Raw genomic sequence first — 113,630 nt, 5'->3', positions numbered from 1 at the left:
AATGGGAACGGGTCGAGTAAGGCTGCCTGAATACATCCGCATGTCATGTCAGTTGAAGTAACCGACAGCGAGATCGATGAAACGTACTCGTTGAGGCGCGTGGCGAGAAGGAAATTAACTACGGACCTCGGCGCCGTTACGCGCGACGATCCGGCCGTTGGCCACCACCAGCAAGCGCGGCGGCCGTGCGACAACTGCGTGGGCGATCGTGTCCGCATCCAGCAGGACGAGATCGGCACGCGCGCCGACGTGCAAGCCGTAGTTGGTGAACCCACAGCCATGGGCAGCGGTGGTACTGACGCAGTCGAACGCAATCGCGAGATCGTCGTCGCGGCGCAGGCCGTAGCGCATGCCGATCAGCATCGCGCGTTCGAGCATGTCCGGCGAGCCGTACGGCGTCCACGTGTCGCGCACGCCGTCATTGCCGCCAAACAGCGTCACGCCTCGTTCGATGCAGGCCTTGAGCGGCGGCACGGGTGTCGAAGGCGGGGCCGTTGTCAGGAGCGCGACGCGCAGGTCGGCGAGCCGCGTGAGCAAGGCGTCGCGTTCGCGCTCGGGCAACGCGCCAAGACAGAACGCGTGACTGACAACCACTTGCCCCTGCATGCCGAGCGCCGCGACACGGTCGAGCAGGAGACCCAGCGTGAACGCGCCGATTTCGCCGGGCTCATGAAGATGAATGTCGACCGGTTTGTGCTGCCGGTTTGCAATGTCGAAGGTCAGGTTGAGCGACGCAACCGGATCGCCGTCGATCAGCGCGGGATCGAGCGCGCCGAGCACATCGGCGCCCGCGGTCAACGCGCGATCGAGCAGCGTGTCCGTACCCGGGCGGCCGAGCAGGCCTGACTGCGGGAACGCGACAATCTGCATATCGAGTACATCGCGCAAATGCTCGCGGGTGGCGAGCACGCCTTCCAGATGACGCAGGCCCGCGTCGGTATCGATATCGACGTGGGTCCGCAGACGCGTCGTTCCGGCGCGTACGAACGCGCGAGCCAGCGCGAGCGACTGTGCCCCCGCGTCATGGCCGCTTTGCGCGCGCCAGCGCCGTTCGTTTTCGATACGGTCGGTCAGCTTCGGGCCGACTTCATTGCGATACCAGTCCATGCCCCAGGTGGTTTTGTCGAGGTGCGTATGGCCTTCGACGAAACCCGGCAGCAGCAGCGCGCCCGCACCGTCCTCGTGGGCGACGCCAGGCGCATGCGGCAGGTTCGGGCCGATCGCCGTGATGTGGCCGTCGGCGATCGACACGTCGACACGTGCGCCGTCAGGTTGACGGACGTTGGTGATGAGCAACGCGTTCGTCGCAGGGTGATGGGCTGTCGATGTCATAAAAGTGTTTGGCTGAGGTGCGGGAAATCCAGGCTGCGTTGACCTTCGATCCGTCATAGCGTTGCGGTTATCAGTTTCAGCCCTGCAGGCAGCGATTCGCCGAACACGCGGCCTTCGTCGGCGTCATCGAGTTCCACCGTTTCGCTGACCATCGTGATCCACGCGCGTGGCGCATTCGCTGCTTCGAGCCGGCGCACGACGGTATGGCGCAATTCGTCGGGCAGGTCGCGCGAGCGGTCGCCGGTCATACGGGCGATCTGTACCGCGGCGAATGCCGCAGGGTCGACCTTCTTCCAGTCGAGCGCAAGGATCGCGTTCAGCCATTGTGCCGCGATGTCCGGCGGCACGACGCTATGCGCGCTGCCATAAAACGGCCGCCGCGCACCAATGCGGCCGACAGCCCACCAGCTCTGATGGTTTTCCGCGGGCTTTTTCAGCCGCGTGAGTACCGACTCGCCGAGCTCGATCTTGCGTTCAACCGGAATACGTTCGAGCGATGCGCCAAGCCGGACCATGTCGGTGAAACCGGTTTTCGACACGTCGAATGGCAGCTTGTGGCGCGATTGCGCAGCCGTTTGCAGATAGGCCATTGCGTCGAGCACGCGCAGTTGCGCGCTTTCGTCGAGGCCGCCCGCAGCGCGGCGCCATAGCGTCCACCATTCCGACCAGACCTGGCTTTCGTTGACGTACTGAATGCCGTCGTCGAAGAGCGACCAGAGCTGCTCGACACGCCATTCGTCGAGCGGATAGCCGAAGCCGGGCCGTACACAATAACCGGCGAGATTCAGCCACAAGCGCTCGTGGTCGGCCGAACGCCGACGGCGGCGCACGCGTTCCCACAGCGCGCCGAACAGTTCGCGCAGCAGCGCGCTGTTCCAACTCTCACGCGGCCCGAGCAGCTGCTCGAGTTGCGAGCGCAGGCGTTTGACTTCCTTCGGGTCGACTTTTTGCGTGCGTGAACCGAAACATCGGTCGATATGGTCGATGGATTCGTCGAGCGCGGGGTGCCGGACTTGTGCCGGATCCGCCTGCAGGTTTACCTGAGCGTATTCACGACGCAACTGGAATTCGAGCAACCAGCGCTGCGCGGGATTGCCGAGCTCGATGCAGTGGACTTCGAGCGTGCCCACTTCGGTCAGGGAGGTAGCGATTTGTACCGTCGTTTCGCCGCGCGCCGTGCTCGCGCCGCGTGGCTGTACGATCGTCGCGATAGGCGGCAGGCGAACGAAATCGCCTTGCGTAAGATCGGCCAGTTCGCCTGGTTGGTAGACCGTATCCGCGCTTGAAGAGGCCAGGTGAAAGCGCACCGGATGCCCGAGGCGCAGTGCAAACGTGTGGTCTTCGATACGAATTTCGTGGCCTTCTTCGGTGCCGCGCGGCAGCAGGCAGAGGCCGCGTTGCACCGGCTCGGCATTGCGATCGCCATTACCGGTTTCGTCCAGCACGAGGAAATAACTGCGCGCCGAGCCGCCACCGATTTTCGGCGCCTGGCCCGCGCGGGCGAGAGCATAAGCGACCGCGCCGCGCGCGACAGCGACGTCGGGATTGTCGTTGTGCAGAACGTTGAGCGGCTCGCCGCGCCATGTGCCCAAGGTGCTGGACAGACGCTGCGTCAGAGTCTCGGCGCGAAATACGCCACCGTTCAGCAGCAGTGTGTCCGGCACGGGCAATGTTTCGTCTTGACCTTCGCCCGCGTCAGAGGAAAGCGCAGAGGAACCGAGCGCCTTACGCGATTGCGCCGCGAAGCGGCTTAGAAACGCTGCGATATGACGCGTGACCGCTGCATCGGTGGCATAGGGCAAGCCGAACTCGACGATCGCGCCACGCGGTCTTCCGGGCCGTTCGTTCGATGCCACTGCTGGAAAGAATCCGTCGACGATGATCTGCTCGACTTCCTCGCGCGTCACCTGCGCGGTACGCGAGCCGCCGATCAGCTTCGACCCCGCACCGAGCAGCGTGATCGAAGCCGACTCCGGCGCGTGCGGACCGAGCAGTTGCTCTTTCGCGCCGCGACAACGCTCGACCAGTTGCGACAGACTTGCCGCCGACAAACGCGTGCGCTCGTTGCCCGCTTGCGGCAAGCGCGCCTCGACCCGATGCGCGAGTGCGAGGTCCAAGTTGTCGCCGCCGAGCATCAGATGGTTGCCTACGCCGATGCGCGTGAGTGCCGGCTCGCCATCGCGCATGCTGACTTCGATCAGCGTGAGGTCAGTGGTGCCGCCGCCCACGTCGCAGATCAGCACGAGCCGGGTGGCCGCCAGTTCAGTGGCCAGACTCTCGCGATGATGAAACAGCCAGTCGTAGAACGCGGCCTGCGGTTCTTCCAGCAGCCTTAACGTGGGCAGGCCCGCCATCCGCGCCGCTTCTACAGTCAGCGCTCGCGCGCCTTCGTCGAAAGAAGCGGGCACCGTTAGCACGATGTCCTGCGCTTCGAGTGGTGCATCCGGAAAGCGCTGATTCCAGGCCGCCCGCACGTGCGCCAGATAGCTCGCGCTGGCCTCGACCGGCGAGACCTTGCGGACATCGTCGGCGGCACCCCATGGCAGGATCGGCGCGGTGCGGTCGACTGATGCGTGCGACAGCCAGCTCTTCGCGCTCGCTACCAGCCGCCCTGGCACCTGGCCGCCGAGCGCACGCGCGAGCCTGCCGATCACTACAGGTTGAGTCTCTGCGGTATCGGTCGAACCCTCTGCTGCGCGCCACGGCAATTGCAGATCGCCCGCGCTCAGCTCGCCCGCCGCCGCGTGATACCGCACCGATGGCAGGAGCGGCTGCGCGGCGACTTCGCCGAGACTTACCAACTGATCGATCTCGAAGACGCGAATTTCCTGCGATCCTGCGGCAGGGTCGCCTGCCGCGGCATACGCCAGCACCGTGTTGCTGGTGCCGAGATCAATGCCGACGCTGTAGCGCTTCATCTCGGTCATGCATTGGCGCCGCCGCGCACGTCGAACTCGACCTTCCAGCGCTCGTCGGTACCGCGCGGCATGGCTTCGAGTTCGAGCGTGCCGGCTTCCGTCACGCGCGCATGCAGCTTCACCGGCACGACTTCACCCGCGGTGCGGCCGGCGGAGGGCAGCGTCGCCTGGATTTCCTCCAGTTCCTGCAATTCCTCGGGGCCCCAGAAGTCGAGCAGCGTGCCGACCTGATCCTGACGACGCACCGACGATCCGAAGAAGCGGAAGTGCACTGGCTCGCCGACGACCAGCCCGAACTCCTGCGCCGGCAACTCGGCGTCCGTGCCTTCTTCCATGCCGAACGGTGCGACACACAGTGCCTGCACCGGCGGCTCGAGACCGGGGACAGCGGGCATCGCCGATTCGATCGCGATGTAGTACGCGCGTGCCGTGCCACCCCGAATCCGCACCCCTTGGCCGCGCCGCACGTAGCCGTAATAGGCCGCGCCGCGCGCGACGGCGAGATCGAGATCCGCGCCTTCGAGCAGACGGGCGGGCGGTGCACCTTCGGCACTGAGCCAGCCATTGAGCGTGCCCATGATCCGCTCGACCAGCAGCGGCGACTTGAACACGCCGCCGTTGAAGAGCACGGCGGTGGGATGCAGGAAGGTCGCGCTTTCCACCGTGGCGATATCGCGCAAGCCGTCGAGTTCGGCGAGCGCGCCCACCTGACGGCCGAGGAAGGCCGCGAGATGCCGCGTGATACCCGCGTCCTGTGCATACGGCAGGCCGAGTTGCGTCAGACCGGCACGCGCGCGGCTCACCGGACGCGCCGCGCTATCCACCTGCGGGAAGAAGCCTTCGAGAATCGTTCGGGTCAACTCCGCACGCGTCAGTTCGGTGCGGATCGAACCGCCGATCAGCTTCGAACCGCGGCTCGGCACGACGAGCGGCACGGTATCGGTCGACGGGTCGCTGAGCAGCGTTTCCTTCGCCGCGCGGCAGGCATAGGTGAGGGCGCGCAGTTGCCACGCGTCGGCCTGAGTACCTTGTGCGGCAAGTTTGCGCGCGACCACGTGGGCAAGCGCGAGGTCCATGTTGTCGCCGCCCAGCAGAATATGTTCGCCGACCGCGACGCGATGCAGTTCGAGATTGCCTTCGCGTTCGATCACGGCGATCAGCGAGAGGTCGGTCGTGCCGCCGCCCACATCGACCACGAGAATGATGTCGCCGACCTTGACCTGCTTGCGCCACTGGCCGCCGCTCTTCTGAATCCAGCTATAGAGCGCGGCTTGCGGCTCTTCGAGCAGTGTCATGCGGCCGTAGCCGGCGGCCTCAGCGGCTTCGGCGGTCAATTCGCGCGCGGCCGGATCGAACGACGCGGGGATCGTCACCGTGATGTCCTGCTGGCTGAACGGTGCGTCCGGATGCGCGTGGTCCCACGCTTCGCGCAGGTGTGTCAGATAGCGCACCGAGCTTTCGAGCGGCGAAACGCGCGCGACTTCAGGCGGCGCGTCGTTCGGCAGAATCGCCGCGCGACGGTCGACGCCCGGATGGCACAGCCAGCTCTTGGCGCTCGACACGAGCCGGATCGGCGTGGCCGCGCCGCGGCTGCGGGCGAACTCGCCGACAGCGAATTCCCGCTGACCGGTCCACGGCAGGTACAGGTCGCCCGAGGCGAGTTCGTCCGGATGCGGCAGGTAGAGGAACGAAGGCAGCAGATCGAGGTTGTCGATCGCGCCGGGGCCCGTGAGTTGCGCGACCGGCAGCACGCCCTGGGCGGTCTTTTCGCCGTCGCTGGCGGTGGTGTCCACGTAGGACAGCGCGCAGTGCGTGGTGCCCAGGTCGATACCGATTGAGAAGCGCGCGTCGCTCATAGCTCCACCTCGGCCGGTGCAATCACCTTGGCGTTATGGCTGCCGGTCAGCTTGGGCAGACGCACTTCGTCGACACGCCAGCCGCGGTGGCTGATGCTGCCGTTAAACGGCGCTTTGCCGACGACGTTGCCGGTCAGGCGAATCGAGGACGCGTCGAAGCCTTCGGCCAGCGTCACGCGGCTGCCTTCGGCTTCGTCGCGCACCGGACGGATCGTGAAATGCTCGCGCAGCGTCGCGCGGCAGCCGTCGTGCACGAGGCGGGCGGCCGCGCCGATGTCGGCGTCGCTATAGCCCTTGATGTCTTCTTCGACGAAATCGATGAAGCGCGCGTCGCGTTGCAGCAGGCCGAGCAACTGGAGCGCGGCGTCCGGGCTCGCTTCCTTCAGCGTGGGCGCTTGCGGAGCGGGAGCCGGGGCGGCGGCAGGAGCGGGCGTGGGTACAGCGCTCGCGGCAGCGGCGCCACCTTTACGCAGGCGCAGCACGCCGCCGGCGAATTCGCCGTCGCCGAGGATGCTGAAAAACGTACTGACGGCAAGTGAAATCCTGCCGAGGAAAGACGGGTTCGAATCGGTCATGAATGCTCCTGAGGGGCTCTGTTAAAGGACGAGCTGTCCTGGCTGCGCCGCACGCGACGGGCCCGGCGTGCCAGATTGGCTCGATGGGCTGTTGCCATGCGTCTTTGCGAGGGTCGGCGGCAAGCATGCCGCCGAGGTCTGATTCATCGGGTCTTGCGGCGCGTTTTGCGCGCGCAAACCCGTATTTTGCCTTGTCGCGCGCCCGAAGCGGGCAAAGCCGGCCATTCTAGCGGTCAATGGGTGGAGATTGGCGGACGTCGAAGGGTGTCTGCCAGCCATGCCAGGCGGCTCATTTCACGCCGCGTGCGGCCCGAATTCGGCCACCACCTGGTCGATAAACGCGCGCAATTTCGGGGTGGCGCGGCTTGCCGGAAACACCAGGTGCATCGGGCGCGCGGGCGCTTCATAGCCGTTGAGCAGCCGTACCAGCCGGCCCGCGGCGAGCTCATCTTTCACCGCCACTGCGGGCGCGAGTATCACGCCGCCGCCGTTAAGGGCGGCGGCCAGCAGCGCTTTCACGTCGTTGGCCTGAAAGCGGCCGGAGATCGGCACGACGTGTTCGCCTTGCGCGTTGGCGAAATGCCATTCGGTCGCCACCGGCAAGCTCGTATAGACGAAGCTCAGACACTCGTGTTCCGCCAACGCTTGCGGTGTATGCGGCTCGCCGCGCTCGGCCAGGTAGCCGGGCGACGCGCAGGCGATCAGCCGGTAGGGCATCAACGGCCGCGCGATCAACGACGAATCCGACAGCGAGCCGAGCCGGATCGCGGCTTCATACCCTTCGTCGATCAGATCGACGAAGCGGTCGGTCAGCGCCAATTCGACCCGCACCTCGGGATGGGCTTTCAGGTAGCGCGTGATCATCGGCGCGAGACAGCAGGTGCCGAAGGTCACCGGCGCGGTGATGCGCAACCGTCCGCGCGGCGAGGCCGACAGCTCCTGCGCGACCGATTCGGCTGCTTCGGCATCCGCCAGCAGCGCCTTGCAGCGCTCGTAGAAAATCTGGCCGATCTCCGTGAGGCTCTGGCGGCGCGTGGTCCGGTTGAGCAAACGCGCGCCGACGCGCTCCTCCAACGTGCCGACATGCTTGCCGGCCATCTGCGCGGAGATACCGAAGGCGAGCGCGGCCGCGGCGAACGAGCCGCTGTCGGCTGTTTTCACGAACACGGCCATGCTGGTCAAACGATCCATTATTCCCCACTCCTGATTTCGACAGTCGATAAATATTACATATTTATCCAGTTTAAGTTTTGAATCATAGTGTTTCTCACCGACGGGCGTGCTCGACTGCGCGATCCGCGGATAGACATGGAGTGTGAAACATGAAGATAGGCATTCTCGGCGCCGGTTTTCTCGGCCGCGCGATGGCGACGCTCGCGAAGAACCATGGTCACGAAGTGATGATCAGTAATTCCCGCGATCCGCGGACCCTGATCAGCACGGCCGCGGCGATTGGCTGTGTGCTCGGCACGGCTGAAGACGCGGCGAAGTTCGGCGACGTGGTGGTGGTGACCGTGCCGTTCAGTAACATTGATGCGCTGCCGGCTGCGGCGCTCGACGGCAAGATCGTGATCGACACGTGCAACTACTATCCCGATCGCGACGGCCAGATCGAAGCACTCGACAGTCGCTCGACGACCACCAGTCAGATGCTGGCCGCCGCGTTGCCGGGCGCGAAGGTGGTGAAGGCCTTCAACGCGATTCTCGCGAAAGACCTCGAAACGGACGGCAAACCTGCCGATGCGGCGAACCGCCGGGCACTGCCGATTGCCAGCGATAACGCGCAGGCTAAACACGTGGTGAGTGGGCTTCTCGATCAGTTTGGCTTCGATCCGGTCGATGCCGGGGTGCTCGCCGACAGTTGGCGCTTCGAGCGTGCGAAACCGGTCTACTGTATTGCGCTGGATCGCGCGGGCATCGCCGAAGGATTGGCTGCGGCGAAGCGGGACGTCGAGTTGCCGCATGGGTCGTGGCGGCATTGACCGGCGCGTCGCGGCGATTGCCTGATGACGCAATCGCCGCAAGCTTGCGACGACGAAACTGACATTTCGGACGCGGCGATGGAAGAGGCGCTGCCGAGGCGCAAGGGCCGGCGCGTTACGCCCGAGGACTGGTATTCGATGCGTACTCCGCTGACGAACCAGCATGTCCTCGAGGCGCGCGGAATTGGACATTCAAGCTATCGGATATCTTTCCGCCTGCAGACCTACGGCGCTGTTCGGCAAAGCGGATTGCGATTGAGGTTCGCTTCAGATCGACTTAACCTCTCCGCCATCCATCCTCAACGTCGAGCCCGTCATCCAGTGAGCCGCGGGCGACACGATGAACGCCATCAGTTCGGCAATCTCCTCGGGCGTGCCATACCGGGCGATCCCCGCTTCGACAGGAAATCGCGCCGTCGCTTCTTCGACCGTCATGTTGTGTAGCGGAGCCCAATGTTCCAGATAGGATTGCCGCCGACCGGTCATCACTGGCCCGGGCAGCACACTGTTGACCTGCACACCGTCTGCAATGCCGCGGTCCGAGAAGGCTTTTGCCAGTGCCACGATCGCTGCGTTGATCGTGCCCACGGCCGCGTACGGCGCTTTGGGAAACAGCGCGGAATTGCCCGACATCAGCACCACCGATCCTGACGTCTGCTTCAACGACGGCCATGCCGCCACCGTTAATCGCCGCGCCCCGTGCAGCTTCAGCGCGAAGCCGCGGTCCCATTGATCGTCGCTCATCTCGAAGACGTCGATCTGCGGCACCGCGCCCGCAATGTTGAGTAACGCGTCGATCTGCCCGAACGCCGACAACGTCTGGTCGACGACTTTCTGCGCCGCCTCCGGATGAGACAGGTCGAGGTCGATGGGAAGCGGTTCGGCACCGGCTTTCTTTACGCCGTCAGCGGTCTGGGCGAGGTTCTCGCGATTGCGCGCAACGAGCACGACCGACGTAAAGTCCCGCGCCAACCTGATGGCGGTTGAACGGCCGATCCCCTGGCTCGCCCCTGTAACGATTGCTACCCTCGTGGACATTTCCTTTCTCCTTAACTCGTGAATGAGCTGCATGAACGGCGATTCAATCGACAACCATCACTCCGCGTCCGCATGTCAGCGAATAAGAAACCCCGAAATAGCCGCGGCGATCTCTGCTGCATGCGTTTCAAGCGCGAAGTGGCCGGTGTCGAAAAAGCGCACCTCGGCGTTCGGTATGTCTCGCTTGAATGCTTCGGCGCCAGGCGGCAGAAAAAATGGATCGTTCTTCCCCCATACGGCAAGAAAAGGAGGCTGGTGGGTGCGGAAATATTGCTGGAATGCGGGATACAACGCGACGTTGTTCCGGTAATCCTGGAACAGATCGAGCTGGATCTCGTCCGCACCCGGCCGGCTCAGATAGAAGTCGTCAAGTGAATAGCCGTCCGGCGACACGGCAGTGGGGTCCTGTACGCCATGCGTGTACTGCCACACGGTCGTTTCATGCGTCAGCATGGCGCGAAGCGCTTCGCGATTGGCATGCGAAGGATCCTGCCAGTAAGCGCGGATCGGATTCCAGCCCTCGCTCAAACCTTCTTCGTACGCGTTGCCGTTCTGCGAGATGATCGCGGCGATCCGCTCGGGGTGACTGAGTGCAAGCCGAAAGCCGGTCGGCGCGCCATAGTCGAATACGTACATGGCAAAGCGATCGAAACCGATCTGCTCGGTGAAGCGCTCGATCACGTTGGCGATGTTGTCGAACGTGTACGCAAAAGCATCGCGGCCCGGCATGTCCGACTGGCCAAAACCTGGCAGATCGGGCGCGACGATATGAAAGTGCTCGGCAAGCAGCGGGATCAGGTCCCGAAACATGTGGCTCGAACTCGGAAAACCGTGGAGGAGTAACAGCTTCGGAGCATTCGAACGACCCGCTTCGCGATAGAACACCTTGACGTGGTCTACGTCAGCATAACGATAGGCAATGGAGGACATGGCTTGACTCCCGATTGGGTAAGGGGTGTGTTGGAAATGGCATGCTGCGAACGTGCGTCGGCATGACCGGTTTCAGGTATCTCTAACGAGCCGGGACGGCCTCGATCGCTTCGACGATCACGTTGGTGACGACGTCAGGGGCCGTGACCATTGGCGTGTGATCGACTGCGTGTGAATGCACGCGCGCGTTCATGCGCTGTGCCATGAAATGTTGCGTGTCGGGACTGATCATCCGGTCCTGCCCGGCGGTCAGGAACCAGCTCGGCAGGTCCTTCCACAGCGGGCGCCCGACTGCCTCGCCAATGCACGAAGCTGAAATGGGGCGTTGAATCGCACCGAGCACGGTCAACTCCTGCGCGCTCGCGTGCTGTGCGAACGCCGCCGCGAATGCCTCCTCGGGCAGCCAGATCAGGCCATGCCGATCCGGCGACAGCGTGGGTGCCTGCGGGTGCGCTTCGCCACGGTAGAACACATCGCCCACCGTTTCGCCTTCATCAGGGGCAAGCGCGGCTATGTAAACCAGCGCCTTTACGTTGTCGGCGCGCGTCGATCCGATCACTGCGCCGGCGTAGGCATGCCCAACAAGTACAACCGGACCTTCGATGCGTTCCAGCGTTCTATCGAGGGCAGCGACGTCGTCTTGTAACGAGCTGAGCGGCAACGGCGCCGCAACTGACGTGATGCCGTATGCCTCCAGGCGTTCGATGACCTTGCTCCAGCTTGAGCCATCTGCCCACGCGCCATGCACGAGCACCGCGCTCACGTTGCCAATAGACATTTCTCGCTCCTTTGAAAGAATTGAATGCTGTTTGTGAGGCACGCACATCGAATCGCACCGCACGCTGAGTAACCTGATTAATTGTTATTTACAGGTTACAAACGAGAGGCGTAACTTGTCAAGAGCATTTTTAGTGGTTACGATGCCATCATCGTCACTTCACATTCGTCATGAGAAATGGACTACCGTCAGATCCCCGCGATAATGGTGGCCGATGCGCCTGGCCTCGATTTCCTGAACTCGGTCGCGACGCCGGTCGATGAAGCAGTCGACTGGATCAGCGACGGGGAAGGCTTGCTTGCCTGGTTGGACCAGGCGGAGTTCGTGCCGCACGCGACCCTTGAAGCGATACGGATCCGCTCGACGGCTGCCGAACTCGACGACGTTGCGGCACGCGCGCGTGAACTGCGCGAGTGGTTCAGGGGATTTGTCCGGAAGAGGAAAGGGCGGCCGCTAGTCGCCAAAGATTCGCGTGAGCTGGAACCCTTGAATCAACTGCTCGAGCGGGACCAGCAGCATGGTGAAATCGTCACGAATGCGTCAGGCGGCGTGACGAGCTTTGAGCTTCGCGCGAATCGGCGCTGGCAGTCGCCGGAGTCGCTACTCATGCCCATCGCCGAAGCACTGGCGAGGCTGGTATGTGAAGAGGATTTCACGTACGTGAAAGCGTGCGAAGGCCCGAAGTGCACCTTGATGTTTGCGGATCACACGCGTGGTCACGCCCGCCGGTGGTGCAGCATGGCGATCTGCGGGAACCGCGCGAAGGTTGCCGCTCACCGCAAGCGGCTCAAGGAACAGGAAGTCGGCTAGGCTACGGCTGGAGTGATCGTCAGGAATCGCACGCTGACATCCAGAATGGCTGACGAATGACTGATAAGCGGAACCGCATATGAATAACAACAATCGCTGGCTGCATGCCCTTGCTTCATTCGCGCTGTGTCTATTGGCAGCATGCACGACTGGCTCACAAAGCGAAAACGGCCCCACGCTGCCGTCGGCCGCTGACGTAACAAGCCGCTGTCTGACGCGTGTTGCAGGCAGCGGCGAGACGCCCCCAACGCTCGATCAATTAACCGGACCGCAATGGCGCCGCTACGTGGGGTGTGCGTTGGCAAGCAATATGTCCGTCGATTTGCGCACCGTCGCCGACAACCCGGAGGCGATTATTTCCATCCGGCTTAACGCTGACGGTTCGGTCAATTCGGTCGCGCCGCTGCACTCCAGCGGCAATCAGGCGTGGGACGCCGCGGTGCAGCGAGCGATAGCGGCTGCCTCGCCGTTACCGGCCGCACCTGCCAATCGCGAATTTGCGGGAGTCGACCTCCATTTCAGGCCTCAACATCGTCCGACCGGCATTGGAGGCAGCACGGGACTCACCGATGAAAGCCATTGGGAGACACGTCATTGCACGACGATGAGAGGGGTCACCACCACGTGCAATTAGTGCTGCTGGCGAAGCCAGACACGTCGTAACCTGGAATCGAATCACTGAAGCCCTGGGTGGTGCGGGCAACTAGTTCGGGTTCGGGTGAGGCACGATTCACATCCGGAATAAGTCACATTGCTTCTGCATCGACGATGATTTCCTCACAAGGCGCTCGCCTCACGGGCGAGTGCAAAGTCATAGTGCAGCAGCGACATATCGGAATCGACCGGATGACCAGCGGGCGTCGTTCCAGGTTGCTGCCGAACGAGCGGCTCGATGAGTGAATCCTTGACGCCGAACACCACGTCCGAATCGAGGTACGGGTCGCCGTCGAGGAACACATGCGTGACCAGTTTTTCGTAGCCGGGTGCGCTCACCATGAAGTGCACGTGAGCGGGGCGATAGGGGTGGCGGCCTTGCGCTTCGAGCATCTTGCCAACCGGGCCGTCGTGCGGAATCGGATAGTACCTGGGCACGATCGAGCGGAACCAGAAGCGGCCTTTAGCATCCGTGCGTAAGCGGGCCCGTCCTGTCAAACCTTCCAGACCGGCTTCGGCCTGAACATCGTAGAACCCTTGCGCGTCGGAATGCCAGGTGTCGACGATCGCGCCGGCCAGCGGCTTGCCGTCGATATCCGTCACCTTTCCTTCGCAGAAAAGGGCCGGCCCAGGGCGTGTGTCGATGACATCGCCGAGTTTGTATTCGGGCGGGTTCTCGACGTAGAACGGGCCGAGCACCGTTGTTTCGGTCGCGCGCTTCGATAGCCGGTGGTTGATGGCATCCACGAGCGTTGAAACGCCCAGGGCGTCGGACAGGAGAATAAATTCCTGCCGCGTGTCGGAGCACATCTTACCGATGCCGGTCAGGAATGCGATGGCCTCGCCCCATTCGTCCTGGGTGGGTTCCACGTCCCGTACGAAATCATGCAAATGCCTGACGAGCGACTCGCTGATTTGCCGGGCGCGTGGCGACTTGCATTCTGCAAGTCGATCAATGACCGCGGCGGTGATGTTGTTTTCGTCAAAGTTACGCATTGCCTGCTCCGTCCTGGTTTATGCCGCACGGGCCGCCCGGTCCGTAGACTCGAGCCGATTAAATTAAATTATTCCATCCGCATACTATGACGGAAAGGCCGCGCAAGTTTGCACTGTTCATTCAAAGACCCCGGTACTATATGGTTCAGCGAGAATCGGCCCGGGAGCCAGCGTGAGAGAAGCCGGCGTGCAAGCCGATGCGAGACACGCCGCATATTCCACGTAAAAACATGAACAATTTTATTCGACCCCCAGTTTTCTATCCGTCATCTGTCGTGTTCGTGGACGACAGCGATAGCTACCTTGATGCATTGCGCCGATTCTTTCCGGATATTTCCACCAATCTGTTTTTCACGCGGCCTCAAACCGCACTCGCTTTCATTCGCAAACATGCCCGCGAGAATTCGCTGGAGTTTGCGCCGGCGTCGGCCTGTCTGAGCGAGACGGGCCTGGAGCGCTATGTCGAAAGCTCGGCGGAGCGAGACATACTGGCCCGGGATTCCCGATTTGCAGAGGTGGCCGCGGTGGTCGTCGATTACGACATGCCTGGACTGAGTGGTGTCGAATTCCTTTCATCCATCTCCAATTTGCGTTGCGCGAAAGTGCTCCTGACCGGCGTCGCGGATGAGACTGTTGCGGTAAAGGCCTTCAATGCCGGCATTGTCGATTTGTATCTGAGAAAGACCGATGCGGATTCAGCTAACCGACTGGTGCATTTTCTAAAGGATGCCAGGAACAGGCATTGTTCAGAGGCAGGCTGGCTTGGCTTAGGCGAAAACGGTACGACATATTGCGATCCGAGAACGAGAAAAGTCATCGAGGAAGTGGTTGCCGCTGAAGGCATCGTCGAGTACTACTGGCGTCCGGAGCAGAATGCCATCCTGATGTTCGATCGTGCGGGCAACCCGAGCGTTTTCCTTGCATGGGCTGAGAATGACTGGATATCCCAGGCGGAGATCGTGGCGGATGAGAGTGGACCGGCCGATCTGTTGAGGCAGATGGCGGTACGCGAGTCGATGCCGGTTTTCTGGCCGCACCTGGCCTTTCGTCCCGGGACGGACTTCAGGGCAATAACGCCGCAAACCATCCCGGGCTGGGACGACGCTTTCTATTGCTGGACCCGGATAGATTCGACCGACGTGGGCGTGAGCACACTGACGTTTTCGCAATGGCGGAGTGACCGGAATCAGCAAGCCCACGGATGAGAGGGCTTTCTCTTCGCGTACTCTGCGATAAAAATGCCGGAATAGCCCAATGCTTCCAGACACATTGAGCCACATGTACGCTATTCCGACTGCTTTTGTGTCTGCGCTGTTCGTGGTGTTCGGCCTCTACGTACTCATCACGCAAGGGGTGACGCGTCTGTCCGCGCCATTTCTTTTGATGTGTGCGGCGACGTTTGCATGGCAGGGTACATGGACCTTGCTGTTCCAGACGGAAGATCCCCACATTGCGAGCGTGCTGGTCAGGGTCGGTTATCTCTTCATTCTCTTCCTGCCTACCACGTTCTATCACTTCGTCACGGAGGTGGCGGCGAGGCGTCGTGAGCAACCGGTGTTGCTCGCGTCTTACGGTATGTGTCTTGTCCTGGCTGTGCTGCTGCCCGGCAACGAAGTTATCGCCGGCTACCGCCACTATTTCTTTGGTTACTATCCGAGCGCCGGGCCGTTGCATCCCTTGCACGTGTTGCAGACCGTGTTGCTCGCCGGCCGCAGCGGACAGCTTCTGCTCGCCGCCCGCAAGCAGGCCGGCGGTGAAGCGCGCAGGCGTCTCGATCTCTGCTTTGCGAGCCTTTGCCTATACTCGTTCGCGGCAGTCGACTACGCGGTCAACTACGGCTACGCGTTCTATCCGCCTGGCGTGCTGTTCATCGCCCTTAGCCTTGGCCTTCTCGCGATCACGATTGTCCGCTATCACCTGATCCACCCCTATGCGCTCGCGGCGACCATCGCGCACGAAATCGCGACACCGCTTGCAACGATCGCCATGCACGCCGACGAAATCGCCAGCGTATGGTCCCACGTGTTCAAAGGTTACCGGCTGGCCGTCACGCATGGGCTTTACGACGACCAGGAGGTGCATTCCGGACAGCCCGAACGCGTCAGCCAGCTCGCCGCGGCGATCAGACGGGAGGTATCGGGCACCAGCGCAATGGTCGAAATGGCGCTCGCTTCATTCACGCTGGATCGTCTGGACCGCACCCGTTTTAGTCCTCATTCCATGCAGCAATGTGTGACGTCCGCGCTGGAACGCTATCCGTTCCGTGGCGGCGAACGTGCATGCGTCACCGTGGCGCCGATCGATGCAGCCTTATGCTTTTCAGGCTCGGACACGCTGGCGGTTTTTGTCCTGTTCAATCTGCTGAAAAACGCGTTGCACGCTATTCACGTGAGCGGCGAGGGCGAGATCGCCATCAGTGCGGTTCAGGAGCAGGGCTTCTGCGTACTGCGATTCCGCGACACGGGGCCGGGCATCGCGCCCGATGTGTTGCCGCATATCTTCGACGCCTTTTTCTCGACCAAGCGGCACGGAAGCGGCGCGGGCATGGGACTCGCATTCTGCCGCCGCGCGGCGGAGCTTCTGGGTGGCAGTATCGAATGCAGTTCGATGCGCGGTGCGCACACCACGTTCACCGTGCGCTTGCCGGTACCGGGCTCGCCGGCGGACCGCGCACTGAGCAAAGCGCCGGCGCGTTCCTTGCGCCGGCGTCAGGAGTGAAAGTTAAGCTTGGAAGTTAGCGGGGAATCTCAACGATAAAACCCAGCGATAAAACCCAGCGGAAAAAACTGAACGGCGAAGGTCAGCCGCTGAGATCAGGCGGCTAGCGCAGTCAACGGTAGTTCATACTCTTTGACCCGTTCGACGATCCCTTCCGGGAACCGCCTGATTTTCCGGTCCCGTCCGGCGTACAGGATCTGCTGGTAACCCTGCGAAACCTGGCGACCATCCACGCAGAAGCGAAACAGCAGGTAGGCCGAGCATTGCTTGACCTGCACCGTGTTCAGATAACAATCCACATGCTGGAAAGGGAATGTTTCGTGGACGTATTCCTGATGTGCGCGTTTGGTCACGAACATGCCGTCCGATCCCAGCAGGTTGTTGTGTATGCACTCATGAAACCACCGTTCGCGGCACACACCTTGCCACTCGAAATAACGTGAAAAATACGTGTTCATGAACGCGTTCGAGTCCTTTAGATAAATGTCGAACGTATGGTGGAAGGTCTTTAGCGAGGCCGTGGTCGTCGGGTCTTCGGAAAGGAGGGCGGAACCTCGGGTCAGGGCGCTAGGGATTGATTCACGCATCAACATACGATTTTCCTTTTGCAGGAACGGCTGCTTGCGGCAACCACGCATGCCTCCCTGTACGGCAGGCACATCCCATTCTGTTGGGGATGTGGGCCGCATGGCTATTGGCTGACAAACATGCGGCGCAGAAATCTTGAACTTCTCGTGGATCGAGCGTGTTGCGCGCGCGATTGCCGCGCAGGTTGAAACCCGTCGTACCCGAAAAACCGCCTTGGAAAGGCCGGTAACGTGCCGGCGGAGAACGCGGGCGAGGGCGTGGTGCATAACGCACCCGCCCCGGCGCCTCTACCCACTACGCATTGCTCCGTGCCATGCTCACAGCATGGATTTGCCCTGGGCAAGAATCTTGTCGCAAATCTGCTTCGTGGCCTGTTGCTTCAGGCCGCCGCCGCTCAGGTCCAATTGCTGGCCGCTGCTGCTGCTCAGGATACCTTTGGCGCCGTTGGTATAGCCGCTGTCGGACGAGGCGGCACTGGAACCGCCAGGCAGCTTGCTCATCAGCGAGTCCTTGACCGAAGACGCGCCGCTGTCGCTGACATAGTTGTTCTTGATGCAGAACTCCAGCACGCCCGCGACATTGCTGGTGCTGCCAGAGGTCAATGACTGACCCGACAAGGCACTGCCCATGCTACCGAGGCTCCCAAGGCCACCGGACGATCCGCTTCCGCTACCTCCGCTCTGGTTGAGCAGGTTGCCGAGTTGCGCCTGAGCGCCCGAGACAGGTAGTAATGCGGCGATCAGGATCCCTAGAGCTGTGGTGCGATACGTACGTGCTTTCATACTCGAACTCCTTTCTGGCTGGAAATCCTCTCTACTATAGTTCTTTTCAGAAGGCCGGCAGGCGGCGTTGTCACGTTACAAACCGCTGACCGATTCTATTCATCGGCAATATAAGCAGTACTGCGGATGCCGATCACATGCGTCCCGGCGACGCGAGATTGCGGTCGAGTGGATTCAGATGCGGCTGAATCCGCTCGACTTCTGCGCGCAGCAACCCGACATATTCTTCGATCAGTTGGGGCGTGAGCCGCGCAGCAAGGAACGTGAGCCCGAGCGACGCAAGCGGCCCGCTTTCAACCGCCGCGATCGGCACTGAAATGCCCGAGACGCCGACAATCAACTCGCCCCGGTCGAGGGCATAACCCTGCGCCGCCGTCTCCATCACCAGTTCCTTGACCCGCGTTTCGTTCAGCGCCGCATAGGCGCCGAAACGCGCCACGTTGCGCTCGACGACGGCGATCCGTTCCGGCTCGTCGAAAAAGGACAACATCGCAAGGCTGCCTGGCCCGACCCCGAGTGGCACGGAGCCGCCAATCGATCCCGTGAGCGTTTGCACGAGACACTCGCCGTCCCGGCGGTCAATGCAGACCGAGTCGTCCTGGTCGCGCGCCATCAGCACAGCCGTTTCCCCGGTGGCGTCGCGCAGCCGTTGCAGCGCGGGTTGGAACTGGCTGCGCAAGCCGGGCCCGTTGGCCGCTTTCGCCCCGTACACGAGCAGCTTGGTGCCGAGCCTATAGCGCCGTCCCTTGTCGGCCTTGCTCAACAGGGCATGGCCGACAAGGGACGAGAGAATCCGGTGGCACGTCGCCTTGTTGAGTCCGGTCCATTCGCACAGGTCCTTGAGCGTGACGCCTTCCCCGCGACTGTTCGCGACGAGGTCGAGGATCAGCACGGTTCTGTCGATCAGCTGTGCGCCAGCCTTTACGTGACTTTCCATTGAGGTTTTATGTCGGTTCTAAAGTTCCATTATATAAAACTTTATAAATAAATTAATCAGATTATGAGATTGTTGTTGACGTCGATTTTTGCCCTTTTCATCATGGCTTCACTGGATTCTTCGTGAAAGCGTGCCGCGGCCCTGGTTGTCGCCGTACGTCGGCAGTTCGTCCGTGGCGTTCAACGAGAGGAGAGGGATCGCAATGAAGCAGTCGCTTTTGCTTGATGATTCGACGCAGTTAGAGGCATCGGAAGGGGCAGCCGGGATGACCGGGCGCGCGCAGTATCGGCGTGTGGTCGCCGCATCCGCGCTGGGCTGGGGGCTGGACGGTTTCGATCACACGATGTTCGCGCTTGCGCTCGGTGCGATCCTGACCACGCTGCATCTTTCGATCGGCATTGGCGGCACGATCTCGACGGCGAGTCTCGTTGCCTCGGCGATCGGCGGCATGATTGGCGGTGCGCTTGCGGACCGTTACGGACGCGTGCGTGTGCTGGTCTGGGTTGTGGTTGGCTTCAGCGTGGCGACTGCGCTGACCGCGACCGCGCAGAATGCCGCGCAACTGGTGGCGTGGCGCACGCTCGAAGGACTCTGCTTCGGCGCGGAATGGCCAGTCGGTGTGGCGCTGCTGTCCGAGTTCGCGCGTGTCGAAAGCCGTGGCCGGACAATGGCGTTCATGCAGAGCGCGTACTCGGTAGGGTGGGCCGCATCGACGATCGCGTGGTTCGTGGTTTTTTCGGCGACGGGAGGCGAGCACGCCTGGCGCTGGCTGTTCGTGCTCGGACTGCTGCCGGCGTTCGTGATTCTCGTCATCCGGCGTGGCATTCGCGATCGCACGGCGCCTCCGGCACGCGGCGCGTCGAATCCGCTCGCCGGCATTGGGCGGCTCTTTCACGCCGACCTGCGGCGGCGCACTTTATCCGCCACGGTTTTTCTCGTCGGCGCTCACGGCAATTACTACTCGATCGTCACGTTCTTGCCGCTTTATCTCGCCACCGAGCGCGGACTGCACGTGGCCGGCACCACGACGTTCATGCTGGTGCAGATTCTCGGCGGCTTCATCGGCTATGTGTCGAGCGGTTTCTTTCACGATCGCTTTGGCCGCCGTCCTACGCAAACCGCAACGTTCCTGTTTTCGATTGTGAGTATTGCCGCGTTTCTCTACACGCCGGTGCAGTCGACCGCGATGGGTTATGCGCTGGTGTTTCTCGTCGGCATGAGTATTTCGTCGTCGGCGGGCGGACTCGGTGCGATTCTCTCCGAGCAGTTTCCGACCGCCGTGCGCGGCGCGGGCGTTGGCTTTACGTATAACGTCGGGCGCGGCATCGCGTCGTTCGGGCCGATGCTGATCGGTTTCATGGCGGGCCGTGACGGACTGGGGTGGTCGATGATGGTGGTGGGCATCGGGCTCGCGTCGCTTTCGACTGTCGCGCTCTGGACGTTGCGTGAAACGAAGGGACTGCAGATCACCGGCGCAGCGGATTGAGCGCCGGGAGGCAGCACGACGCGTGCTGCCTCCCCGGCTTACCCCTGATGGCGTTGTCCGGGGGACCGGTTTGCCGGATCTTTATGCGGGGTCGGGGAGTGCGCCGCCGGTGGAAGGCGGGCTGGCGGCATCGTTCATCGGCACGCGCGTGATCTTCACCCGCAGTTGCCGGTACTGCTGGTATTCGCTGTCCGCCAGTCCGTCGTCGGTGATGATCTCGTGAATGTCGTCCAGTTCGGCAATGCTGTGAATGGCGCGCCCGGCGAAGCGGCTGCTGTCGATCAGCAGGGTTGTCTGGCTGGCCGCACGGATCATTGCGCGCTTGAGCGTGACCAGTTCGAGGAAGGTGTCGGATACGCAGTGGTCGTCGACCGCCTGCGCGGACAGGAAGAACTGGTCCACGCGAATATCGCGCAGGAACGAGAGGCCTGGCTCGCCGAGCAGCGTATAGGCACGCGGGCGGCACTGACCGCCCGGCACGATCAGCTTGACGTGCGCCTTGTCGGTCAGAATGTTGGCGACGAGCAGGTCGCTCGTCACGACCGTCAGCGAGATTTTCAGCTCGGCGACCGCCTGCGCGAAATGATGCATGGTCGAGCCGGTGTCGATCAGGATGCTCTGTCCGTCCGAGAGCCGTGTGGCCGCTTCGAGCGCGATCGCATGTTTTTCCTCGGCAGCGGTGCCGCGGGCTTCGTCGATCGACGGCTCGTAGGTTGCGCGTTGCCGGATGAGCACTGCGCCGCCGTGCGTGCGCCGCACGACGCCCTGTGCGGCGAGCGCGTCGAGGTCGCGCCGGATCGTGGAAACAGATGCGTTGAAGATTCGCGCCAGTTCCTGATTGGACCCGCCGACGTTGTGCTCGAACCAGTCCGCAAGGCGGTGCTGGCGCTCGGCCTGGATCATGTCCTCCGGCATTGCCGCGGGGCGGTCCTCGGGTGCGGTCTTGCCGCCGGTCGTCGGGTCGCTGGGCGTTTTTGCCATCTTTCTATTCTCCTCGGGCATCTTCATTCAGTTTCAGTCCCGCGAAGATACACGAAGTGCGCGTTCGCTCGGTGAGCAGGTACAGACAGACACAGGGGAGAAGGGCCGGGCCGCCGTGTCGCAGCCCGGCCCGCGCCGGCCGTGGCGACGCTCAAAGGCTGATCCTCAGATTGGTCGCCTTCGTCGCGCCGGCGCCACGATACGCGGTGATCTCGATCTCAACCAGATACTCCGGGCCGGCGAGCGGCGTCGCGGTGATCGTGCTGGCTGGATCGACGCCGCGAAACTTCTCCGCGATGACGCTCATGATCGCCTCCTTGTGCTCCAGATACGGTACTGAGACGCGCGTGCGCACGACGTCGGCAAGGCTCGATTCCACAGCCTTCAGCGCGCCCTCGATATTTGCGAAGCATTGCCGGGTCTGCTCGGCCGCGTCGTTCGAGATTTCACGGGTACGGTAGTTGCGGCCGGCCGTATTGGCGACGAGTATCCAGTTGTCCACCACGACCGCGCGCGAATAGTTGAGTTTGTCTTCGTAGAGGCTGCCGGATTTTAGTTTGATGACCTGCGGGGATTCCATCGTTGCGACTCCTGTTGGGATGATGGGACGGGCGTTAGCCCGGTTGCGTGACGAGGTCGCCGTAAGCGCGGCGGGCGAACTCAGGGGTGATGCGTTCTTCGAGCAGGTCGCGCTGGATCCGCTCGGGCGGGCGGCCCGACGGCGCGCCATAGCCGCCGCCTCCGGGCGTCACGATCTCGACAATGTCGCCGGGTTTGAGCGGTGTGGTCCTGCCCGACATCGGCTGGCCGTTCACGACGCACGCGGAGCCCTGCGCCATGCCGCCGCCTTCGAGGCCCCACGGCTGCGAGAGCAAACGCGAAGTCTCCACGCCGATCCGGCAGGCGGCTTCGGCGCGGTATACGCGGCGCAGCCCCATGCCACCGCGCCAGGCGCCCGCGCCGGCCGAATCGTTGACGAGCTCGTAGCGCAGCAGCGTCAGCGGATACTCGAGTTCAAGTGCTTCGACCGGGAGATTCGACGTGTTGGTCAGATGAACGTGAATGCCGCTCAATCCGTCCGATGCAGGACGCGCGCCGCCGCCGCCGCCGATTGTTTCGAGGTAGACCCACAGGTTGCCGTTCTGCTGGGTGCCACTGAAGATCGCCGCCGCGCAGCAGCCGTTGCCGGCCGCCATCACCTTGTTCGGCAGCGCCTGCGCGAGCGCGCCGTAGACCATGTCAGCCACGCGCTGGCACGCCGATAGACGGCTGTTGACCGCGGCCGGATGGCTGCAGTTGAGCAGCGAGCCTTGCGGCGCTTCGACATGGATCGGCCGCGCGAGTCCGGCGTTCGGCAGGACGGTCGGATCGACAACGGCTTTGACCGCGTAGTAGCAGGTGGCGAGCAGGCCGGTATAGATGACGTTCAAGCCGTTGCGCATCTGCGGGGGCGCGTCGAATACGAGTCGCATCTCATCGCCCTCGATCGTGATGGCGACGCTCAACTCGAGTTCTCCATCGAATTGCAGGTTGTCGAAACGGTCGCTGAAACGATAGGTGCCGTCGGGAATTGCCGCGATGCCGGCGCGCATCTTGCGCTCCGCATAATCCTGCAACGCGTCGCCCGCCTGTTGCACGCGCCCGGCGCCGTATTTCGCGCAGAGTGCCTGCATCCGTTGCACGCCCACCCGGTTCGCCGACATCTGCGCGCGCAGATCGGACACGCGCTCATGCGGCACCTGGCAGTTCAGCAGGATCAGCTCCTGCACGTCGTTCTGCAGCACACCTTCGCGGTACAGCTTGACGGGCGGAATGCGCAGACCTTCCTGATAAATATGGGCGTGGCCGCGATCCGCGAAATCGGAGTGGTGCGCGGTGTTGAGCGCCCACGCCACGAGCTCGCCGTCGTAGAACACCGGCTCCGCGAGCACGATGTCGGGCAGGTGCGTGCCGCCGCCTTCATACGCGTCGTTGCCGATGAACACGTCGCCGGGGCGGATCTGGTCGCGCGCAAAGCGCCGCGTGATGTGCGGAATCGTTTCGAGGAAGCTACCGAGGTGCATCGGAATGTGCTCGGCCTGGCACAGCGTGTTGCCGGTGCGGTCGAATAGCGCCGTCGAGCAGTCGCGCCGTTCCTTGATGTTCGTCGAATAGCTCGCACGCACGAGCGCTTCGCCCATTTCTTCGGTGATCGACGCGAGGGCGCTGCCGATCACTTCGACGGTAATCGGATCGATATACGGTGTCGCGCTCATTTTTCGATCTCCAGGATCAGGTTCAGGTACGGATCTACGGTGGCGTTCATGTCCGGCAGCACGACGGTGGTGGCGTCCATCTGTTCGACGATGGCCGGTCCCCGGAACGTGTGGCCGCAGAGCAGCCTGTCGCGCGAATAGATCGGGCAATCGACGAAGGCGCCGGCTTCCTCCATGTACACCTCGCGCCGGCCGATCAGCGCGGCGCTCGCGTCGGGGCCCGCCGAAGGCGCGGCGGCGAACTGCGCTTTTTTCACGCGGCCGGCGGCTTCCACACGCAGCGTGACGAACTGGATGGTCTCGCCTTCAGCGACAAAACCGAAGCGCTGGCGATGCACCTGTTCGAAGCCGCTGGCGAGCTGCGCGAGCGTCGCTTCGGTGATGGGGCCAACCGGAACCGGCACCGACAGCTCGTAGTTCTGCCCGAGATAGCGCATGTCGGCCGTGCGGGTTGTCGACTGCTGGTCGGCCTCGATGCCTTCGCGCGCGAACCAGCCTTGCGCCTGGGCGCCGAGTGTCCTGAAGCCCTGTTCGATCGCATCGAGCGATTCCGGCGCGAGACGCAGCACGCGGCTCAACGCGAAGTCGGCGCGCAGATCGGTGAGCAGCAGCCCGAGCGCGCACAGCGCGCCCGGCGTGAGCGGCACGACGATGCGCTTCATGTCGAGTTCCTGCGCGAGACGCGCCGCATGCAGCGGGCCGGCGCCGCCGAATGCCATCAGCGCGTAGTCGCGCGGATCGTGGCCGCGCTGCACACTGATCACGCGGATCGCTTTCGCCATGTTCGCCGTGACCACGGACACGATGCCCTGGGCGGTTTCCATCACGCCGATGCCGAGCTGATCGGCAAGGTGCTGCATCGCCTCGAGTGCGAGATCGCGGCGCACCTTCATCCGGCCGCCAAGAATTTCGACGGGGTTCAGCGTCTGCAACACGATGTTCGCATCGGTGACGGTCGGCTCGACGCTACCCCGGCCGTAGCACACCGGGCCGGGGTCGGCGCCCGCGCTGCGCGGGCCGACCTTCAGCAGGCCGCCGCTGTCGACATAGGCGATCGAACCGCCGCCCGCGCCGACCGTATGGATGTCGAGCATCGGCGCCTTGATCGGATAGCCGTGCACGTTCGCCTCGCCGGTCAGCGCGCAGTGGCCGCCTTGCAGCAATGCAACGTCGCTGCTCGTGCCGCCGACGTCGAACGTGATGACGTTGTCGTAGCCGGCCAGCCGGCCGATCTCCTGCGCGGCGACAACACCAGTGCTCGGTCCCGACAACACGGTGCGCACTGGCAGTTCGGCGGCCGTCTCGAAGCCGATCACACCGCCGTTCGACTGCGTGAGTTGCGGCGCGACGCGCAGGCCGAGCTCGTCGAAGCGGGCTTGCAGACGCTGGATGTAGCGCTGCATGATCGGGCCGAGATACGCATTGACCACGGTGGTCGACAAGCGCTCGTACTCGCGGAACTCCGGCGCGACCTGGTGCGATGCGCTGACGAACACGTCAGGCAGCATCTCGCGCACGATCTCCAGCGCGCGCTGCTCGTGCGCGGTGTTGAGAAAGCCGTAGATGAAACAGATTGCGACCGCCTTGACGTCGGCGTCCGCGAACTTGCGTGCGGCGGCGCGAATGCCGTCCTCGTCGAGCGTGAGTTCGACCTCGCCGTTCGCGCGCAGCCGCTCCCTGACCTCGATGCGCAGATCGCGCGTGACGAGCGCTTCCGGCTTTTCGGCGTTCATGTCGTAAAGGCTCGGGCGCTTCTGGCGACCAATTTCAAGCAGATCGCGAAAGCCGTCCGTGACGACGAGTCCGGTCTTCACGCCGCGCAACTCGATCAGCGCGTTCGTCGCGACTGTCGTGCCGTGACCGAGAAAGACGATCTCGCCGGCCTTGGCCTCGACCGTCTTCAAGCCCTCGATCACCCCGTTGGCGATGCCCAGCGACGGGTCCGCCGGCGTTGAGGGCACCTTCCAGATCTTGAGACGGCCCGTCGCATCGTCGAACATGCAGACATCCGTAAACGTACCGCCCGAATCAACACCTATTCGCCAAGCCATGTCGTCAGATCCTGTGTCAGAAGTTAGGCCGCCTGCAGCGAGGCAGCCGGAAAGCGGTTGAACCGTTCGAAGCGGAACGGTGCGGGGTCGACCGTCGGCGTTTCGTTCATCACCATCTGCGCCATCATCTGGCCGGCGCCGGGAGCAAGGCCGAAGCCGTGGCCGGAAAAACCGGTTGCGATGAAGAAGCCGGGCAGGGTCGAGAGTGGGCCGATGATCGGCACCGCGTCGGGCGTCACGTCGATCAACCCGCCCCAGGTTTGCAGCACGCGGGCGCCGGCGAACGCCGGGAACGCCTGGGCGAGATGTGCGAGGCCGGCGCGGATGGTCGATTCGGAGGGTGCCGGGTCGAGAATGCGCATCTGCTCGAACGGCGAGATCGCATCGAGCGACCATTGCCGCTGCATCCGCCATTCGTCGATGAAGCGCTTGCCGATGCGCAGGCGTACCTCGCGGTGATCATGACGAAACCGCGTCCAGAAATCGGAGAACAACCGGAAGCTGTCCGGCACGATCGGCACGAGCGTCGTGTTGCGCATCGCCACGGTGAAACCGCCGTCGAGCCGCTGGCGGAACGCAAAGTGATCGCCGCCGACCGGCATGCTCGTTAAGCCTTCGATCGGCGCAATGCGCGCGGCGCTGCCGAGCACCTTGAGCTGCGGCAAGGGCACGCCGAACGAGCCCGCGAAGAGGCGTGACCACGCGCCGCCGGCCAGCACGACCGACGAACAGCGGATCTCGCCGTGCTCGGTGACGACGCCGCTCACGCGTCCCGCCTCGCGCTCGATGCCGCGCACCGCGCAACGGGTGGCAATGTGCGCACCTGCCGCCTGTGCCGCTCGCGCGATCGCGGGCGCGGCCATCAGCGGCTCGGCGCGGCCGTCGGAAGCGGTATACATCCCCCCGATGAAATCGCCGGAAACACCGGGTACGTAATGAGGAAGTTCAGCTCTCCCGAGCATCTTCGTGTCCACGTCGAAGCGCTTCGCGGAGCCGATCCACTCGCGATACTCGTTCATTTCCGTTTCGGTGCGGCACAGGTAGGTGATGCCGGTTTCCCGGAAGCCCGTGTCGATGCCGAAGCGCGGTTGCAATTCCCGCCACAGACGCAGGCTTTCGACCGACAGCGGGATCTCCGCCGCGTCGCGGCCCATCTGGCGAACCCAGCCCCAGTTGCGCGACGACTGCTCCGCCCCGATCAGGCCTTTCTCGCACAGTACGACGCGAACCTTGCGCTGCGCAAGGTACAGCGCGGTGCTGACGCCGATGATGCCGCCGCCGATGATGACAACGTCCGCGTCGCGTGGCAACGCCGTCGTGTTCGTCGCGATGGGGTCCGGAATGATCCTGCTCATGTTGCTCCTGTTGGGTTGGCGATGTCGGGCATCCAGGGATTACAGCGTGTCTTCCAGCCGGCAGTTCACCAGCAGTTCGGCCACGGCAGCGTTGTTCGGCAATACGACCAGCGCGCGCCGAGGCTCAACGAACCGCCGTGATCCAGAAATTCCTTCGCAACGGCAAGCCCGGTGCCCCGGGTCGCACCGGAGATCAGGACGACGCGGCTAGGTCGGTCGTTCATGTTCGCTCACCAACGTGATTGATTGTGGGAGTAATGATAATTTTTGGTGGAAGAATTTGATCGATTATTTATGCTGGGGTTTTCCCTGGTATTTTGGGTGGAGCATCGAAAATTTACGGATAAATCCCGATAGAACAGCGGCAGAAACATTTTTGAAACTTAAATTCACCGTGATAGTGTCTGCTTCATCGAGATTGATTGTGATCAGTTTTCTGTCAAGTATGACGCAAAGTGATCACAATGCTTCATCGATGAGAGGTGGCGGATCGCGCTCTGTCCTTGGCGATCCGCTTTCTCGAGGCCCCCTGGCGTGGCCTGTGCCGCGCCAGGCAATGCGACTCCGATTCGTTGAACGGCTACCGGGGATATCCCATGCTGGAAGTCGAAAACCTATGTATTGCGTTCGAGACGAAGCAGGGCTTGCGACCGACAGTGAAGAACATGTCGCTCTCGGTGCGGCCGGGCGAGATCGTCGGGCTCGTCGGAGAAAGCGGCAGTGGCAAGACGCTGATGTCGCTCGGTATCATGGGCTTGCTGCCGCCGAACGCGAAAGTGACCGACGGCGCGATCAGGATCGGTGGCACCGATCTGCTTGCGCTCGACGCGGAGTCGCTGCGCAAGATGCGGGGCAGTTGCATATCGATGGTGTTTCAGGACCCGCTGTCGTCGCTCGACCCGGTATTCCCCTGCGGGGACCAGATCGTCGATGCGATCCGTCTGCATGAAGACGTGAGCCGCGCTGAAGCGTACCGGCGCGGCGTCGAACTGCTGCGCAAGGAACGCATCGCGGATCCCGTGCGCTGCATGAAGTCATACCCACACGAGCTTTCCGGCGGGCAGTGCCAGCGCGTGATGATCGCGATGGCGGTGGCGTGCCGGCCGCAGATCATCATCGCGGACGAGCCGACGACAGCGCTCGACGTCACCGTGCAGAAACAGGTGCTCGAGATCCTGCGCGACCTGAACCGCGAGGTCGGCGCCGCGATTCTGCTGATCACGCACGATCTCGGCGTGATCTACGAGGTGGCCGATCGCGTTGTTGTGATGTATCGCGGCGTCAAGATGGAAGAGGCGACCACGGCCGAACTGTTCGCGGCGCCAAAGAGCGACTACACGCGCGCGCTGATTGCCGCGATGCCGTCGCTCGGCGATCGCCGCGACCGGCTGCCGACGGTGGAGACGGCGTTTGATGCCGTGGACGGCGAAGAAACCGGTTCGATGGCTGTGCACCCGGACGCCCGCCCGCTGCCGCATGCGGTGCCGGCCGAACCGGCGCCGCCGCGCAGGGCCGACACGCGCTCACCGTTGCTGTCCGTTCGGCATCTGTGCAAGACCTACGTGATGCGCGACGGCATGTTTTCGCCCAGCCGCGCGTTCCGTGCGGTCGACGATGTCAGTTTCGACATTCCGTTCCGTACGACGATGGGCCTCGTCGGCGAATCCGGCTGCGGGAAGTCGACGCTGTCGCGATTGATCATGCGGCTGATCGCATCCGACTCCGGCAGCATCGTTTTCAACGGACAGGATCTGGCCGGACTCTGCGGCCCGGCGCTGCGCCAGGCGCGCCGCGATATGGCGATGGTGTTCCAGGACCCCTATGGTTCCCTGAATCCGCGGCAAACCGTCGAGGAACTGATCGCGGAGCCGCTCGTCGTCAATGGCCGTGGATCGGAACGCGCGCGGGTCGTCGCACGCATGATCGATTGCGTGGGCCTGCCACGCAGCGCGCTCGGGCGGTATCCGCACGAGTTCTCCGGCGGTCAGCGCCAGCGGATTGCGATTGCCCGCGCACTGGCGCTGCATCCGGCGCTCGTTATCTGCGACGAGGCCGTGTCGGCGCTGGACGTTTCCGTGCAGGCCCAAGTGCTGAATCTGCTGAAAGACTTGCAGCGCGAGTTCGACCTGACCTACCTGTTCATCTCGCACGACCTGTCCGTCGTCGAACACGTCAGCGACACGATCGCCGTAATGCAGGGCGGCCGGATCGTCGAAACCGGATCGGCCGACGCGATCTTCGCCGCGCCCGCGCACGACTATACGAAGATGCTGCTCGGCGCGGTGCCGCGCGCGGTTCGGCCGGCTCCCTTCACGCAGGCATTCCAGTCATGAAAGGCAGGCTCACTTCGTTCGCCATGCTGGCCGCGCGCAAGCTGTTCACCGCGCTCGTTCAGCTCTACATCATCGCGACACTGGTGTTCTCGCTCATGTACGTCATGCCAGGCGATCCGGTGCGGCTGCTACTCGGCACCAACAGCGATCCGTCGCCGGAGGCGATCGCCGCGATGCGCAGCAAGCTCGGCCTCGATCAACCGGTGCTGACGCAGTATGTGCACTGGCTGCGCGACATGCTGCACTTCGAATTCGGCCACTCGGTGTTCGACGGCTATCCGATCATCGACTATATCCGCAGCAGCCTGCCGAACACGCTCGAACTCGCGCTTGCCGCGATCCTCATCGCGATCGTCATCGGCGTGCCGCTTGGCATCGTCTCGGCGCTGCGGCGCGGCACACCGATCGACGCGGTCTCGACGTCGGTTTCGACCGTGGGCATGTCGGTACCGGTGTACATCCTCGGCGCGCTTTTCGTCGTGCTGTTCAGCCTGCATCTGCACTGGCTGCCGTCGAGCGGGTACATGGATATCGCCCGCAATCCGCTCGAGCACTTCCGCCGCCTCGTCCTGCCTGCATTCACGCTCGGCTTCGGATTGTCCGCGTCGATTTCGCGCATGACGCGCTCGTCGATGCTCGACATTCTGAGCCGCGATTTCGTCCGTACGCTGCGCGCGAAGGGCACGCCCGAACGCCGCATCGTGTGGCGGCACGTGCTGCGCAACGCGGCGATTCCAATCGTGACGATCGTCGGCCTGCAGCTCGGCAATCTGATGGGCGGCACGGTGCTGGTCGAGGCGATGTTCAACTGGCCGGGGCTGAGCACGCTGCTCGTCGATGCCGTCTCGAAGCGCAACTATCCGCTGGTGCAGGGTGGCGTCCTGACCATTGCCGCGCTGTACATCCTGATCAACCTTGGCGTGGATCTCGTGAATGGCTTGCTCGATCCGCGCATTCGACGCAAACGGACATGAGCAAACGCACCCTGCTGCAACTGTGCCGCCGCCCGGCGACCTGCGCGAGTCTCGTCGTTGTCGCGCTCGTTGTGCTCGTCGCGATCTTTGGACGTGTGCTGGCGCCCTGCGACCCCTATTTGATCGATCAGAGCGCCGTGAATCAGGGATCGTCGGCGCTGCATTGGCTCGGCACCGATGAGCTCGGGCGTGACCTGCTGAGCCGCCTGCTTGTCGGGATCCGGCCAACGGTGCTCGTGTCGCTCGGCGCCACGCTGTTCGCTGCATTTTTCGGCACCGCGCTGGGCGTGACAGGCGGGTATGGTCCGGCGCCGCTGGCGTTTTTCGTGATGCGCGGCGTCGACATTCTGCTGTGCTTTCCGCCGATCCTGCTTGCGCTGCTCGCGGTGGGCTTCTGGCCGAGCGGCATCGGCAGCCTCGCGATCGTGATCGGAATTGTCTACGTGCCGCATTTCGCACGCGTCTCGCAGTCGGCGGTGGTGCGCGTCGTGCAACAGGAGTACGTGCAGGCCGAGCTCGCGATGGGTGCGACGTGGCCGCGCGTCGTGGGCGTCACCGTGCTGCCGAACGTGCTCTCGCCGCTCGTCGTGCAGGCCACGCTGACGGTCGCCGAAGCCATCCTGCTGGAATCCGGCCTGAGTTTTCTCGGGCTTGGCATCGTGCCGCCCGAACCGTCGTGGGGGCAGATGATCGGCGCCGCGCAGGATTACCTCTCGCAGCACCCGATGTACCTCTTCTGGCCGTCGCTCTGCCTCGCGCTTACCGTGCTGTCGATCAATCTCGTTGGCGATGGTCTGCGCGATCTGCTGGACCCGCGGCTCAGCAAGTCATGAACGTCCCTAAACCCGCTACCAGGATGAACGTGCAATGAAAAGACTTCTATACGTCACGCTGATGGTTTTATCGTTAGGGTTGTGCGGCACCGGCGCGGCGCACGCCGCGGGCAACACGCTTTACTTCGGTTTATCCGGCGAGCCGAGCACGATGGACCCGTTCATCATGACCGGCACCACCTTCCGTACTGTGAAGCTGGCGATTTTTCGCGGGCTCGTCAACTACGGGGTCGACGGGAAGCTGTCGCCTGAGTTGGCCCAGAGCTACGAACTGAGCCCGGACGGCAGGACGCTGACGTTCCATCTGCGCGACGCGAAGTTCCAGGACGGGTCGACTGTCACGGCCGCCGACGTAAAAGCCACCTTCGACCACATCATGGCGCCCAACAGCACGGCGTCGTTTCGCAACCAGTTTGTGATCGTCGACCATATCGACGTTATCGATCCGAGGACGATACGGTTTGTGCTGAAGCAGCCTTCGGTGTCGTTCATCCATTACCTCGCGCTGCCTGAGGCGGTGATCGTGCCGGCCGCGTGGCTCGCGAAGCACAAGGACGACGCGGGCACGGCGACGCCGATCGGCGCGGGGCCGTTCAAATTCGTGCGCTGGACCCGCGGGCGCGAGCTGGTCGTGCAGAAGTTCGACGGCTATTACAAGAAGGGCAAGCCGTATGTGGACGAGATCGTCTACAACTTCTACAGCGACGAGAATACACGCGTGAACGCGATTAAATCGGGCGATGTGGACATCATCGACTACGTGCCGTCGCGCTCGCTCGCAGAACTGCAGAAGGACCCGGACGTTCGGCTCGAACGCACACTCGGACCGTTCATGGGAATCGTTTTCAACATGCATAGCAAGCCGTTCGCGAATGCGGACGTGCGGCGCGCGATCGCGTACACCGTCGATCGCGACGCCATCGTGAAGACCGCGTTCGACGGCGTGGGCACACCGATCTGGGGGCTGGCGATTCCGCAGGGCTATCTTGGCTACGCGGACGCAAAGAAGCACTTCTACAAGGTCGATATCGCGCGGGCGAAGCAGTTGATGGCGAAAGCCGGCTATCCGAACGGATTCGAAGCGCGGCTTGTCGCCACGTCGCAGTACAGCTTCTACTCGAAGATCGCGGTGGTGCTGCAGTCCCAGCTCGCGCAGATCGGCATCAAGCTCAAGCTCGATATGCCCGACTGGACGACGCGCACGAGCAAGGTGGCCGGTGGCGATTACGACCTCGCAATCATTGGCGACGTCGGCGAAGTGACGGATCCCGACTGGCTGAGCAATGTGTACTACGGCGGCAAGGTGCCGGTGCGCCTTTCCAATTCTGCCTACTTCGACGACCCGGAAATCGACCGTCTGCTCGACGAGGGGCGCGCGACGGTTGATCCAGCAAAGCGAGCGACGATCTACCAGCAGTTTGTCGACCGGGCGCTCGACCTGTCGCCGGTTCTCTTTCTCATGTGGCGCGACCAGAGCTATGCGGTTCGCCAGAACGTGACGGGCTTTACCAACATGCCGGCGTTTCTCAGCTTCCAGTCGGGCTATTCCCTGGAAAACACCCGCCTGAAATAGGCATCGGGCGCTTCGCTTCGCGAAAGCGCATTCCGGGGCCAGGCAGGACCTGGTTGGGCCAGCGCATGCCGGTGCCAACCCATACGCGTACGGTGAAAGAAAGGGCGGGGCATATCGCGATTCGATATGCCCAGGGCCCGGGATTTCACTTTGCATGACTAATTAACGGTCGGAAAACTTTCAACGGTCATTTCAGATATAGGGGGAAGCGATGAAGAAGGTCATGGCAGTGGTGGCGTGTGGCGCGATGGCGGGCATGGCGCACGCGCAAAGTTCGGTGACGCTGTACGGTGTGGTTGACGAGGGCTTTCAGTACACGACCAACCAGGGCGGGCAGTCGTCGTATGCGATGTCGCAGGGTGGACTGGGCAGCAGCAAATGGGGGCTGACGGGCACCGAGGATCTGGGCGGTGGGCTGCGTGCGTTCTTCAGGCTGGAGAACGGTTTCAACCCGAGCAACGGCGCGTTGGGCAATAACGGTGCGCTGTTCGGCCGGATGGCGTACGTGGGGCTGGGCAGCAACCGGTACGGCGAGGTGAGGCTGGGCCGCCAGTATGACCTGCTGTTCGAAAGCCTGGTGCCGCTGTCGGCGGCAGGCAAGTTCGCTGGCGGACTGGGCGCACACGCGGGCGACGTGGACAACGTGTGGGGCGACTTCAACCTGAGCAACGCGGTGAAGTATCTGTCGCCGACGTTGTCGGGGTTCAGGCTGGGGGCCGCGTACGCGTTCGGCAACGTGGCGGGGTCGATGGGACGCAACCAGGTGGTGAACTTCTCGCTGACATATGGCAACGGCCCACTGGGTCTGGCGGCGGCGTACCTGAAGGTGAACAACCCGGCGACGGCGGTATGGAATGCGTCCGCATCGCCGGTGGCGGGCGCGGCGTACACCAATCCGCTGACGACGCCGATCTACAGGGGGTATGCGACGGCATCGTCGCTGCAGATCGTGGGCGGCGGTGCGAAGTACCAGTTAGGGGCATCGAACTTCGGGCTGTTGTACACGAACGTGCAGTTTAGCGACGCGGTGCGTACCACAACAACGCCGCTGGGGGGCAACGCGCACTTCGACACGCTGGAAGGGAACTACACGTACAACGTGACGCCGGCACTATTGCTGGGGGCGGCATACAGCTATACGTGGGCGAGCGAAGCGCGCTACGGACAGGTGAATCTTGGATCGACCTATCTGTTATCCAAGCGCACGCTGCTATACGTGAGCGGTGTATGGCAGCACGCAAGCGGGACGAACTCGGTGGGCACACAGGCGATGGCGGCGAACAACAACATTACGCCGTCGGATACACCGAATCAGGTCGTGGTGCGCGTCGGTATCCGGCACAGCTTCTAGCCCATCGGCATGGCGATCTTCTCCACGATCATGGGCGTTTGTTCGACCTTCAGTAGCCGTTGATTGCCCCGGCAGACCTGCCTGTTCTTCGCTGAATCTAGAAACGTAAGTTCGCTGACCCGGCACCGACATGGCGTTTTCGCATGATGCGGTCACGTTCAAGGTCGGGTCTGCAGAACCATTCCATGCTGTGCGATGCGCTAGCCGGCGTATCGCACCTCTGCAGTCATAACCATTCCACGCTTTTTTCAGTACCCCGCGGTACCCGGTGAGCGCGAAGCGGTATTAAGGCCTTTCTATCGCAGCGGTGGCGCGGCCGCGCAGGCAACGGTGGGACACGGTCTTGGCTTAAGCCTCGTCGCGGCAATCGCGCGGGTTCATGACGCGGAGATTACGATCGGCGATAACCAGCCTGGTTGCAAAGTGCTACTGCGATTCAAAACGGCGTAGTAACCCGCCGTATTCGCCGATTGTTGACAATCACGAGCTTCACGCCTCGTTCTCATTAAAAGCCGATCGATAGCCGGGCGCGGCAGCGCATCGTCCGGTTCGGGTGTTTCCCGATTCAGGAAATGCGCCGCCGTGCCGTTAATCAGCGATAACCCTCTGACGGCTCTCGCACTCGTTGCGCCGCCAGAGTGGTTGGATACTGAGCCTGGCGGTTGAGCCGGCGATGGATGGCTAGGGAGAAAACGGCGTGAACCGACTCAGCTTGAATACCAAACTGTGGCTTGCATTATTGATTACGTGGCTTGGCCTGCTGGGTCTCGGCGGGTGGGCCTCCTGGCAGTCGCGCACGACGATGCTGTCGGAGCGCAAGGCGGCAGTGCAAAACGTAGTCGAATCCGCGTACGGCATCGTGGCCGACTACGCGAAGCTCGTCGACCGGCATGAACTGACGCTCGATCAGGCGAAGCAGCAGGCGATGGCGCGACTCTCGGTGATGCGCTATTCCGGCAATGGCTACATGATTATCACGACAGCGACACCGGTCGTCATCATGCATCCGACGCTCGCGGATCTACGCAACAAGGACGTTACGCACTACGCGGATACCGACGGCAAGCTCCTGTTCGTCGAGATGGTCAAGCTCGCGCAATCGCAAGGACAGGGCTTTGTCAACTATATGGCGAGATTGCCCGGCAAAACTGACCACGTGCCGAAAATCAGCTTCGTTAAACGCTTCGACGCGTGGGATTGGTATCTGATTTCAGGCGTCTATGTGAACGATATCAACGAAGCGTTCCGCGCCGATCTGCTGCGTTATCTGATCACCATTCTTGCGATCGGCAGTGTCAGCACGATCGCGCTTGTGCTGATCATCCGCAACGTGAAACGCAGTCTCGGCGGCGAGCCGGCCTATGCTGCGCACGTGGCGGAAACCATCGCGGGCGGTGATCTGTCTCGTCCTGTTGCACTAGATCGCGACGATCAGCAAAGCATGCTGTTCGCGATGCAGCGCATGCAGAGCCGGTTGGCTGAGGCGATGCGGCGCATTCGCGGCGGCACTGAAACGATCACTGTCGCGGCAGAGCAGATCGCAGCGGGCAATCTCGATCTGTCGGCGCGTACTGAGGAGCAGGCTTCGTCGCTGGGCGAAACCGCAGCGAGCATGGAGCAACTCACTGCGACCGTGAAGCAGAACGCCGACAATGCATTGCAGGCGAACCAGATGGCGCGCAGCGCATCGAAACTCGCGGGTGAGGGCGGCGAGGTCGTTCAGCAGGTGGTCGCGAACATGCAAAATATCGCGGCGAGTTCGGCACGCGTCGTCGACATCATTGCGGTGATCGAAAGCATTGCGTTCCAGACCAATATTCTCGCCTTGAACGCAGCCGTCGAAGCGGCACGTGCTGGAGAAGAAGGGCGCGGCTTCGCAGTCGTAGCGGGCGAAGTGCGCAATCTTGCACGCCGCAGCTCGGATGCGGCGAAGGAGATCAAGAGCCTGATCGAGGATTCGGTGGAACGAGTCGACGACGGCAAGGCGCTCGTCGAAAAAGCGGGCGGCACGATGCATTCGCTGGTTGATGCAGTGAAGCGTGTCACCGACATCATCAGCGAAATCTCGGCTGCCTCCGACGAACAAAGCCGTGGCATCGAGCAGGTGAACGTCGCCATTGCGCAAATGGATGAGACGACGCAGCAGAACGCGGCGATGGTCGAAGAAGCCGCTGCCGCCGCGCAATCGATGCAGGAGCAGGCGCAGATGCTACGCGACGTCGTCAACGTGTTCCGGCTGCAAGGCGAGACTGTCTGACGATGTGTTGGATTGCGGCGCGCTTCATGCGTTGAGCGCGTCGCCGAGAGCGTCTGGGCGCAGATGCCTGGCACGATGCGTCGAGGGAAGGGCTCGGCGCCGTACCCTGTTGCTCACTTGCCGCCAGTGACATCGAGGAACGTGCCGGTGATGAAGGACGCCTCGGCGCTTGCCAGCCATAGGATCGCCCGCGCGACCTCTTCAGGTTGACCGCCTCTTCCCATGGGGATCGAGTCTTTGACGCGATCCACCCGTCCCGGCTCTCCGCCGCTAGCATGCATGTCAGTGTAGATGTGCCCAGGGCGAATGCAGTTGACGCGTATCCCATCCCGCGCGACTTCTTTGGCAAAGCCGATAGTGAATGTCTCCAGGGCGCCCTTCGACGCCGCGTAGTCGACATATTCGTTTGGACTGCCGAGCCGGGCCGATGCCGACGAGATGTTGATCACGGCGCCGCCCCGCCCGTTGTGACGATACGACATCCGTTTCACCGCCTGCTGTGCACAGAGGATAGGGCCGATCGAGTTGATCGCGAAAATACGCCGCATCCGCTCGAATTCGAGATCCTCCAGCCGGGACTGCGGTGCAAGTACCGCGGCGTTGTTCACCAGCACATCGATCCGGCCAAACGCCCGGTCGATTGCGGTGAATAATTGAGCGACCTGCTCTGGATCCGCGCTATCCGCGCGCACGGGTAAAGCCCGGCGCCCTACAGCTTCTACGTCAGCCGCCACCGCGAGGGCGGCAGACTCGTTGGAGACGAAGCTTATCGCTACATCGTAACCTTGTGCCGCAGCAAGCCGCGCAGTCGCCGCGCCGACACCACGACTTCCACCTGTTATCAGAATGAGCGGCGCCTGCGGGGCGCGATCTGGAGTCTTTGGCATGTCGATATTCCTCACGAAAATTTAGAATGGGCGAAGAAGGCACTCAAATCCAGGCTGCCGCAAGCTTAAGGATTGCGTGCGATCCGGGGTGCCATTAAAAAAGGGGGATGTACGTTAAGATTTCGCCCTGGTTGATTTCGCTGCGCGCAAGTGTGATCGTGGGCGGGCATGGTGACCGACGGCATGCTGGTTCAGGCAATCTCAAAGCCCCAAACAAACTGCCCCACCCGCAACGATCACGCACGTGAGCCAACGCTTGCCACTGACCGTTTCCCGCAGAAGCATTCGCCCGATCAGCACCGCAAACACCACACTGGTCTCGCGCAACGCCGATACCGCACCCATCGCGCCCGACTGCAGCGCCCAGATCACGATGCCATACGCCGCGATCGACACGAGACCACCGACGAGTGACGAGCCGATTGCCATTGGCGCAGTCCGTGCCGGCGCCCACAGCGCCGCAAGCCCACGCGTCGCGACGAACAGCACCGGCATCAGCCAATAGAACAGGAACATCCACGCGGTGTAGGCGAGCGCCTCGCCGCCGGATAAGCGCACGCCGATGCCGTCGATCACGGTATAGAGCGCGATCGTCGCGCCGGTCGTTAGCGCGGCCAGTGCGCCCGCGCGCGACACACGACGTCCCTCCAGCGCGATCGCGATGATGCCACCCGAAATCATCGCGATCCCCAAAGCGTGCATGGGGCCGATCGCCTCATGCGCGAAGAGCGCCGCGCCGAGCGTGACGAGCAGTGGCGATGAGCCGCGCGCGATCGGATACGCCTGCGCCAGATCGTTGCGGCGGTACGACCGTACAAGCGTCACGTTGTAGACGATATGCACGAGCCCCGATGTGACGATGTACGGCCACGCCGCGCCGGCCGGCAACGGTGTGAACAGAATCACGACCGTAGAGACCGCTGCGATGGCGATGCTCATCCACGTCATGGACAGGAACCGGTCGCGGTTGCCATGCAGCATCGCGTTCCAACTCGCGTGGAGCACGGCGGCAAGGAGGACGAGACCGCCGGTATAACTCAGCATGCGGGTTTCGAAGAAAGGGTGTAGCAAGAAGGATATCTATCTTGTGACGGCCCAACAAACCAGATAAATTGCTGATTCGCGTTAGATAAACTATTTCGAATGAAGCGGATATTGCCTCCACTCAATGCATTGCGTGCCTTCGAGGCTGCTGGCCGGCTAGGCAGCTTCAAGGAAGCCGCCGCGGAATTGCACGTGACTCACGGTGCGGTGAGTCAGCACGTGCGCCTGCTTGAGGACTGGCTGGGCGCACCGTTGTTTGAACGGCACAACCGGCGCGTGGTGCTGACTCCGGCGGCGAAAGCCTACCTGGCGGAAATCGGGCCCTTGTTCGGGCAGCTCGCGCAGGCAACCGCCCGATATGGTTTCCCCGAAACGCTCTCCCGGGCACTGTCCGTGAACGCACCCGCGACCTTTACGTTGCGCTGGCTGGTGCCGAGACTGGCGAAATTCCGTGCCGGGCATCCCGACGTGGACGTCAAGGTGGAGACGTCGAACGAGCCGGTGGAGAGTCTGAAAGAGATCTATGACGTCATTATCCGGGGCGGTCCGGACACGTTCTATGGCTATTCGATGCGACCTTTCCTGTCCGAGGAGAGACTCCCGGTGTGCAGTCCGGCGCTGTTGGAGCGCGTACCGCTTCGGATACCTGAGGATATGCGGCAGCATACGTTGCTGCACACGTCGAGTCTGCCGCGACTCTGGCCGGACTGGCTGGCGAGGGCACAGATTTCTGCACTCCGGCCGGCTGCCACTCTAACCTTCGATCACTTCTATCTGACGCTGCAGGCTGCCATCGACGGCATAGGCATCGCGATGGGACCAACTGCGCTTGTATCAGACGATCTTGCTGCTGGCCGGCTTGTTGCGCCGTTCGCCGGTCCTCGTCTGCCGTCCCGGAGCTATTGCACTTACGTTCCGGACGGGAAATCTGAAGACGATCTGGTCGCGCTGTTCCGCTCGTGGCTCGAGTGCGAGGGCATGTGTTTACCAAGCGGAAAGAGAGACAAGCCCTAAGGCTGCTCATAGAGGGCGACGTCGCATTTACAGTCTTCCGCAGACCACGTCGCATGCGCTCTTTGCAATCCTGCAAACATACAGGTCTGAACCCAGTTGGAAACCGGAAGTACCACGCGAACCGCATGGCCGAAACCGATCCTTCCTACCGTGTGCTACGCTTTACCCAGACACGAACGAGAACTGAATCACCGGTGAATCGGATGGTTGATGCTCAGAGGATCGATTCAGCGGAAGTAATCGAAATGTTCGTCTGAAATCCGGGGGGTGCAATGAAAAGAAGATTCCAGGTGGTACTGGTCGGCGCAACGTTTCTAACGGGATGCGCGACCGCGAAATACGACAGCATGGGACCCGCGCTGTCGCTGATGTCGCAGCAGCAGAAATGCTATCTCGTGGCGCAAACTGCGTCGGCCGCGGCGAAATGGCGCGACGACGGCGTCCCCGTGAGCGAAGCTCATGCGCGCCTCGACGCCGTCATCATGCCAATGCGTGCGCCTGACGATTACAAGCAGCGTCTGCACGAAGGCATCGATACCACCTATCAAAGTCATGTCACGGAGCAACAGCTCTATTCGAGCATGAAAGGCGCATGCCGCGCTGAAAGCGCGAAAGTCCCTGCGGCGAATTGAACGGCTACTGGGCTCTACTTACCCCCGTTCCGCCATCGCAAGGATCCGTTGCGCCATCCGTACGTTCGCGAAATCGACCAGCTTGCCGTCAAGCGAAATGGCCGCAAGGCCTGCGGCTTGTGCCGCTTCGAGCGCTTCCACGGTTCGGCGGGCGTCACGCACTTCATCGTCCGTGGGTGAAAATGCCGAACGGGTCGCCTCGATCTGCCCGGGATGGATGACCTGCTTGCCGTCATAGCCCATCGCCGCGGCTTTCAGCGCCCATGCCCGCGTCAGCACGGGATCGCGGAACGCCCCACATGGGCCATCGATCGCACGCAGTCCGAAAGCGCGCGCGGCGACCAGAATCCGCATCATTGGATACGTCCACAAGTCGAGCGGTGTGGCGGCATAGTTGCCCGCTTCGTCCTTGAGCGTGACGGCATAACCGGGGTGGGTGCCGCCGATCTCGACGTTGCGCGCGCCAATCGACGCCGAAAAGTCGCCGACGCCGAAATGCAAGGCGGTGAGCCAGTCACTCGATCCGGCAATGTTGTCGACATTCACGATACCGCGTGCCGTCTCAATCAACGCCTCGATCTCGAGCGGCGCGAATGACTCAGGTCGCGCGGCTAGCAGCCGCTGCGTCTGTGCAATGACGTCGGTCGATTCCACCTTGGGAATGAGGATTGAATCGAGCCGCGGCGCTTCGGCGACCAGCGTCCGGACTTCATGTTCGTCGATGCCGCGCTCGTTCGAGTTGATTCTGACCGCGACGGTTTTGTCGCCCCAGTCGAGTTCGGTGAGCGCCTGTACGGCTGTTTTGAGCGCTTCTTCCTTTTTGTCGACGGGCACGGCATCTTCAAGATCGATGAACACCGCATCGGCCGGGCACGCCGCCGCCGATTGCAACATCTTCATGCGATGCCCAGGCACAGCCAGCACCGTGCGTGTCGTACGCGTGCGCGGCTTCAGGTTCGGATCGGATTCGAATCGATTCATGAGCCGCTCCGTTGCGCGCGCGCGTGCGCTTCGATTTCCGCGAGAATGGCCTCGGTATGCTGGCCGACCGCCGGCACCGGACCCATCACCGGTTCGAGCCCCGGGATCGTAACGGGCGGAAGAAACATGTCGTGCGGTCCGCTCTCGGTTTCAACACTGCGGTAGCGATTGCGCTCGCGCAATTGCGGGTGCTCAAGCAGTGCCTCGACGTCGTTCATCATGCCGTTCGCAATCGACGCGCGATCCAGCCGTGCCAGCACTTCCGCGCTGCTCCATGAGGCGAAGCGCTGCTCGATCGTCTGTTCCAGCGCCTCGCGATTGGCGACCCGTAACGAGTTCGAGACGTAGCGCGGCTCAACCGCGATAGCGGCATCGTCCAGTACGACTGTGCAGAAGCTGAGCCACTCACGTTCGTTCTGGATACCGAAGAAAACCGTCTTGCCGTCGCCGGTTGCGAACGGACCGTATGGCGCGATGGTCGCGTGCCGTGCGCCGCTACGCGGAACCGGCTCGCCGCGGCCGCGCGTGTAGTACGCCGGGTAGCTCATCCACTCGGTCAGCGCGTCGAACAATGAGACCTCGAACGCCATGCCCTTGCCAGTGCGCGCGCGTTGATGCAGGCCCATCAGGATGCCGTTCAGCGCATACATGCCGGTCGCGATATCGGCAATCGCGAGGCCGCACTTCGACGGCGTCTCAGGCGTGCCGTTGATCGACAGGAAGCCGGTCTCGCATTGCACCAGCAGGTCGTAGGCCTTCTTGTCGCTATACGGTCCGTTGGAGCCGTAGCCGGAAATATCGCAGGCAATCAGTTGCGGAAAACGCGCAACCAGAGACTTCGCATCGAGTCCCTGGCGCTGCGCGGCGCCGGGCGCCAGATTCTGGATAAAGACGTCCGCACGAGCGAGCAGCGCCTCAAGTGTTTCCTGTCCGCGATCGGTCTTGATGTCGAGCGCAAGGCTCTCCTTCGAACGATTGGTCCAGACGAACTGGCTCGACAGGCCATCCATCGCGGTGTCGTAGTTGCGGGCGAAGTCGCCGACTTCCGGGCGCTCGATCTTGATGACGCGCGCGCCCCAATCGGCCAGATGCCGGCTTGCCAGCGGTGCGGCAATGGCCTGCTCGATCGAGACGACCGTGATGTCGTTGAGTGGATGGTTCATCTTCTGCATATCCTCAGTATTTCAATGCGTAAAGCCGGTGTTCAATCTTTTCCTGCTGCGCGGCGGTGACGTTGTCGATTACGGCACCATCCAGCTCAGGACCGGTGTGGACTGGAGATAGACGAGCAGGCTGAGGGCCGCGATCATCAGGACGGTCCAGCCGGCCACGCGCCTGAACAGCACACCTTCCTTGCCCATCATGCCAACCGCCACCGCGCCGACCGCGAGGTTCTGCGGCGAAATCGCCTTGCCGACCACACCGCCCGACGTATTGGCCGCGGTCAACAAAATGTCGGACAGGCCAGTGTGATGCGCAGTGGTGAGTTGCAGCATGCCGAACAGCGCATTCGCGGACGTATCCGAGCCGGTGAGCGCGGTCGCGAACCAGCCGAGAACCGGCGAGACCGGCGCGAAAGCCGGACCCGCCTTGGCCGCCCAGATGCCAAGCGTCACGATCTGACCGGACAGGTTCATCACGTAGGCCACGCCGACCACACAGCACACCGTGAAGACGGCCCAGCGCAGTTCATGCAGGTTCTTCAGATAGGTCCGGGTGGCAACAGCTGCGCTGACTTTAAGGATGGGCGCGGACAGCAAACCGGCGATCAATACGATCGAACCCGCGGAAAGCAGCCATTCGAACTTGGCGTTGACAGCCGATACGGCTGCGCCTTTCGGATCGACGACGTGCAGACCGGGCCATGCAAACGTCGAGGTGATGACGCCTAGCGCATGGCCGATAAAGCCGATCTGCGTCGACGCGACGACGAGAATCACGGCGGCGTAGGGCGCGAGCGCGCGCAGGACCTCGGCGCGCGAATCGGGCGCCTGGGCGGAGTCGGCAGGTGCATTGCCGCGTCCGGCCGCGTGATGGAAACGCGTGGCCGAGCCCGGCATTGGCATCGTCATGGCGGCACTGTGAGACACGCCCGCCAGATCGCGGTTGGGTTCAAGGCGCTGCTGACCGCCGGAATTCGCAACAGCCGTTCCCGCGCCGGCGAGGTCGGCGCGCAACACGGCCGGCGACCACGCACGCAGGAAGACGATGGAAACACCTGCGCAGATCAGTGCGGCGACGATATCGACGAGTTCGACCGGCAGCAGCATCGATCCCGCAAACTGCGCAAGCGCAAACACCAACCCTGTGACCAGGGCGAGCGGCCAGACTTCCTTTATTCCGCGCCGTCCGTCGACGATAAATATGAGGATCAACGGAATGAAGAGCGACAGCAACGGCGTTTGCCGTCCCACCATCACGCTGATCTCGTGGACCGGCAAACGGGTGATCTTGGCGAGCACGGTAATGGGCAAACCGAGTGCGCCGAACGCGACCGGGCTCGTGTCCGCGATCAGGCAAACCGCTGCGGCTTTTAACGGCTCGATGCCAATCGAAATCAAGAGCACCGCACAGATTGCCACCGGCGCGCCGCCGCCAGCCAGCGCTTCCAGCAGCGCGCCGAAGCAGAACGCGATCAACACCGCCTGCACACGTTGGTCAGCGCTGACGCGGGCGAGCGCGCGCCGCAGCACGTCGGCGTGGCCGCTTTCCTGCGTCAGCTTGAACAGCCAGATTGCATTGATGCCGATCCAGATGATCGGGAAGAATCCGATCGCGGCGCCTTCAAGCGCGCCGCTGGCTGTCTGGCTAGCGGGCATTCCATACACGAAGACCGCGACCGCCATCGAGACGGCGAGCGAGGCAAGCGCTGCCCAGCGCGCCTGCAAACGCAGCACGCCGAGCAGAACGAAGAGGGTAAGGAGGGGAAGGGCGGCGAACGCCGCGGAAGCCCCTATCGAATGCGCGACGGGATCGAAAATCTGGGTGTACATGCGTCTCCTTCGAGCTCTCTGCGAGCGTCTTTTATCGACTACGAAGGCCACAATTTAGACGCACGCAGAGTCGGCGTGAAATACCGATTCGAGCTACCGGGTATAGGCGACGCCTATATCTTCCCCGTTCCGGCGTCGTTGCGTTGCAGCACGCCAGACCAGACGCCGCTTTCGATCAGTTCGGCCACGAGGCGCGTGACGACCTTCTGAATCGCCAGCGACGCGGCGCTGGTGGGCAGCGCATTCGGTACACACAAGCCGACGGGGCGGCTGATTTCCGGATCGACAAGGCGATGGATCAGATGCTGGTCCGCGGTGTTGCGCCCGAACGCATCCGACGAAACGATCGTCACGACCTCGCCCTGACGCGCGATGGCGAGCATGGTCGGGAGCGAGTCGACATCGCCGACGATATCGGGGTCGACGCCTTCGCGCGCAAAGGCGCGTTCGATCAGTACGCGCAAGCCGTTCGCCGCGCTCGGCAGCACCATGGGCGTGTTCGCGAGCTGGCGCAACGGTACGTCTTGCGCCGGGCCGATGCCATCGATCTGTCCGAACACGAACAGGTTTTCTTCGAAAAGCGGATGTACCGAGACGCCTCGCGTTTCCGATTCGCGAAACAGGATCGCCATGTCGAGCCGGCCATTCGCCATCAGTTCGGCAAGGTAACCGCTCATCCCTTCGACGATCTGCAGGCGGATGCCGGGATAATGACGCCGTACATAGTCGAACAGCGGCAACGCGAACACCACCGCGACACTGGTCGGCAGACCGATTGCGACCTGACCGGACTCCGTGCCGTTCACGCGCACCGCAAGCGGAATCTGCGCCATCTGGCGGAGGACGTCGCGAGCGCGAAGATAGAGTGCGCGACCGGCTTCGGTCGGCTGCACGCCCTGATGGCTGCGCAGCAGTAGCGTCGCTTTCAGTTCGATTTCGAGTCCGGCGACCTGCTGGCTGAGCGAAGGCTGAGCGACACAAAGCTGTTCGGCCGCCTTCGACAGGCTGCCGCAGTCGACGATCGCAACGAAATATTTGAGCTGGCGGATGTCCATGGGAGAAGCTTAACTCATCGTTTAAGCCGGGTTATCGCTCGTATCGGAGGACCTGGAAATGGTGAGCAGGAGAGAGAGGGTTTCAGATCGTGCGCTACGCTGTTACGCAATACGCCGTGATCGATCAGACCGGGCGAGGAGCCAAGCTTCGGGTCCTGAAGTCGGGTTTTCGTGCCCCAACCGGCTGTCTCTAACTGTCTTACGCTTTGCAGATGGCTCGACGAGATATCGAGGATTGAAAACAGCGGTGCTGTTTCGCCGCGAATGGCAAGTGCGGTGAGCATCTGACAAAATCTCCAGAAGAACACGAAGAGTGGAGGCAGCTTGCGGACGGTCGAATACCGCTTTTCCACCATCTGGCGCATCGATGCGCCGGTGCAGGAAGTCTGGGCGGCAATCCAGGATTCGGCGCGCTGGCCCGAGTGGTGGAATAATGTCGAGCGCGTGGACCAGCTGGAGGCGGGTTCCGATCAAGGCGTGGGTGTTGTGCAACGTTATACGTGGAAAGGCTGGTTGCCCTATCGCCTCGTGTTCGATATGCGGGTGACGCGCGTCGACCCGTTGATCGCGCTGGAGGGGCAAGCCAGTGGCGATGTTGAAGGCGTCGGCCGGTGGAGTTTTTCGACCGATGGACGCAATCTTACCGAGGTTCGCTATGACTGGCGCGTGCATACCACCCGCACATGGATGAACGCATTGGCGCCGCTGTTGCGACCGGTTTTCAAATGGAATCACGATGCAGTGATGCGCAAAGGCGGCGCAGCACTGGCGCGGCGGCTGGACGCGCGGCTGGTTGGCATCGAACACGGATGACGTCCTCTCGACGGAGGATGCGTATCTGCGATTCCTCCCGCTGGGGTGGACCTGCATAGTAACAACTGACGGCAGCTTTGGTCGCCGTCGGTCCCAGCAGAACCTCTCGCGTAGCGGATGCATCCGCAAAAGAAAACATGCCCCACGTCGAATGTCAGCCCGACGCGGGCAAGATTCTACAACCCTGCCGCACCAGCGAAGATAATCAAACGTAGCGCATTTCGTTGAGATCGGCGATGAGCCTCGGACCGGTCGGATGCCAACCCAGTCGCGCCTGTGTTTGGGCGCTGGAAGCCGGAAAGTCCATGCCGACAAACATCCCCATCCACCCAAAATGCTCTGCCGCTTTTTCCGGTGCGATGGAAACAGCCGGCAGATTCAGACCTCGTCCAAGGGCCTCAGCGATCTCGCGACTGCTGACGCCTTCTTCGCCGACCGCGTGATAACGTGCGCCCGGTTCACTCGCTTCCACGGCGAGACGATAAAGACGCGCCACATCGAGCAAATGGCCCGCCGGCCAGCGATTACGGCCTTCGCCCACATAGGCTGACACACCTTTTTCACGAGCGATCGCGACGAGTGGCGTGATGAGTCCCTGCTTGACCGTGTTGTGAACCTGCGGCAGCCGCACCACCGATACGTTGACACCTTTCTCCAGCAACTCATTTCCTGCGAGTTCGGACGCGATGCGCGGATTGGGATGGTTGATATTGAAGACGTCTTCGGTTGAAGGCTGCCCGAACTCAGGGTTGCCTATCCCGGTTCCGGAGGTGATGACGAGGGGACGATCAGAGCCCGCGAGGGCAGAGCCGAGTGCCGCGATGGCACGCTTGTCCTTTTCGCAATTCTCGACAAACCTTGAAAAGTCGTGATCGAAGGCCGTGTGGATGACGCCTTCTGCTTTCGCGGCACCGCTACGCAAGCTCTCGGGATCTTCCAGGGCTCCGTGATGCACCTCAGCCCCCGCCGCAACGAGCGCCTGGGCGCCGGTTTCCGAGCGGGTCATGCCGATCACCTGATGGCCAGCTTTGATGAGTTCGGGGACGAGGGCCGAACCGATGAATCCGGTTGCACCCGTGAGAAAGATACGCATGACAAAGCCTCCTTGGTAGTCAGGGGCGTACTATCCGATCATTTTTTACTCGTTAAAAGTAGTGAGATCATCCTATTAAAACGATTAACAGGCTTGGGAGCGCAAGAGAAATCAAGTGTGGGGCCGCGCTTGCACTTCGCCTACCAGGCATTAATGCCGTTGCTTCCGCTTTGGCGCTTTGCTGCGTGAACTACAAGCCGTTCGTTTTCGTCCCGTGACCGAACGCGCAACCAGATTCAGCTTTTCCCTACGCGAAATTGGTGCAAGTGGCTAAGTCAGCTTGCCCAACAGTGTTGTCGCCGACCTGCCGGACTTCACTGGCAGCGTTGTCGTATAGTTGGCTCAACGCGTATTAATCTGCCGTCAGGCGCTTCGACGCTGCCGCTGATTACGCTGCCACGCTCGCCTGCAACCACCGAAGAAGTGGCTTCAATTTCTCGCGATATTCATTGCGCGGCGGATGCACCAGATAATATCCCGCTCCGGTCTCCACCACGCGCTTGAACGGCGTCACCAGTGAGCCGTTTGTCAGATTCTCTTCGACCAGATTCAGATCCCCCAGCGCTACACCCAAGCCACGTGCCGCGGCGCTGAATGCGAGGTCCAGCGTGTCGAACACCTGCTCCCGATACGTATGCGCGGCGAGGTTGCCCTCCTGCTGCAACCACAGGATCCAGCCTCGCCGGCCGAAGCTGGAATGCAGCAAGGTGTGGTGTTTCAGATCTTCTGGTTCTACGAGCGGGGGGGGGCCGTTGGCGATCTGCGGCGAGCAGACCGGCGTCAATCTCTCGCGCATCAGACAGGTCGCTTCCAATCCCTCCCAATTGCCGGTTCCGAACAGGATCGCGGCGTCGAGCGTGCCTTCGCCGAAATTGGTCGGCAGGAACCATGCGGTGTCGATATTCAACTGCGTACCTGGAACTTCAGCGTAGAAGTCGGTCAGGCGCGGCAGCAGCCAGCGCGCCGCCAGCGTGGGCGTGACGCGCAGGGTAATGGTCTGGCCACCGGAGTTTGTGATGTGCATCGAACGACGCGCGGTTGCCAGCAACTCTTCGACGATCGGCACCAACCGTTGACACTCCGCAGTCTGCACGACTATGCGGGTGTGCCTGACGAACAGCGCGCAACCGAAATACTCCTCGATCTGTTGAATATGCCGGCTCACCGCGCTTTGGCTGAGAAACAGTTGCTGCGATGCAGCCGTGAAGTTGCCGCAGCGGGCGACCACCAGCAGGGTTTGCAGCACGTTGAAGGGAGGATAGCGTTCGATCTTCATTTATGCACAACTCGCATGGTAACCATGAGATTTTACCGTTTGTGGCTGGAAAATTGGCGTTCTTAAATTCCTTCAGCGAGTCCGGATTTCCACACCCGAAAGCACCTCGCCGCGAGTGCGACGGCACCCGCGCTGAGCAACGGCCCTGCCTTACGTAGCGGGCAGAAGCACCGGATCGATACCGTGTCGAACAATGCGTTAAAGGGAGTTTTCGTTTGGTCCGATCTAACGTCACGTTGCCCACGCACCAGGGTACGCCCGTGTCACAAAGCCATGCATACAGTGCAAGTGCGCCTCAGGAGCCGGGCAACGTTTCTCACATGGAATATGTCGAGCGCCAGCCGCTCCGGACCGCGCCGCGCTGGCCGGAAGGACACCGTTCCTGCGTCGCGCTCGCGTTCGATCTCGACGGCCCGACCGGCGATGCGATGCTCAACGGTTCGATCTGGACCAACCCTTCGTATTTCACCCTGGGCAGTTACGGCCCGTGGCGCGCGCTTGGCCGTCTGCTCGATATGCTCAACGAGCGGCGCGTACCGGCGACTTTCTTCGTGCCGGCCTGGGTGGTCGAAAACTGGCCGGATCAATGTGCGGCGATCATCGCGGGTGGCCACGAGATCGCTTATCACGGTTACCGGCACGAGGCTTTCTGGACCCTGGATCGCGACGGCCAACGCGTGGTGATGGAACGTTCAGCGGAAGTCTTCGCCAAATATCTCGGCATTCAGCCGGTTGGTTTTCGCACGCCATCGGGCGACTGGGGGCCGGACACGATTCGCGTGTTGATGGAAGCCGGCGTGCGCTATTCGAGTTCGATGCGTGGCGACGATCGCCCTTATCTGCTGTACGCCGAGGGCATCGCCGAGCCCATGGTCGAAATTCCGGGCCGCTGGGAGCTCGACGATTACGCGTCGCTGGCCTATCACCGCAACCCGGATTTTCCGGCGAGCCTCGACCGCATTGCAAGCTATGACGCGACCCTCGACAACTGGCGTCGTGAATTCGACGGCTCGCATCGCGACGGACTTTGCCTGACCACGCTGTTTCATCCGAAGGTGTCCGGCAAACCCGGCCGTATTGGGCTGCTTGAACGACTGATCGACCACATGCACGCTCAAGGCGACGTCTGGTTCGCCACGTGCCGCGACGTCGCGCAATGGTGGCTCGATAGCAATACGTCGGGACACGCGCAGGAGTTCAGCGCATGAATGCACTGCACTGGCCACACAACGCGCGCTGCGCGGTGGTCGTCACGGTCGACTTCAACGACGAACACGGCATCCTGACTCAGGAGCCGCGTATCGCCGGCCGCGAGAAATCGCTTTCGGTCTGGCGCTATGGCGCGAAACGGGGCGTGGATCGCGTGCTCGACGCCTTCGACGAGTTTGATGTCCGCTCGAGCTGGTTCTTGCCCGGACGCGTTGCCCAGACCCACACGGACTTGCTGCGCCGTATCGACGCGCAGCAACACGAAATCGGCACGAGCGGATTTCGCTGCGAGAACTTCGACACACTCACGTTCGATGAGCAACGACAAGCGTTCCTTGCAGGTCAGCAAGCGCTCGTCGACACGCTCGGTCGGCGCGTGCAGGGTTTTCGTTCCTTCTACGGCAATTGGGCACCGGGCTTCGCGGACTTTCTTCGCAGCGAAGGGGTCACGTGGTCGTCTTCATGGCGCGGCGACGATCTGCCGTATTTTCATCTGCCCGACGCGACGGCAGGCACGGTGATGGCCGGCGACACGCCGCCGCTGGTCGAACTGCCGCTTCACTATGAACTCGAAGACGAACCGTACTTCGTCTACAACCTGTCGCCCGCAGTACCGGTCGGACAGCCGCGGATTCCCTCGTATCGGGAAGTGCTGGCGAACTGGAAGCAGGATTTCGCGGCGTTCCGCCGCTTCGGTTTGTGCTTTGTGCTGAGGCTGCATCCGGAACTCATCGGTACGGCGGGGCGTATCGACGTGCTGCGCGAGTTGCTCGCGGAGATGCGTTCGCATGACGACGTGTGGTTCGCGACGGGCACGGAAGTGGCCGCCTGGTGGCGCGAGAACGTCGACGGCAATGAGCCGGGTCATCCTGTCGACGTTTTTGCACGGCATCGGGAGGCTGCACGATGAGCACGCGTGATCTGTCGCTGTCGGAGCAACTGGCAGCATTCGTCGCCGGCGTACCCCACGACGCGCTGCCAACTGCCGTCGTCCATAAAGCCAGGCGGCATATCCTCGACACGCTCGGCGCGTCGCTGGCCGGTGCCCTGGCCGTGGAGTCGCGCAGCGCGCGGGCGGTCATGTCCGGCGATGGCCCAGGCGTGGCGCAGGTGTGGGGCACGCGGCAGTCGCTCGGCCCGCGCGGCGCGGCCTTCGTCAACGGCGTTGCCGCGCATGCATTGGAACTCGACGACTCGGGCGGCTGTGACCATTCCGGCGCCGTCGTGCTGCCCGCCGCATTCGCGGCGCTTGCGTGCTCACCGCGCCCGGTGTCGGGGCGGGCGTTGATTGCGGCCGTGGTGCTCGGCTATGACGTCGGCAGGCGAGTGCTCGAAGCGTGCGGCGGATATTCGCCGCACAATGCACGCGGCTGGCATTCGACGATGACCTGCGGCGTGTTCGGCGCGGCGGCGGCAAGCGCGCGCCTCCTCGGACTCGATGCCGTGCAAACCGGCGCGGCGTTCGGCCATGCGGGCAGCTTCAGCGGCGGCCTATGGGGTTTCATCCACGACGCGTCGCAAACGAAACGCATGCACACCGGCCGCGCGGCTGAAGGTGGACTGCTGGCGGCATTGCTGGCGAGGGAAAACGTCAGTGGCCCGACGCAGGTATTCGCGGACGTATGGGGCGGCTTCTTCAACGCGTTCGCTCCCGACACGCAGAAACCCGAAGCCTTGCTGCACGAACTGGGCGACACCTGGAAGATCATGCGTTGCTCGATCAAGCCGCACGCGTCGTGTCGCAGCACGCATGCAGCAGTCGATGCCACGCTTGATCTGCTGCGTGACATCAAATGTGACCCGGACAGGCTTTCCAGTGTGCACGTCAGATTGAGCGCATTCGTCGAAGGCATGTGCGGTGGCCGCGATTTGCGCAACCTGGCCTCGTCGCAGATGAGCTTGCCGTATGCGGTTGCTTCGGTGCTGGTTTATGGTCACGCGGGGATTGCCGCTTATCTCGAGGCTGCACGAACCGATCCGCGCGTGGCCGCGGTGATGGAGCGCATCACGCTCGAAGTCGATCTGACGATGTCCGATCTGGACGAGCCCATCGTCACGCTCACGATCGCCGATGAGATGCCGCGCTCGCAGCAGGTGCTCACGCCGCTCGGCGATCCGCGCAATCCGTTGTCGGATGCGGACTTGCTGTCGAAGTACCACGCCCTGGCCGCCATGGCGCTCGACGACACGTCGGCGAACGCGCTTGCCGATGCAGTACTCGATCTGGACAATCTCGCCGACGCACGGACGCTTCTACCGTGGCTTGGCGGTAATGCCGAGGCTCAACCTGCGCTGCGATAGCGCGACAGGCCGTGACGGAAACCCATTGGTTTTGATGACACGCGTTCAATCCTTTAAAGGTATGTCTCCATGTACAAGCTGAACCCGCTGCGCGTTGCGTCCCGTTTGATGGCAGTCTGCCTGTCGACCTTTCTCTTCGGCGCTGCTGCCCATGCGCAAGCGTTGCCTGATTCGATTGCCAGGGCCAAAGTCATCAAGGTCGCGGTCAACTCGATCTATCCGCCGATGGAATACAAAGACCCGGAGAGCGGCGAACTGACCGGCTTCGATGTCGACCTCGGTAATGCGATTGCAAAGCAACTCGGCGTCAAGCTGGACTGGCAGGAGTCGGCGTTTGAACAATTGCTGCCCTCGCTCGCTACCGGGCGAGTCGACATGGTGCTGAGCGGATTGAGCGATGTGCCAGGGCGGCGCGATACGGCGGATTTTCTCGATTACCTGAATTCGGGCGCGCAGTTCTACATCCTGACGGGCGCACAGGGCGGCGAGATCCGGCAGTCGGCGGATCTGTGCGGGAAGTCGGTCGGCACGAGCCGCAGCACGTCATTCCCGGCGGACACCGCAGCATGGAGTGCGAAGAACTGCGTCGGCAAGGCGCCGGTCACGGTGGTGGGGACGGAAGACACGTCATCCGCACGTATGCAGTTGAAGCAGGGGCGAATCGTTGCGGGCGTGCAGGGCAGCGAAACCCTGCCGTACGCAATGAAGCTCGAACCGAACACCTACAAGCCGATTGGCGAACCGTTCGCGGCTTCGCCTGAAGGCATCGCCTTTGCGAAATCCAACCCGAAGCTGCGCGATGCGGTGCGCGCCGCGCTCGACAAGCTGATCGCCAACGGCACATACGGTGCGATCGTGGCGAAGTGGGGCCTGCAATCGAGCGCGGTTCAGCAGGTCACGATGAATGGTGTGAAGGACCATTGAAGCACCTGAGTCATTCCACGTTCTCGCTCAGCCACGTGGCGAATGCCGACACGAGCGGCGTATCGGACAACTCTTGCCGGGACACCAGGTAATACGCGTGTCTCGACGGCACGGTGATGCTGAATGGCCGGATCAGCGTGCCGTCCATCAGGTCGTCCCGCACCGAAAAACTGTCGCCTAGCGCTACACCCTGACCGTGAATCGCCGCTTCGATACCGATATGCGCATTGCCGATTTCAAGAATCCTGATGCCCTCGAGTTTGTCGGCCGACGCATGCGCGAGCCATCGCATCCACGACCCCGAGTGCTCGCAAAACAGCGCTTTGCCCGCGAGATCCCCGATCTTGCGGATCGCGTTGGGACTGTTCATCAAGGCGGGACTGACAACCGGAAACAGCGCGGGATGCGTAATCAGCGTGACGTGACGATCGCGCCAGCGGCCTTCTCCGTAGCGTACGCAGACGTCGACATCGGGCGAATACACCTCGCGGTCGTCGTTGGAGGGGATCACTTTCAGATTGATCGCCGGGTACCGGTCGAGAAACTCGCCGATGTGCCGGGCCATCCAGCGCGACGTGAACAGCAGTGGCGTGGACACGACGAGATCGCCGGCCATCGCCGGTGAGTCCAGTTTGACCACGGCGTTGGCGATCATGTCGAACGCGTTTTTGACGGGCTGCAGCAAGGCCTCGCCTTCGCGCGTCAGCTTCACGCGCGCCTTTGATCTGACGAACAGCGTAATGCCGAGTGCTTCTTCGAGAATGCGGATCTGATGGCTGACCGCGCTGGCGGTCACGTGCAGTTCCTGCGCGGCGCCGGCCACGCTCGAGCGCCGCGCGGCGGCCTCGAACGCACGGAGAGGATTGAGCGGTGGCAGACGGTTTCGCATGAGGCAGGAAGAGATGCTGAGAAAAATTTCATTTGAACGGAATTTAATTCTCGCTACAAGAAGAAAAACTGGATACGTACAGTGGAGTCAACTTAACTGAGGGCTGGCAGCGATGAATATTTCTGAACCGATCGAGCGTTTGTGGGGCGGGCGTTTCAAGTCGGGGCCGTCGGCGGCGCTCAAGGCGCTGTCGCGTTCGGACCCGAGCTTCTTCCGGCTCGCGCCTTACGATCTGGCCGGTTCCCGCGCGCATGCACAGGAACTGCGCCGCGCGCAGATCCTGACCGAGGAAGAACTGCAGCAACTGCTGGGCGAAATGGACAGACTGCAAGCGCAATACCTTGCAGGCGAGATCGGCCCGTCGCAGGATGACGAGGATGTGCACACGTTCCTCGAACGCGAATTGACGCAACGTTTGGGCGCCACCGGCGGCAAGCTGCGCGCGGGCCGCTCGCGCAACGACCAGGCGGCCAACGACCTGCGCCTGTTCCTGCGCGACAAGGCACGTACGCTGGCGCACGCGGTGATCGATTTGCAGAACGCACTGATCGAACAGGCCGATGCGCACACGCGCAGTGTGACGGCGGGCTTTACCCATCTGCAGCCGGCGCAGCCGGTCGTGTTCGCGCATCACTTGCTGGCGCACGCGCAGTCGATTTACCGCGACGTCGATCGTCTGGTGGACTGGGACCGGCGCAGCGCGCGCTCGCCGCTGGGCGCGGCAGCGCTGGCGGGCTCGGCGATCTGCGTGCGCCCGGAACTGTCGGCCGTGGAGTTGGGCTATGACGCGCCGTGCGAGAACTCGATCGACGCGGTCGCCTCGCGCGATCACGTGGCGGAGTTCGTGTTCATTGCGAGCATGCTGTCGGTGAATCTGTCGCGACTGTCGGAAGAAGTGATCCTGTGGACGACGCGTCAGTTCGGCTGGGTCGTGCTGGACGATGGCTACGCGACGGGCAGCTCGATCATGCCGCAGAAGAAGAACTCGGATATCGCGGAGCTCACGCGCGGCAAGGCAGGGCGGCTGATCGGCAATCTTGGCGGCCTGCTGGCGACGCTGAAGTCGCTGCCGCTCGCGTACAACCGCGATCTGGCGGAAGACAAGATCGCCGCGTTCGACAGCATCGACACGCTGGAGCTGGTGTTGCCGGCGATGGCAGGCATGATCCGCACGATGCAGGTGAACGTGGGCGAGATGCGCCGCCAGGCGCCGCTGGGCTTCACGCTTGCCACGGAGGTGGCCGACTGGCTCGCGCTGCGCGGTATTCCCTTCAGCGAGGCGCACGAGATCACGGGCGCGCTGGTGAGAGCGTGTGAGGAGCAGGGCATCGAGCTGGGTGACGTGTCGGTGGCGACATTGGCGCAAGTGGATGCGCGGCTGGAGGCATCGGTGCTGGAGCACGTGACGCTCGAAGCGGCGGTGGCCGCGCGCAGCGGCTACGGCGGCACGGCGCCAGCTCGTGTGGAAGAGCAGATCACCCGGCTACGTGCCGCGATCGACCGGCAGAGCGCGTGGGCGGCCGACTACAGGGGGCCATCATGGTAAGCGTTTCCAACGATCGGGCGTCACTGTCCGCGGAGGCTCAGAAACCGATGACAGAGATGAGCGAGGACGTCACCGACATTTCGCATCTGGTGCATGTGCGGCGGCGCTACTGGGGCCGTTATGTGGCCTCGGCGGCGATCATCGCGTTGATTGGGTACGTGATGCTGGCGTTCGCACACGGCCAGATCGAATGGCGTTACGTCGCGCGGTTCCTGACGGCGCGTTCGATCCTGACAGGCCTCGTCAACACGATCGTGATGACGGTGCTGGCGATGGCGCTGGGCGTGGTGCTTGGCGTGATCACCGCGATCATGCGGCTGTCGCCCAATCCAGTACTGCAGGCAGTCGCGCAAGGCTATGTGTGGCTGTTTCGCGGCACACCGGTGATCCTGCAACTGCTGCTGTGGTTCAACCTCGCTCTGGTGTTTCCGTCGATGGGCATTCCGGGCCTGTTCGAATTTCGCACGGTGGACGTCATGACACCGTTCCTCGCGGCGTTGCTGGGTCTGGGGATCAACCAGGGGGCGTACACGTCGGAAGTGGTGCGCGCGGGGCTGCTGTCGGTGGATACGGGCCAGTATGAAGCGGCCAAGTCGATCGGCATGCCGCGGTTGCAGGCGTTGCGCCGGGTGATTCTGCCGCAGGCGATGCGGGTGATCGTGCCGCCGATCGGCAACGAGCTGGTGGGCATGGTGAAGCTGACTTCGCTCGCGAGCGTGATCCAGTACGCGGAGATGCTGCACAACGCCGAGAACATCTACTACGCGAATGCACGGGTGATCGAGCTGCTGATGGTGGCCGGAGTCTGGTACCTGGTGGTGGTGACGGTGCTGTCGTTCGCGCAGTCGCGGGTGGAGCGGCACTACGCGCGCGGTGCGGGACGTGCATCGGGCAGGCAATGAAGGCGCCGGTAACCACAGGGCAAGGAGCCGAAATGAATTCAATCGTTCGCGCGGTCGACGTGCGCAAGTCCTATGGCGAGTTCAAGGCCTTGCAGGGCATCACGCTGGATGTAGCCAAAGGCGAGGTGCTGTGCGTGATCGGCCCGTCGGGCTCGGGCAAGAGCACGTTCCTGCGGTGCATCAACCAGCTGGAAAAGATCAACGACGGGGCGCTGTGGGTGAACGGCGAACTGGCGGGCTACCGGCGGGTGGGCAACCGGCTGCACGAGCTCTCGGAGCGGCAGGTGGCACGCCAGCGCCTCGCGACCGGCATGGTGTTCCAGAAATTCCACCTGTTCCCGCACAAGACGGTGCTGGAGAACGTGATCGAAGGTCCGGTGCAGGTTCTAAAACGGCGGCGCGCGGAGGCGGAAGAAGAGGCGCGTTCGTTGCTCAAGCGGGTAGGGCTCGCTCACAAGTGCGATGCGTTTCCGGTGGAACTGTCCGGCGGACAGCAACAACGGGTGGCTATCGCACGTGCACTGGCGATGCATCCCCAACTGATGCTGTTCGACGAGCCGACCTCGGCGTTGGATCCCGAACTCGTGGGCGAGGTGCTGGCGGTGATGCGGGACCTGGCGCGAAGCGGCATGACGATGATTGTCGTGACGCATGAACTGGGTTTTGCACGCGAGGTGGCCAACCGGGTGGTCTTCATGGATCAGGGGCAGGTGGTGGAAACCGGCACGCCTGATCAGGTGCTCGGGCAACCCAAACATAAACGCACGCAGGATTTCATCTCGGCTGTGCTTTCGTGATCACAACCGCGGGTTCTGGCTGGGACCCGCTTTCCAGATTCTTCTAACAAGCGAGTTTCTATGAACGCGTCCCTTCGTTTGCGTGAATGGTTCACCCTGGTAGTTGGCGTCGTTGCGCTGCATGCGCCGCTGCTTCATGCGCAAACTACTGCTCCGTCAATTGGCAAGAGCACGCTCGTCGCGGCGATCGTGCCGAACTATCCGCCGTTCGAGTACAAGGACCCGGCCACCGACAAGCTGATGGGTTTCGACGTCGATCTTGGCGAAGCCCTCGCCGCGAAGCTCGGCGTCAAGCTCGAATGGCAGGAAACCAGCTTCGACCAGATGATGAGCGCGCTGACGACGAAGCGCGTCGACGTGATCCTGTCGGGCATGACCGATCTGCCCGAGCGCCGCGGGGCGGTGAACTTCCTTGACTACATCACGACCGGCCCGCAGTTCTACACGGTGAAGGCGCGGGCGGGAGAGTTCGCGACGATGGATGCGGTGTGCGGAAAGACTGTCGGAACGAGCCGCCGCACGTCGTTTGTGAACGATATCGCGAAGTGGAGCGATGAGCATTGCGTGAAGGCAGGTAAGCCTCCCGTCAAGGTAATCGGTACGGATGGCTCGTCGGACGCGCGCATGCAGTTGCGCCAGAGCCGGATCGATGCGGCGGTGCAGGGCGGCGAAACCTTGCCGTACCAGAACTCGGTTGAACAGAACGCGTACGCGCCGATCGGCCAGCCATTCCTGTCGCAGTACACCGCGCTCGGTATGTCGAAAGACAACGCGGCGCTCAACACGGCGTTGACCACCGCGTTCAACCAGTTGATCGCTGACGGCACCTACCAGAAGATCCTGGCGAAATGGGGCTTGCAGCAACACGCGGTGCCGAAGGCGCTCGTCAACGCCGGGACGTGAGCCTCGCCCTGGTTTTCAGGGCCGAACTCCCCGACACAATCAGGCCAGATCGCGTCCGCCGGTTTCTTCGAGCATCATCACGGCACCGAGCGAAATGACAACGCACGCGATCATGTACCATGCCGGCGCCATCGTATTGCCCGTCACCTTGATGAGCCACGCGACGACGAGTTGCGCCGTGCCGCCGAACACCGACACCGCCACGGCATACGCGCTTGCCAGATAGCCTGCGCGCACATGCTTCGGAAAGTTCTCCGGCATGAGCGCATACGCAGGCGCCGAACCCATCGTGTAGAAGAACATCAAAAGGACGATCAGGCCGGTGACGACGGGCAGCGTTGGAAACTGGTTCATCAGCCAGAACGCGGGATACAGCAGCGCGATCAGCGCCACGCGTCCGACGACGGTCAGCGGCTTTCTACGGCCCATGCGGTCCGACAGCGCACCCCAGATCGGGCACATGGTCAGCGAGACACATGCGGCGCCGATCGAGACCAGCATCGACAGCTTGGGCGGCAGCTTCAGATACTGAATCGAGTAGGTCGGGATGTAGTACATCAAAACGTAGGTCGCAACCGTCATGCCCATGATCGCGAAGACGGTCAAAAACCATTTGCGCACGAGGACCAGTTCGAACCGTGAGCGCTCCGTTCTGGTGGGCTCATCGTCCACGATATGCCGGCGCAGATACACACCTACGGGCATGATCAGCGTGCCGGCCAGGAACGGAACGCGCCATCCCCAATCGAGCAGTTCCGCTGCGCTCAGTTGATAGGCGAGCAGCGCAGCCAAACCCGAGCCGAGCAACGCGGCCGCACCCTGGCTCGCCAGTTGCCAGCTTGCACGAAAGCCACGCCCTTTTGCGGAGCCGGTTTCCAGCAGCGTTGCGGTGGCCGCGCCAAACTCGCCGCCTTGCGCAAAACCCTGCACGAGGCGCGCTATCACGATCAACGCAGGCGCGGCGATGCCGATCGTTTCGTAGGTCGGCATGAGACCGATCATCGCGGAGCCGGCGGCCATCAGGAAGATCGTCAGCGTGAGCGCAGCCCGGCGCCCGTGCCTGTCCGCGTAATGGCCGAGCACGAAGCCACCGACGGGTCTCGCCACGAAACCGATCGCGAACGCCGACAACGCCAGCAGTGTCGACACGACAGGATCGTGCGACGGAAAGAAAAGCCTGGCGATGGTCAGCGCGAAAAAGCTGTAGACCGTGAAATCGAAGAACTCGAGCAGATTGCCAATGACGGCCGCCATGACAATGCGGGTCTGCGAAATCGCGGTCGTGCCGGACGACGTAAGAGGCTGCGTTGACATGGTTCAGGTCCTCACCGTAGGCGTATTTATGATGATTCCGTCTGCGCGTTCTGAGGCGCGCCTAGACGTTCGACGCAAGAAATCGCTCGACCAGCCGCGTCCAGAATGCGGCGCCGACGGTCAGGTTGTCGTCGTTGAAGTCGTACTTCGCGTTGTGCAGCATGGGCGTGTCCGTGCCATTGCCCACCCGCAGGAAGCAGCCCGGCTTCTCCAGCAGGTAAAGGGCGAAGTCCTCGCTGCCTGCAATCGGGCCAAAGCCATCCACCACGCGTTCGTCGCCCACCAGTTCACGCGCGACCTGCAAGGCGAATTCAGTCTCTTTCGCGCTATTGACGAGCACCGGGTGGCCCGGCATATAGTTGATCTCGACGCTGGCGCCGTGCGCTTGCGCAAGCGCATTTGTCAGCGCGCGGATGCGTGTTTCGAGCAGCTTGCGTACATCGGGGTCGAACGAGCGCACGCTCAACTGAAGGCGCGCCGATTCGGGAATCACATTGGCCGCGTGCCCGGCATTGAACGCTCCGATCGTGACCACGGCGGGTTGCATCGGATCGACGTTGCGCGACACGACTGTCTGTAGCGCCGTCACGAGTCCTGCGCCGATCACGAGTGGATCGGTGGTGAGATGGGGGCGTGCGGCGTGACCGCCGCGGCCGTGAATCGTGATGTCGACGGTATCGCATGCGGCCATGAACGGGCCGCTGCGGAACATGAACGTGCCCGCCGGTGCGCCGGGATGGTTGTGCAGGCCGAAGATGGCCTCGCAAGGGAAGCGCTCGAACAGACCGTCGGCGATCATGCGTTGCGCGCCGCTGTCCGTGCCGATTTCCTCGGCGGGCTGGAAGACGAGATGGACGGTGCCGTCAAAGCGGCGTGTGCGCGCCAGATGCCGCGCGGCAATATCTCGACGCGGGAAAACTCGTTGCGCTCGAAATCGATCATCCGATTGCACGCGACTTCAGCAGCCAGGTGATACGCCGGGTTGGCCGGCGCCTGTCGCCTGCTGCGGAATTTTTGTGGAAGCAGTTGGTGGAGGCGATGCAGAGAGGCTGGGCGTCGGCGGCGGCTGGGAAAGGCCGATGAAGAGAGTGGGCTTTTGCAGATGCGACGCGCATTCTAATGAATGACGCGTAGACCTCACTCGCTTCGCCGCGCCCTCAATCGTCCACCGCATTGCAGCGGATCACGAGCGCCGATTCGGGTGGCATCGGCGGCAACGGCAAGCCGAAGTCGCCCAATGTCGCACCGGACAGCACGACGCCGCCATCTGCCAGCGACGCGAGCAGCCCCGATGGTTTTGTGAAATGCGGCGCGACCGGCATATGCAGTATCTCCACGCGGTAACGGCGGGCCGGATCCAATCCCTTCACGGGGACCGGCGCGGCGTAGCGGTTCGCGTCTTCGACAAGGCGATAGACCGCGATCAGCGAAGCGCCGAGATCGGGCGCGACGACCTGCAGCCAGGCCAGTGACGGTTCGACTGTCCCCTGGTAAATCGTGCCGCTGTGCGCGACGTCGCGCCACGCCTTGAAAAGCGTGATCCAGCGGACGAGTTCAGCGCGTTCGTTCGCGTCGAGCAGCCGTACGTCCATTTCCACGCCGAGGTGACCGAACAGCGCCACCGCCGCACGGAATGCCATCTCGTGGCGACGCCCGGTGGTATGAGATATCGCAGGGCCGATGTGCGCACCCATGACCTCTGGGGGGAAAAAACGCATGAATCCGCGCTGCATGCCGATGCGTGTCAGCGCGTCGTTGCAGTCGCTGGTCCATACCCGATGCATGTGAGCCAGCGTACCGTAATCGGCGCGGCCGCCGCCCGATGCGCAGCTCTCGATCTCAACCGTAGGGCAACTCGAGCGTAGACGCGACAGCAGCCGATAACACGCCTGCACCTGACGGCGATACGCGGCCCGTCCGCGATGCCCGGCCGAAGCGAGGTCGCGGTTCATGTCCCACTTCAGATACGCGATCGGATGCGCGTGCAACAGCGCGCTGAGCGCCTCGAACAGGTAGTCCTCGACCTGTTGATTGGCGAGATCCAGCACGAGTTGATGGCGGCCGGTGACGAGCGGACGGCCGTCGAGGTGCATCGCCCAGTCGGGATGCGCGCGATACAGGTCGCTATCCGGGTTGACCATCTCCGGTTCGACCCACAGGCCGAACTGCATGCCGAGATGGCGCACGTGTTCGACGAGCGGCCCGAGCCCTTGCGGATACTTGCGTGCATCGGGCCACCAGTCGCCGAGCGCAGCCCGATCGTTGTCGCGTCGATGAAACCATCCGTCATCGAGGACGAAGCGCTCCACGCCGACATCGGCGGCCGCCGTGGCAAGCGACTTCAGGTCGTCAAGCTCGTGATGACAGTACACCGCTTCCCATGTGTTCAGATGGACCGGGCGAGGCGTCATCCGGCCGCCCGGCCACGTAAGCACGCGCTGTCTGACAAACCGATGGAAATTCGCACTCAAGCCGTTAAGGCCTTGCGTGCTGAACGACAGATAGGCGGTCGGCGTCCGGTAACATTCTCCCTTTTGGAGCACGACTTCGCCTGGCGCGAGCCATTCGCCGATCTGAAGTTGGCGGCGCCCGTCGGTTAGCGGCTCGATCACGATCGTATGGTTGCCGCTCCAGCCCAGATGCGCGGCGAGAACGGCGCCGTCATCGTCGGCGAGCGTGCGGCCGGCGATCACGCCAGGAAACGAATCGTGCGAGGTGCGGCCGCGGCGATTGTCGCGACGCCATGCGGCGATGCCGAGTTTTTCCCGGTGCTCCTGAAACTCCAACGTCCATCGCCCGCTAAAACCTAGTACATGATCCATCTCGGGCGTGAGCGGCACGCAGCCGGCCGCCAGCCAGTCGAGCCGGAACGGCGTGTCGCCCCGGTTCTCGATTTCGGCCCACGTGCTGACAACATCGGAGTCGGGGTCGAGTGCATAGCTCAGCGTCAGGCCGAGCCCGGCGATCGGGTCGCTCAACGTGACCCGCAGCGCGTGTTCGTCCCAGTGCATATCGTCCTGGCGAAAGTCATGCGCCCAGTCCAGGTCGCCGCCATTGTCCGGCCGGCTTCCAACCAGCGCCGACTGGTTGAACCAGCCGAAACCATGGGTGGGCAGCAGCGTCAGTGGCGGGTCGTTGTCGAGTACCGCGGGAGGTAGCGGCCGTGCCGCGGCGGCGGCCCACACATCGTCAAGGTTGCTGGTTTTCGCGCCGAAGTGCCGCCACACAGGCGGCCCGTCCGCGTTCGATTCAAGTACGAGGCTGACGGCGTGGCCCGTCAGGTGAATGAAGCGTGTCGCGTGCATGCGTTTATCCTTTGGTGGCGCCCATCGTCAAACCGGCGATGAAGTCCTTTTGTTTGAGGAAGAAAATGAGAACCGGCGGCAGCGCGGCAACGAGCGAGCCGGCCGCGACGAGATGCCATTGCGCAACCCATTGCCCGTTGAGGGCTTTCAACCCGGCCGTGACCGGCATCGCGTGATCGCCCTGGATCAGCACCGTGGCCCAGAAGTAGTCGTTCCAGACGAACGTGAAGATCAGGATCGACACGGCCGCGACGGCGGGCCGTACCAGCGGCAGGACCACCTTGCGGAAGATCTGGAACTCGGTGGCGCCGTCCATGCGTGCCGCGTCGATCAGTTCACGCGGCAGATCCAGAATGAAGTTGCGCATGAAGAACGTGCAAAAACCGCTTTGAAACGCGGTGTGAAACAGCACCAGTCCGAGCACTGAGTCGTACACGCCGAGCCGCAGGCTCAGCGTGCGGACAGGCACCATCAGGATCTGGAACGGCACGAAATTACCGCCGACGAACAGGAAGAACACCGGCAGATTCAGGCGGAACCGGTAGACGCCCAGCGCGAAACCGGACAGACAGCTCAGCACGACCGCGCCGGCCACGGCCGGAACGGTGATCAGGAAGCTGTTGACGATGTAGCGGGCGAGCGGCGTGCCCTGAAAAATAGAGACGTAGTTCGAGACAACCTGCCACTGGGTGGGCATGCCCCAGTAGTTGCCCGAGAGGATGTCCGCCGGACCGCGAAGCGAGGTGAGCGCAATGGCGATCAGCGGCAATAGCCAGATGACGAGCGACAGCGGCAATGCAGTCCGGTACAGCCATTGGACGGGTTTGCTGGCTTGTGCGATCGGTGTCGGGAACATCAGACGTGCTCCTTTTCCTGCCGGTAGATACGCACCAGCACGAAGACGATATACACCAGCATGATCAGGAACAGCACGGCGGCAATCGCCGAACCGTAGCCCATCCGGAAGCCATACTCGCTGAGCGCCTGCTCGTACATGTAGTACGCCAGTACGCGGGACGATCCGTACGGGCCGCCTTGTGTCATGATCGAGATCATGTCGAAGCTGCGCAGCGCGCCAACCACCGTCACGACGACCGCGATGAAGGTTGCCGAGCGCAGTTGCGGCAGGACGACCCGCGTGAGCATCGACCATCCTTTGGCGCCTTCGAGGCGGGCGGCTTCGATCAGGTCGGCGCGTACGTTGTTGAGGCCGGTCAGATAGAGAATCATGCAATAGGCGATCTGCGGATAAAGACCCGCGATGACGATCCCGTAGGTCGCGTACCGGCCATCGGAGAGCACCGCAATGCCGTGCAAGCCGAGTCCGTGCAGGAGGTGAGCGAGCAGGCCGTTGGTCGGGTCGTAGAACCAGCTGAAGACGAGCCCGATGACCGCCTGCGAAATCACGAACGGAAAGAAGAACAGCGATTTGATGAGGCGAATGCCGAATACGTGCTGGTTGAGAAACAGCGCCATGAACAACCCGGCGGGGATCGCCAGCATGAAGCCGACCAGCCAGATCAGGTTGTTCCTCAGCGCTGCCCAGAAATCGGGATCGTGAAAGAGCTCGACGTAGTTGGCGAAGCCGATAAAGCTCGCTTTACCCAGGCCGTCCCAGTCGTAGAGACTGAGCGCCAGTGACTGGACGATCGGCACGACCACATAAATCGTGAACGCGATCAGTGCCGGCGCGAGAAATAGCCACGGCGCCAGCGAACGCTGATGGCGCTCCCAGATCGACGCAAGACTGAACCGGGACGCGCGTGGCGCGTCCTGTTGCGAAGCGGGCAGGCGCGGGTGAGGGGGCGGATGAGGATGAGCGTACTCACCCGTGCGAGAATGCCGGTCGATCATTTGTAGACTCGCTGGCGCACCTGTTCGAGACGGGTCAGCACCGCTTCCCGTGAATCGGGCTGCAGCATGTATCGCTGGAATCCGTCCATCCCGGCCTTGGCCATCTCGGCTTGTGCATCGCGGTCGTAGAACTGCGACAGTCCGGCCGCGTCGGACAGCATCGCCGCGCCTGCTTTCAGATACGGGTCAGTAGGCGGCGGGGCGTTCCGGTTGACCGGCAGCTCTTCGGTCATCGCACCGAATTTCGCCTGCACGTCGGCACGTGACATGTAGGTCAGGAAGCGTCTCGCGTCGACCTTGTTCTTCGCTTTGGCCGGGATATGGACCGTTTCGATCGGTGCTTCCTCAGCGCGCGGCAGGTTCGGCGTGATGGCGGGAAAGGGCATGAAGCCGAGCTTGTTTTCGTCGAGACCGGCCTGCTTCATCGGCGCGACCGCGAAGGTGCCCATCAGGTACATCGCCGCTTCGCCCTTCACCAGCGCCGGCACCGCTTCTTCCCACGTGTACGAAGCGTGATTGGCGAGGAAGTAGCCGGGCTTCGTCAACTCGTCCCAGCGGTCGAACACCGCCTCAACCCGCTTGTCGGTGTACGGCACCTTGCCGCTCGTCAGGTCCATATGGAATGCGTATCCGTTGACCCGCAGATCCAGATAGTCGAACCAGCTCGCGGTCGTCCACGTCTGCTTGGTTCCGATCGCAATCGGGGTGATGCCGTTGGCCTTGAGCTTCGCGCACGCATCGAGCAGTTCCTTCCACGTGGTCGGCGGCTGGATGCCCAGCTTCGCGAAGAGGTCCTTCCGATAATAGATGCCCCACGCGTAGTAGGTGTAGGGGATGCCCCATTTTTTCCCGTTGAGCGTCATCGCAGGCGCGGCACTTTTGAGCGTCTGGTCCAGACCGTTTTTGGCCCAGATATCGGACACGTCGTCGAACAGTCCTGCATTGACGAACGGCGCCATCCGATGCCCTGCGTACCACGTCACGACGTCGGGCGGTTCAGCGGAGAGGAAATTGCGAATCGAGGTCTTGTAGCCCTCGTTGTCGAACGTATTGAGCTTCACGTCCACATCCGGATTCTCGGCGCTGAAACCCTTCACGACCGCGTCGAAGGCGGCCTTCACCGAGGTGTCGGATGCGTTGGAATTGATGACCAGCGTTCCGGCGTGCGCGCAGGACATCGCTGCTGCAAGCAGCAGCGATACGGTAGCGATTCGTGTCTTGTCGATGATTTTCATGGTGTCTCCTCCAGTTGCGTACTACGTATTGGTTGTCACGCGTTGGTTGTCACGCAGGCAGCGCGATCGGGACCGGCAGGTCTTCGGTGCAGCGCGTGAGCGCGTCACCGTGCTCATCGAACGCGTGCAGGGACGCGGCGGGTATCGATATCGGCAGCCGTTGCCCGGTATAGGCACTGGCGCTGCCGGGCAGCTTGATCGTCCAGGGGGCGGGCGCCTGGCCGTCGCGCAGATAGACGTAGGTACTTTCGCCCAGCCGTTCCTGCCACTGGACGTCACGCATCAGATGCTGGCAGCCGGTGCCCATGCCGGCGTCTTCGGGGCGAATGCCGAGCGTCAGCGTTTCACCCGGCTGCAAGCGCCGCGCATCGACGCAGGCCGTGAGCGTTTCGCCGGTTTCGAGCCGGACCTGTGCAAGCCGTTCGCTTGCCGACACCAGCCGGGCAGGTATGAAGTTCATCTTCGGCGAGCCGATGAAGCCCGCGACGAAGCGATTGCGTGGCCGGTGATACAGCTCGAGCGGCGGTCCGCATTGCGCGATGCTGCCTTCCTTTTCGACGGCGGCCCCCGCATTGAGCAGCACGATCCGGTCGGCCAGCGTCATTGCTTCGACCTGGTCGTGCGTCACATAGATGCTCGATGCGCCGTCGATGTCACGATGGATTCGTGCGATTTCATGGCGTGTCTGCAGGCGCAGCGATGCGTCGAGATTCGACAGCGGTTCGTCGAACAGGAACACGCCCGGCTCGCGGATAATCGCGCGTCCAATCGCCACCCGTTGCCGTTGTCCACCCGATAGCGCCTTAGGCAGGCGATCCAGCAGGGGCTCGAGCTGCAACGCGCGCGCCGTCGCATTCACTTTCTCGCGTATCACATGCTTGTCGACCTTCGACAGCGTCAGTCCGAACGAGAGATTTTCATAGACGGTCATATGCGGAAACAGCGCGTAGCTCTGGAACACCATCGCTACGCCACGCTTTGCCGCCGGCACGTCGTTCATTCGCGTGCCGCCGATGAACAGGTCGCCGCCCGTCATCTCTTCCAGCCCGGCGATCATGCGAAGCAGCGTTGACTTGCCGCAGCCCGACTCGCCGACGAATACGCAGAACTCGCCGGGTGCGATGTTCAGGTCGACGTCGCGGATGACGGCCGCGTGGCGGCCGTAGGATTTGTTGACGCCCTTGAGCGTGATGCTTGCCATGGTGGCTCCCCAAAGGTGTTTTATTGCGACTGCGCGGACGTGTCGGACGCCTGGCCGGAGCCCGCACGCACGAGGCAATTCGACGGTGCCTGCACCACTACTGTCTGTCCGGGTTGCACTGTGACGTCCGCATAGGTGAAGGTGGGACCGCGCGGGCCTTCAGGCTGCGCGATCCGTCCTTCCCGGCGTTGCCCGCGGACCGTCATGCAGAGGTAGGCGCCGGGAACGCCGGCATGCCAGATATAGGGCGCCGCATTCGCCGGGCTGCTGTTAGTCAGCGTGCTCTGGGTCCGGCCGTCGTGCCGCAGCGTGATCGTGCCGCCGCCGATCGGAATACCCGCTACCTGGAGCCAACCGATATCCGACGGCAACTGCGATACCGTGGTGACGTCATGGATGGCCGCGTCGGGCTGGATGCCCAGCAGCCCCTGGACCACCTGGCTCACGAGTGTGAAGGACGTCTCCGGATAATCCCCGTTGAGGAAGCCACCGGAGTGCAGGTCATTGATGCGGTTGTAGACGTACTGCATCCACGCCCATGCGGTCGTGCCGTCGTGTACGGTGAAGAACGCATCGGGCAGGTACGTGACGGCTTCGAGATTCGGGGGCGTTGACGTGAGCGCGGTGGCGTTGAGCCACGACATGTACTGGTCGCGGCGCCCGCCGGCTTCCATGATGCCCTTCATCGGCGCGAACCAGCTCATTTCGGCGCCCCACGCAGAGGAACCGACCGATTGCAGGTTGTAGCTGCGGATCACATTGGCGTAACTGCCTGGGTCCACGCTCCACGTTCTGTTGTAGTACGTGAAGAGATCGGCGGCCTTCTGCGCATAGGTTCGCGCCGACACCACGTCGCGTCTCGCGGCGGATAACGCGGACATCGCGAGATACGCCTGGTACTGGGTGGAGACCGCATCCGCGGCTTCGACCGGGTCGTCTCCGGCGCTTTCGTTATAGCTCGCCACGCCCTGGAATATGTTGTTGCCGCTCGCCTGTGCGAGCGTGATCTGCCGGCCATTGACCCTGCCATCAGGAATCAGCCCGGTGTGGTCCGCGACGAACGCGCTGACCGTGTTCGCGACGAACGATGTCAACGCCGGATCGTTGACGTAGTCAGTGTCGCCGGTCCATCGGTAGCCGTCGTGGATGCGCTGCGTGAGATCGAACGGCGCGGGAAGTTCGCGGACGAAGTTCGAGTCGCTCTTATAGTCGGTGGTGCCGGTCGACCCGTCGAAGTTGATCGCCCACAGCGGGAAATAGCCGCGATTCTGCGTGGCCGATGCGGCAAACGCTTCGAGCATCGTCTTGTTCTGCAGGTCCAGTCCGAGCATATGGGCGCCGAGGAACTGGTGCGAAAAATCGCGCGAGTAGTAGTACGAACGGAATGGATAGCCAGCCCAGTAAGTCGGCGTGTAGACACCGGTGCCGCTCCCGCTCCGGTTGTTCTCGTCCATGTTCACGACGCCCGTCGCGCCGGTCTCGCGTACCCACGAATTCGCCTTCACCTTGGCCCAGTTGAACATCGCGACGACGGTCGGATTCGACGAACTGATCTGCGGATCGTTGGGCGCGGAAGGCACGACCTCGATGTCGTCGACGTTGACCCACGCGCGCCCGCTCGATGAAGCGAATGTGATGGTGACGGTGTCGCCGGCCGCGACGACGATGCGCGGCAGCGTGTACTTGATGTACTGGCTGGTCGCGACCGATGCCGGCAGCGTGATCTTCTGCTCCGGGCCGTTGCCGCTTCTGATCGAGAACGTGCCGCCGGTGCCGCCGGTCGATGCGGCGATCCACGCGGAAAAGTCGAACGAACCACCCACGGGTGCCTGGACGGACTGCGACACGGAATAGCCGTCGCCCTGATTGAGGAACACCGCATGTGTGCCCGAATGCGGGTTGTTGGATGCGCATCCCGCGCCCGAACTGACCACCCACCACGACGAGCAGGCGTACCCCGGGCCGGCCTGTTCGAAGCCCGGGTCGGCGAACTGCAATACCGGCGACGCGGCGGCTGCCGTTGCCGTAGCGAACGGCGCGCCGGCGAAGCACGCGGAAATGACCAGCGGGGTGAAAGCTCGGAGCCGAAGAGGCCGTTTCGGTGAGCCGGTATGCGCGTTGCTGTTCATGAGTCTTGTCTCCTCCGGGAATGTCGTGTCGGGCACGCTGCTGCCCACGATGTACGGCGTTGCTGTTCCGCTCTGCGGCGGGATCCTTTCAGGTCAGGTGCGCGCCGCAAGAACGCCTGACGATCAATGGCACGTCGGCCTTCACGTGTGCCTTCGCCGGCCGTTCGCCAGCCATGATTCGTAACAGCATCGCGGCCGCGTCACCGCCTTCGGTGAAGGGTTCCGTGCGCATCGTCGTTAGCGGCGGAGCGGCGTAGGCCGCAAGTGGAATGTCGTCGTATCCGACGATCGCCATGTCGTCCGGAATCCGCAGGCCGGCATCGCGCAGCGCGTTCATCGCACCGAACGCGATCGTGTCGTTGCCTGCGAAGAGCGCGGTCACACCGGACGTGCGCGCGAGGATGGCATGCATCGCATCGCAGCCGCTTTCGGCGCTGTAATTGCCGTACGCGATCCACGCAGGATCGATGTCGATTCCAGCTGTTTCCATTGCGTCGCGAAAGCCGAGCAGACGCTCGCGGACGATCGGGTAGTCGTCCGACGCGAAGCCGATGTGCGCAATGCGACGATGTCCGAGCGCCAGCAGGTGCTCGGTGGCGCGGCGCGCGGCGTCGCGGTTGTCGGCGTCCATGCTGTGGACGCTGTCGAGTTCGGTGAGATTCGATCCGAAGACGATGAGCGGAAAACCGGCCGCGGCGACGTCGTTCAGATACGTGAGGTCGGCGGCGCGCGGGTTCAGTACGATGAGTCCGTCGATCCGGCCACTGTCCACCAGATTCAGGAATGTGCCCGGCGGCGTCGCGTTGTTGAGCGGCTCGAACAGCACCTTGTAGCCACTCGCCTGGCAGGTCAGCGTGACGCCGGTCAGGAAGCAGGGGATGTAGGCGTCGACGTTCGCATGGACCTGATCGTCGTGCGGCATCAACAGCCCGACTGTTCGCGTGGCGCCGCTGACGAGCGACCGCGCCATCGCGTTCGGCACGTAACCGAGCTGCCGCGCGGCGGCGAGGACGCGCTCGCGGGTCTCGTCGCTGATGCCCATGTCCGACAGGTTGTTGAGCACGAACGAGACGGTCGTGCGTGACACGTTTGCCAGCTTGGCGACTTGGAGACTGGTGGCGCGTTTCATCGGTTTCCGGGTGAATCCTGTTGATGGCCGAGTGCGTGGCTAACACGTGTTAGCTGTAAGGCGAAAAAAATGGCTGATCGCAGCCTTTGCGCGAGGCCGCTCGGCGGTAATGCCGAACTAACGCGCGTTAGTAGCTTATGCGAGGAAGGCGACGGAAATCAAGCTCTGGGTTCCTGGGGAATTCCCGGGGTGCGCTGCCCAGCGTTTAACGAACTCCGGCGTATAACGCTTCATGAGTGAACCTGCTGACGCATATCGACTCCGGCAGAAGTCGTGGGCAGGGATGCGAACGTAATCAGTCAATGATGGGTGTCGGGATGATCTTTACAGCGAGCGATGCCTGTCATGTGTTCACAAGCGATCCCGGCAGTATGATTTGCATGGACGGCGATTTCAGATGTTGGACCGGAAAGGGAGTCGCAATAGTGCTGACATTGGGCACGGACGGCACGAACGAGGCAGAGATATTTATAGACGTGTTCGATCAGCTATCCGAAGGATTGGGCCACGTATATTCGTTTTCATTCTTTCGGTTGCGCTGACAGCAATCGCATTGAAGCTCCTGCGAGGGGTTCGGCACCGAACGCAGTGGAGTCTGGGGGCCGGGTGCATGCCGTGACCTCGGGGTTGACCGGGTAGGGATGCGACGCGGTAGGCGCGGCTGCGTCGGCCACGCCTGCGTAAGAGATGACGGGAGCGACCGCTGCGTGGGGTTTGATGCCCGCAGCGGCGACTCTCGGGACGCGGCTCGACGCGAGAGCCCGGTTCCCGGCGCGTAAGCCCGGCAGAGAACTCCAGATATGCGCTCTTGGCGCGCGCTTCGACTGTTTGCAAACCCATGTTCGCCATCGCATCAATTACGTCGTCCAATACGCGCGCCCCGGGACGCTAGAATCGCGGGCATGGCTGCGAGCGAATCGATCCGGCCATCGCATCCCAGTGCCGCCGAGCCGTCTGGCCCGGCATAGCCATAGCTCACGATGAACACCGGTAGACCGGCCGCCCGTGCGGCAGTTACGTCGACCGGCGAATCTCCGACCAATACACTGTTTTCAGGTTCCACGTCGAGTAGCCGGCACGCGTGCCACAGGGGGGCGGGATCGGGCTTCATTCTGGCGATCGAGTCCCCGGCGACCAGCACATCCAGATAGCTGGCGAGCCCGGTCATGAGCAGGAGCGGCGCGGCCAGCGCCTTCGGTTTGTTGGTGACGCAGGCCAGCCGGTAGCCGCGCCGCTGCAGTTCGCCGAGACCGGCGGCCACGTGGGGGAAAACGCGGCCGAGGCGTCCGTTGGTTTGTGCATAATGGCGATGGAATACCGTCAGCGCATGCTCGGCGTCGACCTGCCGATCTAATCCGGCCGCCTCCAGCGAACGTCGGACCAGGTTAGGGACGCCCTTGCCGATAAAGCCGCTGACGGTCGCAAATGGCAACGGCGCCGTACCGAACTCATCGAGCATACGGCTGACCGCCTCGACGATGTCCGGCGCGGTGTCGATCATCGTGCCGTCCAGATCGACCAGCACGGCCTTGGTCCGCGCGTCCATGACGAAAGGCTTCTGACTCATACTCAGGCAACCTCGGTCAGCGCGTGGCGATGCCAGTGACGCAAGGTGGCGAGATCCACCCAACCGGGTTGTTCATCCGGCACAGAAGAAGGGACCGGCGCGTGCGGCTCACCCAGGTGGGGCAGCACTGCCAACGCGCCGTCAAAATTATCTTGCGACGTGTACGCGGTCGTCGTAACGACGGTGGGGACGCCGGCTGCGCGTGCCGCGCGCAGCCCATTTGCGGAGTCTTCGAAGGCAATGCAGTCCGCGCCTTTCAGACCAAGCTGCCGAAGCACGTCGAGGTAGACGTCAGGTGAGGGCTTCTTCACGTGGTTCGTGCCGGCATCGCAAATCGCGGCAAAGCGTGTGCGCCACGCGGGTCCGAACGGCGTCTGCAGCAACGCGTCGAGGTTCGCGGGTGTGGTGGTCGTTGCGATTGCCACGGGAATGGCGGCTGCTTCCGCCTCGGCGATCAGACGCGCAATGCCCGGCCGAAACGGCAAGCCGCCGTCGCGCACGCGCGCTGCGTAATGACGGGTTTTGATCGCATGGACGGCGTCGATCACGTCGTTCACGCTCGCGCCGTCCGCTTCGTCCAGGTCGGCAACGTGCCAGTAATGCAACAGGCGCTCCTTACCGCCCGCCACCTTGAGAAGACGTGTGTAGAGCGCCTCGTCCCAGAACCAGTCGAGACCCACTTCGGCGAAGGCGGCATTGAACGCCTGCAGATGGACGGTCTCAGTATCGGCAAGTGTGCCGTCGACGTCGAAGATCAGGGCTTGCATGGTCCGGTCCGCTGCTGGGTTCATGTGCCCACGATAGCGGAGCGCGATACCGATTTGAATTCAGAGATTCTTTGGATTCCGATAAGTCATTCTTTAAGTGTTCGCGCTGCATGTCCGCCGGACCGCCGCGTTACTTCTTCGCCCGAGGATCAGTCACAAAAGCAATTTTCGTCAGCCCACCGGCCTGCGCGGCTGACATCACGTCGGCGACGCGCTCATAAGGCACTTTGCGGTCGGCGCGCAAATGCAATTCGGGTTGAGGCTTCGCGTGGGCGGCTTCGGCGATCCTTGCACGCAAAACGTCATCGGCCACAGAACGGCCGTCCCACAGAATCGAGCCGTCCGCCTGCACGGCGACATCCAGATGCGCGGGTTTGACGTTGTCAGGCTGGCTGCTCGCGTGCGGGAGATCGATCTTCACCGCGTGTTGCATCGCTGGAATGGTGACGAGAAAAATGATCAGCAGCACCAGCATCACGTCGACGAGCGGCGTCATGTTGATTTCGTTCATCAGGCCGCTTTCGTCGTCGGAGAACGGGGTCATTGCCATTTGAGCGCTCCGTCGTTCGTGCCGTCATTGGCTCCGTCATTTGGTCCGCCTTTGGTTCCGGTAACACCGCGCGGCACGATGCGCATGTCAGGGCCGGTACTCGACGGCAGTTGCGATCCGGTTACGAAATAAGCATGCAGTCCATGCGCGAAACGCTTGAGTCTGGTCACGATCGACTTGTTGGCGCGCGTCAGGCCGTTGTATCCCAGCACCGCGGGTATTGCCACGAACAGGCCGAAGGCCGTCATGATCAGCGACTCGCCGACCGGTCCGGCGACATGATCGATCGACGTCTGGCCGGTCTCGCCAATCAGGACCAGCGCGTGGTAAATGCCCCAGACGGTCCCGAAGAGCCCCACAAACGGCGCAGTGCTACCGATCGACGCCAGCACCGCCAGGCCGCTTTGCATGCGTGCGATGGCGTCGTCCATCGTGTCCTGCAGGCGGCGCGTGATCCAGTCCGATACGTCAATGCGGTCGTGCAGATGCGTCTGGGTTTGCTGATGATGGGCCGCGGCTTCCTCGCCGGCCAGGGCGAGCGCCAGAAGTGGATTGTCGCGCTGAGCCGACCCCGACGCGTGGGCGCCGAGGCTCCTGAGTCCATCCTCGAAACGATCCGAGCGCCAGAATTGCGCTTCGGCCTGGTGTGTCACGCGCTTGATCCGCATGATCGTCCATAGCTTGACGAGGATCACCGTCCACGACAGGACCGACATGATCAGCAGCGTGCCCAGAATGCAACGCGTGACGATATCCCCGTTTTCCCAGACATTCGCGAGGCCGTAGTGGTGCATGGTCGTTTCCTTTGACTCAGGTTAGTCGGTCAATCCGAAGACGAACGATTGCGAATAGGCGGCACGTATCGCCTCGCCGTTTTCCCTGTACGGTTGGCAGACGCCGGCGTGGATGGCGGCGAGCGCGGCATCGTCGAGCCGGGGATAGCCGCTGCTCTTTTGCAGCTGAGCGGTTTCGATATGGCCGCTCAGGCCTACTACGAATCGAACTATCGCGGTGCCGCTTTCATTACGACGCTTCGATACGTCGGGATAGTCCGGTTTGGGGATACCGCAGTCGACGTGCGATACGCTCTTTGGCGTGCTCGACGCAGGCATGGTGAGTTCGGTAGCGGATGCATTCGTTGCCGGTGCTGCGGGCGAGGGCGCAGCGGCAATGGGCGGAGCTGCTGGTCCCGGCGAAGGCGCAGTGTCTCTGGACGGCGATGCGGTTGGCAAAGTCGGCGCAGGCGCTGCGGCACTGCGCGGCTCCTTGAGCCGAGGCTGAGGCATGGGTTTGCTCCGTATCGGAGGATGCCCGGTTTGCGGCGCTGCAACCACGGCGGCCGGAGCGGGCACAGCAGGCGCAACAGCCTCCGGCTCATCCGTCAACAACGCCGCGACGATGGTCGGTTCTTCGACCGTCCGCTCGGCCATCCTGTCACGCGCCGCTAACGCCCACACGAGCAGCCCCGCATGAGCGGCGATCACGGTGCCCAGCGCCACGACGATCCGACGGCGCCGTGCCGCATCGATCGCGGTATATCCAGTCGTCGCCATTGCAAGCTGCAGCATTACGGTCGAGGCCTCGCATTGGCCACCTCCGCGTTCATTTTCCACCCCTGCACAGCGTTTTAGAACTGCCGCTGGCCTCACCGCATCAATTCGGGAAAATCTCCCGCCCGATGTCCGTTGTCAAACGATCCCCGGATGGACTACTTTGCTTGAATGACGCGAGTTTTCGCGGCGCAGCGATTTCACTACGGAGTACAACAATGCTGGAGACACGGTTTCGTATCAGAACCCCAAAACGTTCCCTCGCTTTCGCTGTCACCACCGCCGCCGCCACGGCGTTCACGCTCGCGCTCGCCGCGAACACGGCCAACGCCGCAGCCCCAATGGCCTACGTGACAAGCGAGAAGGCCGGTGTCGGCGTGATCGACCTGGATCAGATGACGCTGGCAAAGACGTTTCCGGTCGGCGCTGACGGTCCGCGCGGCCTGAGTCTGAATGCGGATGGCACACGGCTTCTCGTGGCCAACAAGAATACCGGCGACATGGCGGTGATCGACACGGCCTCGGGTCAGGTCGTTCAGCGCGTGAAGATCGGCAAGAACCCCGAATATGTGCGCGTGCACAACGGCTACGCGTACGTGACCTACGAGCCCGGCGAAGAGGGTGGACCGCCCACGGCCAATAGTGCACCCAACGGCAAACCGGGCGCCGAAGACGACGACGCCAGCAAGCCGCCGGCGGAAATCGCGATTATCGATATGAAGACATGGCGTGTGATTCGTTCGGTGACGAGCGGCCACGAAACCGAAGGCATCGAATTTTCACGCGACGGCGAGACGATGCTCGTGACGAATGAGGGCGACGATACGGTCTCTGTCTATCACGCTCGCACGGGCGCGCCGGTCAGAACCGTGAAGCTCGCGGCAGGCGGCCGGCCACGCGGCATCCGCTTGTCGCCCGACGGCAAGGACTATATCGTCACGCTCGAATCGCTGAGCAAGTTCGTGGTGATCGATGCGCGCACGTTCCAGGTCGTCAAGACCGTGGATACGAAGCTCGGACCGTACGGGGTAGCGTTCGGGCCGGATGGCAAGCGGCTCTTCGTCGCCGCGGCGCGCGACAAGATGGTCCAGGTTTTCGACGGGCACAGCTACGAGCATGTCGCCGACGTACCCGTCGGACAGCGTTGCTGGCACTTCAGCTTCACGCCGGACGGCGCGAAGCTGCTGGTGGCCTGCGGGCGCTCCGATGCGGTCTACGTACTCGACGCGCAGAACTATCAGCCGATCAAGCAGATCGGCGAACTGCCGCTAGCCTGGGGCATCGTCACCTATCCGCATAGCGACGGCTCGATCGAATCGCATTGATCGTCCGTTGCGCGTGAGTCGATCACTCGTCGATCGACTCACGCCCGTCACCCTTATCGCACTACTTCCACGCGTAGTGCAAACCGACCCAGAAGCCACGCGGCGCGCCCGGCCCGACGAACTGTTCGTTGGTCGGGTTGGCGCCGTCGAACGTATGGTTTGGGCCGTTGAAGAAGTTTTCACCGAGCGCGCCGAAACTCGCGTAGCGCTTGTCGAACAGGTTCGTGATGCTCGCGAAGACCTGCAACTGCTTGGTCACCCGGTAGGAGGTGTCCAGGTCGATCAGCAGATAGCCTGCGATCTTGCCGTTCGCATCCTGGTTGTTTTCGTCACCCTGTGCATAGACGCTGCCTCGCCAGGTCAGGTTCGTGCCGATGTTCCACTTCGCGGTGGCTGCGTAGTCGAGTTGCAGCTTGACGGTGTTCGCCGGAATGCTGGGAATATGATCGCCCGGCTTGACCGTGATGTTGCCATTCCCATCCGCACTCGAGTTGCTCGGACTGCTTTCGGTCCAGCTCGACCGGTAGGTCGCGTCGACGTAGCTGTAGCTGGCCGTGGCGGCGAGCGGCCCGAACTGGCTGTGTCCGGACAGTTCGACGCCTTGCCGGCGTGTGCGTCCGACATTCTGGAAAAAGCCCTGATTGCTGGTGGCGCCATTGGTGCTGATGAACTCGATATCGTTGTCGAGCGTCGTGCTGTAAGCGGCGGCGCTCCAGGTCGTCGCCTGGCCTATCCGTCCGCGTGCGCCGATTTCGAAGGTCTTCGAGATCACCGGCTGGAGCGACGGATCCGACACGAAGTCGTTCGGCAACGAGCAGGGCGCGGCGGGATCGGCACAGGCCAGTTCGATGGCGGTTGGCGAACGCATGCCTTCGTTGTAGGTCGCATAGGCCGTGAAAGCGGAAGTCGGATTCCAGTTGATACCAATCGCCGGATTGAAGCGGGAGAACGTATGGTGGCCGTCGAGTTGCGGCTGCGTGCCGCTCGAGTCGCCGATCGTGGCATCCGCCCAGTTGTAGCGTCCGGCGAGCGTCAGCGTCCATTGCTTCGTGAACGACAAGGTATCTTCCATATAGATGCCGTAGTTGCCGTTGTGAGTTTTAGCCGCGGTCTGCTGCGCGAAATCGCCGATGCCGACGGTCGCGCGTGAATCGGTGAAGACTGCGTCCTGCGAAGACTGGGTGTACTGGGAGTTGGCAATATCCGCGGACACGCCCGCGACGAACTGGTTCTCCATCCCGCCGAGTTTGCCGAGCAGCGTGAGTTGCAGGCTTGCGCCATAGCTGTCGGTCGAGACGACCGATTTTTCGTTGGTCGCTTCGCTTGTATCGATGTTGCCGTTCTCGTCCACCGTGCCGAAATTCGAATTGGTGTTGCTGCTGACGTTGTCGTTGCGGAAGTGCCGGTAATACAGGTTGCCGCTCAGTTCGACGTGGTCGTTGAAGTAGTGATCGCCCGACAGCGTCGCGTAGACGGCGCTGTTCAGATTCTGGTCGGGGTACGTATAGGGCTGCTTCGGATTGCCGAGGAAGGACCGCGGAATGGTCTGCGTGCCATGCAGATCGTTGTCGGCGCCACCTGCCGAGAACGATAGCGTAGTATCGGCATCGGTATAACGCAGCTTGTCGAACGCTTGCCGCACGCGGCTGGAATTCTGCTCCGCCCAGCCGTCGTCGTTCGCCACGCTGCCGGTCACGTAGTAATCGAGATTCTGGCCGATGGTGCCGCCCTGTTCGATCTGCGCGGTCTTGCGGCCCCAGGAGCCCCCCGTTACCTCGGCCTCACCGCCGGGGCTCGTCTTGCCGTTTTTCGTCGTGATCGACAGGGCCCCGCCCAGCGTGTTGAGCCCATAGGTCGGATTCGAACCGGGGATCAGCTGGATCGTGTCGATCGCCTGTTGCGGCAGCAGGTCCCAGTTCACCACGTCGCCGAACGGTTCGTTCACGCGCACGCCGTCGACGAATACCGAGAGGCCCTGCGGTGTGCCGAGCAATGGCGACGCGGTGAAGCCGCGGTAGTTGATGTTGACCTGATACGGATTGCCCTGTGCATCCGCGATATCGACGCTTGGCAGGTTCTTTGCGAAGTAGTCGGTGAGCGTGCTGCGGTGCTGCTGTTCGAGGTCTTGCGCGTGAACGGTCTGCACATTGGCGGGCACTTGCGACAGCGGCGTGCCGATGCCGAGAAGCGGCGTGGTACCGACCACGACAATCGGCGCGAGCTTCACCACGTCAGCAGCCGGGCTCGCGGCGGCGGGCGCGGTGGACGATGCCGCCACTGCCGGCGCGGCCGTTTCGGCCTGAGCCCATGCCGCGACGGACAGGCTCGCAAGGGCGCCGCCGAAGCAGAGGGTGAGGCCGGCACGCCGCCGGAAACGAGGTAAGTCCGGTAAGCGAGGTGTGCGGCGCGCGCGGGATGGCATGCTCATCGTTTTGTCTCCTGCCGGGTCGACGCTATCTTTGTTAGCGCCGCCGCGTTGAGGCTTGCGTAGCGCTTTCTTTCGATGTGTGCAAAGCTTCGCATATGCCGTCGCGCGAAACCCGGGAGCTTTTCCCGATATCGTGGGGAAGCGTTCCCAAACGCGCTGCAATAAACCGCTGTGTGCGATCGGCTTGAGTAGAATGCAAACGTGATGGCAAGCGACCCCTCGAACCCTTCTTCAGCGCGCCGCGTTCCGCCGCATTCGACGGTGCGGCGCGACCTTGCGTGGGTGCTCGCGTTGACGGTGCTTGCTGCCGTGCTAGGCGCGACATTCGATTTCAGCGAGCACGCCTATCGCTGGACGCGGGGCCTCGAGCGCTTCCAGCTCGACGAATTGCCCGGTACGCTGTGCGTGCTCTCCATCGGCCTCGCCTGGTTTGCATGGCGCCGCTATCGCGAGACGCGCCGCGAGCTGAGCCGCCGCTGCGTGCTGGAGGAGCAGGCCGAACGGCTGCTTGCCGACAACCGGCGTCTCGACAATCAGGCGCTGCAGGTGCAGGAACTCGAGCGCCGCCATCTGGCGCGCGAACTGCACGATGAACTGGGCCAGTACCTGAACGCGATCTCGCTCGACGCCGCGCGCATCCGCGATTTGTCCAGCGGACGCGAGCCGGAGATTCATCGCATATCGCTCGGCCTCATCCAGAGTGCGAGTCACGTCTATCGGCAGATCGGTGGCATGATCCGGCGCCTGCGGCCCATCGGCCTCGACGAGTTCGGTTTGCCGAGCGCGCTCGAGCATTGCGTCGACGGCTGGCGCGAGCGGCTGCCGGATGCGTCGTTCTCGCTGACGATCGAAGGGGATTTCGCCGGTCTGAGCGATGCGCTGACCATCACGCTTTACCGGCTCGTGCAGGAAGGGCTGACCAATGTCTCGAAGTTCGCCCGCACCTCACGCGTGGAAGTGTTCATGGTGCGCGCGCCGCGCGAGGCGCAAGAGCGACAAGACCGGCAGGACGGCAAGCTCATCGACGAAATTGTCGTCACCATGGCCGACGACGGCCCCGGCGCCGATCTCGAGAAGCCGCGAGGCGGACTTGGCCTGATCGGCATGCGCGAGCGCGTCGAGGCGCTCGGTGGCGAGTTTCACGTGGCGAGCAAGCCCGAAGGCGGTTTCCTGTTCTGCGCACGCGTGCCCACTCACGCAGGGCTTGCCGAACCCGTGAACTGAAGCCCAAGGCGGTTCGCCATCTGCGCGAGCTGCACGCCGTTGTCGGCGCCGAATTTCTGCCGGATCACGGACTGATGATTGGCCACGGTCTTCTGGCTGAGTCCCAGTTTCTCGGCGATGCTCGGCAGCGTATAACCCTGCACAAGCAGACGTAGCACTTCGAACTCACGCGCCGACAACTGCCGTCCGGGCGGACCTTCGCTGAACGCGTTGCGCAGCGCGAGCGCGTGAGAGATATCCGGGCTCAGATAACCCGCACGCCGGGCGATGGTGCGGACAGCTTCCACCAGCACGTCGGGCGCGCTGGCCTTGGTCACGTAGCCGAGGGCGCCGGCGTCGAGCGCGCGGCGCACGAAAATCGCATCCTCATGCACGCTGAAGATCAGCACGCGCGCGTCCGGCTCACGCGCGAGCATGCGCCGCATCGCTTCGATGCCGCTCGCGCCGGGTAACGAGACGTCCATCACCACTACGTCCGGCCGTAGCGCGCAAAAACGCTGGTAAGCCTGCGCGGCGTCGGCGGCCTCGCCACACACATGCACGTCGGAATTCAGTTCGAGCAGGCGCCGGTAACCCTCGCGCACTACCGCGTGATCGTCGACGAGCAAGACGGAAATGTCTCCCGTTATCATGTGGTCAGCCTCCTGTGCCGTCGCCCGTCTTGCCGATCGTCGCAGTGGACCCAAGCTTGCGCGAGTTGGCGTCGTTGCGAAACAGGATCGGCTGCTCGCGCGGTTCAATCGCGGCGGCCGCGCGCCGTGCCACTTTCACCACGTTCACCACGGTGTCATGCGACGGCGACTTGTCGCAGACCGGGTCGGCATTAGCCGCGTCTCCTGTGAGCAGATAGGCCTGGCAGCGGCAGCCGCCGAGGTCGCGTTCCTTCTCGTCGCAACTGCGGCAGGGCTCTTTCATCCAGGCGAGGCCGCGAAAGCGGTTGAACGCGTCGCTCTCGTACCAGATCTCGCTCAGCGGTGTTTCTTTCACGTTCGGCAGCACGAGTCCGGGCAGACTGCGTGCGGCGTGGCAGGGCAGCGCCGCGCCGTCCGGGGCGACGCCGAGAAACACCGCGCCCCAGCCGTTCATGCAGCGCTTCGGGCGTCGTTCGAAATAGTCCGGCACGACGAAGAAGATCTTGCAGCGTTCACCATGCGCGCGGCGGTAACGCTCGACCACCGCTTCGGCTTCGTCGAGCTGTTCGCGTGTGGGCATCAACTGCGCTTCGTTCTGATGCGCCCAGCCGTAGTACTGCGTGTTCGCGAGCTCCAGATATTCGGCGCCCATCGCGAGCGCCATGTCGATTATTTTGTCGACGTGCGGCAGGTTGTAGCGATGCAACACGCAATTGAGCACCATCGGAAAGCCGTGCCGTTTGATCGATGCGGCAACGCGCTGCTTCAGGTCGAAGGTACGGGTGCTACTCAGGAAGTCGTTCAGCTCCTGGGTCGAATCCTGGAACGACAACTGGATATGGTCGAGGCCGGCCGCCTTCAGTTCGCCGAGGCGCTGTTCGGTGAGTCCGACACCGGAGGTGATCAGATTCGTGTAAAAGCCGAGCTTGCGAGCCTCGCCGACCAGCACTTCGAGATCGTCGCGCACCAGTGGCTCGCCACCTGAAAACCCCAGTTGCGCGGCGCCGAGTGAACGGGCCTCACGCAACACGTCGATCCACTGTTCCGTGCTGAGTTCGCGGTTGTGCTCCGTATAGTCGACCGGGTTATAGCAGAACGCGCAGTGCAGCGGACAGCGATAAGTCAGTTCCGCGAGCAGCCAGAGCGGCGGCGCCACGCCGGTTGGTGTCGCGTGAGTCTGTGCACCGGCGGCAGGTTGTGAAAGGTCCGTCATGGCGCTATTCCAGCCAGCCGCGCAATTGCGCGTCGGCAACGAACGCACGCACTTCGGCACCGAGCCCGGTCGTGTTGAACGCCTGTTCCAGGTCGGCGATCAGGGTGTGCATATCGCGCGTGCCGTCGCAACGTTTGAGGATTTCCGCCGCGCTCTGATTGAGCTTCACCATGCCTTCGGGGTAGAGCAGCACGTGAGCGCTCTGAGCGGGCTCCCATTGCAGACGAAACAGCTTGCTGATCGTCGGACGATCGGCGGTTGGCATGGCGCCGCCGGCGCGTGGCAGGTCGTTCATTGCGGGAAGGCCTTTTCGATCGAATCCAGCATGGTCCACAGGATGTCGAGCTTGAATTGCAGGATCTCGAGCGCGCGTTCCTGCTGTTCGCGCCGTGTGAAATGATCGAGCGTGACTTCGAGTCCGTGCTGCACGTCGCGCTGCGCAAGCGAAATGCGCGAGCGGAAATACGCCAGACCTGAAGACTCGATCCACGGATAGTGTTCCGGCCAACTCGCGAGCCGGTCGCGGTGAACCTGCGGCGCGAACATTTCGGTGAGCGACGAGCAGACCGATTCCTGCCACGGCGCGCGGCGCGCAAAATTCACATAGGCGTCGACGGCGAAGCGCACGCCTGGCGTCACCTGCTTCAGCGACCACAGGTCGTCACGCGACAGGCCGACCGCGTCGCCAAGGCGCGCCCATGTTTCGATGCCGCCTTCCTCGTCGCCATAACCGTCGTGGTCGAGAATACGCAGCACCCAGCGGCGGCGCGTCTCGCGATCCGGACAATTCGACAGTACGGCCGCATCCTTCAGAGGAATATTGATCTGGTAGTAGAAGCGGTTGGCGACCCAGCCGCGAATCTGTTCGCGCGAACAGCAGCCGCTATTCATCTTCACATTGAACGGATGATGGATGTGGTACGAGGTGCCCTTCGCGCGCAACTGTGCTTCGAATTCTTCGCGGGTCCAGGCGGGCTCGTCGCCATGTCCGTTCGTCTCTGCATCCCGCAGTGGCGTGGTGCCTAAGGTGTCCTTCGCGTTCATGCCGTCTCCGTTTTTGCTTCATGGCCATGCTTTTAATCTGGCGCTTCATCGCCTCGCTTCACGACCTGACTTCATATTTCAAACGTCATTCCGTCGTACGCCACTTCGATGCCGTGTTCGCTCAGAATGCGTCGCTCGGCGCCGTCCTCGACGAGAATCGGATTGGTGTTGTTGATGTGAATGAGGACCTTGCGGACATTGTGTGCCTCAAGCGAGTCCAGCACTTCGATCATGCCGCCCGCGCCGGACTGCTGCAGATGACCCATATCCGCCGCGGTTTTCTTCGAGAGACCCAGGCGGATCATTTCATCGCCAGTCCATAGCGTGCCGTCGACGAGCAACAGATCCGCCTCGCGCATCGCCGCGAGCACGTGCGCTTCGACGGCGCCGAGCCCAGGCGCGTAGAACACTCGCTTGCCGGTCTGCTGGTTCGTGATGACGAGTCCGATGTTGTCGCCGCGCTTGGGTGCATGGCGATGTGGCGAGTAGGGCGGCGCCTTGCTCGACAGTGGCAGCGCGTCGATCTGCACGCCGTTCAGCGCGTCTACGGCTAGCGGTGCGCCGTCTAACGCGATGCGGTGATGCTCGACGCCGCAATAGTGCGAGAGGATCGACGCGACCGGAAAACCGCTGCACAGGTCCTGCCATACCGCATCGGTCGTGTAGAGCGGCAGCGGCGTGTCGCGTTCGCGCAGCATCAGCAAGCCGGTGACGTGATCGATCTGCGCGTCGATGACAAGTACCGCGGCAATGCCGCTATCGCGCGCGCGGCGGGCCGGCTGCAGTTCCGGGTGGGCGGCGATCTGCGTGAGCAGATCGGGTGACGCATTGACGAGCAGCCAGTCCTCGCCGTTCGCGCTCACTGCGATCGACGATTGCGTTCGGCGCGTCGCTTTTAATGTGCCGCGCCGAACGCCGTCGCAATTGCGGCAATTGCAGTTCCATTGCGGGAAGCCACCGCCCGCCGATGAGCCGAGTACCTTGATCTTCATGCGGCGTGGCGCAGGATGCGCCCCTCGTGAGCGGGTGGGAGGAACATCATCGCGAGTGCGTGGGCTACGCGCTCGTGCAGAGCAGGGTTGCTTGCCAGGTGGCCGGCACGCACGTATTCGACGCGTGCCGCGGGAACGGCATGCGCGAGGCGCCGCAGATTGCCGGGCGGACAAACTGGATCGCGCAAGCCATGCACAGCCACAAGCGGTACGCCGGCTTCAGCAGCGCGGCGCGCGAGCGAGAGCAGGCGGGTTTCTCCGAGCCAGCAGCGATGCACAAGGTAATGGGCCTGAATGCGGTACTTGCCGATCAGCTTGCGCGTGTCTTGACGCGAACTCCTTACGGGCGAGAGTGAGCGGCGGGGGGAGGCGCTGGTGAGCACTGCATTCTCATAGCCACGCCATGCGAGCGCGAGTGTGTGTTGTCGCGCTTCGTTTGCGCCGCCGCTCCGTTGCAGCTGAGCATGGCAGCGGGTCAGCAACGCCGCAGGCCGGTCGCAACCAGCAGCGGCCCGCAGTTGCTCCCATGCACGCGGTGTGTGCTTGCGCGCAGTCACAAACAACCCGCGAACCTCGCGCATGGAAGTGAGAAACAGTCCGCGCATCACCACGCCCGTAACAGACTGCGGATGCTGCCCGGCATACGCGAGCGCGAGCGCCGCGCCCCACGAGCCGCCGAGCACGCCCCAGCGTTCGAAGTCGAGCCGCACACGAATCGCTTCGATGTCTTCGATCAGCCGATCCGTGCGGTTACGGCGCACGCTGCCGTGCGGCGTCGAGGCGCCGGTGCCGCGCTGATCGATCAGCACGACCCTGAAGCGAGTCAGATCGAACAGCCGTAGCGCGACAGGCTGGCTACCGCTGCCTGGGCCACCGTGCAACACCACCACCGGCACGCCGTCAGCCGCGCCGGCCACCGTGAACGACACACGATGTCCGTCGCGCGTAAGCAGCGCGTCGACCGTCAGCGGCGCTTGCAGCGAATCCAGCTGTGAACCGCGCCGCATCATGGCAGCATCCTCGCGAGCAGATTGTCGCGATCGATCAACTGATGCTTGAGCGCGCCCGCCACGTGCAGCGCGATCAGTGCGATCAGCGCATAGCCGACGGCCTGATGAAGGCCGAAGAAGAGTTCGCGCAAGCCCGCGTCGTCCCAGCCCCACTTCGGCAGCAGGATGCCCCAGAAGCGCGTCCCATAGCGATTGAACGACGAACCGAGATAGCCGCACAGCGGCATCGCGACCATTGCTGCGTATAAAAGGCCCTGCGTAGTGCGCGCGGCGGCGCGTTGCCACGGTCGCATCGGCGGCAAGGGCGGCCGGTGGAGGGCCACACGCGCCATGATGCGGAGAAGCACCAGCAGGAAAACCGTCAGTCCGACCGATTTGTGAAGGTTGAGCAGCGTCGCTTTGAAAGGCAAACCCTTCGGCAGTCCGACCATATAAAGTCCGAGCGCGAGCAGGCCGATGATGCCGAGTGCAATCAGCCAATGCAGCGCGATCATTGAGCCGGCATAGCGCGGCGCGGATGCGTCGGCGCCCGGCTGTGCGGGGGGAGAATGCGCCATCGTCATGCCTGTCTCCTTCGTTATTCGGTGTTTCTGTCGAACACTGTCTGACTGCCTGTTTTGCGGGCAGCGTGGCTTCGGCGTTTAGCTCACGACCAGTATTTCGCCGCGTCCGTCGACCGCGAGGTCGCCCGTAAAGCGTATCGGCAAACTCGCTGCGTGCCACTGGGAAAAGGGCGCAATTTCGTCAGCGAGACTGCGCACGAGGAGCGTCCAGAACACGTCGAAACCGCGACCGCCTTCGGTGAACGTCGGCGGCAAACGCGCAGGTCGCTGCGTGAGCAGGAGCGTGCCGCGTCTCATACCGTATGCATAATGCGCGCCCAGTTGACCGGCGACGCCGATGGTGCCCGCCACAAGCCGTGACGCTGCAAATTCGCCCGCATTGCCGCCGACGAGCACAACGCCGCGGCGCATGCGATCGGCGAGCCGTGCGCCCGCATTACCATGAATCGTCAGCGTGCCGCCCGTCATGCCTTCCATGTCGCCGACGAGCGCGCCGGCGGCGAAGTCGCCGCTATGACCGGTCACCGTTAACCGGCCGCCGCGCATTTCGCAGGCGGTGAAGTGGCCCGCATTGCCGTCGATACGCAACGCGCCGCCCGCCATCTGGAACCCGCTGTAGTCGCCGGTCGAACCGTGCGCGACAAGGTGGCCGTCCGTCATCCGTGCGCCGACGCGGTCGAGCCATGGTTCGGCGTTCTCGATCACCAGGGTGGCATCGGCGTGAGGTGCTTGAGATGCAGCGGGGGCCGCGCTGCGCGACACCCCGAACACATCGCCGACGACACACCTGTCATTGCCCGCGGGCAGGACGATGCGCTCGATTTCAGCCACGGTCATGGTCGCGAGCGGCACCGGCAGCAAGGCGGAAGCATCGACACGGAAACCCGGGGGCGTTTTCACACGCAGCGTTATGCGAAGACTCATGCGTGGCTCCCGTCGAGACCGGCTGCGAGGCTGTGCAGATGGAAGTGGTAAGGCCCCAGCTTGCCGCCGTAGTTGCCCGCCGAAATCCGCAGCAGGCCTGCCGCACGTCCGAGCCCGGCGGCCGCGGCGATACCCGCGGTCATCGCCGCGCTGACGTCCGTGTCGGTGAGCCCGTCGATCACGATTTCGAGCACGCAGCCGACTTCCGCGCTCAGTTCGCTGCGCGCCGAGAGGCCCGTGAGGGTTGGACAGAACGCATCGTTGGTGGATGCGCTTGCCCCTTTGTATTTCGAACCGACCTTCGATCCCGAGCGCACGACGCCGCCCGGAAACGGCATGATCACGTTCGGCAGCTTGCGCATCGCCGCGACCGCGGCCTCGGAGGCGGCGAGCGCGGCGTCGATATCGCGCGCCAGCAGGATCAGGTTGCCGCCGCCCACGGCTTTGACGGTAAGCGCCGTCTCTTCGCAGACGAACTCGCCGTCCATCACCGGCACGCGCCAGTAACGCGTGTCGCCGAGCATCTTCGAGATCTGCCAGCCGTCGCCGAAAAAGCGCAATCCGCTGCCGAGCGAGGCTCGATCGGAAAGCGGTGCACGGCTCGTCTCAGGATCGATGCCGCCATACACGGCGGTCGTCGGACACGTGAGCACGCACTGCCCGACGCGCCGTTCGATCTGCCTGGCCAACTCCTTCGACGACACCGCGAACAGCAACACCGCGACGCCAGGCCGGCCATCCGGCGTTTCCTCAGCCGCCAGCGTTCGTTCGACGCCGGCCTCGCAGCCGCAGCCGATCACCGAAGTCGAGAAACCCATCAGCGAGTTGGCGGCGTTCATCGCCCACGCCGGCGTATGAGCGGTGATGACGAGCCGGGTCGCCTTCATCGGAAACGCTTCCGCGAAGGTGGCATCGATCGTGGTGCCGTTGATCTGCAGGGTCGCCGGGTCGCTCATTGTGTGCGGTTCGCCTTTTGATCAGCCGTTAGCGAAACATTCGACGGGCAGCAGCCTGCCGCCGCGACAGCAATTGCAAATCTCGTCGTCGCTGATGGCGGCATGCGCGAAGTTGCTCGCGAGGTTGGCGTCGCTGTAGGTGCGCAGCGTCTTCTCGATGCCGCGGTCAAATTCGGGCGAGACGAAATGGATGCCGCCCGTGGGCGTGGCGACGAGCGTGCCGTCGCGCGCGACCAGTTCGCCGTCCTTGAACACGTAGGCGGGTGAGGTGAACATCCGCTCGCGGTCCGGGTCGTCGCGATAGACGGCGATGTCCGCCGCAGCGCCTATGCCCAGATGGCCGCGGTCGCGCAGTCCGAGCAGACGTGCCGGTCCGGCTCGCGTGATGATGGCGATCTCGTACAGCGAGAACTCGCGTTGCAGCTGCGGCAACGTGCTTGCCACTTGCGCGTCGGCATTGAGCTTCGCGAGTTGCTCGTCGCGAAACGACTTGTCCATCAGCAGACGGATCAGATGCGGATAGCTCGTAAACGGGCCGCCATTCGGATGATCGGTCGTCATCGCGACGCACCACGGGTCGCCGACCAGCAGGAAGATCTCGAGGCCGATGATCCACTGCAACGCATTCACGTAGCTCTGCTCGCGATAGCGGAACGGCACCACGCCGCAGCCCGCGTCGCATTCGATATCGCCGACCACCCACTTGTGGGGCCGCGCGAGCGGTGTGTTGCGGAACTGCATCATCGTGTCACCCGAGGCCGTGACGGTCTGTCCGAAGATGATCTGGCCGACGTCGATCGACACGTTCGGCCGCGCGTTCACCGCCTCCGCGATCTGGCGCGCGCCCGACGAAAATTTTTGCGGGCCCTCGGTGCCATAACTATGAAACTGGATATGCGTGAGATGGATCGGCAGGCCGTCGGCGGCATCCATGGTGGCGATCGTCGAATCGATATTGCCGGGCACGCCGAGATTGCTCGCGTGAACGTGCAACGGATGCGGCACATGCAGCTCGGTCAACGCGCGCGACAGTGTGTGCAACACTTCGCGCGGTGTGATGCCGTAGTGCACGTGCGGCTCATCCACGTTCAGCGAGCGCTGGTTGAACTTGAAGGCGGAGATGCCACCCGGATTGACGACCTTCACGCCGAGCGCCTTGCTCGCGTGAATCGTCCAGCCGATGTAGTCGCGCAGACGCTCGAAGTCGTCGCGTGCGGCGAGCATCTGCAGGAACAGTTCGTCGTTGCCGAGCATCACGTACGCGCCGTGATCGATGATCGGCGTGTCGCCCATTTCGAGGTGCGTGTGGCGCGCGTTGGACGGCATCATCGCCGGTTCGAATGCGGCCGTGTAGCCCATTTCGGCGTAGCGGTACCCGGTCGCGAGCGTGCCAGGGGTACAGACGCCGCACGAAGGCAGCCTCAGATAGCGGCCGTTCGCGTCCTGCACCGATTCGTAGGCGGCGTCTCGCACGGGATCCTCACGATGATCCTCGGGAAGCAGCAGGCGCGACAGATTGGTCTTGCCACCGCCGATATGCGAATGCATGTCGATGCCGCCTGCCATCACGATCATGCCGGTGGCGTCGTATTCGCGGTCGGCTGGCATTGTGGCAGGCACGTCGACGATGCGGCCGTCGCGGATCGTCAGATCGCGGCGCTCGCCGTCGACGCCGTTGGCCGGATCGAAGACGGTGCCGCCCTTTAGCCGGATGAGACTCATGGCTGCACCTGCGCGGCGGGTTGAGCATGAAGGTGCGCAGCCAGGTGTGCCGCGATCGTTGCCACCGAGGGGAGCGCGGCGCCGCGTGCGGCGGCGAGCGGCATCACGACCGAACCGTCGACGCGAAACAGATGGCCGCCGCTATCGATGCCAGGCGTTGCTACGGGAATGAAGACGGTGGCACCACCGCGTGCTTTCGCGGCTTTCGCTAAAGCGGGATGGCCGAGCACGATCGCAGGCACATTCTGATCGAGCGCTTGAGGCCAGGCCGGCGGCGCGAAGCTGGCGACCCACAGCAAGGCATCGATCTCACCGTCGGCGAGCAGTCTGGCGGTGCGATAGCGATACGGATCGTGATCGAGCGGCGCCGTGCCGGCGATTCGTGTGGGCGCAGAGATACGAGTGCGAAGCGGCAGACCCGAGAGCCAGGTCACGGTCTGGTTGACCGTCAATGCGCCGTCGCCGCCGCCGAGCGCGAGACAGCCCGCGCGTACGGTGCGATTGGCTGCTTTGACGATCCGGTTCAAGGCTTCGATTAGCAGCGCTGCATGCGGGTCGGGCAGCGCTGCAGGTTCGTAGACAAGCACGGTGTAGTGCGCGGCGGCGATGCGCGCTTGCAGCGTAGCAAGGGCTTCTGCCGCACCTGTCCCGTTGTCTTGCAACGCACTCGGCCGACGTCCTTCGCAAAGCGCGGACCAGAGCGCGAGCGTGTCAAAAGGATCGGTGTCCGGAAGAATCGCTTCGCCCCGCGCATTCGTAAGGCCGCTCGCAGCCGGATCGGCCGTGCAGCCGACGAACACCAGCTCACGTTTGAGTTCCGTGCCTTCCAGCGCACGCGTGAAGAAGCGCGGATAACGCTGCGACGGCTGGCAGCCGAAAAACACCAGCAGATCGGCGCGCGAGCGTAGTTCGGAAAGGGTAGTGAAGAACGATCCGCGATCCTGCAACGCGAGCGTGGCGGCGCTCATCGCGTCGCCGTGCAAATGATCGAGGATGGCGCCGCAGCCGGCGGCCAGCGTGTACAGCGCACGGGCGCCGGCAACGTCGGTGGTCAGCGCGCCGAACAACGGGCGGCGTGCCGACGACAGTATCTGCGCCGCACGCGTCAGCGCGGTGTCGAGATCCGAGTCGTGTCCGTCGACGCTGTTGCGGCACTGCGCATCCGAGCCGCCGTAGCACGCGAGCGCCTGCGCGAGCCGCGCGCATTCGGTATTCGGCACAGCGAGCGTGGCGTCGTCGTGCGATTCGACGACGAGGTCGTCGCAGAGCAGTGGGCAGAACGGGCAGGTCCAGTCGCGCGTAATCGACGAGGCGGGCACGTTGGCCGCAGCCGACGGGCTCGTGGACGATGGATCGATGGGCGAGAGGTGCATGGACGCACTTTTAGCAAGCTCCATGCCGATGTGAGCCCTGGCGCAGTGGCGCGGGTACGCGACGAATCGCGCGCCGCTTATGTGGCCTTGCGCTTAAAAGGATCGATACGGTTGCGATATCTGTGGTGCCCTGCGTCGACTGTGTCGAATCGGCGGCGCGCCGGCCGCCCTGCGCCGCACAGGTTGTGTGCCGATCTGGAGCAGAGTGTCACGCGCGGCCACCACATTAGCTTGCCGTTCGTTTACAGCTACACCTTGTCCGACGATTGGCATGGAATTTGTATAGCACGCCTATGTGGACTCGACGAATGGCGTGCCGATCTGGCGATCATGCAGCGCGGATGCCACGAGCCATGCTGAAGCGCCGGTGCGCGCCGCCGCCGCCATGTCGTCGCGATGGCGAATGCCGCCCGCGCCGATCACGGCAGTTTGCGCGGGGGCACTGGCACGGATGCGTTCGAACGTGGCGAGGTCGGGGCCGTCGTAGCTGCCTACCTGATCGAGCGTCATTGCGATCACCCGTCGAGGCCACCATGCGGACGTGTGCTCGAGGGCGGCAGCGGTGAGCAGTTGGCCGGCGCGGTGATCGAGCGAAAGGATCGGCGAGAGTCCGGCGGTTTCGGCGGCGCGCAGCGCGTCGATGTCGTGCAGCGACTCGGTGCCGAACACCGGCACGAGGGTCGCGAGATCGTGTGGAGCAGGTTGGCTATGGTTGTTGCGTTTGCCGATCTCGTCGATAAGTTTGAACAGTGAATGCATCGACGCGTAGTCGGCATATCCAGCGTCGAGCCAGATGTCGGTGCCGGGCAGGGCGGCACGCAATGCAGCAAGCGTCTCGACATGAGCGCCTTGCTGAAGGATCGCGCCGAGGTCGGCGATATAGAGCGTGCGTGCGCCGCTTGCGGCAAGTAGCGCACGGGCGATGTGAAGCGGCTCGCTGGTGGCGGCGAGCGACGAGCGGATGGGCAGATAGGCCGTCCGTTCGCCGCGCACCGCGCGTACCACGTAACCGTCGAGCAGATCGAGAACCGGTATCACCTGCATAGGGGCGCGTTCCTTTGACCAAGATCTTTGTCTACGAGTATCTCACCGGCGGCGGCATCGACCCGGCGCATGTCGGCGCGGCGAGTCTCGCCGACCTGAGTGCGCTGATCGTCGAAGGCCGGGTGATGCGTGACGCGCTAGTGAGCGACCTGCGCGAACTCGACGAGGTGGACGTGAGCTTTGCCAGTTCGCGCTTCGAAACCGTCGACCCGGCGCTCGCTCATTGTAGAGCCGCACAAGGGGAGTCGATGACGGCCTTTGTCGCGCGGGTGGCGCGTGAGCACGATTACGCGTGGATCGTCGCGCCGGAATGCGACGGCTTGCTGCTGCATCTGTACGACGCGGTGGGCGCGGCGCGTTGGCTCGGCTGCGCGAAAGAAGCGATCCGCGTGGCGTCGAGCAAGAGCGCGACCGCGGCGTGCCTCGCGGCGCATGGCATCGCCACGACGCCCGCTGTCGAACCCGGATGGGCCGACGGGCAGCCAGGCGACCGCTGGGTCGCCAGCCGCTGGGTCGTGAAACCGGACGACGGCGCGGGCGGTCTCGATACCTTCGTGTTCGATAACTTCGCCGAAGCCTGCGCCGAATACGACGCACGTGCGGCCGCCGCGCGCAATCCGGTGCTGCAGGCATGGATCGACGGTGAGCCGCTCAGCCTTTCGCTGATCTGCCACGGCGAGCGCATCGAACTCATCAGCATCAACCGGCAGCAAATAAGCTTGAGCGAAGGCGAGGTGCCGGGGCAGCAACCGCACATCGTCGAATTCGATGGCGTGAGGGTCAACCAGATCGATCCGGCCGGCGACCAGGGCCGCATGCTCGGCGCGCTCGCGCAGCGCGTGGCGAATGCCATACCAGGTCTGCGCGGCTTTGTCGGCATCGACGTGGTGTGGCATCCGGTGCGCGGGCCGATTGTGATCGAGGTCAATCCGCGTCTGACGGTGGCGTACGCCGGCCTGTCCGCGGCGCTCGGCGGCAATCTCGCCCGCACCCTGCTTGCAGCCCATGGGGTGCGCATCGAGCGATCCGGCTCGGCGGCGCGCAGCTACGGCGCGCAGTCGGCCTGTGGAGCGCAGCCATGAGCGCCGCGCACGTCACTCATACAAGCCCCGCGGCAGCCGATGGCGCGGCGGTGTTCGGCTGGGACGTCGGCGGCGCGCATGTGAAGGTGTCGATGACCGATGCAGGAGGCGCCGTGCTCGATGTCGCGCAATGGGCGTGTCCGCTGTGGCAGGGCCTTGAACATCTCGAGCGAACCATCGACCTTGTCTTCGAGCGCTGGCCGGCCGCGAAGACATACGCCGCGCAGCACGCGACGACGATGACCGGCGAGATGGTCGACCTCTTCGAGGACCGCGCGCAAGGCGTGCGGGCGATCGCCGCCGCGCTGGCGCAACGGCTCGGGCCGCGCTTGCGTTTTTATGCGGGCGACGCCGGCTGGCTCACGCCGCAGGCATGCGCGGCCGGTTGGCGCAGCGTCGCCTCGGCGAACTGGCTCGCTACCGCGCGCTGGGTCGCGACGCGCATACCCGATGCGCTGCTGATCGACATCGGCAGTACCACCACCGACATCATCCCTATCGCGGGCGGCCACGTCGTCGCGCGCGCCGCGACCGACGGCGGGCGGCTCGCCACCGGCGAACTCGTGTACCAGGGGGTAGTGCGCACGCCGTTGTGCGGTATCGCGCAGCGCATCGAATTCGCCGGGGCAGCCGTCAACGTGATGAACGAATGGTTTGCGACCACGGCGGACATCTACCGGCTCACGGGTGAACTGGCGCCGCAGTACGACCTGCATCCGAGCGCCGACCAGGGACCGAAGACGGAAAGCGCAAGCCGAACGCGGCTCGCGCGGATGATCGGCCGGGATGCTCATGAAAAGAGTTCCGCCGAGTGGCGCGGGCTCGCGCTGCGCTGGCGCGAACTGCAGTTGCGCGAGATCGGCGTCAATCTGGCGCGCGTGACGGCGGCCCACCCTGAGCTTGCCGCCGTGCCGCTGGTGGGTGCAGGCTGCGGACGTTTTCTCGCGGCGGCGCTAGCGCGCGAAGAGGCACGCGGCTACATCGATTTCGGCACGCTGGCGGGTGTGCCGGCGCACCAATCTGAGTGGGCCGCGACGTGCGCGCCGAGCGTGGCGGTGGCATTGCTTGCGGCAACTCGCTACGGAGAAGCCGGCGGTGACAGCCGCAGCGCGGCATCGCGGGCGGCTTGATGCGAAGGATGCGCCGGGACGCAGGTTCACGCGTAAGGCGGGAAAATGCAAGCAGGCGTGACGGAACACACAAGCGGGCATGCAAGTGGGCACGTAAACTGGCACGCAATTGAGCAAACGGGCAGGCAAACGCGGTTAATCGGAAACGAGGACAACGATCATGTGGGTGGTCAAGATCGGGGGCAGCCTGAGTCACGAGCCGACGCTGCGCCAGTGGCTTACCGAGCTATGCGAAGTGGGGGGCGGGCGCGTCGTCATCGTGCCCGGCGGGGGGGATTTCGCGGACAAAGTGCGGCAATACCAGAGCGAGTGGCGCTTCGACGATCTCACCGCGCACAACATGTGTCTGCTCGCCATGACGCAATACGCGATCCTTATGCAAGGGGTATTGCCCGAACTCGTGCTCGCCTCGAGCGAGGCGAAGATCCGCCGCGCGCTGCGCGACGGCCATGTCGCCGTGTGGATGCCGACCGCGTTGATGCGCGACACGCCGGACGCGATGAGCAACTGGGACACCACTTCCGACAGCCTCGCTGCGTGGCTCTCGACCATGCTCAACGCCGAGCGGCTGATCGTGGTGAAGTCGTGCCCTATCTCCGAAGACGAACGGCTCGAGACGCTGGCCGCAGCGGGTGTGGTCGACCGGCGTTTCGTCGACTATGTGAACGAAGCCAATTACGTGGTCGAGCTGTTCAACAAGGACAATGTCGCGTTGATGCGCGACCGGCTGCTGAACATGCCGGTGATCTAGCGTTTCGCCGGCATGCGAGGGAGAAGGTTTTAGAGAGGATTAAAAGCGCGCCGCGCCCGAGGGTCTCGCGTCTGCCGCGGTGACCGCGCCACTCCTATCGTCTCCAGGACGGTGCAGCGCGGCAGCCCATTGCGCGACGCGTTGCGGATCGAGTCGCGAGCGCCGTCCGTCGACGCATAACGCCGTGCGAAAACCCGCCAAATCCGGCGCGAGCGCGCGAATCTGCTCGAACTGCGCCCAGCCGAGCGAGCCGGCAATGCCGGTCATGGCGCCACGCGCGCGTGTGAGCAGCAACCATTGCGCGAGCGTATCGCTATCCACATGATCGAACAGCGTGCTGCCGTCCTTGCCGGCGGTGTCGAACATTACGCCCACAAAACCGAGTGTCGCCGCATAGGCGACCAGTTCGCCGTCTATGCCGCCGTCGCATAGCAGCACCGGCACGACCGCAGCCGGCAGATTGGCCAGTTGTTCGAGGCAGCGCCGGGCAGCCGGTCCGGGCGTTACGCCCACTTTCACATAATCGATACCCGCGTCGCTGACTTCGATGACACGTGTAGCGATCTCGTCGAGCGCATCCACTGGCACGTCGCCGATCGTCGCACTGATTGGCTTGACCGGGTAGCGGGCGCGAAGCTGGCGGGTGATATGCGTGATGTCGCCGATCGACAAACCGCCGAGCGCGCCTGCGTTCGGCTCCTTCAGGTCAATCAGTTCGGCACCGGCCTGGGCGGCGTCGAATGCCTCTTCGTCCGAGCGGACGCTCGCGAGCAATGCGGTCATCGATGTTCTCCGAAAAGACGGGAAAAACTAGTGGGATACGAGTTCGGCGGCCGAACCGCCGGAAGATTCGAGGCTCTCGCGGTGCCGCGCGATCGCGGCGGTGAGCCACCCCCAGGCGGTGCGTTCGGCATCGCCCGCGGTTTTGTCGATGGCGATCTGCAGGTAGGCCATTTCGCGGTCCACCTTGTCGGCCGGCAGCATGAAGAGCCGGCTCACGAGAATCGCGCCTTCCACCACCGCTGCCTGGGCGCGGTTGAAACCGGCGAACGGCGCATGGTTTTCGCGGTGCACGCATTTCATGCGCAGCACCGGGCGCTCCTTGTCGTCGCGCAATTCGTCGAGTTCGAGTTCGGCGTGCGCAAGCGACTCGGCGAGCCTGACGCTTGCCACACGGCTGGCGGCGAGCGTCGGCCAATCGGCCGCGCAATGCGTGACGCAGCCGGCGAAGATACGGACGTCCGTGGTGAAATTCAGCACCGCCGCACGCGACGCGACGATATTGTCGAGTGTCACGGACGGACGAAAAGGCGAGAGGATGACGAACTCGCCCTCGTAACGTGCCCCCATCGGCGCGATATGAGGACGGCCATCGCACGCTGCCGTGGTGACGATCGTTTCGTGGATCATGGATGGGAACGCGTGTCCTGGCAGCGCCGAAAGGCCGGCCGTCTAGCTGGTGATTAACACACAATCCGCAGAAGGGCCGCGTCTCGCGGCCCGTGCGGGCTTAACGCGTAGCGATATACATCGTGATTTCAAAACCAAAACGCATATCGGTGTAACTCGGAGTCGTCCATTGCATATGTGCTTCCTCCATGTGTTGATACAGCATTGCGCCGTCGGCCCGGCGTGATGCCAGACTTCGTTGGCGTCTTTCACCACGCAAGCTCCATGCCGGGTTTTGGATGACGAGGCATGGGCAGCGTATCGGTGCGTCTGCAATGCAGCGTACCGAATTGCTCCGACCTGGCGGCCGCGCGAGCGGCTCGATGCGGTCACGCCGCGTACTGTTCCGGGAATGCAGCAAAGTGTTCCATCACGGGCGGGAGGTCTCTGTCCTTCTGTCACGCGGTGCTTGCAATTCCCATGCAGGCCATTCTCCGCCGATCGATCGCGCACGTGCTGAAAATTCGCTTCGCGATCTGTGATCGATAACGGATCGGTTAAGTCTGCCAAATAAAATCGTGAATTCCCAATGGCTACGTCCTTGCCTACAGTGCAAACAAGCGCTTCGTTCTTCCGACAGCGCGCTTGCTCAATTTCGAGGATATGTCATGAACGATTTCAGTCAACCGGTGATCGAGTCCATACACAAGCCGCGCAATGCGGGCAATCCTCGCGAGCGGTATGCCGCGGGCGTCATGAAGTATCGCGAGATGGGCTACTGGCAGCCGGATTACACACCGAAAGACACCGACATCATCGCGCTCTTTCGCATCACGCCGCAGCCCGGCGTCGATCCGGAGGAGGCGGCGGCGGCCGTGGCCGGCGAATCGTCGACGGCAACCTGGACCGTGGTGTGGACCGACCGGCTGACCGCGTGCGACATGTACCGCGCGAAGGCCTACCGCGTCGAGCCGGTGCCGGCCTCGAGCGCCGATGAACCGCAGTACTTCGCGTACATCGCCTATGAACTCGATCTGTTCGAAGAGGGGTCGGTCGCCAATCTGACTGCGTCGATCATCGGCAACGTGTTCGGCTTCAAACCGCTCAAGGCGCTGCGTCTCGAGGACATGCGCATACCTGTTGCTTATCTGAAGACCTTCCAGGGGCCGCCGACGGGAATCGTCGTCGAGCGCGAGCGGCTCGACAAGTACGGACGGCCGCTGCTTGGCGCAACCGTCAAGCCGAAGCTCGGTTTGTCGGGCAAGAACTATGGCCGCGTCGTATACGAAGGATTGCGCGGCGGCCTGGATTTTCTGAAGGACGACGAGAACATCAACTCGCAGGCTTTCATGCACTGGCGCGACCGTTTTCTGTTTTCAATGGAAGCGGTGAATCGCGCGCAAGCGGAAACGGGTGAACTCAAAGGCCACTATCTGAACGTGACGGCCGGCACGATGGAAGACATGTATGAGCGCGCCGAATTCGCGAAGGAACTGGGTTCATGCATCGTGATGATCGATCTCGTGATCGGCTGGACCGCGATTCAGTCGATGGCGCGCTGGGCGCGCAGGAACGACATGATTCTGCATCTGCATCGCGCGGGACACAGCACCTATACGCGGCAGCGCAATCACGGCATTTCGTTTCGCGTGATCGCGAAGTGGCTGCGCATGGCGGGCGTCGATCACGCGCATGCGGGCACCGCGGTCGGCAAGCTCGAAGGCGATCCACTGTCGGTGCAGGGCTATTACAACGTGTGCCGCGAGGCGCACAACGAGGTCGACCTGTCACGCGGGATTTTCTTCGACCAGCCGTGGGCCGGTTTGCGCAAGGTGATGCCGGTGGCCTCGGGCGGCATTCATGCGGGACAGATGCATCAACTGCTCGATCTGTTCGGCGACGACGCGATCCTGCAGTTCGGCGGCGGTACGATCGGTCATCCGGCCGGTATTCAGGCGGGCGCGGTGGCCAATCGCGTCGCGCTCGAAGCGATGGTGAAGGCGCGCAACGAGGGCCGCGACATTATTCACGAAGGGCCGGACATTCTCGAAGCCGCGGCGCGCTGGTGCACGCCGCTCAAACAGGCGCTCGATACGTGGCGGGATGTGACCTTCAACTACGCGTCGACCGATACGCCGGATTTCGCAGCCACGCCGACGGCGGCCTGAGCGGCGGGAATCCAAAGCGGGCATTTAAAGATTCTCAAGGCAGGTCCGACAGCAGTGCAGCCGCACTGCGCGGGAGACTGTTGGCACCGTTTCCTACCGCTGCATTCATCAACGAGGTACGTCATGCGTATTACACAGGGCACGTTTTCCTTCTTGCCGGAACTGACCGACGAGGAGATCAGCTTGCAGATCGACTACGCGCTGCGGCAGGGCTGGGCCTGTTCGGTCGAATTCACCGACGACCCGCATCCGCGCAACACCTACTGGGAAATGTGGGGCCTGCCGATGTTCGATCTGCACGATGCGGCCGGCGTGCTGCAGGAAGTGAAGGCGTGCCGCGCGGCGCGGCCGCAGCACTACATCAAGATCAACGCATTCGACTCGGTGCGCAGCTTCGAGACGATGCGCCTGTCGTTCATCGTCAACCGTCCGGACGAGGAACCGGGCTTCCGCCTCACGCGCCAGGACGGGCAGGGACGGGTGCAGCAGTACGGGCTGTCGAGCTACGCGGGCGACCGGCCGTCAGGTGAGCGATACGAACCGGCGCGCTAGAGGATGGCCCGCGATGCGAGGCTCGATGAACCGCCACAAGCAGAGGGAGGGGTCATGACCGAAGCTGCCGCCATAGACGCCGTAAACGCCAACGCGCCGTCGTCCGTCGCACGGGACGCTGCCGCTGTGCGGGACAGCCGCGCGCAAGCCCCGCATGTCGATCTCGCCGCGCTCTATCGCGACTCAGGCATCGGCGACGTGCTTGCCGAACTCGATCGCGATCTGGTCGGGCTCGCCCCGGTGAAGACCCGCATTCGCGAGGTCGCGGCGCATCTGCTCGTCGAGCGCGCGCGCGACTCGCTCGGTCTGGCGGGCGGCGCGCCGACTCTTCATATGTGTTTCTCCGGCAATCCCGGCACCGGCAAGACCACGGTCGCGCTGCGTATGGCCGAAGTGCTGCACCGGCTCGGCTACATTCGCCGCAATCATCTGGTTTCGGTGACGCGTGACGATCTGGTCGGCCAGTACATCGGCCATACCGCGCCGAAAACGCGCGACGTGCTCAAGCGCGCAATGGGCGGCGTGCTCTTCATCGACGAAGCGTATTACCTGTATCGCCCGGAAAACGAACGCGACTACGGTCAGGAAGCGATCGAAATCCTGCTTCAGACAATGGAAAACCAGCGCGACGATCTGGTTGTAATCCTTGCCGGTTACGCGGCGCGCATGGAAGTGTTCTTCGAGAGCAATCCGGGTTTTCGTTCGCGCATCGCGCACCACATCACGTTTCCCGACTACGACGACGCGGAACTGCTCGACATCGCCGAGCGGATGCTCGCGACGATGCACTACCGCTTCGACGCCGACTCGCGGCGCGCTTTCGCGGACTATCTCGCCCGGCGCATCCGCCAGCCGAATTTCGCCAACGCCCGCTCGGTGCGCAATGCGCTCGATCGTTCACGGCTGCGCCAGGCCAATCGCCTCTTCGCCACGGCGATGCAAGGCGGCGCGCCGATCGACGCCGCCGCGCTCACCCTGATTGCCGCCGCTGACGTTCGCGCGAGCCGCGTGTTCGCCGCGCCGCTCGCGGCCAGCGAGGCGGCGCCCGCGGCCTCTCACGCAACGCGCGCCTTGCTGGCGCCGCCAGGCTGAACGAAAACAATCCTCAGGAGATCGCCATGCAAGACGGACGTACGACCCTCTCGAAGTTCCTGATCGACACGCTCGACCGCCAGCCTTGTTCGGCGGGGACGGTGCAGAACGCCGGCCTCTCGGCGCTGCTGATCGACGTGGCCGCCGCCATCAAGTCGATCTCGGCGATGCTCACCAAAGGCGCGCTTGGCGGCAACTACGGCTCCGCCCAGAGCATCAACACGCACGGCGAGGAACAGAAGAAGCTCGACGTGGCGACCAACGAGATCTTCGTACAGCAGTGCGAGTGGGACGGACTGCTCGCCGCGATGGCGTCCGAGGAAATGGAGACCGTCTACTCGATTCCGCCGGGCTACCCGCGCGGCGACTATCTGCTCGCCTTCGATCCGCTCGACGGCTCGTCGAATATCGACATCAACGGCGTGGTGGGGTCGATCTTTTCGGTGCTGCGCAATGGCAGCGGCAACCCCGGCGATCGGCAGGGACCTGTCAGCGAGTCCGCGTTCCTGCGGCCGGGCTGCGAACAGGTCGCAGCGGGCTACGCAGTCTACGGTCCGTCGACGATGCTCGTGCTCTCGGTCGGCAACGGCACGCATGGCTTCACGCTGGAACGCGACATCGGCAACTTCGTGCTCACGCATTCGAACATCCGCATTCCCGAAGACACCGTTGAGTTCGCGATCAACGCCTCGAACGAACGATTCTGGGAGCCACCGGTGCGTCGCTATGTGCAGGAGTGCAAGGATGGGCGCAGCGGTTGCCGTTCGAGCGACTTCAATATGCGCTGGATCGCCTCGATGGTCGCCGAGGTGCACCGCATCCTGATGCGCGGCGGCGTGTTCATGTACCCGCGCGACTCGAAGACGCCGGCCATGGAAGGGCGCTTGCGGCTTTTGTATGAAGCCAACCCGATGAGCTTTCTCGTCGAACAGGCGGGCGGCCTTTCGATCACCGGGCGCGAGCGCATTCTCGACGTCGTGCCGCGCGCGCTGCATGGACGCGTGCCGGTGATCCTCGGCTCGAAGAACGAGGTGGAGCGCGTTGGCCGCTATCACGGCGAATACGACCGCGGCGAGGATCGGCCCTTCACGTCACCACTCTTTAGCCGGCGCTCGCTGTTCCTGCCCGGTTTCACGGCTTAGCAGCCTGAAAACCCAGGTTCGCGAACAGCGGTCCGATCAGAACACCACTATCCGGAGACAAGCGCATGTCAGTCAAACACCCGATCATCGCGGTGACCGGTTCGAGCGGCGCCGGCACCACGACTGTGATGAAGAGCTTCACCCATATTTTCCGGCGCGAAAAAATCAACGCGCAGATCGTCGAAGGCGACGCTTTTCATCGTTATGACCGCAACGGCATGCGCGAAGCCATGAAGCAGCACGAGCGGGATGGCGCACCGAATTTCAGCCATTTCGGACCGGAAGCGAATCTGCTCGAAGAACTCGAGACGCTGTTCGCCAGTTACGGAGAAAGCGGCATCGGGAAGTTACGCCACTATGTTCATGACGAGCCCGAAACGCGGCTCTACAAGCAGGATGCCGGGACCTTCACGCCGTGGGAGGACGTGACGCCAGACACCGACCTGATGTTCTATGAAGGCCTGCACGGCGCGGCGGTGACCGACAGCATCGACATCGCGCGGCACGCGGATCTGCTGATCGGCGTCGTGCCGATCATCAATCTCGAATGGATTCAGAAACTGCATCGCGACCAGACCATGCGCGGCTACTCGCACGAGGCAGTGGTCGATACGATCCTGCGGCGCATGCCTGACTACGTGAACTACATCTGTCCACAGTTCTCGCGCACGCATGTGAACTTCCAGCGCGTGCCGACTGTGGATACGTCGAATCCGTTCATCGCCCGCGAGATTCCACAGCCGGACGAAAGCTTCGTCGTGATCCGTTTCGCGCGGCCGAAGGGAATCGACTTCCAGTATCTGCTGACGATGCTGCATGACTCGTTCATGTCGCGCCCGAATGTGATCGTCGTGCCGGGCGGCAAGATGGGCCTCGCGATGCAGCTGATTTTCACGCCGATGATTCTCCAACTGATCGACCGGCGGGCGCGGGCCTGAGGCGCTGCGCAACACGGTTTGTTTATTTCGTGCAAGGAGAGGTTCGATGAGTGCTGTCGCAGAATCCGTCGCAACACCCGCAACCCGGCTGATGGCCGACGCGCTGCGCATGCTCGCGATCGATGCGGTCGAAGCGGCTAAATCGGGGCATCCGGGCATGCCGCTCGGTATGGCCGAGATTGCGGTCGCGCTGTGGGACCGGCATCTGAAACACAATCCGCGCAATCCTGTGTGGCCCGACCGCGATCGCTTCGTGCTGTCGAACGGGCACGGCTCGATGCTGTTGTACGGACTGCTGCATCTCACCGGCTACGACCTGCCGATCGACGAACTCAAGCGCTTCCGACAATTGCACAGCAAGACGCCGGGGCATCCTGAGGTGGGCGTCACACCCGGCGTTGAAACGACCACGGGACCGCTCGGGCAGGGGCTGGCGAACGCGGTCGGCATGGCGCTCGCCGAGGCGCTGCTCGCGCGCGAGTTCAACCGGCCGGGCCATCCGATCGTGGATCACCGTACTTATGTGTTTGCCGGCGACGGCTGCCTGATGGAAGGCATCTCGCACGAGGCGGCGTCGCTCGCCGGCACGCTGAAGCTCGACAAGCTCACGGTACTGTACGACGACAACGGCATCTCGATCGACGGCCACGTCGCGCAGTGGTTTAGCGACGACACGCCGGCGCGTTTTGCCGCCTGCGGCTGGCACGTCGTGCGTGACGTGGACGGACACGACGTCGACGCGGTTGATCGGGCATTGCGTGCTGCGCGTGCAGCGGGCCGGCCAACGCTGATCTGCTGCCGGACGGTGATCGGCAAAGGGTCGCCATCGAAGGCGGGTACGCACGATGTGCACGGCACGCCGCTCGGCGCGGACGAGGTGGCAAACACTCGCCGGGCGCTAGGTTGGCCGCATCCGCCGTTCGCGATGCCGGCCGAGATCCGCACGCATTGGGACGCCAGTGAGCGCGGCGCGGCCGCGGAAGCTGACTGGAACAAGCGCTTCGAAGCCTATCGCAGGCACTATCCGCATGAAGCCGCCGAGTTCGAGCGCAGGACGCAAGGCACGCTGCCCGCGCAGTGGCGCGATGCAGTTCGCGCGATGGTGCGCGACGCCGACTGCGCGGCAGAAACGATTGCGACACGCAAGGCCTCGCAACAGGCGATCGCCGTACTGGCTCGCTCATTGCCGGAACTGCTGGGCGGCTCAGCCGACCTGACCGGCTCGAACCTCACCAACTGGAAAGGCGCGGTCGACGTCCATGCCGACGATAGCGGCCTGCAAGGCGGCAACTATCTGCACTACGGCGTGCGTGAGTTCGGCATGAGCGCGGTGATGAACGGCATTGCGCTGCATCGCGGGCATATTCCGTTCGGCGGCACCTTCCTCACGTTCTCCGACTACTCGCGCAACGCCTTGCGCATGGCTGCGTTGATGAAGACCCGTTCGATCTTCGTGTTCACGCACGACTCGATCGGCCTCGGCGAAGATGGGCCGACGCATCAGTCGGTGGAACACGCGGCGTGCTTGCGGCTCATTCCCGGACTCGACGTCTGGCGTCCGTGCGACACGGTCGAGACCGCGCGGGCGTGGGTCAGCGCAGTTGAACGCGATGGGCCGTCGTGCCTGCTGCTGAGTCGCCAGAATCTGCCGTTCGCCGCGCGCAGCGGAGAGCAGATCGACGCGATCGAGCGAGGCGGTTATGTCTTACGCGATTGGCCAGATGCCTCGGCGCACACGCGCGTCATCCTGATTGCCACCGGCTCGGAAGTCTCCCTTGCGCTCGATGCCGTCGAGCCTTTGGCCGAAGCCGGCATCGCCGCGCGGGTCGTGTCGATGCCATCCACCAGCGTGTTCGACCGGCAGCCGGACGCATGGCGCGATGCGGTGCTGCCGCCGGGCGTGCCGCGCGTCGCGGTCGAGGCGGGCGTGCGCGCGTTCTGGCGGCAATACGTGGGCCTCGAAGGTGGCGTGGTGGGCATCGATACCTTCGGCGAATCCGCCCCCGCCGCTGCGCTGTTCGAGCATTTCAATCTGACCGCACAGGCGCTGGTGGACGAAGCCCGCCGCGTCGCGCAACTCGCGCCATAAACACGAACAAGCGGCACGGACAAACAAATAGCACGCACGCCGTCCCACGACCTGATCCGATTCGACTTCGAGGAGTTTGCGATGGCCTTCATAGCACTGCGGCAACTATTGGACCACGCGGCCGAGCACGGTTACGGCGTGCCCGCGTTCAACGTCAACAACATGGAGCAGATCCACGCGATCATGCAGGCCGCCGAGGCGACCGCGAGCCCGGTGATCCTGCAGGCATCAGCGGGCGCTCGCAAGTATGCGGGCGAGCCGTATCTGCGCCATCTTGTGCTCGCCGCGCTCGAGGCGCATCCGGATATCCCGCTCGTGCTGCATCAGGATCACGGCGCGAGCCCGGCGGTGTGTCAGCAGGCGATCCGTTCGGGCTTCACGTCGGTGATGATGGACGGCTCCCTACTGCCGGACCAGAAGACGCCCGCTGCCTACGAGTACAACGTCGACGTGAGCCGCCGGGTCGTCGAGGCGGCGCACGCGGTGGGCGTTTCCGTCGAAGGCGAGCTCGGTTGTCTCGGTTCGCTCGAAACCGGCACGGCGGGCGAGGAGGACGGCGTCGGCGCACAAGGCCAGCTCTCGCGCGACGATCTGCTTACCGATCCGCGCGAGGCACAGATTTTCGTGGAGGCGACCGGCGTCGACGCGTTGGCGATTGCGATCGGCACTTCGCATGGTGCGTACAAATTCAGCCGTCAGCCGACCGGGGATATTCTGGCCATTGACCGGATCGTCGAGATTCACGAGCGGATTCCGAACACGCACCTCGTGATGCATGGTTCGTCGTCGGTGCCGCAGGAGTGGCTCGCGGTGATCCGCGAATACGGCGGCGAGATTCCCACGACGTACGGAGTGCCTGTTGCAGAAATCCAGCGCGGCATCGCGCATGGTGTGCGCAAGGTCAATATCGACACCGACATCCGGCTCGCGATGAGCGGCGCGATGCGCAAGTCGATGGCGAATGCGCGCTCCGAGTTCGATCCGCGCGCCGCGTTGAAGGCCGCGACGGCGGCCGCGAGAGCCGTCTGCGTCGAACGTTTCGAGGCGTTCGGCTGTGCGGGCCAGGCGCCGCGCATCAAGCCGTTGCCGCTCGAGGCGATGGCGCGCCGTTACCACTAAACCACTGACCAGTTTCAAGGAGACGGCTATGCGCGATTTCCTGATTGCCCCGTCGCTGCTGTCGGCGGATTTCGCCCGCCTTGCCGACGAGATTCGCGACGTCACAGCAGCCGGCGCGGACTGGATTCATCTGGACGTGATGGACAACCACTACGTGCCGAACCTCACGGTCGGGCCGCTCGTGTGCTCGGCGATCCGGCCGCACACGTCCGTGCCGATCGACGTGCATTTGATGACGATGCCCGTCGATTCGCTCGTGGTCAGTTTTGCCGAAGCGGGCGCGAATACCATCAGCTTTCATCCGGAGGCATCGCTCCATGTGCACCGGACCATCGAACTCATCAAGGCGAGCGGCGCGCGCGTGGGACTGGCGCTTAATCCGGCTACGCCGCTCGCGGTGCTCGACCATGTGATCGAGCGGCTCGACGTCGTGCTAGTGATGTCGGTGAATCCGGGTTTTGGCGGCCAGGCGTTTATTCCGGAAACGCTGGATAAACTGCGGACCTTGCGCGAGTTGGTCGACGCGACCATGCAGCGGACGGGACGGCCGTTGCTGATCGAAGTGGACGGCGGCGTGAAGGTGTCGAACATCGCGCAGATCGCGGCGGCTGGCGCGGACGTGTTCGTGGCCGGTTCAGCGGTGTTCGGTGCCGACGACTACGCGCAGGCCATCGGTGGGATGCGCGACGAGATCGATCAGGTGAACGAAGACAACGAAGGCGCTGACGCGTTGGCGGTGGCGCGATGAATGGGCGCGCTGGCTTCAGCCCTCAGCGCTTTTTCATCGTTTCGCCGGGCGCCTGCCACGCCATAAGATCCTGTTCAGGCCGGTCGACCGCGCAGCCCCAGTCGAGCGGCTGGTCCTGATCGAAGCGTTTGCCGAGCCGCCATGCGATCTCCGCGCGGGCGAGCTGGACGCCCATATAGAACGCGTGGCCGCCGTCGGCTTCGAGATGCAGGTCCGGGTAGAGCGCGAACGGGTCGCCGGCCTGGCGGTGCCCGTCGCGGTTGTAGACATGAATGCCGTCGGCGCTGACCTGGACGCGAAAGTTGGGATCGCGCACGTCACGGGCAACTTCGTCGATTTCGGCAGCGGTGTATGGAAACGGGCGTTTGGCGTGAACCGTCGCAAGATCGCTGTTGATGCCCTTGGGCAGCACCTGCGCTTCGTGGGCAGCGTGCATCACCCGGCGCGCGACATCGGCTTCGCGGACCGCGCGCCGCGCATGCAGGCTGACCGAAGTGGTGAGCACCGCACTCACATGAAGCTCCGCTGCCATACCGAGCAGCACCGCGTTGATGCCGCTGGTGTCGGCTTCGGTCAACTCGGTCACATTGCCGATGCCCATCATGATGGCGATGTCCGGGTAGCGTTCACGCAGCCGGACATAACGTGCAATCGACGCGGCGAGACCGAACGGAATCGGATCGAGAATCGGGTCGGCGAGAAACGCGCGGCCGCGCGCGGCGAGCAGGTCGATCGCGGCATCGAGCGAGGCCGGGTCCCCCGGTTCGCGGGCGACGAGGATCGGCGTGGACGGCACCTCGTCGGCGATCCACAGCGTATCGAGGTTCAGGCTCATCAGGTAGTCCGCACCCGCGCGGCCGCCGCGCAGCAGTTCTTCGCTGAGCATCGAATCGACGCTCACGCGATACCCTTCGGCTTTCAGCAGGCGCACCGCGTCTTCGAGATGCGGAAACGGCGTTTCCGGCAGGCAACCGATGTCGATCACATCGGCGCCCTGCGCGGCATAGTCGCGCGCGCGCGCGGCGATACCCTCGAGATCGAGCCGCGGCGCATCAACGATCTCCGCAAAAATCTCGGTCTCGTAACGCGTCAGATCGAAGGGCTGCGCCTCGCGGCCGAAGAATTGCGGCAGATCCTTGACCTCTTCCGGACCGCGCTCGAACGGCACGCCATAGTGCTCAGTCAGCGCGGCGAGATCGCCACGGCAGCGCCCGGGCACGATGACCCGCTGCGCCACGAGCGGGGTGGGCACCCGGCGGCGGATCATGTCGGCCGTCATCAGCGCGGCGACCTGCAGGCCGATTTCGCGAATCTCCCAACTGAACGGCGTCGGCGTCATGCTCTCGAGCACGCGGATCAGGCTCTTTTCGGCTAGCCGGCCAGTCAGGAAGACGATGTGGTCCATGTCAGTACGCGCCGGGCCGCCCCAAGCGTACTGACTCCCCCTCGGGGGGCAGCGACCGTATGGAGCGTGGGGGCTGTTTCATTCAAGATCGAGAGTCGACAGGCGTTCACCGAGCGCCGCTTTCAGTTCATCCAGCGAGCGGACGAGCGTCGTGTATTCGAAGCGCGACAGGCGCTCAACGTTGTCGAGTTCGATCGCCCGTGGACGCAGTTCGACCCATTCGTTCGGGCTTTGCGTAACCACGGTCGGTTCCGTGTCGCATGCAAAGACAATGCCTGGAATGCATTGCTTGCCTGCCTGAGCGTACATATTGGTCGGCAGCGTATCTGAGATGCCGAACGCGCATTTGGCCACGGTGTTGCTGGTGGCCGGCGCGATCACAATGGTGTGGTACATGCCGTGATAGAGCATGCCGACCGGCACGCCGCTTGCGCTGTTGTCGCGAAACACACGGAAGTGCTTGCGCAGCTTAGGCAGCGGCCAGCCATAGAGCGGCAGGACTTCCTCCGCGGCCGCGGAAAGGAAGAGGTCGGCGCGCGGCAACTCAAGTGCGAGCGCGATCGACTCCTCGATCAAATGGCCGGAGCCGGTTACGCACCAGGCGAAGCGGGCATCGGGCTTGAAGTCGGCGAGATTGCGAGCGGGTGCCTGGGTCATGCGTTGGCGGTGGGCGGCGATTCTTCAGGTGGCAAATCGTTGGACGGAATTCCGTCGGGCGGCGCGCCGTCGTGCGACAGGCGGATATGCAACCTCCGCATCTTCCGGTACAGCGTGTTGCGGCTGATGCCGAGCGCCTTGGCGACGTTGCTGACGTTCCAGCGGTGCTCGTCGAGCAGCGTGAGTACGGTCTCGCGCTCGTTCAGCTGGATCGCGTTGAGTGCGGAAAGATCCGCGTCATCGGCCGGATGTGGGTCGAGGTCGGCCCCCGCCGCGCGCGCAGTGACCGGCAGCCCGGCGGTCGGCGTTCCGGTTTCCGGCATACGTTGCGTGATTTCGGCAGGCAGGTCCTCGCAGCGGATCGGTTGCCCGTCGCACAGCGCGATGGCCATCTGCAATACGTGCCGCAGCTGGCGGATATTGCCGGGCCATGCATAGGTCAGCAAAGCGTGCTCGGCTTCCGGGGTCAACTCAGGCGGATCGTTGTCGGTTTCGTTTTCGAGCAGATGATGAATCAGCGCGAGCTTGTCGACCCGCTCGCAGAGCGGCGGCAGGTTAAGCTCGACGCCTTTGAGCCGGTAGTACAGATCCTCGCGGAACTGCCCGCCGCGCACGAGTTCGAGCAGGTTGCGGTGACTTGCGCTAATGAGCTGAAAATTAACCTTGACGGTCGTTTCAGCGCCCAGCGGCGTGACCTCGTGCTCCTCGATCACGCGCAGGAGCCGCGCCTGCAACGCGAGCGGCATGTCGCCGATCTCATCGAGAAAGAGCGTGCCGCCGTTGGCCTGCACGATCTTGCCGCGCCGTCCTTCGCGCTGAGCGCCGGTAAACGCGCCGGCACGATAGCCGAACAGTTCGCTTTCGATCAGGTTTTCAGGCAGCGACGCGCAATTCACCGGCACGAACGGACCGGACGAGTGTGGGCTGATGCTATGCAGCGCCTGCGCGAAGACTTCCTTGCCGGTACCCGTTTGCCCTCTGAGTATGATCGGGATCTTGCGCTGGACCACGCGCGCCGCGAGTTGGATCTGCGAAGCCATGCGCGGGTCGCCGAACTCGAGGTGCGCGATCTCGTCGAGCCGGGCGGCCGGCGGCGGCCGTTTCTCAGGGGCGCGAGCAGCGGGTGCTGTTATCGCCACCCGCGTGCCGCGTCCCGCGCTGTTTTGCGGCGTCTGAGCGACGAGAAAGAAACGGTTGGTCGCGTTCGCGCTATACATGGTGACCGGATGGAACGACCCGCGGATACTGCGCGCGATCATGTCCTCGAGCGATGCATTGAACGCTTCCTCGATGCGCCGGCCGCGCAATTCGCCGAGCGTGCGGAAGCCGAGTTGGAAGAGGGCGCTGCGGTTCGCGGCGAGTACCGTGCTGTCGTCCGCCACCGCCAGTTTGCCGCCGTGCAGCGTGCCGACGAATTCCGGGCGGCTGTGGAAATGAATCATGTTCGCATGCCGGTAACGCGCATCCAGCAAACGGTTCTCGATCATCTGCCGCGACATGCCGACGAGCACCAGCGAATGCTGCTGCAGCAGCTTCGAGCGGCTCGTCACATCCAGCACGCCGGCAATCTCGCCGTGGTCGTCGAAAATCGGCGCAGCGGAGCAGGTGAGCGACGTATAGCGCGGATAGAAATGCTCGTGCTGGCAAACGGCGATGCAGTCGCGTTCGGCCAGACACGTGCCCATGCCGTTCGTGCCGGCTTCGCGCTCGCTCCACAAGGCACCGACGCGAAAACCGTCGGCGGCGACTGCTTCGGCGAAAGGTACCGACGAAACCTGATGGACGATCATGCCACCCGCATCGACCAGCACTACCGCGAGTTCGGGATCGGCCAGTTGCTGATAAAGCGTGGTCATTTCGAGCTTTGAGCACGCGATCAGATCGCCCATTGCCTCGCGGCGCGAACTTAGTTCGTAGTCCGTCAGGATGGGGGGCACGACAAAACGGGAAGGGTCGAGCTGGAAGTCGTTCATGCAGCGCGCCCACGATTGAGCGACCGGCTCGCTCGTTGGACGCGTGGCCAATTGATGATTGACGACATTCAGAACTTCACGGACGTGCATGGTGCTGTCAGCGAGCAACGACATTGGGTGTGTCTCCGTTGCGTCAATTCGTGTGCGCCGGGCTCGCATTGCGTTGCGTTTGCTCTGCTTCGCCATGCGCGTCACGAGTGCCGCTTTATCGATACCGTCTCCCCCTGGCGCTGCGATTTCTGAGGTCCGTATGCGCACCGAGTGATCCGCCCTGATATCAGGCATTGACTTAAAACTGTACGCCGGATGTCGCTCCTGTTCAATAAGAAGTCGCAATAACCGTACATGGCGTGCCCGATTTTTGCTTTTCTCAACGCCATGCCGTTTCAGGCCCCTCTCACTCGCCGGCCGCGAAGCGGGTGTTGCAGGTTCGGCGCAAAGTGCTTCGTGTCCTGTCACATCTGTCCTGCTTTGCGTTTACCCGAGTACCGTTTGCTCACTATTTGCCGCTCTGCGGCGGAGTACACCATGGACCGTATCGATGCCGTTCGCCTTGCCAGTTTCTCCGTTGCTGGCGCCCCGGGCGCCACTGCCCCGTTCGACGCGCCCTCTACCGGCACGCTGTCCGGGCGTATGGACATCGTATTCATCGAGAACTTTATCGGTCAGACGATCATCGGTATCGACTCCAGCGAGCAACATGTCCTGCAGCCGGTACGGATGAACCTCGCAATCGGTGTTCCCGCTATTCGCGCGTGCACAACCGATCGCATCGAGGACACGATCAATTATGCAGCGGTGCGCAGTGCGCTGCATGCGCTGCTCGCGTCGCATGGCGTGCGTCTGCTCGAAGCGCTTGCCGAAGCGGTGGCGCGCCTCCTGATCACCGAGTTCGGCGCTCACTGGGTGCGCGTCGCGCTCGCCAAACCGGCCAAGTTCGACGACGTGTCGGCCGTCGGCGTGCAGATCGAGCGGCAGCGTAGCGATATACCGCAAGCGGCCACCGGGCTTGTGGGCTATGCGTTGCTCGGGGCAGGGCTGATTCCGAATTGAACATAGCAACGCGGCGCGGTGCCCGCCGGCGCCGCGTGCTCACGCGTAGCCCGCTACTTCGCTGACGCAGTCTTGTCGGGGCCTAACCCACAGCTCCGGTACGCCTCAGTCTGCAACGCGCGGAATTTCTTTGTCTGCGCTTTCGCATGGTCGACACGAAACTCTGAACCGCCTTCGCCCCCCAATGTTGCGTACTTCGAGAAGGTCGACTGATCGACGAACTCGTCGTAGGACAGCGCGGTGGCCATCTTGTCGATCACGCACGAGCATTTATAGACGTTCACGAAATCGTGTCCGTTGTCGTCCATGCAACTCAGCACGTATTCGACGCGTCCCTGCGTCGGGTAGTTGTAGCCTCCCGCCGGGGCCGGTGTCTTGGGCGCGTCGCCGTCCGCCCAGGCGAGCGGTACGGCGAGCGCGATGCCGGCACAGGCCGCCAGCGCACGACTTCGTATGGTCATCTCATGCCTCTATGAGAGGGGTCGCACCACAGCGAGGGCCCGCGCGACAGCTGGCCCTCGTCACATTCACGCGAAGCCGCGCACCGTTAGTTCGGTGCAAACGGATGCGCGACGCTGCCCTTTTTTGCCACCACCTCCGCGGCGCTCGGTTCACCGGCAACGGCGCGCTTGATCGCCTCGCGCGTTGCCTCGTAGTTGAACTGCTGGATCTTCTTGTCGTCGTCCGCCTGCCAGTGAATGAAGACGCCGACGCACAGGAACAGATCGTCTGCCTCGTCCTTCGGGATCGTGCCGTCCTCGACGCTGTCCGCGACTGCGAGCGCAACGGCATGCTGCGCGGGGCCGAACATCTGCACGGCCTGCTTGGCGCCCTTGATCGTCACCTTATTGAACAGAATCGTGTTCGGTTTGGTGAGCAGGTTCGGCGCGATGACGGCGAGCAGCGATGTGAAGCCATCCTTATTATTGGTGAGCGCATTGCAGAACGCGGTTTCCGCAGCCGAACCTCGCGGTCCGATCAGCAAGTCGATATGTGCGACCTCGTTGCCGTCGCCGACGAGCGACTCTCCTATCAGGACGCGATTGATCTTGGCCATTCTGTTCCTCCGATGAGTGGAATAGGGACTTGCTGACTAACTGACATGCCGCCGATGGCGGTGCTGGTCCGCGATCGCCAGGCGGCGTATTGATGCACGGTGGCACTAACTAACAGGATCCGTGCCAGAGCGCGGCACGAGCGGCTGGCGTGACGCAAGGCCGGCGCTGCCGGCGGGCGCGAGGCAGCCGGCGACGAACAGCGTCGCGACCGTCAGGTCCGCACTGGTGCCGGGGTTGATGGCGCGTGCCTTCAGTTCGGCGTCCCATGCATCGAGGGGTTGAGCCGCAGCGGCAGGGCGCTCTAACGCGAGCGCGTGGCGCCATTGCGCGTGCCGTTCGCGTGCCGCAAGCGTGACACTCTGCGCCACCGTCATGCCCTGCTTCCGCACAATGTGAGAGTCGGGCCAATTGCCGAGGAAGGTGAGAAAGACGTTGAGCGTGGCGATCCGCGGCTGATCGGTGGGCACTTCGCGGAACGCGGCGAGGCCGGTCTCGAAGATGTCGCGAAAGCCTTCCGCATATTGACGGGCGATGCTGTCGCGCCCGGCGGCGAGCGCCATTGCGTCGCGCAGGCCGATCGTGGGCAAGGTGTGGACCGATTCCTCGGGGGCCTCGCCGAGACCGCCGGGATTGGCGAGCGCAATCGCGCGGTACGCGAGGCGCGTGTCGTCGAGGTCGAGCCGCGCGAGTACGCGCCCGGTCGCCGAGCGCCAGTGGTCGGCCGATAGCGGGCGCCGGGTTTCCTCCAGCGCCGCGGCGAGCGGGGCGACGAGCAGCAGGATGCCGAGGTTGGTGTTGCAGCCGACGGCGTCGCGCGTGCGGGCGACCGCATCGAGCACGCGTCGGCCGACCGGCGCGCCGCGTGTGAGCAGCGCGTCGGCGGCCACCTCCGCGCTGGTGATGAACTGGGCCGCGTGCATTCCGTGTCCGGCGCTTTGTACGCTGACGTTGCCGGGCTTGGGCACTTCCACATCGAACCGGCAGGCCGCGAGGAAAGCGGCGTGAACGTGCTCGAGCGCGACGACGAACCAGGGCGGCTCAGCCATGGCGTCCATGCAACGCAACGACAGCAGGCTCGCCGGTCTGCGCGAGCCCACCAGCCTTGCGGCGCTGCGCGGGCAGCTTGCGCTGGAGCAGGTCGTCGGCGAGCGCCGCCGCGAGGTCGACCGACGTAACCGACTGCAGGCCGCGCCATGCCGCCACGCCGTTGACTTCCAGCACGAGCGGCCGGGCGGCATCGTGAGGATCTGGGACCAGGTCGACGCCCGCATAGTCGAGTCCGAGCGCCTCGGTGGCCCGGACGGCGGTTTGCGCGAGGGGCAGATCGAGTTCGGCCGCTTCGCACGCAGCGCCCTGCGCGAAGTTATGAATCCAACCCTTGCCGCCGACGCGCCGCATCGCCGCCACGGCACGCCCGCCAATCACCAGCACGCGCCAGTCGAAGCCCGGCCGGCCGCCATCGATATAGCGCTGCAGATAAGCGACCTGCCGATACGGCTTGAGCGAAGGCAGAGGCGTCAGCGCGCCATGGCGGGCGCCGCCCGAGCCGAGCCGTTTGAGTCCGTGGCCTTGCGACCCGAACAGCGGCTTGAGCACGACCTGATGTCCCGCCGCCGCTTCGCGCATCAGCACGCGCTGCGCAAACGCCGCGGATTCGCCGGCCCATGTCGCGGGGGTCGGTACGCCGTTGCGATGCAGCATAAAACTCGTCATGGATTTATCGACGCTGCGCTCGATCGCGCGCGCGTCGTTATAGACCGGCACACCGGACTCACGCAACGCATGCAGGATGCCGAGTCGCAGCGTGACCTGCTCGAAGGTGCCGCCGGCGATGCCGCGCACGAAGACCGCATCGGGCAGCGTGTGACCAAAGCCCGGCAGCATCAGCCCATGGGGTTCCCACGTCGTGTCGATCCGGCAGTCTGCGAGATCGATGCAGCGCGCTTCCGCGCCGCGCGTGCGAAAGGCCTTTTTCAGGCGGCTGGTGTGCCAGCCCGTTTCGTCGGTCATGATCGCGATGCGCAGGGTCGTTTGCGTGTTGGCGGGGTCCACGCCAGGTAAAGAGCCAGGTAAGGAGCCAGGTAAGGAGAGGCTCATGGCTTGCCGCCCCATTGGTCATGCAGCAACGCCGCGTCAACGCGTCCGCCGTGATAGGTCGCGCCGCTTTCGAGGCTGCTCACCCACACTTCGGCGGGTGCGAACAGCGCGGGATCGATCTGGTAGAAGTCGTAGTTGAACGACGTGAAGATGTCCGCGAACGGGCGGCCGTAATCGCGCGAGGTCGAGGCGGGCAATTCGGCAGCGAGCCGTTTCGCTACCGCATCATGCTTCACTGTGAGATGCACGCGGCCGCCATACAGGATCGCGTCGTTGGTGCGGCCCATCGCCTGAATGCCGTCCGGCGCGGGCGGCGGCAAGGGCGCCGAGCCACCGCCTTCCACGACCTCGTCCAGCGGCACGCCGAGCACATGCGTTTTGTGCAATGCAACTTCGACGACGCGCGCCACCACCTGTACTGTTCCCGCGGCAGAGTGTGTCGGCGTGGTGACAAGCGTCAGCCGCTCAGGCGCAAGACCGCAGTCGTGCAACACCTTGTCGATCACGACCTGCGGCGGCAGGCGGTCAACCTCG

102 protein-coding genes and 1 pseudogene (2 of these 103 cut by a window edge) are annotated in these 113,630 nt (G+C 63.3%); 38 read left to right on the top strand and 65 right to left on the bottom strand.

Annotation, left to right across the window (positions count from 1 at the left end; all coding sequences use genetic code 11):
* Nucleotides 1-20: the 3' end of a DMT family transporter gene (locus PQR40_RS15660; protein ID WP_408338038.1), read on the top strand. It extends 901 nt beyond the left edge of the window; 20 of the gene's 921 nt are visible here — the last part of the coding sequence; the start codon falls outside the window, past its left edge; its stop codon occupies nt 18-20.
* A gap of 94 nt (nt 21-114) precedes the next feature.
* Here PQR40_RS15660 and PQR40_RS15655 read toward each other — a convergent pair whose 3' ends face one another.
* The 5 genes from PQR40_RS15655 to PQR40_RS15635 all read right to left on the bottom strand — a co-directional run bounded on the left by PQR40_RS15655 (nt 115) and on the right by PQR40_RS15635 (nt 7,872).
* The gene (locus tag PQR40_RS15655) at nt 115-1,332 is read right to left on the bottom strand and encodes an amidohydrolase family protein (RefSeq protein ID WP_408230469.1); all 1,218 of its coding nucleotides are present in this window, start codon (nt 1,330-1,332) and stop codon (nt 115-117) included.
* A 53-nt stretch (nt 1,333-1,385) separates the two neighbouring features.
* Nucleotides 1,386-4,259 (bottom strand): Hsp70 family protein, encoded by a 2,874-nt coding sequence (locus PQR40_RS15650; RefSeq protein ID WP_408509336.1) that lies wholly within the window; start codon nt 4,257-4,259, stop codon nt 1,386-1,388.
* Nucleotides 4,256-6,106 (bottom strand): Hsp70 family protein, encoded by a 1,851-nt coding sequence (locus PQR40_RS15645; protein ID WP_408509335.1) that lies wholly within the window; start codon nt 6,104-6,106, stop codon nt 4,256-4,258. Before PQR40_RS15645 ends, PQR40_RS15650 begins: the two co-directional genes overlap by 4 nt.
* Nucleotides 6,103-6,681 (bottom strand): DUF2760 domain-containing protein, encoded by a 579-nt coding sequence (locus PQR40_RS15640; RefSeq protein ID WP_408509334.1) that lies wholly within the window; start codon nt 6,679-6,681, stop codon nt 6,103-6,105. The genes PQR40_RS15645 and PQR40_RS15640 overlap by 4 nt, the downstream gene beginning before the upstream one ends.
* Before the next feature lie 294 nt (nt 6,682-6,975).
* The gene (locus PQR40_RS15635; protein ID WP_408509333.1) at nt 6,976-7,872 is read right to left on the bottom strand and encodes a LysR family transcriptional regulator; all 897 of its coding nucleotides are present in this window, start codon (nt 7,870-7,872) and stop codon (nt 6,976-6,978) included.
* A gap of 131 nt (nt 7,873-8,003) precedes the next feature.
* Here PQR40_RS15635 and PQR40_RS15630 point away from each other — a divergent pair, with 131 nt between their 5' ends.
* Entirely contained in the window at nt 8,004-8,663 is a 660-nt protein-coding gene (locus PQR40_RS15630; RefSeq protein WP_408509332.1) for an NADPH-dependent F420 reductase, read from the top strand.
* Between the two features lie 267 nt (nt 8,664-8,930).
* On the opposite strand, the gene PQR40_RS15625 is transcribed toward PQR40_RS15630, so the two are convergent.
* The 3 genes from PQR40_RS15625 to PQR40_RS15615 all read right to left on the bottom strand — a co-directional run bounded on the left by PQR40_RS15625 (nt 8,931) and on the right by PQR40_RS15615 (nt 11,409).
* Nucleotides 8,931-9,701: an SDR family oxidoreductase gene (locus PQR40_RS15625; protein WP_408509331.1), complete on the bottom strand. Its 771-nt coding sequence runs from the start codon at nt 9,699-9,701 to the stop codon at nt 8,931-8,933.
* A 75-nt stretch (nt 9,702-9,776) separates the two neighbouring features.
* Nucleotides 9,777-10,631 (bottom strand): alpha/beta fold hydrolase, encoded by an 855-nt coding sequence (locus tag PQR40_RS15620; protein ID WP_408509330.1) that lies wholly within the window; start codon nt 10,629-10,631, stop codon nt 9,777-9,779.
* Nucleotides 10,632-10,713: 82 nt separating this feature from the next.
* Nucleotides 10,714-11,409: an alpha/beta fold hydrolase gene (locus PQR40_RS15615; RefSeq protein ID WP_408509329.1), complete on the bottom strand. Its 696-nt coding sequence runs from the start codon at nt 11,407-11,409 to the stop codon at nt 10,714-10,716.
* Nucleotides 11,410-11,586: 177 nt separating this feature from the next.
* Between PQR40_RS15615 and PQR40_RS15610 the strand changes: the two genes are divergently transcribed.
* Nucleotides 11,587-12,219, top strand: coding sequence for a CGNR zinc finger domain-containing protein (locus tag PQR40_RS15610; protein ID WP_408509328.1), 633 nt, complete (start codon nt 11,587-11,589; stop codon nt 12,217-12,219).
* A 79-nt stretch (nt 12,220-12,298) separates the two neighbouring features.
* Entirely contained in the window at nt 12,299-12,853 is a 555-nt protein-coding gene (locus PQR40_RS15605) for a TonB family protein (protein ID WP_408509327.1), read from the top strand.
* Between the two features lie 143 nt (nt 12,854-12,996).
* Here PQR40_RS15605 and PQR40_RS15600 read toward each other — a convergent pair whose 3' ends face one another.
* On the bottom strand, nt 12,997-13,869 hold the full coding sequence (locus tag PQR40_RS15600) for an intradiol ring-cleavage dioxygenase (RefSeq protein ID WP_408509326.1): 873 nt from the start codon (nt 13,867-13,869) through the stop codon (nt 12,997-12,999).
* Nucleotides 13,870-14,099: 230 nt separating this feature from the next.
* On the opposite strand from PQR40_RS15600, the gene PQR40_RS15595 reads away from it, so the two are divergent.
* Together PQR40_RS15595 and PQR40_RS15590 are read left to right on the top strand one after the other, a co-directional pair.
* Nucleotides 14,100-15,074, top strand: coding sequence for a response regulator (locus PQR40_RS15595; protein ID WP_408509325.1), 975 nt, complete (start codon nt 14,100-14,102; stop codon nt 15,072-15,074).
* 73 nt (nt 15,075-15,147) lie between these two features.
* Nucleotides 15,148-16,587: a sensor histidine kinase gene (locus tag PQR40_RS15590; RefSeq protein ID WP_408509365.1), complete on the top strand. Its 1,440-nt coding sequence runs from the start codon at nt 15,148-15,150 to the stop codon at nt 16,585-16,587.
* Nucleotides 16,588-16,682: 95 nt separating this feature from the next.
* Here PQR40_RS15590 and PQR40_RS15585 read toward each other — a convergent pair whose 3' ends face one another.
* From PQR40_RS15585 to PQR40_RS15575, 3 genes are all read right to left on the bottom strand, one after another.
* Nucleotides 16,683-17,180, bottom strand: coding sequence for an acyl-CoA thioesterase (locus PQR40_RS15585; RefSeq protein WP_408509364.1), 498 nt, complete (start codon nt 17,178-17,180; stop codon nt 16,683-16,685).
* Nucleotides 17,181-17,492: 312 nt separating this feature from the next.
* Nucleotides 17,493-17,957 (bottom strand): YjjA family protein, encoded by a 465-nt coding sequence (locus PQR40_RS15580; protein ID WP_408230509.1) that lies wholly within the window; start codon nt 17,955-17,957, stop codon nt 17,493-17,495.
* Nucleotides 17,958-18,090: 133 nt separating this feature from the next.
* Nucleotides 18,091-18,894 carry an IclR family transcriptional regulator gene (locus PQR40_RS15575; protein ID WP_408230512.1) on the bottom strand — a complete coding sequence of 268 codons (804 nt, stop codon included), beginning with the start codon at nt 18,892-18,894 and terminating at the stop codon, nt 18,091-18,093.
* Between the two features lie 202 nt (nt 18,895-19,096).
* On the opposite strand from PQR40_RS15575, the gene PQR40_RS15570 reads away from it, so the two are divergent.
* Nucleotides 19,097-20,380, top strand: coding sequence for an MFS transporter (locus PQR40_RS15570; RefSeq protein ID WP_408509324.1), 1,284 nt, complete (start codon nt 19,097-19,099; stop codon nt 20,378-20,380).
* 81 nt (nt 20,381-20,461) lie between these two features.
* Here PQR40_RS15570 and PQR40_RS15565 read toward each other — a convergent pair whose 3' ends face one another.
* The 6 genes from PQR40_RS15565 to PQR40_RS15540 form a co-directional block, all read right to left on the bottom strand.
* Nucleotides 20,462-21,361, bottom strand: a complete 900-nt coding sequence (locus PQR40_RS15565; protein ID WP_408509323.1) for a DeoR/GlpR family DNA-binding transcription regulator — start codon at nt 21,359-21,361, stop codon at nt 20,462-20,464.
* Nucleotides 21,362-21,512: 151 nt separating this feature from the next.
* Nucleotides 21,513-21,941 (bottom strand): RidA family protein, encoded by a 429-nt coding sequence (locus PQR40_RS15560; protein ID WP_408230521.1) that lies wholly within the window; start codon nt 21,939-21,941, stop codon nt 21,513-21,515.
* A 34-nt stretch (nt 21,942-21,975) separates the two neighbouring features.
* The gene (locus tag PQR40_RS15555; protein WP_408230523.1) at nt 21,976-23,616 is read right to left on the bottom strand and encodes a hydantoinase B/oxoprolinase family protein; all 1,641 of its coding nucleotides are present in this window, start codon (nt 23,614-23,616) and stop codon (nt 21,976-21,978) included.
* Nucleotides 23,613-25,667, bottom strand: a complete 2,055-nt coding sequence (locus tag PQR40_RS15550; RefSeq protein WP_408509322.1) for a hydantoinase/oxoprolinase family protein — start codon at nt 25,665-25,667, stop codon at nt 23,613-23,615. Before PQR40_RS15550 ends, PQR40_RS15555 begins: the two co-directional genes overlap by 4 nt.
* A gap of 23 nt (nt 25,668-25,690) precedes the next feature.
* Nucleotides 25,691-27,022, bottom strand: coding sequence for an NAD(P)/FAD-dependent oxidoreductase (locus tag PQR40_RS15545; protein ID WP_408230529.1), 1,332 nt, complete (start codon nt 27,020-27,022; stop codon nt 25,691-25,693).
* Between the two features lie 65 nt (nt 27,023-27,087).
* Nucleotides 27,088-27,246: a hypothetical protein gene (locus PQR40_RS15540; protein WP_408230532.1), complete on the bottom strand. Its 159-nt coding sequence runs from the start codon at nt 27,244-27,246 to the stop codon at nt 27,088-27,090.
* A gap of 372 nt (nt 27,247-27,618) precedes the next feature.
* Between PQR40_RS15540 and PQR40_RS15535 the strand changes: the two genes are divergently transcribed.
* From PQR40_RS15535 to PQR40_RS15510, 6 genes are all read left to right on the top strand, one after another.
* On the top strand, nt 27,619-29,355 hold the full coding sequence (locus PQR40_RS15535; protein ID WP_408230535.1) for an ABC transporter ATP-binding protein: 1,737 nt from the start codon (nt 27,619-27,621) through the stop codon (nt 29,353-29,355).
* A complete protein-coding gene (locus PQR40_RS15530) occupies nt 29,352-30,329 on the top strand; it encodes an ABC transporter permease (protein WP_408230538.1) in 978 nt (325 codons plus the stop codon). Before PQR40_RS15535 ends, PQR40_RS15530 begins: the two co-directional genes overlap by 4 nt.
* The gene (locus tag PQR40_RS15525; protein ID WP_408509321.1) at nt 30,326-31,162 is read left to right on the top strand and encodes an ABC transporter permease; all 837 of its coding nucleotides are present in this window, start codon (nt 30,326-30,328) and stop codon (nt 31,160-31,162) included. The genes PQR40_RS15530 and PQR40_RS15525 overlap by 4 nt, the downstream gene beginning before the upstream one ends.
* A gap of 34 nt (nt 31,163-31,196) precedes the next feature.
* Entirely contained in the window at nt 31,197-32,735 is a 1,539-nt protein-coding gene (locus tag PQR40_RS15520; RefSeq protein ID WP_408230544.1) for an ABC transporter substrate-binding protein, read from the top strand.
* Between the two features lie 211 nt (nt 32,736-32,946).
* A complete protein-coding gene (locus PQR40_RS15515; protein WP_408389397.1) occupies nt 32,947-34,086 on the top strand; it encodes a porin in 1,140 nt (379 codons plus the stop codon).
* A gap of 697 nt (nt 34,087-34,783) precedes the next feature.
* Nucleotides 34,784-36,343 carry a methyl-accepting chemotaxis protein gene (locus PQR40_RS15510; RefSeq protein WP_408230550.1) on the top strand — a complete coding sequence of 520 codons (1,560 nt, stop codon included), beginning with the start codon at nt 34,784-34,786 and terminating at the stop codon, nt 36,341-36,343.
* 113 nt (nt 36,344-36,456) lie between these two features.
* Here the strand turns inward: PQR40_RS15510 and PQR40_RS15505 are convergent, their stop codons facing one another.
* Both PQR40_RS15505 and PQR40_RS15500 read right to left on the bottom strand, forming a co-directional pair.
* On the bottom strand, nt 36,457-37,230 hold the full coding sequence (locus PQR40_RS15505) for an SDR family oxidoreductase (protein ID WP_408509363.1): 774 nt from the start codon (nt 37,228-37,230) through the stop codon (nt 36,457-36,459).
* A 201-nt stretch (nt 37,231-37,431) separates the two neighbouring features.
* The gene (locus PQR40_RS15500; RefSeq protein WP_408509320.1) at nt 37,432-38,274 is read right to left on the bottom strand and encodes an EamA family transporter; all 843 of its coding nucleotides are present in this window, start codon (nt 38,272-38,274) and stop codon (nt 37,432-37,434) included.
* Nucleotides 38,275-38,373: 99 nt separating this feature from the next.
* Between PQR40_RS15500 and gcvA the strand changes: the two genes are divergently transcribed.
* Nucleotides 38,374-39,288 carry a transcriptional regulator GcvA gene (gene gcvA, locus PQR40_RS15495; RefSeq protein WP_408230559.1) on the top strand — a complete coding sequence of 305 codons (915 nt, stop codon included), beginning with the start codon at nt 38,374-38,376 and terminating at the stop codon, nt 39,286-39,288.
* A gap of 272 nt (nt 39,289-39,560) precedes the next feature.
* Nucleotides 39,561-39,920 carry a hypothetical protein gene (locus PQR40_RS15490; RefSeq protein WP_408338078.1) on the top strand — a complete coding sequence of 120 codons (360 nt, stop codon included), beginning with the start codon at nt 39,561-39,563 and terminating at the stop codon, nt 39,918-39,920.
* Nucleotides 39,921-39,938: 18 nt separating this feature from the next.
* On the opposite strand, the gene PQR40_RS15485 is transcribed toward PQR40_RS15490, so the two are convergent.
* From PQR40_RS15485 to PQR40_RS15470, 4 genes are all read right to left on the bottom strand, one after another.
* Nucleotides 39,939-40,901, bottom strand: coding sequence for an HpcH/HpaI aldolase/citrate lyase family protein (locus tag PQR40_RS15485; RefSeq protein WP_408338080.1), 963 nt, complete (start codon nt 40,899-40,901; stop codon nt 39,939-39,941).
* Nucleotides 40,898-42,064, bottom strand: a complete 1,167-nt coding sequence (locus PQR40_RS15480; RefSeq protein ID WP_408389389.1) for a CaiB/BaiF CoA transferase family protein — start codon at nt 42,062-42,064, stop codon at nt 40,898-40,900. The genes PQR40_RS15485 and PQR40_RS15480 overlap by 4 nt, the downstream gene beginning before the upstream one ends.
* 78 nt (nt 42,065-42,142) lie before the next feature.
* Nucleotides 42,143-43,894: an L-lactate permease gene (locus tag PQR40_RS15475; protein ID WP_408338084.1), complete on the bottom strand. Its 1,752-nt coding sequence runs from the start codon at nt 43,892-43,894 to the stop codon at nt 42,143-42,145.
* 113 nt (nt 43,895-44,007) lie between these two features.
* Nucleotides 44,008-44,949: a LysR substrate-binding domain-containing protein gene (locus tag PQR40_RS15470; RefSeq protein WP_408389387.1), complete on the bottom strand. Its 942-nt coding sequence runs from the start codon at nt 44,947-44,949 to the stop codon at nt 44,008-44,010.
* Nucleotides 44,950-45,273: 324 nt separating this feature from the next.
* Here PQR40_RS15470 and PQR40_RS15465 point away from each other — a divergent pair, with 324 nt between their 5' ends.
* Nucleotides 45,274-45,762: an SRPBCC family protein gene (locus PQR40_RS15465; protein ID WP_408509319.1), complete on the top strand. Its 489-nt coding sequence runs from the start codon at nt 45,274-45,276 to the stop codon at nt 45,760-45,762.
* 205 nt (nt 45,763-45,967) lie between these two features.
* Here PQR40_RS15465 and PQR40_RS15460 read toward each other — a convergent pair whose 3' ends face one another.
* A complete protein-coding gene (locus PQR40_RS15460) occupies nt 45,968-46,855 on the bottom strand; it encodes an SDR family oxidoreductase (protein ID WP_408509318.1) in 888 nt (295 codons plus the stop codon).
* A 388-nt stretch (nt 46,856-47,243) separates the two neighbouring features.
* Entirely contained in the window at nt 47,244-48,131 is an 888-nt protein-coding gene (locus PQR40_RS15455) for a LysR substrate-binding domain-containing protein (RefSeq protein WP_408509317.1), read from the bottom strand.
* A gap of 320 nt (nt 48,132-48,451) precedes the next feature.
* On the opposite strand from PQR40_RS15455, the gene PQR40_RS15450 reads away from it, so the two are divergent.
* The 4 genes from PQR40_RS15450 (at nt 48,452) to PQR40_RS15435 (ending at nt 52,565) form a co-directional block, all read left to right on the top strand.
* A complete protein-coding gene (locus PQR40_RS15450; protein ID WP_408509316.1) occupies nt 48,452-49,339 on the top strand; it encodes a polysaccharide deacetylase family protein in 888 nt (295 codons plus the stop codon).
* Complete coding sequence (locus PQR40_RS15445) at nt 49,336-50,250, top strand: polysaccharide deacetylase family protein (RefSeq protein ID WP_408509315.1); 915 nt, start codon at nt 49,336-49,338, stop codon at nt 50,248-50,250. The genes PQR40_RS15450 and PQR40_RS15445 overlap by 4 nt, the downstream gene beginning before the upstream one ends.
* Entirely contained in the window at nt 50,247-51,641 is a 1,395-nt protein-coding gene (locus tag PQR40_RS15440) for an MmgE/PrpD family protein (protein ID WP_408509314.1), read from the top strand. Before PQR40_RS15445 ends, PQR40_RS15440 begins: the two co-directional genes overlap by 4 nt.
* A 69-nt stretch (nt 51,642-51,710) precedes the next feature.
* The gene (locus PQR40_RS15435) at nt 51,711-52,565 is read left to right on the top strand and encodes an ABC transporter substrate-binding protein (protein ID WP_408509313.1); all 855 of its coding nucleotides are present in this window, start codon (nt 51,711-51,713) and stop codon (nt 52,563-52,565) included.
* Nucleotides 52,566-52,575: 10 nt separating this feature from the next.
* Here PQR40_RS15435 and PQR40_RS15430 read toward each other — a convergent pair whose 3' ends face one another.
* Nucleotides 52,576-53,454, bottom strand: a complete 879-nt coding sequence (locus PQR40_RS15430; RefSeq protein ID WP_408230599.1) for a LysR substrate-binding domain-containing protein — start codon at nt 53,452-53,454, stop codon at nt 52,576-52,578.
* Between the two features lie 112 nt (nt 53,455-53,566).
* On the opposite strand from PQR40_RS15430, the gene argH reads away from it, so the two are divergent.
* The 4 genes from argH to PQR40_RS15410 are packed head-to-tail and all read left to right on the top strand — an operon-like array spanning nt 53,567 to nt 57,602.
* The gene (argH, locus tag PQR40_RS15425; protein WP_408509312.1) at nt 53,567-55,000 is read left to right on the top strand and encodes an argininosuccinate lyase; all 1,434 of its coding nucleotides are present in this window, start codon (nt 53,567-53,569) and stop codon (nt 54,998-55,000) included.
* Nucleotides 55,001-55,047: 47 nt separating this feature from the next.
* On the top strand, nt 55,048-55,902 hold the full coding sequence (locus PQR40_RS15420; RefSeq protein ID WP_408230605.1) for an amino acid ABC transporter permease: 855 nt from the start codon (nt 55,048-55,050) through the stop codon (nt 55,900-55,902).
* A 32-nt stretch (nt 55,903-55,934) separates the two neighbouring features.
* Entirely contained in the window at nt 55,935-56,699 is a 765-nt protein-coding gene (locus PQR40_RS15415) for an amino acid ABC transporter ATP-binding protein (RefSeq protein WP_097392724.1), read from the top strand.
* 60 nt (nt 56,700-56,759) lie between these two features.
* Nucleotides 56,760-57,602 (top strand): ABC transporter substrate-binding protein, encoded by an 843-nt coding sequence (locus PQR40_RS15410; protein ID WP_408338102.1) that lies wholly within the window; start codon nt 56,760-56,762, stop codon nt 57,600-57,602.
* A gap of 39 nt (nt 57,603-57,641) precedes the next feature.
* Here PQR40_RS15410 and PQR40_RS15405 read toward each other — a convergent pair whose 3' ends face one another.
* From PQR40_RS15405 to PQR40_RS15340, 14 genes and pseudogenes are all read right to left on the bottom strand, one after another.
* On the bottom strand, nt 57,642-58,916 hold the full coding sequence (locus PQR40_RS15405; protein WP_408509311.1) for an MFS transporter: 1,275 nt from the start codon (nt 58,914-58,916) through the stop codon (nt 57,642-57,644).
* Nucleotides 58,917-58,977: 61 nt separating this feature from the next.
* Nucleotides 58,978-59,814 (bottom strand): annotated as a pseudogene (locus tag PQR40_RS15400) (amidohydrolase); the annotation flags it as partial.
* Nucleotides 59,815-60,073: 259 nt separating this feature from the next.
* Nucleotides 60,074-62,221 carry an alpha-galactosidase gene (locus PQR40_RS15395; protein ID WP_408509310.1) on the bottom strand — a complete coding sequence of 716 codons (2,148 nt, stop codon included), beginning with the start codon at nt 62,219-62,221 and terminating at the stop codon, nt 60,074-60,076.
* 4 nt (nt 62,222-62,225) lie between these two features.
* A complete protein-coding gene (locus PQR40_RS15390) occupies nt 62,226-63,077 on the bottom strand; it encodes a carbohydrate ABC transporter permease (protein ID WP_408230613.1) in 852 nt (283 codons plus the stop codon).
* Nucleotides 63,077-64,075 (bottom strand): carbohydrate ABC transporter permease, encoded by a 999-nt coding sequence (locus PQR40_RS15385; RefSeq protein ID WP_408230616.1) that lies wholly within the window; start codon nt 64,073-64,075, stop codon nt 63,077-63,079. Before PQR40_RS15385 ends, PQR40_RS15390 begins: the two co-directional genes overlap by 1 nt.
* Nucleotides 64,072-65,253 carry an ABC transporter substrate-binding protein gene (locus PQR40_RS15380; protein WP_408230793.1) on the bottom strand — a complete coding sequence of 394 codons (1,182 nt, stop codon included), beginning with the start codon at nt 65,251-65,253 and terminating at the stop codon, nt 64,072-64,074. Before PQR40_RS15380 ends, PQR40_RS15385 begins: the two co-directional genes overlap by 4 nt.
* Nucleotides 65,254-65,359: 106 nt before the next feature.
* Nucleotides 65,360-66,511 carry an ABC transporter ATP-binding protein gene (locus PQR40_RS15375; RefSeq protein ID WP_408509309.1) on the bottom strand — a complete coding sequence of 384 codons (1,152 nt, stop codon included), beginning with the start codon at nt 66,509-66,511 and terminating at the stop codon, nt 65,360-65,362.
* 20 nt (nt 66,512-66,531) lie between these two features.
* A complete protein-coding gene (locus tag PQR40_RS15370; protein ID WP_408509308.1) occupies nt 66,532-68,640 on the bottom strand; it encodes a hypothetical protein in 2,109 nt (702 codons plus the stop codon).
* An 88-nt stretch (nt 68,641-68,728) separates the two neighbouring features.
* The gene (locus PQR40_RS15365; RefSeq protein ID WP_408230625.1) at nt 68,729-69,769 is read right to left on the bottom strand and encodes a LacI family DNA-binding transcriptional regulator; all 1,041 of its coding nucleotides are present in this window, start codon (nt 69,767-69,769) and stop codon (nt 68,729-68,731) included.
* An 853-nt stretch (nt 69,770-70,622) separates the two neighbouring features.
* Nucleotides 70,623-71,315: a phosphoglycolate phosphatase gene (gene gph / locus PQR40_RS15360; RefSeq protein WP_408230628.1), complete on the bottom strand. Its 693-nt coding sequence runs from the start codon at nt 71,313-71,315 to the stop codon at nt 70,623-70,625.
* Between the two features lie 23 nt (nt 71,316-71,338).
* The gene (locus tag PQR40_RS15355) at nt 71,339-72,103 is read right to left on the bottom strand and encodes an HAD-IA family hydrolase (protein WP_408230631.1); all 765 of its coding nucleotides are present in this window, start codon (nt 72,101-72,103) and stop codon (nt 71,339-71,341) included.
* 130 nt (nt 72,104-72,233) lie between these two features.
* The gene (locus PQR40_RS15350) at nt 72,234-72,653 is read right to left on the bottom strand and encodes an ExbD/TolR family protein (protein ID WP_408230634.1); all 420 of its coding nucleotides are present in this window, start codon (nt 72,651-72,653) and stop codon (nt 72,234-72,236) included.
* Nucleotides 72,644-73,447 (bottom strand): MotA/TolQ/ExbB proton channel family protein, encoded by an 804-nt coding sequence (locus tag PQR40_RS15345; RefSeq protein WP_408338118.1) that lies wholly within the window; start codon nt 73,445-73,447, stop codon nt 72,644-72,646. The genes PQR40_RS15350 and PQR40_RS15345 overlap by 10 nt, the downstream gene beginning before the upstream one ends.
* 21 nt (nt 73,448-73,468) lie before the next feature.
* Nucleotides 73,469-74,206, bottom strand: a complete 738-nt coding sequence (locus PQR40_RS15340; RefSeq protein WP_408509307.1) for an energy transducer TonB — start codon at nt 74,204-74,206, stop codon at nt 73,469-73,471.
* A 215-nt stretch (nt 74,207-74,421) separates the two neighbouring features.
* On the opposite strand from PQR40_RS15340, the gene PQR40_RS15335 reads away from it, so the two are divergent.
* Nucleotides 74,422-75,528 carry a YVTN family beta-propeller repeat protein gene (locus PQR40_RS15335; RefSeq protein ID WP_408338122.1) on the top strand — a complete coding sequence of 369 codons (1,107 nt, stop codon included), beginning with the start codon at nt 74,422-74,424 and terminating at the stop codon, nt 75,526-75,528.
* 61 nt (nt 75,529-75,589) lie between these two features.
* Here PQR40_RS15335 and PQR40_RS15330 read toward each other — a convergent pair whose 3' ends face one another.
* Nucleotides 75,590-77,956, bottom strand: coding sequence for a TonB-dependent receptor (locus tag PQR40_RS15330; protein ID WP_408509306.1), 2,367 nt, complete (start codon nt 77,954-77,956; stop codon nt 75,590-75,592).
* A gap of 204 nt (nt 77,957-78,160) precedes the next feature.
* On the opposite strand from PQR40_RS15330, the gene PQR40_RS15325 reads away from it, so the two are divergent.
* On the top strand, nt 78,161-79,180 hold the full coding sequence (locus tag PQR40_RS15325; protein ID WP_408338125.1) for a histidine kinase: 1,020 nt from the start codon (nt 78,161-78,163) through the stop codon (nt 79,178-79,180).
* Here PQR40_RS15325 and PQR40_RS15320 read toward each other — a convergent pair.
* The 12 genes from PQR40_RS15320 to PQR40_RS15265 form a co-directional block, all read right to left on the bottom strand.
* A complete protein-coding gene (locus PQR40_RS15320) occupies nt 79,150-79,812 on the bottom strand; it encodes a response regulator (RefSeq protein WP_408230652.1) in 663 nt (220 codons plus the stop codon). The genes PQR40_RS15325 and PQR40_RS15320 overlap by 31 nt on opposite strands.
* Nucleotides 79,813-79,816: 4 nt before the next feature.
* Nucleotides 79,817-81,025, bottom strand: a complete 1,209-nt coding sequence (gene pqqE / locus PQR40_RS15315; protein WP_408509305.1) for a pyrroloquinoline quinone biosynthesis protein PqqE — start codon at nt 81,023-81,025, stop codon at nt 79,817-79,819.
* Nucleotides 81,026-81,029: 4 nt separating this feature from the next.
* Complete coding sequence (pqqD, locus tag PQR40_RS15310) at nt 81,030-81,320, bottom strand: pyrroloquinoline quinone biosynthesis peptide chaperone PqqD (protein ID WP_408389361.1); 291 nt, start codon at nt 81,318-81,320, stop codon at nt 81,030-81,032.
* Nucleotides 81,317-82,069 (bottom strand): pyrroloquinoline-quinone synthase PqqC, encoded by a 753-nt coding sequence (pqqC, locus tag PQR40_RS15305; protein ID WP_408230661.1) that lies wholly within the window; start codon nt 82,067-82,069, stop codon nt 81,317-81,319. Before pqqC ends, pqqD begins: the two co-directional genes overlap by 4 nt.
* A 71-nt stretch (nt 82,070-82,140) precedes the next feature.
* Complete coding sequence (gene pqqB, locus PQR40_RS15300) at nt 82,141-83,061, bottom strand: pyrroloquinoline quinone biosynthesis protein PqqB (RefSeq protein WP_408230664.1); 921 nt, start codon at nt 83,059-83,061, stop codon at nt 82,141-82,143.
* The gene (locus PQR40_RS15295) at nt 83,058-84,068 is read right to left on the bottom strand and encodes an alpha/beta fold hydrolase (protein ID WP_408509362.1); all 1,011 of its coding nucleotides are present in this window, start codon (nt 84,066-84,068) and stop codon (nt 83,058-83,060) included. Before PQR40_RS15295 ends, pqqB begins: the two co-directional genes overlap by 4 nt.
* Nucleotides 84,068-84,634 (bottom strand): cytochrome b, encoded by a 567-nt coding sequence (locus tag PQR40_RS15290; RefSeq protein ID WP_408230667.1) that lies wholly within the window; start codon nt 84,632-84,634, stop codon nt 84,068-84,070. The genes PQR40_RS15295 and PQR40_RS15290 overlap by 1 nt, the downstream gene beginning before the upstream one ends.
* A gap of 78 nt (nt 84,635-84,712) precedes the next feature.
* Entirely contained in the window at nt 84,713-85,558 is an 846-nt protein-coding gene (locus tag PQR40_RS15285; RefSeq protein ID WP_408338133.1) for a formylmethanofuran dehydrogenase subunit C, read from the bottom strand.
* Nucleotides 85,555-86,514: a formylmethanofuran--tetrahydromethanopterin N-formyltransferase gene (fhcD, locus tag PQR40_RS15280; protein WP_408230673.1), complete on the bottom strand. Its 960-nt coding sequence runs from the start codon at nt 86,512-86,514 to the stop codon at nt 85,555-85,557. Before fhcD ends, PQR40_RS15285 begins: the two co-directional genes overlap by 4 nt.
* Before the next feature lie 21 nt (nt 86,515-86,535).
* Entirely contained in the window at nt 86,536-88,236 is a 1,701-nt protein-coding gene (locus PQR40_RS15275) for a formylmethanofuran dehydrogenase subunit A (RefSeq protein ID WP_408230676.1), read from the bottom strand.
* Nucleotides 88,233-89,609, bottom strand: a complete 1,377-nt coding sequence (locus tag PQR40_RS15270) for a molybdopterin-binding domain-containing protein (RefSeq protein ID WP_408230679.1) — start codon at nt 89,607-89,609, stop codon at nt 88,233-88,235. The genes PQR40_RS15275 and PQR40_RS15270 overlap by 4 nt, the downstream gene beginning before the upstream one ends.
* 291 nt (nt 89,610-89,900) lie before the next feature.
* Nucleotides 89,901-90,653, bottom strand: coding sequence for a HisA/HisF-related TIM barrel protein (locus tag PQR40_RS15265; protein WP_408230682.1), 753 nt, complete (start codon nt 90,651-90,653; stop codon nt 89,901-89,903).
* 14 nt (nt 90,654-90,667) lie between these two features.
* Here PQR40_RS15265 and PQR40_RS15260 point away from each other — a divergent pair, with 14 nt between their 5' ends.
* From PQR40_RS15260 to PQR40_RS15250, 3 genes are all read left to right on the top strand, one after another.
* Complete coding sequence (locus tag PQR40_RS15260) at nt 90,668-91,735, top strand: ATP-grasp domain-containing protein (RefSeq protein WP_408230685.1); 1,068 nt, start codon at nt 90,668-90,670, stop codon at nt 91,733-91,735.
* Nucleotides 91,732-92,865: a hydantoinase/oxoprolinase family protein gene (locus tag PQR40_RS15255; protein WP_408230687.1), complete on the top strand. Its 1,134-nt coding sequence runs from the start codon at nt 91,732-91,734 to the stop codon at nt 92,863-92,865. Before PQR40_RS15260 ends, PQR40_RS15255 begins: the two co-directional genes overlap by 4 nt.
* Before the next feature lie 160 nt (nt 92,866-93,025).
* Nucleotides 93,026-93,616 carry an amino acid kinase family protein gene (locus tag PQR40_RS15250; RefSeq protein WP_408230690.1) on the top strand — a complete coding sequence of 197 codons (591 nt, stop codon included), beginning with the start codon at nt 93,026-93,028 and terminating at the stop codon, nt 93,614-93,616.
* A 39-nt stretch (nt 93,617-93,655) separates the two neighbouring features.
* Here the strand turns inward: PQR40_RS15250 and PQR40_RS15245 are convergent, their stop codons facing one another.
* The 3 genes from PQR40_RS15245 to pqqA all read right to left on the bottom strand — a co-directional run bounded on the left by PQR40_RS15245 (nt 93,656) and on the right by pqqA (nt 95,201).
* The gene (locus tag PQR40_RS15245) at nt 93,656-94,399 is read right to left on the bottom strand and encodes a (5-formylfuran-3-yl)methyl phosphate synthase (RefSeq protein ID WP_408509304.1); all 744 of its coding nucleotides are present in this window, start codon (nt 94,397-94,399) and stop codon (nt 93,656-93,658) included.
* A 27-nt stretch (nt 94,400-94,426) separates the two neighbouring features.
* Complete coding sequence (locus tag PQR40_RS15240) at nt 94,427-95,026, bottom strand: DUF447 domain-containing protein (RefSeq protein WP_408509303.1); 600 nt, start codon at nt 95,024-95,026, stop codon at nt 94,427-94,429.
* Nucleotides 95,027-95,126: 100 nt separating this feature from the next.
* Nucleotides 95,127-95,201, bottom strand: coding sequence for a pyrroloquinoline quinone precursor peptide PqqA (gene pqqA / locus PQR40_RS15235; protein ID WP_013342881.1), 75 nt, complete (start codon nt 95,199-95,201; stop codon nt 95,127-95,129).
* Between the two features lie 472 nt (nt 95,202-95,673).
* Between pqqA and PQR40_RS15230 the strand changes: the two genes are divergently transcribed.
* The 8 genes from PQR40_RS15230 to rpe all read left to right on the top strand — a co-directional run bounded on the left by PQR40_RS15230 (nt 95,674) and on the right by rpe (nt 104,853).
* Nucleotides 95,674-97,173: a form I ribulose bisphosphate carboxylase large subunit gene (locus PQR40_RS15230; protein ID WP_408230696.1), complete on the top strand. Its 1,500-nt coding sequence runs from the start codon at nt 95,674-95,676 to the stop codon at nt 97,171-97,173.
* A 123-nt stretch (nt 97,174-97,296) separates the two neighbouring features.
* The gene (locus PQR40_RS15225) at nt 97,297-97,725 is read left to right on the top strand and encodes a ribulose bisphosphate carboxylase small subunit (protein WP_408338141.1); all 429 of its coding nucleotides are present in this window, start codon (nt 97,297-97,299) and stop codon (nt 97,723-97,725) included.
* A 54-nt stretch (nt 97,726-97,779) separates the two neighbouring features.
* Nucleotides 97,780-98,817, top strand: coding sequence for a CbbX protein (gene cbbX / locus PQR40_RS15220; RefSeq protein ID WP_408509302.1), 1,038 nt, complete (start codon nt 97,780-97,782; stop codon nt 98,815-98,817).
* Nucleotides 98,818-98,843: 26 nt separating this feature from the next.
* Nucleotides 98,844-99,959 (top strand): class 1 fructose-bisphosphatase, encoded by a 1,116-nt coding sequence (locus tag PQR40_RS15215; protein ID WP_408509301.1) that lies wholly within the window; start codon nt 98,844-98,846, stop codon nt 99,957-99,959.
* 65 nt (nt 99,960-100,024) lie between these two features.
* Nucleotides 100,025-100,897 (top strand): phosphoribulokinase, encoded by an 873-nt coding sequence (locus PQR40_RS15210; RefSeq protein WP_408230708.1) that lies wholly within the window; start codon nt 100,025-100,027, stop codon nt 100,895-100,897.
* Nucleotides 100,898-100,943: 46 nt separating this feature from the next.
* Complete coding sequence (tkt, locus tag PQR40_RS15205) at nt 100,944-102,986, top strand: transketolase (RefSeq protein WP_408509300.1); 2,043 nt, start codon at nt 100,944-100,946, stop codon at nt 102,984-102,986.
* An 81-nt stretch (nt 102,987-103,067) separates the two neighbouring features.
* Nucleotides 103,068-104,105: a class II fructose-bisphosphate aldolase gene (gene fba / locus PQR40_RS15200; RefSeq protein ID WP_408197035.1), complete on the top strand. Its 1,038-nt coding sequence runs from the start codon at nt 103,068-103,070 to the stop codon at nt 104,103-104,105.
* Nucleotides 104,106-104,133: 28 nt separating this feature from the next.
* A complete protein-coding gene (gene rpe / locus PQR40_RS15195) occupies nt 104,134-104,853 on the top strand; it encodes a ribulose-phosphate 3-epimerase (protein WP_408509299.1) in 720 nt (239 codons plus the stop codon).
* A 22-nt stretch (nt 104,854-104,875) separates the two neighbouring features.
* Here rpe and PQR40_RS15190 read toward each other — a convergent pair whose 3' ends face one another.
* From PQR40_RS15190 to PQR40_RS15180, 3 genes are all read right to left on the bottom strand, one after another.
* Nucleotides 104,876-106,258, bottom strand: coding sequence for a DUF6513 domain-containing protein (locus tag PQR40_RS15190; protein ID WP_408509298.1), 1,383 nt, complete (start codon nt 106,256-106,258; stop codon nt 104,876-104,878).
* 78 nt (nt 106,259-106,336) lie between these two features.
* Complete coding sequence (locus PQR40_RS15185) at nt 106,337-106,915, bottom strand: flavoprotein (protein ID WP_408338153.1); 579 nt, start codon at nt 106,913-106,915, stop codon at nt 106,337-106,339.
* Nucleotides 106,912-109,002: a sigma-54-dependent Fis family transcriptional regulator gene (locus tag PQR40_RS15180; RefSeq protein ID WP_408509297.1), complete on the bottom strand. Its 2,091-nt coding sequence runs from the start codon at nt 109,000-109,002 to the stop codon at nt 106,912-106,914. Before PQR40_RS15180 ends, PQR40_RS15185 begins: the two co-directional genes overlap by 4 nt.
* Before the next feature lie 414 nt (nt 109,003-109,416).
* On the opposite strand from PQR40_RS15180, the gene PQR40_RS15175 reads away from it, so the two are divergent.
* Entirely contained in the window at nt 109,417-109,941 is a 525-nt protein-coding gene (locus PQR40_RS15175; protein ID WP_408230729.1) for a dihydroneopterin aldolase, read from the top strand.
* A gap of 53 nt (nt 109,942-109,994) precedes the next feature.
* On the opposite strand, the gene PQR40_RS15170 is transcribed toward PQR40_RS15175, so the two are convergent.
* The 5 genes from PQR40_RS15170 to mch form a co-directional block, all read right to left on the bottom strand.
* Nucleotides 109,995-110,402, bottom strand: coding sequence for a hypothetical protein (locus tag PQR40_RS15170; RefSeq protein WP_408509296.1), 408 nt, complete (start codon nt 110,400-110,402; stop codon nt 109,995-109,997).
* An 86-nt stretch (nt 110,403-110,488) separates the two neighbouring features.
* Nucleotides 110,489-110,998: a formaldehyde-activating enzyme gene (gene fae, locus PQR40_RS15165; protein WP_408230735.1), complete on the bottom strand. Its 510-nt coding sequence runs from the start codon at nt 110,996-110,998 to the stop codon at nt 110,489-110,491.
* A 105-nt stretch (nt 110,999-111,103) separates the two neighbouring features.
* Nucleotides 111,104-112,045, bottom strand: coding sequence for a triphosphoribosyl-dephospho-CoA synthase (locus tag PQR40_RS15160; RefSeq protein ID WP_408338159.1), 942 nt, complete (start codon nt 112,043-112,045; stop codon nt 111,104-111,106).
* Entirely contained in the window at nt 112,038-113,096 is a 1,059-nt protein-coding gene (locus PQR40_RS15155) for an ATP-grasp domain-containing protein (RefSeq protein WP_408338161.1), read from the bottom strand. Before PQR40_RS15155 ends, PQR40_RS15160 begins: the two co-directional genes overlap by 8 nt.
* Nucleotides 113,093-113,630 carry the 3' portion of a methenyltetrahydromethanopterin cyclohydrolase gene (gene mch, locus PQR40_RS15150; RefSeq protein WP_408230744.1) on the bottom strand. Its footprint extends 494 nt past the window's final position, so the window shows 538 of its 1,032 coding nt (coding positions 495-1,032); its start codon lies off the right edge, out of view; its stop codon occupies nt 113,093-113,095. The genes PQR40_RS15155 and mch overlap by 4 nt, the downstream gene beginning before the upstream one ends.

The organism is Paraburkholderia sediminicola (genome assembly GCF_046026855.1).
Taxonomy (GTDB): Bacteria; Pseudomonadota; Gammaproteobacteria; order Burkholderiales; family Burkholderiaceae; genus Paraburkholderia; species Paraburkholderia sediminicola_A.
The sequence above is the reverse complement of the archived record's forward strand: the minus strand, read 5'-3'. Positions and strand labels throughout refer to the sequence as shown.

What these genes read in the sequence shown, in the direction of transcription:
- PQR40_RS15655 (WP_408230469.1), bottom strand. Translation starts at nt 1,332, where the DNA reads ATGACATCGACAGCCCATCACCCTGCGACGAACGCGTTGCTCATCACC.
- PQR40_RS15650 (WP_408509336.1), bottom strand. Translation starts at nt 4,259, where the DNA reads ATGACCGAGATGAAGCGCTACAGCGTCGGCATTGATCTCGGCACCAGC.
- PQR40_RS15645 (WP_408509335.1), bottom strand. Translation starts at nt 6,106, where the DNA reads ATGAGCGACGCGCGCTTCTCAATCGGTATCGACCTGGGCACCACGCAC.
- PQR40_RS15640 (WP_408509334.1), bottom strand. Translation starts at nt 6,681, where the DNA reads ATGACCGATTCGAACCCGTCTTTCCTCGGCAGGATTTCACTTGCCGTC.
- PQR40_RS15635 (WP_408509333.1), bottom strand. Translation starts at nt 7,872, where the DNA reads ATGGATCGTTTGACCAGCATGGCCGTGTTCGTGAAAACAGCCGACAGC.
- PQR40_RS15630 (WP_408509332.1), top strand. Translation starts at nt 8,004, where the DNA reads ATGAAGATAGGCATTCTCGGCGCCGGTTTTCTCGGCCGCGCGATGGCG.
- PQR40_RS15625 (WP_408509331.1), bottom strand. Translation starts at nt 9,701, where the DNA reads ATGTCCACGAGGGTAGCAATCGTTACAGGGGCGAGCCAGGGGATCGGC.
- PQR40_RS15620 (WP_408509330.1), bottom strand. Translation starts at nt 10,631, where the DNA reads ATGTCCTCCATTGCCTATCGTTATGCTGACGTAGACCACGTCAAGGTG.
- PQR40_RS15615 (WP_408509329.1), bottom strand. Translation starts at nt 11,409, where the DNA reads ATGTCTATTGGCAACGTGAGCGCGGTGCTCGTGCATGGCGCGTGGGCA.
- PQR40_RS15610 (WP_408509328.1), top strand. Translation starts at nt 11,587, where the DNA reads ATGGACTACCGTCAGATCCCCGCGATAATGGTGGCCGATGCGCCTGGC.
- PQR40_RS15605 (WP_408509327.1), top strand. Translation starts at nt 12,299, where the DNA reads ATGAATAACAACAATCGCTGGCTGCATGCCCTTGCTTCATTCGCGCTG.
- PQR40_RS15600 (WP_408509326.1), bottom strand. Translation starts at nt 13,869, where the DNA reads ATGCGTAACTTTGACGAAAACAACATCACCGCCGCGGTCATTGATCGA.
- PQR40_RS15595 (WP_408509325.1), top strand. Translation starts at nt 14,100, where the DNA reads ATGAACAATTTTATTCGACCCCCAGTTTTCTATCCGTCATCTGTCGTG.
- PQR40_RS15590 (WP_408509365.1), top strand. Translation starts at nt 15,148, where the DNA reads ATGTACGCTATTCCGACTGCTTTTGTGTCTGCGCTGTTCGTGGTGTTC.
- PQR40_RS15585 (WP_408509364.1), bottom strand. Translation starts at nt 17,180, where the DNA reads ATGTTGATGCGTGAATCAATCCCTAGCGCCCTGACCCGAGGTTCCGCC.
- PQR40_RS15580 (WP_408230509.1), bottom strand. Translation starts at nt 17,957, where the DNA reads ATGAAAGCACGTACGTATCGCACCACAGCTCTAGGGATCCTGATCGCC.
- PQR40_RS15575 (WP_408230512.1), bottom strand. Translation starts at nt 18,894, where the DNA reads ATGGAAAGTCACGTAAAGGCTGGCGCACAGCTGATCGACAGAACCGTG.
- PQR40_RS15570 (WP_408509324.1), top strand. Translation starts at nt 19,097, where the DNA reads ATGAAGCAGTCGCTTTTGCTTGATGATTCGACGCAGTTAGAGGCATCG.
- PQR40_RS15565 (WP_408509323.1), bottom strand. Translation starts at nt 21,361, where the DNA reads ATGGCAAAAACGCCCAGCGACCCGACGACCGGCGGCAAGACCGCACCC.
- PQR40_RS15560 (WP_408230521.1), bottom strand. Translation starts at nt 21,941, where the DNA reads ATGGAATCCCCGCAGGTCATCAAACTAAAATCCGGCAGCCTCTACGAA.
- PQR40_RS15555 (WP_408230523.1), bottom strand. Translation starts at nt 23,616, where the DNA reads ATGAGCGCGACACCGTATATCGATCCGATTACCGTCGAAGTGATCGGC.
- PQR40_RS15550 (WP_408509322.1), bottom strand. Translation starts at nt 25,667, where the DNA reads ATGGCTTGGCGAATAGGTGTTGATTCGGGCGGTACGTTTACGGATGTC.
- PQR40_RS15545 (WP_408230529.1), bottom strand. Translation starts at nt 27,022, where the DNA reads ATGAGCAGGATCATTCCGGACCCCATCGCGACGAACACGACGGCGTTG.
- PQR40_RS15540 (WP_408230532.1), bottom strand. Translation starts at nt 27,246, where the DNA reads ATGAACGACCGACCTAGCCGCGTCGTCCTGATCTCCGGTGCGACCCGG.
- PQR40_RS15535 (WP_408230535.1), top strand. Translation starts at nt 27,619, where the DNA reads ATGCTGGAAGTCGAAAACCTATGTATTGCGTTCGAGACGAAGCAGGGC.
- PQR40_RS15530 (WP_408230538.1), top strand. Translation starts at nt 29,352, where the DNA reads ATGAAAGGCAGGCTCACTTCGTTCGCCATGCTGGCCGCGCGCAAGCTG.
- PQR40_RS15525 (WP_408509321.1), top strand. Translation starts at nt 30,326, where the DNA reads ATGAGCAAACGCACCCTGCTGCAACTGTGCCGCCGCCCGGCGACCTGC.
- PQR40_RS15520 (WP_408230544.1), top strand. Translation starts at nt 31,197, where the DNA reads ATGAAAAGACTTCTATACGTCACGCTGATGGTTTTATCGTTAGGGTTG.
- PQR40_RS15515 (WP_408389397.1), top strand. Translation starts at nt 32,947, where the DNA reads ATGAAGAAGGTCATGGCAGTGGTGGCGTGTGGCGCGATGGCGGGCATG.
- PQR40_RS15505 (WP_408509363.1), bottom strand. Translation starts at nt 37,230, where the DNA reads ATGCCAAAGACTCCAGATCGCGCCCCGCAGGCGCCGCTCATTCTGATA.
- PQR40_RS15500 (WP_408509320.1), bottom strand. Translation starts at nt 38,274, where the DNA reads ATGCTGAGTTATACCGGCGGTCTCGTCCTCCTTGCCGCCGTGCTCCAC.
- gcvA (WP_408230559.1), top strand. Translation starts at nt 38,374, where the DNA reads ATGAAGCGGATATTGCCTCCACTCAATGCATTGCGTGCCTTCGAGGCT.
- PQR40_RS15490 (WP_408338078.1), top strand. Translation starts at nt 39,561, where the DNA reads ATGAAAAGAAGATTCCAGGTGGTACTGGTCGGCGCAACGTTTCTAACG.
- PQR40_RS15485 (WP_408338080.1), bottom strand. Translation starts at nt 40,901, where the DNA reads ATGAATCGATTCGAATCCGATCCGAACCTGAAGCCGCGCACGCGTACG.
- PQR40_RS15480 (WP_408389389.1), bottom strand. Translation starts at nt 42,064, where the DNA reads ATGAACCATCCACTCAACGACATCACGGTCGTCTCGATCGAGCAGGCC.
- PQR40_RS15475 (WP_408338084.1), bottom strand. Translation starts at nt 43,894, where the DNA reads ATGTACACCCAGATTTTCGATCCCGTCGCGCATTCGATAGGGGCTTCC.
- PQR40_RS15470 (WP_408389387.1), bottom strand. Translation starts at nt 44,949, where the DNA reads ATGGACATCCGCCAGCTCAAATATTTCGTTGCGATCGTCGACTGCGGC.
- PQR40_RS15460 (WP_408509318.1), bottom strand. Translation starts at nt 46,855, where the DNA reads ATGCGTATCTTTCTCACGGGTGCAACCGGATTCATCGGTTCGGCCCTC.
- PQR40_RS15455 (WP_408509317.1), bottom strand. Translation starts at nt 48,131, where the DNA reads ATGAAGATCGAACGCTATCCTCCCTTCAACGTGCTGCAAACCCTGCTG.
- PQR40_RS15450 (WP_408509316.1), top strand. Translation starts at nt 48,452, where the DNA reads ATGGAATATGTCGAGCGCCAGCCGCTCCGGACCGCGCCGCGCTGGCCG.
- PQR40_RS15445 (WP_408509315.1), top strand. Translation starts at nt 49,336, where the DNA reads ATGAATGCACTGCACTGGCCACACAACGCGCGCTGCGCGGTGGTCGTC.
- PQR40_RS15440 (WP_408509314.1), top strand. Translation starts at nt 50,247, where the DNA reads ATGAGCACGCGTGATCTGTCGCTGTCGGAGCAACTGGCAGCATTCGTC.
- PQR40_RS15435 (WP_408509313.1), top strand. Translation starts at nt 51,711, where the DNA reads ATGTACAAGCTGAACCCGCTGCGCGTTGCGTCCCGTTTGATGGCAGTC.
- PQR40_RS15430 (WP_408230599.1), bottom strand. Translation starts at nt 53,454, where the DNA reads ATGCGAAACCGTCTGCCACCGCTCAATCCTCTCCGTGCGTTCGAGGCC.
- argH (WP_408509312.1), top strand. Translation starts at nt 53,567, where the DNA reads ATGAATATTTCTGAACCGATCGAGCGTTTGTGGGGCGGGCGTTTCAAG.
- PQR40_RS15420 (WP_408230605.1), top strand. Translation starts at nt 55,048, where the DNA reads ATGACAGAGATGAGCGAGGACGTCACCGACATTTCGCATCTGGTGCAT.
- PQR40_RS15415 (WP_097392724.1), top strand. Translation starts at nt 55,935, where the DNA reads ATGAATTCAATCGTTCGCGCGGTCGACGTGCGCAAGTCCTATGGCGAG.
- PQR40_RS15410 (WP_408338102.1), top strand. Translation starts at nt 56,760, where the DNA reads ATGAACGCGTCCCTTCGTTTGCGTGAATGGTTCACCCTGGTAGTTGGC.
- PQR40_RS15405 (WP_408509311.1), bottom strand. Translation starts at nt 58,916, where the DNA reads ATGTCAACGCAGCCTCTTACGTCGTCCGGCACGACCGCGATTTCGCAG.
- PQR40_RS15395 (WP_408509310.1), bottom strand. Translation starts at nt 62,221, where the DNA reads ATGCACGCGACACGCTTCATTCACCTGACGGGCCACGCCGTCAGCCTC.
- PQR40_RS15390 (WP_408230613.1), bottom strand. Translation starts at nt 63,077, where the DNA reads ATGTTCCCGACACCGATCGCACAAGCCAGCAAACCCGTCCAATGGCTG.
- PQR40_RS15385 (WP_408230616.1), bottom strand. Translation starts at nt 64,075, where the DNA reads ATGATCGACCGGCATTCTCGCACGGGTGAGTACGCTCATCCTCATCCG.
- PQR40_RS15380 (WP_408230793.1), bottom strand. Translation starts at nt 65,253, where the DNA reads ATGTCCTGCGCGCACGCCGGAACGCTGGTCATCAATTCCAACGCATCC.
- PQR40_RS15375 (WP_408509309.1), bottom strand. Translation starts at nt 66,511, where the DNA reads ATGGCAAGCATCACGCTCAAGGGCGTCAACAAATCCTACGGCCGCCAC.
- PQR40_RS15370 (WP_408509308.1), bottom strand. Translation starts at nt 68,640, where the DNA reads ATGAACAGCAACGCGCATACCGGCTCACCGAAACGGCCTCTTCGGCTC.
- PQR40_RS15365 (WP_408230625.1), bottom strand. Translation starts at nt 69,769, where the DNA reads ATGAAACGCGCCACCAGTCTCCAAGTCGCCAAGCTGGCAAACGTGTCA.
- gph (WP_408230628.1), bottom strand. Translation starts at nt 71,315, where the DNA reads ATGGACGCGCGGACCAAGGCCGTGCTGGTCGATCTGGACGGCACGATG.
- PQR40_RS15355 (WP_408230631.1), bottom strand. Translation starts at nt 72,103, where the DNA reads ATGCAAGCCCTGATCTTCGACGTCGACGGCACACTTGCCGATACTGAG.
- PQR40_RS15350 (WP_408230634.1), bottom strand. Translation starts at nt 72,653, where the DNA reads ATGGCAATGACCCCGTTCTCCGACGACGAAAGCGGCCTGATGAACGAA.
- PQR40_RS15345 (WP_408338118.1), bottom strand. Translation starts at nt 73,447, where the DNA reads ATGCACCACTACGGCCTCGCGAATGTCTGGGAAAACGGGGATATCGTC.
- PQR40_RS15340 (WP_408509307.1), bottom strand. Translation starts at nt 74,206, where the DNA reads ATGGCGACGACTGGATATACCGCGATCGATGCGGCACGGCGCCGTCGG.
- PQR40_RS15335 (WP_408338122.1), top strand. Translation starts at nt 74,422, where the DNA reads ATGCTGGAGACACGGTTTCGTATCAGAACCCCAAAACGTTCCCTCGCT.
- PQR40_RS15330 (WP_408509306.1), bottom strand. Translation starts at nt 77,956, where the DNA reads ATGAGCATGCCATCCCGCGCGCGCCGCACACCTCGCTTACCGGACTTA.
- PQR40_RS15325 (WP_408338125.1), top strand. Translation starts at nt 78,161, where the DNA reads ATGGCAAGCGACCCCTCGAACCCTTCTTCAGCGCGCCGCGTTCCGCCG.
- PQR40_RS15320 (WP_408230652.1), bottom strand. Translation starts at nt 79,812, where the DNA reads ATGATAACGGGAGACATTTCCGTCTTGCTCGTCGACGATCACGCGGTA.
- pqqE (WP_408509305.1), bottom strand. Translation starts at nt 81,025, where the DNA reads ATGACGGACCTTTCACAACCTGCCGCCGGTGCACAGACTCACGCGACA.
- pqqD (WP_408389361.1), bottom strand. Translation starts at nt 81,320, where the DNA reads ATGAACGACCTGCCACGCGCCGGCGGCGCCATGCCAACCGCCGATCGT.
- pqqC (WP_408230661.1), bottom strand. Translation starts at nt 82,069, where the DNA reads ATGAACGCGAAGGACACCTTAGGCACCACGCCACTGCGGGATGCAGAG.
- pqqB (WP_408230664.1), bottom strand. Translation starts at nt 83,061, where the DNA reads ATGAAGATCAAGGTACTCGGCTCATCGGCGGGCGGTGGCTTCCCGCAA.
- PQR40_RS15295 (WP_408509362.1), bottom strand. Translation starts at nt 84,068, where the DNA reads ATGCGGCGCGGTTCACAGCTGGATTCGCTGCAAGCGCCGCTGACGGTC.
- PQR40_RS15290 (WP_408230667.1), bottom strand. Translation starts at nt 84,634, where the DNA reads ATGACGATGGCGCATTCTCCCCCCGCACAGCCGGGCGCCGACGCATCC.
- PQR40_RS15285 (WP_408338133.1), bottom strand. Translation starts at nt 85,558, where the DNA reads ATGAGTCTTCGCATAACGCTGCGTGTGAAAACGCCCCCGGGTTTCCGT.
- fhcD (WP_408230673.1), bottom strand. Translation starts at nt 86,514, where the DNA reads ATGAGCGACCCGGCGACCCTGCAGATCAACGGCACCACGATCGATGCC.
- PQR40_RS15275 (WP_408230676.1), bottom strand. Translation starts at nt 88,236, where the DNA reads ATGAGTCTCATCCGGCTAAAGGGCGGCACCGTCTTCGATCCGGCCAAC.
- PQR40_RS15270 (WP_408230679.1), bottom strand. Translation starts at nt 89,609, where the DNA reads ATGCACCTCTCGCCCATCGATCCATCGTCCACGAGCCCGTCGGCTGCG.
- PQR40_RS15265 (WP_408230682.1), bottom strand. Translation starts at nt 90,653, where the DNA reads ATGCAGGTGATACCGGTTCTCGATCTGCTCGACGGTTACGTGGTACGC.
- PQR40_RS15255 (WP_408230687.1), top strand. Translation starts at nt 91,732, where the DNA reads ATGAGCGCCGCGCACGTCACTCATACAAGCCCCGCGGCAGCCGATGGC.
- PQR40_RS15250 (WP_408230690.1), top strand. Translation starts at nt 93,026, where the DNA reads ATGTGGGTGGTCAAGATCGGGGGCAGCCTGAGTCACGAGCCGACGCTG.
- PQR40_RS15245 (WP_408509304.1), bottom strand. Translation starts at nt 94,399, where the DNA reads ATGACCGCATTGCTCGCGAGCGTCCGCTCGGACGAAGAGGCATTCGAC.
- PQR40_RS15240 (WP_408509303.1), bottom strand. Translation starts at nt 95,026, where the DNA reads ATGATCCACGAAACGATCGTCACCACGGCAGCGTGCGATGGCCGTCCT.
- PQR40_RS15230 (WP_408230696.1), top strand. Translation starts at nt 95,674, where the DNA reads ATGAACGATTTCAGTCAACCGGTGATCGAGTCCATACACAAGCCGCGC.
- PQR40_RS15225 (WP_408338141.1), top strand. Translation starts at nt 97,297, where the DNA reads ATGCGTATTACACAGGGCACGTTTTCCTTCTTGCCGGAACTGACCGAC.
- cbbX (WP_408509302.1), top strand. Translation starts at nt 97,780, where the DNA reads ATGACCGAAGCTGCCGCCATAGACGCCGTAAACGCCAACGCGCCGTCG.
- PQR40_RS15215 (WP_408509301.1), top strand. Translation starts at nt 98,844, where the DNA reads ATGCAAGACGGACGTACGACCCTCTCGAAGTTCCTGATCGACACGCTC.
- PQR40_RS15210 (WP_408230708.1), top strand. Translation starts at nt 100,025, where the DNA reads ATGTCAGTCAAACACCCGATCATCGCGGTGACCGGTTCGAGCGGCGCC.
- tkt (WP_408509300.1), top strand. Translation starts at nt 100,944, where the DNA reads ATGAGTGCTGTCGCAGAATCCGTCGCAACACCCGCAACCCGGCTGATG.
- fba (WP_408197035.1), top strand. Translation starts at nt 103,068, where the DNA reads ATGGCCTTCATAGCACTGCGGCAACTATTGGACCACGCGGCCGAGCAC.
- rpe (WP_408509299.1), top strand. Translation starts at nt 104,134, where the DNA reads ATGCGCGATTTCCTGATTGCCCCGTCGCTGCTGTCGGCGGATTTCGCC.
- PQR40_RS15190 (WP_408509298.1), bottom strand. Translation starts at nt 106,258, where the DNA reads ATGGACCACATCGTCTTCCTGACTGGCCGGCTAGCCGAAAAGAGCCTG.
- PQR40_RS15185 (WP_408338153.1), bottom strand. Translation starts at nt 106,915, where the DNA reads ATGACCCAGGCACCCGCTCGCAATCTCGCCGACTTCAAGCCCGATGCC.
- PQR40_RS15180 (WP_408509297.1), bottom strand. Translation starts at nt 109,002, where the DNA reads ATGTCGTTGCTCGCTGACAGCACCATGCACGTCCGTGAAGTTCTGAAT.
- PQR40_RS15175 (WP_408230729.1), top strand. Translation starts at nt 109,417, where the DNA reads ATGGACCGTATCGATGCCGTTCGCCTTGCCAGTTTCTCCGTTGCTGGC.
- PQR40_RS15170 (WP_408509296.1), bottom strand. Translation starts at nt 110,402, where the DNA reads ATGACCATACGAAGTCGTGCGCTGGCGGCCTGTGCCGGCATCGCGCTC.
- fae (WP_408230735.1), bottom strand. Translation starts at nt 110,998, where the DNA reads ATGGCCAAGATCAATCGCGTCCTGATAGGAGAGTCGCTCGTCGGCGAC.
- PQR40_RS15160 (WP_408338159.1), bottom strand. Translation starts at nt 112,045, where the DNA reads ATGGCTGAGCCGCCCTGGTTCGTCGTCGCGCTCGAGCACGTTCACGCC.
- PQR40_RS15155 (WP_408338161.1), bottom strand. Translation starts at nt 113,096, where the DNA reads ATGAGCCTCTCCTTACCTGGCTCCTTACCTGGCTCTTTACCTGGCGTG.